Here is a 115,343-nt window from a genome sequence, read left to right as displayed (position 1 = left end):
TCACGAACCCAAACCGCTTTATAACCGGTAGAACCTGTTTTAGCTGATACTGTTTCACCCCAAGGGTTAGACAGTGACGCAATTAAAGCACCGGCATGGGTTTTATCTTCTTGCGCTTTTAACACCATGGCACTGGTGTAGAGCAACTTACCATTATCAGCGGTGCTATTAGATAATGTGCTCAAAGGCTCAAGGCTTGCTAAGTAGTCTTGCCAACCAATTGCAGCACCCTCACCGATATAGGCAGCAAGCACTTTTTGGTAGCCTTGGTTTAAACTTGCTTGACCTTCTTTTAAACTTGCAGCTTCAGAGTTACCAAAACTTAAAGCTAAATCAAAAGTGGTGTTCTTTGATACTTCGCCAAGCTCTGCAAGTAAGCTTACATTGCCCGACTTATCACCCGTATTTTGGTAAGTCGTTGATAATGATTGCGATGCTTTTAACTCTTTTAAGCCATCACTTACACCCGTAAAGCCAACGCTTGCTTGCTTAAATGGTTGAGCTGCTTGTAAAGATAAAAAGTTATCATCCTGCCAAGCAACCAGACCCTTGTCGGTCACTTTTGCAAAGTCATCTAAGCCATTGTTATCAATATAAGGGTTTACATTAACGTAGGCTTTCACACCATCAAGATCTGTATTAAATACGCTACGAACAAACAATGTTTGACCGTTAGGATCAGTGAAGATATGTTTTTCTAGGGTGAAACGGCCTTGTTTATCTTTACTGACTACTTTATAAGCAAGCGATAATGGGCGACCCGCGTCGTCTTTGTATAAATAATCAATGCTTACATCCAGATCATCACTTTCTGTTACGGTAAAGTCTTTACCGACTACAACAAACTGCATATCTTTGATTTGTGCTTGGTGAATTAAACCAAACATGGTTTCTGTGATCATGCCTTTCGCGATTGAAAACCAAACTTTTGATACTTTGCCTGTAGCAGCTGTATCGCTATAGTGGCCGTCTTGGTATTGCTCATATGATGTACCAATACCTGTTTTACCAGAGTATGCCCAAAAAGGCTCAACACCCGGCGCTCCTGGCGCAGAAACCTGCTCAACTGATGTATTAACTGATTGCTCTGAACTACAAGCAGTTAAACCTAACGCTAACAAGCTTGCTGTAATGAGATTAATTTTTTTCATTGTGTGTCCTTAGTATTGTTGCTTAACGCGCAGTACAGCAATTGCTGCGAGTACGAATGACACTGCACCTAGCACTAACGCATAAATCGGTTGATTATCAAAAAAGTGGCGCAAAATTAGGCCTAATACGCTTGCCGCTAAAAGCTGCGGGATAACAATAAAGAAGTTAAAGATACCCATGTACACACCCATTTTCTTACTCGGTACTGAGGTACTTAACATTGCGTATGGTAAAGAGAGAATTGATGCCCAAGCGAAACCGACACCAATCATCGGCCAGATAAGTAAACTCGGATCTTTGATAATAATAAAGCTGAGCAGCCCTAATGCACCTAACACAAGATTGATAGCATGGGCCATTTTAAGCCCTACTTTTTTTACGATGATCGGGATACACATTGCAGCAATGGCAGCAAAACCATTGTAAGCAGCAAATAATACGCCAACCCAGTCCGCACCGTTATTGTAAGCAAGAGAGCTTGTATCACTGCTGCCGTAGTGGAAACTGGTTACCGCTGAGGTGGTATAAATCCACATTGCAAACAATGAGAACCAGCTAAAAAATTGCACCCAAGCCAATTGCTTCATTGCCTCAGGCATTGTGAATACATCATTCACAACTTGATAAAAGCCACCACTGGTTGCGTCTTTAGCTTTTAAAGCACCAGCAATAAATTGAATAACACCAAAGCTAATCAAACCACCAGCAAGCAAATAAAGCTCTTTTTCAAGCGATAGGCCTGTAACAATACCCAGAACGACAAGGCCAAGAACCGTAAAAATTGCAGCGCCTTTGTTAAAGTTTACATCACTTTGAACATCGTTTGAGTCATCGCTCTGCTCTTGTTCATGAAAGCTTTCAAGCTCTTGGGGTGAATATTCTTTGGTGGTAAATACGGTCCAAAAAACGGCGACGAGTAACACAACGGCACCAAAGTAAAACGAAAATTTCACAGAGTCAGGAATTTGCCCTGCAGGTGCTGTATTGGCAATATCGAACCAGTTAGTCATCATCCAAGGTAGTGCAGAGGCTACAACCGCGCCAACACCAATGAAGAAGCTTTGCATCGCATACCCTGTTGGACGTTGTTTTTTTGGCAGGTTATCGCTCACAAGGGCACGGAAAGGCTCCATAGTCACGTTAATTGACGCATCCATGATCCATAACATACCCGCTGCAATCCAGAGGCTTGGTGAGTTAGGCATAATGAATAACGATAACGTCGTTAAAATAGCCCCATAGAAAAAGAATGGACGGCGGCGACCTAACTTATTCCATGTTTTATCGCTCCAATAACCGATGATCGGCTGCACAATAAGGCCTGTTAGTGGCGCAGCAACCCAGAGGATTGGAATGTCGTCAACATTCGCACCTAGGGTTTGAAAAATACGGCTCACATTACCATTTTGTAATGCAAAGCCAAATTGGATGCCAAGGAACCCAAAGCACATATTCCATATTTGCCAAAAGCTTAGCGTTGGTTTGTTATTATTCATTGTCAGCCTTTAAGGTAAATACTGCACTGCTCAAGCCATTCAGTTGTAATTGAATTGGCGCATTCGTTGTTGCCTCAGAAATCACAATGTCAGCATGATTTTCGAGGTTATCAGTTAACGTTAAACCACTGTGGTTAAGCTTAGGTAACAACGCTTGGTTAAGAGTAAGCTCAACATTTTGTGGGTTTTCTGAAAAGTTACTTACCACAAGCACCAGCTGTTGACCTAGCTTGCGCGTAAAGGCAATGACTTGTTCTGAGCCGGTCAATTCAACCGCTTGCATGTCACCGCCGACAATGGCAGGAAGTGAGTTTAATGACATTAACTTCGTGTAGTAAGCGCGAAGGTTAGCTTGCTCTTTTGAAAGTGCACCGCCATCGAATTTACCATTATTCATCCACGCTTGATGCGCAGGTACACCCATATAATCGAAAATGCTGGTACGCGTTGGGTCGCCAAAACCACCGTCCTCAGAGCCATCTTCACCGACAGCTTGACCAAAATAGAGTAAGGTCGGCGAGCGCGACATTAAGGTAGACACCACCATCGCTGGCTTGCCTTTTTCACTGCTACCCGCGAAATCTGGGCTAGCAATGCGTTGCTCATCATGATTTTCTAAAAAGTGCAGCATGTGCTCTTCAATATCAGCCACTTGGCTTTGAATATCGAAAATAGTATCCGCTGGTTGCTTACCTTGCATCACAGCTTTAACCGTGTCGTAAAAACCGACTTTGTCGTACAGATAATCCATCTTACCTTGCTCGATATAAGGACGGTAAAGCGTTGGGTTATAAACCTCGGCTAGAATAAAGGCATCGCTTTTTTGCATCTTGATTGATGAGTTTAAAAAGCTCCAGAACTCAACAGGCACCATTTCAGCCATATCATAACGAAAACCATCGACACCTTTATCTAACCAATATAGTGCGATATCGCGAAACTTATACCAGCTATTTGGCAGGTCTTTATCTTGCCAAAATGCGTAGTGCGCACGGTAATCTTTATCAGCGTAATCAGCAGGTAGCATCGGGAAATCATAACTACCATCTGGTTTCACACCGTAATTGATTTTAACTGTTTCGTACCAATCATTGATGTCAGGTTTAGCGGCACGTGCCCCATTGCCCGTCCATTTTGCTGGTGTTTCAGCAAACTGATTATCAGCAAGTGGATGCGGATTACCACCTAAGACTTGATAGCTATCACTGCTGGGAACTTGAAATGACTGCCCTGTTACATAATAAAAATTATTATCGCGCGCATAGGTTTTCGTCGTGTCATCATCAGCACCAAAATCCTTTACGCCTTCAGGCTTGGCGACTGACTCATAGTTACGCGCTACGTGGTTTGGCACAATATCAATAACAACTTTCATACCGTGCTCATGAGTACGATTGATTAGCTCTACAAACTCCTCTAAGCGGCGCTCAGGATTAATTGCTAAATCAGGATTAACATCGTAATAATCTTTCACCGCATACGGTGAGCCTGCACGCCCTTTTACAACATCAGGGTCATCTTGCGACAAACCGTATTCTGTATAGTCAGTTACTAAAGCATGACGCGGCACACCTGTATACCAAACATGCGTTGTACCTAGCTCTTTAATGCCTTGTAATGCTGCATCATTAAAATCAGCGAATTTGCCTACCCCGTTTTCTTCTAATGTGCCCCAGGGTTTATTTGTGGTGTTTGTATTACCAAATAATCGAGTGAATACTTGATATACCACAGGCTTAGAGATAGCGGCTTGGCTAGATTCAGATTGCGTTTTTTGTGTGTTCTGCTCTGCTGGTGCATCGTTACCACAGGCAGTTAAACCTAGTACCGATGCCACGACTAACGCGGTTATTTTATATGTTGTCATCATTACTTCATTTTTCTGTAAATATCAGTTCATACTAATGTTAAGGGCTGCATACGGACAGTAAATGCATACGTATTCAGCCTATTAGTTGCAATTATTCAAGCTCGATTAAGCGTGCTTGCATCGCTTTTAAGCGGATTGGCGTAGCAAGATCAACGCGCTTTTCGCTGATTAAATCGCGCCCTTTGTTAGTGCCTTTTAGCACTTCTTGCATGTAGCTTAAGTCCCAATCAATGGCTTGTTGGTTTTTGTTTAAAATTACCAATACAGATTGGCCATTGTGTTCTCTCACATAGCTGTAAACGCCTTGCTTTGGTGAAAAATGCATTAAACGGCCTTCGCTTAGTGCTGGCTTTTCTTGGCGCAGCTGAAGCAGTTTTTTAATGGAACTTAACATCTCTTGCTGATCAGCTGAAAGCCCTTTGCCTGTGAAAGCATTTGCTTTTTGACCTTTAAAGCCACCTGGGAAGTCAATACGAATATCACCGTGATCATTACTTGGCGTGTTATCAAGCAACAGCTCAGTGCCGTAATAAATTTGTGGAATACCGCGAGTTGTTAACAGTAGCGTCATGGCCAATTTCGTTTTTGCTAAGTCTTGCCCAAGCTCAGTGTAAACACGACTCATGTCATGGTTATCTGCAAACACTAAAATGTTATCGGTATCTGCATATAAAAAGTCATTCGCTAGCGATTGATACACTTTTATCCAACCTGTATTCCAACTTTCCTCTTCATTAAGTGCTTGGATCAGTGCTTCTTGTAATGAAAAATCCATCACACTTGGTAAATCAGAGGTATAGCCATCTTGATTGACTTTGCCGCGCTGCCAATAAGAAGCAATTGCTGGGTTGGTTGTCCACTCTTCGCCAACAATATTAAAGTTCGGATACTCACTCATAATCGCGTGAGTCCAATCAGCTAAAAAAGCTTTATCTGAGTATGAATAGGTATCAACACGAATGCCGCTTAAATTGGCATATTCAATCCACCATATGGCATTTTGAATCAAATAAGTAGAGAGTAGCGGCTGGCGCTGATTTAAATCAGGCATCGACTCAACAAACCAACCATCATTAAATTGACGTTTGTCGTATTGGCTAGCATGAGGGTCTTGGATTGTTTGTCTGGCGTGACTGGTGGCATTTTTACCGTTTTCAAACTTGCCATCAAAGTTAACCCAATCAGCAGTAGGCATATCAGTCATCCACTGATGCGATGAACCAAAGTGATTAAGTACCATGTCTATCACTAAACCAATACCATGCTCTTTCGCTTCTGCTGATAAGGTTTTATAAAGCGCATTACTGCCCATACGCGGATCAACTTTGTAAAAATCAGTAATGGCATAACCATGATAAGAATAACTTGGCATGTCATTTTCAAGCACCGGCGTTAACCAAAGTTGTGTCACACCAAGGTCCTCAAGATAATCTAGGCTATTAATAACACCTTGAATATCACCGCCATGTCGGCCACCTTTAAAACTTGGGTTTGCAGGCTCTTGCATACCAGAAACGGTGTCATTGCTTGGGTCACCGTTTACAAAGCGATCAGGATTGATTAAATAAAGCGTGTCTTTATTTGTGAAACCTTGGCGATTAGCACTTTGCTTATCACGGGCATTTAACGGATAAGTAAATCTTGTGCCATCTTCAGCTTTAAAGGTGAGTGTTCCCGCCTTTGCATTATCGCTGATGGTTAAATCTAAAAACGCGTAGTTGGGGTTATTTGTTGTTGTCACCCCTTTAAACTCAACGCCTTTATAAGGCATCATTTGCCATGCTTTGCTGGCAATATTTTTATCGTAAAGCATGACTTGCAGCGAGTTGTTTTTCATCCCTACCCACCAATTTTCTGGTGATGCGGTAATTGCAAAACTTGCAGTCGAGTTGAAAAGCGTGAATGCGGTGGTTAACGCTAAAAATGTCTGTGTTTTTTTCATAATTAATTTTGTACTTTTTCTAAAAATTGACGGTGGCTCGGCAGTTGCTCAACGGCACTATTAATCAAGGTTTTTAAACTACTAAATAGCTCATTTAATTGCTCATCGGATAATGCATCAGCCAATGGGTGATGATCCTCTGCAATGAGTCCTTGCCCTATCATCACTTGCTGCCATGCCACTTCGGCAAATAATTCATCGTCTTCTCTTACGAGCTTGCCGCTGGTTTTAAATAGCTCAATTTTCTTTTTAAGACTGCTTGGAATATCCATATTTTTACAAAAACGCCAAAATGCAGTGTCATCACGCTCAGTTAGTTTGTAATGAAGAATGATAAAGTCACGAATTCGCTCAAATTCTGTTTTACTTTGTTGATTAAATTCATCCACAAGGCATTGCTTAATACCTTGATGAGGAAAAAATTTAATTAAACGAATCGCTGCACTTTGAATTAAATGAATACTGGTCGATTCTAATGGCTCTAAAAAACCGCTCGATAAGCCAATCGATACCACATTTTTATGCCACTGTTTTAAGCGCCGCCCTGTTTTAAATTTAATAAATCGCGGCTCTGTGAGTTGTTTTGCAGGTAAGTTGTCCAACAGCTGTTGTTTTGCCGCTTCGTCTGATAAGAAACGAGAAGAATATACAAGGCCGTTGCCTACACGATGCTGTAATGGAATTTGCCATTGCCAGCCTGAGTCTTTTGCAATCGAGCGTGTATAAGGAATTGCATCCGTTGCTGATTCACTTTGTACTGCAACAGCACTATCGCAAGGCAACCAGTGCGACCAATCTTCAAAACCAGTATTTAGTGTCTGTTCTATCAATAAAGCGCGAAGGCCTGTGCAATCAATAAATAAATCGCCATCTATTTGCTCGCCATTTTTAAGCTGCAAAGAGCGAATAAGTCCGCTTTCATGGCATTGATTAACCGATTCAATTTTGCCTTCAATGCGTTTAACGCCCTGTGATTGCGCTAATTCTTTTAAGAATTCGCCATATCGAGTGGCATCAAAATGGTAAGCATAATGTAAGCCCGCTAACTGGGTGTTAGGAATGTGTTTAAGGTGGGCAAATTTATGAGCTTTGGCAGCTTGATAGTTAAGTGAAAAATCCCAAAAATCAGGTACATTATTGGCGTGATGTGCTTTTAACCAAAAATGATAAAACTCACAAAACGGAAAATCTTTACCTATCTCACCAAAGGCGTGCATGTAGCTGTGACCTTGGCTGCGCCAATTCTCAAACTCGATACCGAGCTTAATCGTTGCGCCAGTGGCCTCTATAAATTCTTTTTCAGAAATGCCAAGTGCAGCATTAAGATGTAAAATAGGCGGAATACTTGCTTCACCTACCCCAACGGTGCCAATTTCAGCTGACTCAACAAGTGTAATTTCGAGCACTTTACCCAGTACTTTATTGAGTAATGCGGCAGTGATCCATCCTGCAGTACCACCACCGGCAATTACAACCTTAGTTATCTTTTTTGAACCCATAGTACACCTAACACCAATTTCAATTTATTGAGTGTAGCTCACTGATACAAAAAAGCCCTTGTAAAACAAATCACAAGGGCAATTTCTATCACTACATTAGCTTATTACAGCTTGTAGCTGAAGCCTAACAGGAATGTACGACCGTAGTCTTGGTAATCACGCACTTGTAGTGAGTTATCACCTTGTAGTGATGTAAACGGCTCTTCAGTGATGTTCTGAACTTGGAATGTTACAGATAAACCGTCAAGGCTCTCTACGCCGCCTTCACTAAAGTCGTAACCAATTTGCGCATCCCAAATTGTTTCGCCTTTAATATCAACTTGTGTAGTCGCAAAACCTAAACCGTATACATCACCTTTAAAATCGCTGCGCTTACGCATGCTAGTACGCGCTTGGAAACCGTTACGCTCAAAGTACACTGTTAAGCTATCGATTTGGTCAGATAAACCAGGTAGCTCATACTCATTACCGTTTTGGTCTGTAATATCTTGCTCAACACCTGTGTGACTTGCGATTAAACCAAAGCCATCAAGTGAATCACTAAACATGGTGAACGGCAGTGTTAATGAAAGCTCATAACCCCAAAGGTCACCAGAGCCACCATTTACTTTACCAGAACCAGTACCTGTTGAAGTTGCTGGAATCTCACCTGTTGATGGGTCAGCAACACCGCTCATATCAATTTCGTAAGTACCATCAAAGATCCACTGCGTAATATCTTTATAGAAAAATGCAGCGGCAAAATAACCTTCTTCATGGAAGTAGTTTTCGTAGCTTAAGTCAAAGCCAGTTGCTTCTTTAGGCTCCAGCTCAGGGTTACCACCTGATACACTCCAGTAATTACCGTTTTCATCTGGTTGTTGATTATAAGATGCATTAACTGATGAGTTCATTTCGTCTAAGCGGGCACGAGAAATTGTTTTCGCTGCGCCGAAACGTACGGTTTGCTCTTCATCGATTGCAAATGATAAGTTTAAGCTTGGTAAGAAATGGCTGTAATCATGACTTACATCTGTTGGAGATACAACGACTAGACCGTCAACTGTGTTAGCAGCGAAGCCTTGTGAAGACTGTTCAGTTTTAACATAGCGAACACCAATGTTACCTGTTACAGGGATTGAACCTAGCTCTGCATTAATGTCTGCTTGAGCAAAGAACGCTGTCACTTCTTCTTGTACTGTCCACGATTGTGTCTTGTGCTTTGAATCAGTTAAGCTTTCTTGAAGTAAGCTGTAGTAGCCATCATTCACTAAAGCATTGGTATCATAAGCAACCATATTGCCCATACCAATGAAATCAAGGCTCGCCGTACCTAAGCGGTATTGCTCTGGGATTGATAACATACCAGGGTTTGAAAGTGAGAAGTCTTTCAACGTCATGAAGTAACCTTCAGACAGTTTACTCTTCTCACGGTCACGATATGACACACCGAATGACACGCGGCTGATATAAGCGTTATCAAGGACTTTGCTTGCAGCAAGCTTCAATGTGCTTAGTTCATCATTGATTTCTGGCGCATTGATAAAGCCATCTTGTGCGGTATTCTCGTATTCAGTACCAGTTAAACCATATTTATCATTCAGAGCAGCACTTGCACCCCAGGATAATGGACCACCTAGTTGAATTAAATCATAATCACTGTAATCAAGGTTATGGCTGAATTGTGCCCCTGTGTTACCACCGTCAAATACATAACCAATATCATCTGCAATGCCATTTGCATCGCCACGACCTGTACCTGAGTAGCTTTCGATACTCCAGATTTGACGTTCAACTTCAGAGCGACTAGCGTCAAACTCTACTGACCAGTCATCACTGATATCGTACTTAGTGTTAAAACCAAATTGAGTTAGCTCTGCATTACGCTCTTCATAGTCATTACGCACTACAACACGTTGACCTTGTGTAACAGCACTGGTGATAAAACCTGAGTCTGCATCAACAACGGCTGAACTAGGGTCGATTGAACCTTGACCCCATGCAAATGGAACTTCGATACCACGTAGGATTTTTTCATCTGAAAAATCCACATACAAAGCATCGAATGTCATATTTAAACGGTCATTCGGTGCTGCTTCTAACACGAACATGGCTGTATCACGTTCAAGTGTCGATGAGCGTACAAACGGCTTAGCGCCACCTAAGATAGAATAGGTATTACCATCTTCGCCGGTAAATTCTGGGTAGCCCCATGAATTCCAACGCTTCTCTTGATTTGGAGAGCTCATCGTATTGTAGGCAAATGCAACGCCGATGGTGTCATCAGCAAACTGATCGATATAAGAAATTGTGCCACGAAACCCTTTATCGTCGCCGTCTGGGTTTAATTTATCAAAGCCTGTTTGCTCATATTGACCATTGAACATGATAACTTGCTCACCTTTGCTTAAAGGTTTTACAGTTTGCATGTCAATTACGCCAGCAATACCTTCGGCTTCAATACCTGCACTCGGTGTTTTATATACAGTTACACCGCTCATGATTTCTGATGGGTAAAGGTCAAATTCAACGCCACGGTTGTCACCAATTGACACCTGTTCACGACCATTGAAAGTTGTGGCACTTTCGTTTTCGCTAAAACCACGAACACTAACCCGACTTGCACGTCCATCTAGACGCTGGGCTGTTAAACCAGGAAGACGCGCGATCGATTCAGCGATTGATGAATCAGGTAATTTACCGATATCTTCTGCTGAGATTGACTCAACGACTTCAGGTGTGAAGCGTTTCGTATTAATAGACTCTACAACACTGCCACGAAAACCTTTTACTTCGATAACCTCAACGTTATCATTTTTTGCTTTTTGGTCTTCTTCAGCAGCATACGCTACAAAACTATTTAAACCTGCGGCTGTAAGAGCCAGAGTTAATATACTTGGTTTGAACATAGACATAATGTTTTCCCATTACCCAAATTGTAATGCCAACGTGATGCAGTTATCTGTTTCAGAAAAGCTGTTATTCGCTGACTGATTTTGTTGTCGAGATGAATATTAACGCTCAGCTTATTTTCTTAACAAATTTATGCATACGTATTCAGCCTAGTTCATGCAATTTAAATTTAACAAATATTTTACAGATGAAATGGTTAAGTTACTGATTATTATTTATTTATTTTCAAAGCCAAGTAAGGAAATGTGAATGAAACAAAATTGTCTTACTTTAAGCACCCAAACTGGGACCTGACTGTAAAAGCTAATACTTACTAGTGATCAAAGAGGATAGAAAAATTATTACTTCTAATTCAACACAGCGAATGTTAATTGGTCATACCAAAAAAACTTGTTGCACCACTTTGTGACAAGCCAGCTATTTTATGCACCACAGTGGATTCTTAGTTGTGTTTTTTAGGACAGTAAAAAATTGGTAAAGAATTTCACATTAAAAATTAATTCAACACACACGACTAGCGTTAATAAATTATGCTGAGTTAAAACGTTAATTTAACGTGCATACGTATGCAGAGTTTTTACAGCCTACCCCCCTTCACGTATGCTTTTGACATTCTGGTAACCCTTGTGAGGTTACCTCTCAGTTTACAGACACTGAATGTCACGATGGAGAAAAACATGACTCAAAAGCAGTGGTATAAAGGTGCGGTTATTTACCAAGTTTATCCGCGTAGCTTCCAAGACACTAATGGCGATGGCATTGGCGATATCAAAGGCATCATTGATCGTATCGATTACATTAAGAGCCTTGGCGTGGATGCAATTTGGGTCTCACCTTTTTTTAAATCACCAATGAAAGATTTTGGTTACGACATCAGTGACTACCGTGACATAGACCCTATCTTTGGTAACCTCGATGACTTTGATAAGTTAATTGCACAAGCACACCAACGTGATATTAAAATTATTATTGATCAAGTATTAAGCCATACATCAGATCAACATCAATGGTTTCTTGATAGCCGTGAAGATAAGACTAACGACAAATCTGATTGGTATGTTTGGGCGGATGCAAAGCCTGATGGTACACAACCAAATAACTGGTTATCAATCTTTGGTGGTCCTGCATGGCAGTGGGAGCCTCGCCGTGGCCAATATTACTTGCATAACTTTTTTGCTGAGCAACCAGATCTAAACTTCCATAATCCTGAAGTACGCAAAGCGGTATTAGACAATGTTGAGTTTTGGCTGAAAAAAGGCGTTGATGGCTTCCGTTTAGATGCCATAAACTTCTGTTATCACGACGCTCAATTACGTGATAACCCTGCAAAGCCACCTGAAAAACGTCAAGGCCGTGGTTTTAGCGAAGACAACCCGTATGCGTTTCAGTATCACTATTACAACAATACGCAACCCGAAAACCTGAGCTTTATGCAAGACATTCGTGCCCTTTTGAATAAATACCCAGGTACTGTTGCATTAGGTGAGATTTCATCTGAAGACTCATTAGCAACCATGGCTGAATACACATCAGGCGGTGACAAGCTGCATATGGGCTATAGTTTTGAGCTACTAACTAATGACTACAGCGCAGAATATATTCGCACAACCGTCAACACGTTAGAGCAACGCATGACAGAAGGCTGGCCTTGTTGGGCATTTAGCAACCATGACGTAGAGCGTGTCGCTAGTCGCTGGAGTCAAGGTGAAAAAATTGAGCCACAGCAATGTAAAATGTTAACTGCCCTACTTGCTTCGTTACGTGGTAGCGTATGTATGTATCAAGGTGAAGAGCTAGGTTTGGGTGAAGCCGAAGTCGCGTTTGAAGACTTACAAGACCCATATGGCATTACATTCTGGCCAAACTTTAAAGGTCGCGATGGCTGTCGTACGCCTATGCCATGGGATGCAAGTGATGCAGAACAAGCAGGCTTTTCTACAACAAAACCATGGTTGCCAGTGGGCGATGCCCATAAGGTCGCAGCGGTAAGTACACAAGACCAAGATAAAGATTCGATTTTAAACGCTTACCGTGAATTTATGGCATGGCGTAAAGATAAAAACGTACTATTAGAAGGTGATATTGAATTTATTAATACAGAAGAACCTGTACTTGCTTTCTATCGTACTTTGGACGGCGTTAAAATGCTTTGTGCATTCAACTTAGGTGCACAAAGTAGCGAGCTTGTTATCGCAGATACTATATCTTCACAGCATACTGAGCTCTCTCATCACACAGCTGAATTAAACAATAATAAAGTCACTCTGCCCGGGTTCGGTTGCTTTTATGCAACCCTGAATTAAACATCAGTTGTTAAAGCCAAGCCCTGCAATTGCAGGGCTTTTTCATGATTGTAGCGCTATCAATGATTCATCGTCTTACTGTTAATATAATCCGTTAAAGCAAATAACACCCCAGAGACCACAAATGTGACGTGAATTAATACTTTCCAAAGTAGTTCATCAGTGGAGTGATTATTCGAGCTGATAAACACCTTTAAGAGCTCAACAGCGGATATGGCCACGATAGCACTGATCAATTTCATTTTCAGGCCAGAGAAACCAACTTTTCCCATCCACACAGGGCGGTCTTCATGGTTTTCGATATTCAACTTTGAAACAAAGTTTTCATAACCACTGAAGATGATAATAAGTAGCAACCCTGCTAATAAAGCAGTGTCTACTAAGGTTAAAATACCAACTAGCAACTCTTGATTTGAGGCAGTAAACGTATTTAAGGCCATGCTGTACAAATATTTAAAGAACTTCAGTAGTAACAAAACAACAGCGACTAATAAGCCAATAAAGAACGGCGCTAATAACCAACGCGACCGAAAAATAAAACTCTCAACAACTTGCTCTACCTTGGTCGGTACTTTCTTTACTTTTGAATTTGTCACTTGCTCAGACATAACTAGATTCACTTTCCTTTTAAAATTAGGAAGATAATACGTGGAATTAGGGGCGTATAGCTAGTATTGCAGCCAAAAATATTGGTTGTTTCTTGTTTATCTTTACGATAAAAAAATTTCGTTATCTTTTTTAGAAATTTAGTTTATAACTTCATTCAAGCAAAGTGGGTTACACATTGCGCACCATTACTGTGTGATAAGCCAGTAATAATTAATTTTGTTGATTAGGAATAATTAAATGAAAAAAGCATTGCTAGCACTGATTTTGGCGCCGGTATTGACTATGTCTGCATCAAATGCAATCGCTAACGAAGCACCTGAAGCATCAGCTGAAATGATCAAAGAATACACTGAAATGTGTTTAAACTGGGCTAAAGATGATGACATCAGCAATGACGAGCTTAAACCTTACGTTTTAAAATGCGTGAATGATGAGCTTGAAGCTGAAGGCTACAAAAAAGTAAACGACGTACAAATCTAGCGTTTATAATTCAGATTAAAAAAACCGGAGCTGACACAAAGAGGTGCACTCCGGTTTTTTATTTTACTAATATTAATTCACTTAATTAAGCGAATTAATATAAAAAGACACGTTACTTTTTAGCTTTGCTGGCCGCTTTTTTCTTCGCGGGAGCTTTCTTTTTGCTCTCTTCTACCCATTTGCCATTTTGGTAGTGTGCTGTCCAGCCTGTGGCTTTACCGTCGACTTCACTCATAACATACTGCTCTTTGTTTTTACGACTGTAACGTACTACAGCAAGGTTACCATCAGGGTCTTGCGTCGGTGCTTCAGCAAGGTAATAAAACTTCTCTGAAATACGATCTTTAAAACGCTTAAGCTCTTCAACTTTTGGCGCACGTGTTTCCCGTGATTTCGGAAAAGTATTTGCAGCTAAGAAAATACCGGATGCTCCGTCCCTTAGGACAAAATAAGCTTCTGACTTTTCACACTCAAGCTCAGGTAAATGAACCGGATCTTCTTTTGGTGGTGCGGCTTCGCCATTTTTAAGTAACTTACGTGTATTCTTACACTCTTCATTACTACAGCCGAAGTATTTACCAAAACGACCTGACTTTAACTGCATGTCTGCACCACATTTATCACATTCGATAATGGGGCCGTCGTAACCTTTAATTTTGAAAGTGCCTTGCTCAACAATATAACCCTTACATGCAGGGTTGTTACCACACACATGCAACTTGCGAGTTTCATCAATTAAGTATGAATCCATCGCCGTTTCACAAATAGGGCAACGCTTCATTTGCATTAATGTTTCTGTTTCAACATCTTCTACATCAGCAGCAATCGCTTCATCACCTGGCACCAAATTCATGGTTGTTGTACAACGTTCTTTCGGTGGTAGGTTGTAACCTGTACAGCCTAAAAACACACCCGTTGATGCGGTACGAATACCCATCTTACGGCCACATGTTGGGCAATCAATATCTGTTTCTACCATCTGGTTTTGGCGCATTCCGCCTTGCTCTTCATCTCCAGAGGCTATTTCTAACTGCTTAGAAAAGTCTGCGTAGAATTTATCAAGCACCTGTGTCCAAACACGTTCGCCTTCAGCAATATCATCTAATCGACCCTCCATTTTAGCGGTGAAGTCGAAATTCATGAGATCTTCAAAGTTCTCTACTAAGCGGTCAGTAACAATCTCTCCCATTTTCTCGGCAAAGAAACGACGGTTTTCAACACGTACGTAACCACGGTCTTGAATCGTTGAGATAATGGATGCGTATGTTGATGGGCGACCAATACCACGCTTTTCAAGTTCTTTAACTAAACTTGCTTCGCTAAAGCGAGCTGGTGGTTTAGTGAAATGCTGTTTAGGATCAAGCTCAACAAGAGTAAGAACTTCACCCTCTTTCACCGCAGGTAAGGATTGATCTTCTTCATTTTTCTTGCGCACAGCAGGCTGAACTTTTGTCCAACCGTCAAAGCGAAGTACACGACCTTTCGCTTTCAATTGATAATCACCAGCAGCCACTGTCAGAGTTGTTAAATCGTACTCTGCAGGCACCATTTGACATGCCACAAATTGACGCCAGATTAACTCGTACAGCTTTTTAGCGTCTGCTTCAACACCATCTAAATGTCCAGACAGCACCGTTACACTTGAAGGACGAATTGCTTCGTGCGCTTCTTGTGCATTGCCCTTTGAGCTATAGCTGATAGGTGCCTTTGGTAAGTATTTATCACCGAATTGCTCTGAAACGTAATCACGACACATTTCAACTGCATCTTTTGACAAGTTAGTTGAATCGGTACGCATATAGGTAATATGACCCGCTTCATAAAGACGCTGTGCCAACATCATGGTCTTCTTAACACCATAACCTAAGCGTGTACTGGCAGCCTGTTGCATGGTTGAAGTAATAAACGGTGCGCTCGGTTTACTCTTACTTGGCTTTTCTTCGACGCTAATGACTTTGTAGTCAGCTTTTTCAAGTTCACTAACAGCAGACATCGCCTGCTCTTCATTAACGGGCTTAAATGCTTTATCAGCGTGTTTTGTAACTTCTAATCGTAATGCTGATTCGGTATTTTTGACATCAGCATGAATATCCCAGAACTCTTCAGGTACGAAGGCTTTGATTTCGCGTTCACGTTCAACCAGTAATCGAACTGCAACAGATTGCACGCGACCAGCTGATAACCCTCGGGCTACTTTCGCCCAAAGTAGTGGCGAAACCATAAAACCAACAACACGGTCTAAGAAACGGCGAGCTTGTTGTGCATACACCATGTCAGTGTTAAGTTCACCCGGTGTTTCGAAAGCTTGTTGAATTGCATTCTTGGTAATTTCGTTAAAAACAACACGCTTGTATTTTTCTGGCTCACCACCAATAATTTGCTCGAGGTGCCACGCAATGGCTTCCCCCTCTCTATCCAAATCGGTTGCGAGATAAATTTGATCAGCGTTCTCTGCCAGTTTTTTTAATTCTTGAACGACCTTTTCTTTGCCTGGTAGCACTTCGTAGTGTGGTTCCCAACCCTTTTCAGGGTCGATTCCCATGCGGGCAACCAAGTTCTTATAATCGCGTTGCTTTTTATAGGCAGCTTTGTCTTCTGGTGACATTTTGCGAACTTCAGCAGGTGTTTTTGTTGCTGCCGTTTTTGCTTTGCCTGAACCTGAAGTCGGTAGATCACGTACATGCCCAACACTGGACTTAACGATAAAATCATTACCTAAGTATTTATTAATTGTTTTAGCCTTTGCTGGAGACTCTACAATTACAAGTGATTTTCCCATAGCTGCCTATTTCTGACCAAGAATTTTAAAGTTTTTTGCTCCTATAAATGTATATCCATCACATTATCTAAATAAGTATGATTTATTAACATTAGAGCACGAATATTTATAGGTATATCTACAAACACCAATTGTTACAAGCTTTTAATCGAAACTTTTCGATATTGACTGAATAATTAAACAATTTTTGTTGCTATTTTAGACAAATTAGCATTTTGCGGTATTTTTATGGGGAATATATAGAACAGCAACAAAAATGCCAACCTTATGGCTGGCATTTTTTAAAAATTATCTTAAAACGAAAGATTATCTGTCATCAAAAATTGCAATTGATTTACTGACAGTTTTGCTTCCACCAAGCTGGTTTTCAAACTCAAACGTTATCGTTAGAACGCCATCTTGATCTTGGTTACCATCCGTTTCTCGCGCAATTCTGACATCCGAATACATAGTTGTATCGCGATTAGTGCTAGGAATCGACTCTTGATGCTGAATAATAGAAAAGTCACCATTATTAGCAGAAATCGAAACGCGTGTGCCTGCAGGTAACGGATTGCCAAATTCATCACTATAATAGATACGAATATTAATACCAGCTAAGCCAATATCGAGCGTTTCAGGATCAGTTTCATTAGGGTCGTTCGCATCAAAGTCTGGATTCGGACGCGCAGCAACAGATAAATCAAGCTCTGCAACATCACACCACTGTGGTGCATCAGAGACTTCAAACTGACCAGCCAAAGAATCTGAACAGTCAGCAGGGACTAAAACTTCAAAAGGCGGTGACACAACATCATCCGATTTTAAAACTGCAAAACGTACATACGGTTCATCACCTGACATGACAAGTTCGATTTGTCGGCGAACCTCTATTAACTCGCGCGTACACTGCCCTGCGTTAAATGCAGCTTCGCTACATAGCAAACCATTGTACTTACCGTCCGCATTGTCGTAAACACCATTGTTGTTAAGATCGCGCCATGTTTCGTTATGCCCACCGCGCGAGTTTTTCTCTGAACATGGGTCTGAATCAGCGTCATAGTCTTCACGATTAGCATCGCTACAATTGGCCTTATCGAAGCTGTTGTTTTCGTTATGGTCGTTGAAAGCTTCTGGTAAATCATATAAAGCGTAATATTCACCAATATCAAACAAACCATTACGACGAGTTACATCAGCTGTCGTTTCTTCATCCTCAAAGTTTTCTTGCCCTTTTGCGACAGCAAGAATACTTGTTCGGCCTCCGCGCACAACCCCTTCAGGATCATTTTTAGCTCGCAATAAAGTACCGATACATGGCGCTGCATTACCAAAGTAAGGATCGCAGTTAATTTCGTTTGTTTTCGGGTTAAAACCCTCTCTCGTTGCAGAGTTGCCGTCGATTTCACCAATGCGATTACCCCATTTATAATCATAAAAAGGTCTTTCACCTTGCGAGCGCCATGTAATTTCGCACAAAGCATTATTGGTGCGACAAACAGCTTCACGATTTTGCGGACCGATAACACCTGACTCTGTGAGTACCGTTGCTTCAACTCCGTCACTATTAAACTGATTAAATTGATCACCAAAATACACGGTTAATGGAATTGTTATACCATTATAGTTAAGTGCGTTAGGGTTAAATACAGTCGGGCTAAGGTCAAAGCTATTTTGATCAGTCACCCCTGAGTACAATGCGAGTTGTGATGAAACAGCATTAATTTGCTCAGCCAGTGGAACTAAATGAAGCGTTCCATCAGGGCAGATTTCGTTACTAGGCTCTGTGCTACAAAGTTCTACTTCATCAGTCCAACATGATAAATCATCGCCTTCTGGTAAAGCGGCAACATCCTCTTTCGATACAAAACATGCTTTAACAACAAGCGGCCCTGGCACAATACCCGATGTTACCGTGGTTTGTACTACACCATTATTATCTGTGTTAGCACTGCGCTGTGTAAGCTTCGCTAAGCCAACTGAGTCAGTTAATTTAAAATCAATACGCTGCTGCGGTGATACAATGCCATCGGCATCAAGTAAGCGAAAACGCACCACAGATTGAGTTGGTAAACCGCCTTCACCCGGAGGAAGTGCAATGACGGGTTCAGATACATCAATAAATTGAATCGATTGCACAGCAGATACCTCAACAGGAATCGTCGTTGAGGCCGTAAAGTTTTTACCGCCTGTTTCAACGGTGATATTTACCACATCATCAATTGAACAACCATTTGCTCTATAAGTAGAACTAGCAATACCCCCAGATGATTTTACTGAAGCATCTATCGTTGAGTCGTTGCTCGCAACGCACGTAGAACTAAACTCTACATCTGTTGGTGTGGTGTATAAGTTTCCTTCTTCATCACGAAGAGTTACTTCTATAACAGTACTCCCCCCTGCTTTTAACGGTATTACGTTACCATTGCCATCAAAGTTTAAGCCGTTATCTACATCCAAAGTAAGATCAGCAATACCAACAGCAAAGTTAATATTCGCTGATTCATCCAAAGACGACACTGAAATAGTTCCTGCTCCGCCAGTATTACCCGGTTGTAATTTAAGCAGTGCAATACCAAAGTTATCTGTTAATGCTCTGCCAGATGAAGGAAGAACTGAACCTAGATCAGTCGTTACATCAACAAGTGCGTTCGCAACGCCATCACCACTTTGCTCGTCCGTGACTGCAACGAATAAATCACCTAGCTCAGCAGAAGAAATAGAATTAGAGACAGTACAACCAGATGCTTGTGAAGTTGGGTCTAACCTAACGTTGTTTCTATTTTCATCCCATGAAGGGTTACAGCCGGTTAGCAATGAAACCGAGACTGAATACTGAGCCAATTCAGTTGATGCATCATCACCATTTGATATAAAACCAGCAACTTGCGTGATTGTTTCACCATTGTCATCCATATAGCTGGCAAGCACTTGTCCAGCCCCTTTTGAATCACCACTGCTCAATGTAACAGACGCTTCACCACTACTGTTTGTTAGAGCCGTACCAAGAACAGGCGTTATTCTGCCTGTAAAATTCGTTGTAAATGAAATTAGTTGACCATTTAGAGGTGTACCTGAGTCAAGTAAGGTTGCCGTTACAGTCCCTTTGTTTTCTTTACTAACAGGGTTGTCGGCTGTGAATTCCAAACCGTTAACATCACGGATTGATAAGCTCAAGGTTACGTTTTCTACAACCCCTGGCTCTACCGTTTCTGAACCATCTAAAGACCCGCCGTCTTTTTCTAGTGAACCACCACCGCCACAAGCGGCTAATAATGAGCTAAAAACTATAATACTCAGCCATCGCATTAAAGGCATCGACCTCTCCCTAGTTAGCTATTTCTATACTTAATTTGTTGTTTACCTAATATTAACCTAAAACCTGAACGAATATCATAATTTTTTTATTCAATTCAGGACGAATTAATTTCAATATTTAGCGATTTTTTCTGTATAAAAATTTACATGCTGGTAGGCTATGGCAAAATTTATAAAAATATAGATTAGGTGTATGTCAAAAGTCCGTTCATTGAGTCTCACATCTCGCATCATGATTGGTATGGTGCTAGGTGTAGTAGTAGGTTTTATTTTTCAGGCAATTTTAGCGGGTGAAGACGATTTCCTTATCCCATTAGGGTTATTCTCTTTGCCTATTAAAGCATTTTTTGTCGATGGTATTTTTCACGTTGGTGGGCAAATATTCATTGCTAGTTTAAAGATGCTCGTTGTGCCTTTAGTATTTGTCTCACTTGTATGTGGTACATGTAGCTTAAGTGACCCTAAAAAGCTTGGCCGCTTAGGTGGAAAATCAATCTTGCTGTATTTATTTACCACTGCTATCGCTATTACTGTCGCAATTACACTGGCATTGATATTTAACCCAGGTGAAGGTATTAACCTACCATCGGATGCTAATTACAGTGCAAAAGAAGCGCCAACACTGGCTCAAGTGATCATTGGCATGTTTCCGACTAACCCTATTGATGCGATGGCCAGTGGCAACATGCTCCAAGTTATTGTATTTGCATTATTATTTGGTATTGCAATGGCTCTTAGTGGGAAAGCAGGAAAACGTGTCGCGAGCGTATTTGAAGACTTAAATACCGTTATCTTGAAACTAGTGACTTTATTAATGAATATTGCACCGTATGGTGTTTTCTTCTTAATGGCGAAACTATTTACCACTATTGATTTGAAACTAATTAAAAGCCTCGCTCTTTACTTTAGTATTGTTGTGTTAGCCCTATTTATCCATGGCTTAGTCAACTACAGTATCCTTCTCAAAGTATTAACGGGCCTTAGCCCTGTAACTTTCTTGAAGAAAATGAAAAATGCATGTTTATTTGCTTTCAGTACCTCAAGTTCAAGTGCGACAATGCCTATCACTTTAGAGACAGCGAATAAAAAACTAGGCGCACATAACTCAGTTGCATCTTTCACAATCCCATTAGGTGCAACCATCAACATGGATGGTACGGCTATCATGCAAGGTGTTGCGACTGTGTTCATCTCTCAAGTTTTCGCTGTCGACTTATCTATTTCTGATTACTTAATGGTTATTCTAACGGCAACACTTGCGTCAGTGGGCACTGCAGGTGTACCAGGCGTTGGTTTGATTATGTTAGCCATGGTATTAAACCAAGTTGGACTTCCTGTTGAAGGGATTGCAATCATTATTGGTGTGGACCGTTTACTTGATATGACACGCACCGCGGTTAACGTGACAGGTGACTGTATGGTGACATGTGTTGTTGCAAAGTCTGAAGGGCAATTAGACGAAGATGTATTTAATGACCCTGATGCGGCTAAAGACTTAGAAGATTATCATAAGTCTATAAACTAGATTCACCATTGAAAAACCCGCATATTAATGCGGGTTTTTTATCGTTTTTCGTTAAGGGTTCATTCCTTTAAAACGCGATACTAAATTAACTCCAGCCTTACTGATACTTGTACTCAAACCGATCGCCAGCTTATCACTTAAGTTCTTTTTGATTGTGTATTTCACTTTGTAAATCTGACGCTCACTCGCCTGACTTAAGAGGATATCATCACTGGTATCTATTCTATCAACAAGCCCTTTATCAAAGGCTTGAGTAGCAAACCAATGTTCGCCTGTTGCAACTGTATCTATGTCAAGTGAAGGTCGTTGCTCGCTAACAAAAGTTTTGAATAAGCCATGAGTTTGCTCTATTTCCTCTTTAAACTTTTCGCGCCCTTTATCTGTGTTTTCGCCAAATAATGTTAGTGTGCGCTTATATTCACCCGCAGTAATTTGTTCGAACTCAACATCATTCTTTTTCAGTATTTTATTAAAGTTAGGAATTTGAGCTATCACTCCAATAGAGCCAACAATAGCAAAAGGAGCTGCAACAATTTCATTCGCCACACATGCCATCATATAACCACCACTGGCAGCAACTTTATCTATGGCAATCGTTAGGTGAATTCCTGCATTACGAAGGCGTTGTAATTGCGACGCAGCCAAGCCATAACCATGAACAACCCCACCACCGCTTTCTAAGCGAACGAGTACTTTATCTTTTTCTTTGTCAGCAATAGTAAGAATTGCTGTAATTTCTTCACGTAAGCTGTCTACCTCATGGGCATCAACACTGCCATTGAAGTCGATGACATACAGCCGAGCTTTTTTCTCATCACTTGAGGTTTTTTTGCTCTTCGCTTTTTGCTGTTTTAAATGCGCTTTGAGCTCCTTTTTTGAAAGAGTGTTCTCAATAAAGCTCTGTTTTAGATCTTCAAGCTGCTCACTCAAGTCATCTATTTGTATTTCGCCCTTTTTCGATTTTGGCTTTGCTGCTGCGCCAACTGCAATTGCGACAATGATTGCTATGGCAATAACAAAGGTGATGGTTTTGGCGAAAAACAGCCCATATTCGTATAAAAATTCCAAACAAATTCTCCACTTAATGTTAGTTCGCCACAATTTAACATGCTTTTTCATAAAAAAAAGCCACATGATGTGGCTTTTTACTTAATTGGTTAATTTAGTTTTTAGTCAGTGACTACATCGGTATTAGTGACTTGTAAGTACTGACCACGGCTCGCTAAGAAAGTGGCTATTTGCAATTGCATTTCAGACGTTGCAGCTGCACTTTCCTGTGCAGTAGCGCCTGAATCAGGCGTAGCCACAGGCGTTAATACCGAACTGTGATGACCCTTAGTAAATTTCACAACATAGCTCATAGGCTCCGCTGTTGGCCCCTGAGATTGAGCCACTGTTGCTAAGCCCATCAAGTTAGCAAGTGGTAAACTGCCTGCGATAGGGTTAGAAGCTACCATAGGTGGAATAACTTGGTCAGGTTTATTGTTAGCGCCATCACCAACAACGACACTCATATATGTTGGCGTGCCAAGTGCCGCAACTGATGCTGCGTAATTAGTAGGATCACCACTATCAAGGGCTGTCTGTGCCGCAAAAGCAAACTGTGTTACTACCCCTTGAATATTTGCTAGTTTTACTGTTTCCCCTGCCATTGTTAACGAGCCAATGTACTCTTTGTAACCACAACTGACATAAGCGGTTTGATCTGCTGCTAGCGTGCCACAGTTAGACACAGCTTCATTTTGTAAGTACGAGCTAAATTCTGCAGACTCACTAATGCCAGCAGCAAGTAACACCGAACCTTGCACGAATGGGCCAAACGTTGCCGAATCAATTAAGAAACTTGCAATACCACCACCGCCACTGGCAAGTGCAACACTCTTCACATTGAAAAGTGGGTCAACCTGAGGATCAAGAGGATTATTCGTCACTGCAACAAAAGCAGGCGCAACAACTGAACCTAGTGAATGTCCTACGAATGACACATCTTGAGTGTTTAAATCAGTCGCACCAGAAAAGTTTAAACCTAAGCGTAAACCCAATAAATCAGCAACTGATTGACGTAAGCTGTCACGTGCTACAAGTAAAGACTGCAAATTCATGTAACTGAGTACGGAACCCGTTGATGCGTTGAAGTCGTCAACACCATCTCCATTTACATCAACACCACGCTCACCATGCATTGGATGGTCGATAGCAGCCGTTGCAAAACCTTGGATAGAAAGCTGAGCAGTGATTGCTAACATATCTTCTTTCTTAGACGTAATACCGTGCTGAAGAATCACTACCGGCCAGCCACCTTCAGGCATTACCAAAGCATCTAGACCAATTTGGCTTCGAACAAAGTTAATGACGGGTAAAATAGGCTTAGTAATTTGCACCGGTACATTCGCAATGCTTTGCGTTTTAGGGATTGTATTGTATTTAGTTAAGTGCTTAGTTTGGTCAAGGCCTAGGTCACGTAACTTACCGCCACTGAGCGCCATACATAATGCATCATTTTCACTAATTGGATCTGTCGGGAACGATGCACCTGCTGAAGAGGCGTAACCAAGTACCGCTACACCGCTGTCACACATACCTTGCCAGTATGTCGCAGCTAAATCACTTACCTCAGTGCCTGTTGGTGTTGCAAGGTACATAGGTAGCATTACACTGCCTTTTTGATACTGAACCCCAGCAAAAGCAGGTGACAAACCTGTTACCCCTTGTGACGCAAATACTTGTTCGACAGTAATTACCGGTTGCTCAGGAATTTGTACCGTTGGTCTTGGTAAAGCCGCTTGCGTTAAACTTGCTGCTAGTAATTGTTTGACTGTGCCAAGTACTTGACCTGCCGACTGCATGGTCATAGCCGCACTAAAAATGATTTCATCTTTAGAAATTGCACCACCTGATGTTACAGCGTTTTCATAACTATTGATGACCGCTTGTAACGATTTTTGTGCGTCTGTAATAAGGGTTGTTTCTTCACTAACCAACGCATAAGTAGATGATGGCTCGATTGAGCGACCTTCTGAGTCCATTAGCGAGGTTGTTAAAACATTGATATAACTACTACCTGCTTTAAACGGTTTCAATGGTATAACAGCAACAGCATCACCAGAGCCTTGGGTAATAAAATCGACACCAAATGTGAGCTCTGATACTAATTTACAGGCAATACCTGCAGGTACTTGTGAGCATGCTTCATCCGTTTGGCTGGCTCCCATGACGACTTCAAAAATACGCACTGCGCCTGGTGAGGCAGCAGATGTAGCATCTAAGCTAACACCCGCAGGAAAAGTAAGATCGATTTTAAACGGAGTTTGTGTAGACCAACCATCTAGTGCACCTAATGCTAACTGCGGATCGGCATAGGCAGCACGCTCTACGCTCACATTATTCTCATCAAGTTCACCAGGAATATTAAGCGTGCCATCAAGTGTGCCACTCATGAGTAAATCGTTGGGTACAGAGATAACACCATTAGCAGGATCAAACTTAACTGTCGCGGTTGGCACAATGGGGGGGTTGTCATTTTTTACATCTTCTAATGTTTCTCCTCCACCGCAACCTGTAATGGCTGTTGCAACGGCCAGTGAAAGTAGCATTTTTTTCATAATATCGCTCCGCGAAAATCTTATTGTTATTGTGTGTTCATATTTAAAAGTAGCTAAAAAGATACCTTTAGTTAAGTTAATTTAATGTAATTAGGTTATTAATAAGACATTAGACCAGTTAAAGTTAACGTAAAGTTTTAATTTTCGCCACCTTAATTTACAATAAATTCGATAACTTGGCTTTTTGCTATGGTAAAATATGGAAAAATTTAACCGATGGTACTTTTATGCACAATTACAAAGCCGCAGAAAACGCGCTAAAAGACAAAGTTATTTTAATTACTGGTGCTGGTGATGGCATTGGTCGCGTAGCAGCCTTAACCTATGCAAAACATGGTGCTACGATCATTTTGCTTGGTAAAACAACCAGCAAACTAGAAGCTGTTTACGATGAAATCGTTAATGCAGGCGGCCCTCAGCCAGCGATTGTTCCAATGGATCTTAAAGGTGCTACAAAACAAAACTATCGTGACCTTGCTGCAACAATCGAACAGCAATTCGGCAAACTTGATGGCTTAGTAAACAATGCAGGTATTCTAGGTTCGCTTGGTCCGCTTGAGCACTTCTGCGTGTCAACATTTGAAAACATCATGAAGGTTAATGTTACCGCACAGGCACTTATCACTAAGTACATGTTCCCTATTTTAAGAAAATCACCTAGCGCATCGGTTATTTTTACCTCTTCAGGTGTAGGTCGCCAAGGTCGCGAATTTTGGGGTGCGTATGCTATTTCAAAGTTTGCAGTAGAAGGCATGATGCAAACATGGGCTTGTGAAGTAGAAAAAACAAATATCCGCATTAACTGCATTAACCCTGGCGCGACGCGTACGTCTATGCGTGCATCAGCCTATCCAGGAGAAGATAAAGATAAGTTAGCAACCCCTGAGGATCTTATGCCTACTTACCTTTATCTAATGAGTGATGACTCAAAAGATATCAATGGTCAATCTTTAGATGCGCAACAAAAATAACTTTTGTGCTGTTGACGAATGATTAACCAATAAAAAACCTTACTCTCGAGTAAGGTTTTTTATTTTCTAGTATCTAACGACGCTTAGGCTGCTTAACGCGTTGATTATGCTTTTTAACAGCTTTACGAATTTGGTTTATCTTGGCCCGTTTTTCTTTACGCTTTTCAGGTATAACTGATAATTTTGTTTGCGTTTCACGACCCAATTGAACAGTTTTACGCAAATAGTTAACTGTATCCAAATCAAGCTCTGCCCACCCACCTTGAGGCAAGCGTTTATCTAGCTCTAACTTACCGTAACGAATACGAATAAGACGAGATACTTCCACATCTTGTGATTGCCATAAACGACGAACTTCGCGGTTGCGTCCCTCGGTTAAGGTAACATTAAACCAACGATTTATTCCTTCACCACCTAATGGTTTAATATTTAAAAATTTCGCAGGTCCATCATCCAGTTCAACCCCTTTGGTTAAGTTACGTAAGGTCTCATTCGTTACTTCACCAAATACCCGTGCAGAATATTCGCGCTCTACTTCATAGCTGGGATGCATAAGGCGATTAGCAAGCTCACCATCATTGGTAAACAACATTAATCCAGCGGTATTAATATCCAGTCGACCTACAGCAATCCAACGCTCACCATCTACTTTAGGGAGACGATCGAACACAGTACGGCGACCTTCAGGATCTTTGCGAGTACATAACTCGCCTTCTGGCTTGTTATACATAAGCACACGACAAATCCGGTCAGCTTTATCTTCAACTTTTACTACATGTCCATCAACACGAATTACATCAGTTGCTTCAACACGATCGCCCAAACGAGCCACTTTGCCATTGACACTTACTCGATTTGCATCGATGTATTTTTCCATCTCACGACGTGAGCCCACACCAGCACGGGCCAATACTTTTTGTAACTTTTCAGTTTCTACATTACTCATTCAGATAGTTCTCTCACAGAAGGATCGCTCAAAAGCTGGTTAATTTTACTTTCCTGTAATTCAGGTAAGGGTGGTAATTCATCTAAACCAGCTAATGAAAAATAGTCTAAGAAAGCGGATGTTGTAGCATACAAAGCCGGACGTCCTGGTACCTCTTTGTGGCCTACAACCCTTATCCACTCTCTTTCTAATAAGGTTTTAATAATCCCTGAGCCGACAGTAACCCCTCGTACTTGTTCGATTTCACCACGCGTAATGGGTTGCCTGTAGGCAATCAAAGATAATGTTTCTAATAGTGCTCTTGAGTATTTAGGTGCGCGCTCTTGCCAAAGATTTGCAAGCCATGGTGCTAAGCTTGCGCAGGCCTGAAATCGATAACCGCTGCCAACTTCAACCAATTTTATGCCGCGTGTTTGATAATGTGTTTGAATGTTTTCAATTGCATTATTAATGCGTGCCATAGAAACGCTTAAATCAGCCAATACTGTCTCTTTTAAATGACGTTTAGATAAAGGTTTACCTGCTACAAAAATCGCGGCTTCTATGATTTCGACTAACTGTTCATCACTAATACGTTTTGCGGCCATGGGTTACTATAGGTCATTTAAATCACTAACGCTCTATTATGACAGAAGTCTTGCTAGGTTGGAAAAATTATTACAAAAAAAGCCAGTGTAATACACTGGCTCCAAACAATGTTTATATTTGAGCTAAATTACGAGCTTTTTTTAACCATGTCTAATGCGTCATCTTCAGCAACATCACTACCATGTTCAGTGATGTAGCTAATAAACTCATTACGGCTTACGCGCTTGTCCTTATTAGTATCCATATACCCAAAATGGTTGGCAATATCGTCATCATCAGCCTCTTCAACCGAGATATAACCATTTTTATCGTTATCTAAGGATTTAAAATCATTTTCGATAGGATCAAATTGAGCTATTTCAGCTTTAAACGCCGACTCAGAGACTTCGCTATCTTCCGCAACTTTACCCGTATTAAGCTGCATGTAAGCATTAAACTCACTTCGGCTGATTTGTTCATCCATATTAGTATCGATATTTGAAAAATGCGCCCAAATTGCATCATCATCTGCTTCTGTTTTAGAGATGTAACCATCGTTATCATTATCTAAACTGCCAAAATCGCTGTCTATTTTTGCTAAAGAGTTGCTTGCAGAGCATGCTGAAAGACTAAGAGCCGCTAAAATTGTTGATGCTAGAGTTAACTTGTTCATAAGACATTTCCTTGTAGTCGATTAGATTCGCTTGGACTAATACAAGTTGAATGCCAAAACACCTTACAGCCTAAAATCAAGCACTTAGAAAGCAGTTAAGTTGTGGTTAAGACTATGATTTAGCAAGCTTTTCATACTTACTGTAATTTTTTCATAAAAAAAGCGCTCCAAAGAGCGCTTTTTACAAATAAGTTTAGCATACCGATTAAATAGCCGCGTTTTGGTAACGCTTAACGAACTCTGTTACTGCTTCACCGTTACATTTTAAGGTATTTAAGTTACCAATTTTTTCACGTACAGGTGTCAAACCTTGCTTAAGTGCTGTGATGCAAAGTTGCGTTTCTTTTTGCTCATTTTTAGCAAAAACTTCAACTGATACTTTCGAAGTCGCTTTTTGTAACTCTGCTTTTTTAGCAATGTCACGAATGTCGACACCATTACACTCAATACTTTTAGAAAAACGCGACATCGCAATACCATGCTTTGTCGCTTCTTTACGTGCAGCGGTAAACCCTTCGTTTGCACTCAGACTACATAACTTAGATTCAATACGATTATCAGCTGAGAAATACTGTGGATTGCTTGCCAATGAGCCAAATGAGATACATGCAAGAGAAAGCATCACTAATTGTTTTTTCATGGTTTACCTTTTAAGTGTACATAATTTGAACGGTTAATCTGCGCGCATTATATAAACAAAAAAGAACAAATCAATTAAATATATTATTTAATATTTTAATTAATATCGAGTTAACAATGCGTTTAACTAAACCCTCAATTGATCAACATTTAAACAGCGCATTTTTCTTTCTTTGCTCATGAATAGCGCCACATTTGATGGTAGAATTACGTTACTTCCTTTAAAGAAAAATAAACTAAGGTGCATGATGAAGGTTATCTCGTTCAACATAAATGGACTTCGCGCTCGCTTACATCAACTACAAGCGGTGATAGATAAACATCAACCAGATATCATTGGCTTACAAGAAATCAAAGTTCATGATGAAGCTTTCCCACTCGAAGACGTGCAAAAAATGGGTTATCACGTTTATTTTCACGGTCAAAAAGCCCATTACGGCGTGGCAATGTTATGTAAACAAGAACCTAAATCGGTAGTGAAAGGCTTTGCAACTGATACAGACGAGTCGCAACGTCGTATGATCAGCGTGACTGTAACCCAACAGAATGGCCGTGACTTAACTGTTATGAACGGTTACTTTCCACAGGGCGATAATATTGCTCACGAAATTAAATTCCCTTACAAACGTCAGTTCTATAAAGATTTAATGACCCACTTAGAAGTCAATCACACGCCTGAGGAAGATGTTATTGTGATGGGCGACATTAATATTTCACCTACTGATCTCGACATTGGTATTGGTGAACCAAACCGCAAACGCTGGTTAAAGACTGGTAAGTGCTCTTTTCAACCAGAAGAGCGTGAATGGTTAAGTACATTATTAAACTGGGGCTTTAAAGATACCTTCCGTGAACTTTACCCTGAAAAAGTTGAACAATACTCGTGGTTTGATTACCGCTCAAAAGGTTTTGATGACAACCGAGGCCTACGTATCGATGTAATTTTAGCAACTCCAGCCCTTGCTGAGCGTTGTGTTGAGTCTGGTATCGATTACGAATTACGTGGTATCGAAAAACCTTCTGATCATGCGCCAATATGGTCAACATTTAACGCATGATAGACACTATGCAATGGCAGCTCCCTTTATGGAGCTGTGTGGCTTTAATACTTTGGCTAAGTTTTGATAAACAAAGCGCATCGCAATTATTGGCAACGCCAATAAGACAAGTTGGTGTGCTCGCCTGTGCTTTGGTACTTGCAGTACTGTGGCGCATTAAAGCGGGGATATTGCCAGGCCTTGAATTGCATATTTTAGGGGTTACTGCTGTGACCCTGATTTTAGGTTGGCGATTAGCCATTTTTGCAAGTGCCCTTGCAAGTTTACTGTTGGTACTAGTTGCTCAGTTGCCTATGGGTTTATTGCCGGTGCATTTACTGTTTACTGCTTTTTTACCAATTACGTTGAGCTATTTGTGTTTTGTGCTTTGTTATACCTACTTACCAAGACATTTTTTTATTTATATCTTTTTATGCGCGTTTTTAACCGCCGCTGTTATCGCCTGTATTAAAATACTTACCAGCGGTGTGTTTTATTACTTGCTTGGTGATTACAGTTTTATTGAGATTTCAGAAAACTACCTCATTCTATGTGCGATAATTTGGTTTCCTGAAGCAATGCTCAATGGTATGGCTATTACCTTAATGATCACCTATCGCCCTCACTGGGTTAAAACCTTTTATGATAAGGACTATTTAGACTCATGAGTCTTCACTATCACTGCCCGCTTTGCAAACTTGAGCTTACACTCACGGATAAAACATACCGTTGTGACAATAACCACAGCTTTGATATCGCCAAAGAGGGTTATGTCAATTTACTTCCCGTGCAAAATAAAAAGTCGAAACAACCGGGCGATAACCTTGAAATGGTGCAAGCGCGACGCGAGTTTTTAAATGCGGGGCATTATGGTTTTTTACAGCAAGCTTTAGCTGAACTCGTGGCATCACTGACACCAAATTCAGTGATTGATTTAGGCTGTGGTGAAGGCTTCTATACCCAAGCAATTGCAGCGCAATCGAGTGCCGAAGTGTATGGTGTTGATATTTCGAAGCCCGCCGTAAAATACGCCGCTAAGTGGTATGAAAGTGCGCATTTTAGTGTCGCGTCGATTAGCCAAGCCCCTTTTGCAGATGCCAAAGCAGACGTGCTTGTTAGTGTGTTTGCCCCTTTATTTGCACAAGAACTTGCCCGCCTTGCCAAACCGCAAGCAAGCTTAATTGTTGCAAGCCCTGGCCCTTGGCACCTTAAAGAATTAAAAGCATTTATTTATGCTGATGTAAAACCACATACAGAGATAGAACCACCAGCTGGCTTCAGCAAAGAATCGACAACATTATTAGAGCAACAGGTGCTGTTGTCTGTCGAAGAGATTAAACATTTAATTATGATGACGCCGTTTGCCTGGAAATTTCGCCCAGAGCATTGGCAGCAAATAGAGCAACAAGGCCCACAAAAAATAACGTTATCTTTTTATGTGAGCCAGTTTATTCGCGATTAGAAATGTTCTTTTGTGAAGGCTTTATCCATTTTTTCGAACATATCTTTTAATAGTTGAGCTAAATCTGAATAGCGTGGTTTTTCAGTCGTTAATTGTGACTGATAACCATGTGCTTTCATTTTACTGTGCAGCTCGGTGTACCAACTTAGCATCGCTGGCTCTAATCGGGTTTCTGCACGGCGGCCTAGCCACAATAAACCTTGAAACGGTAGTGACAAAAAGAATAGCGCGATAGTAATTGCTTGCGGGAAATAATCACTACCTAAATAGTTAACTTGCATAAAAACAGTCAGCATAGCCAAAATTGGCATCACTGTAATTGCCAGATCTGTGGCTTTGATCACTCTAAATTCAGCAAACATGGGGGCGAGCTCTTGTCGCATTGGCCATTTTTTAGCGTATTGACGACCTGTTTGCACTTGTGACATGACACTCTTTTGCATCATCACTCCTAGGGTTTTCATCTTGTTTCACAACCGAGTGTAACACACTCCCGGATACAATCCCTGCAAAACCTGTCCTAGTTTTAATACCAAATTGATGTTAATCGGACTAACGTTTAAAGTCTAAATGAGATAAAATGTTATCGGCTTAAGTCAACCAGACTTTAGTATAATTACAGCCTAGCTTTGTTAAGTGTAGCAACAAAATACTTATTTACTATACTGGCAAAGAATTCTAATTATCAAGCCTTAATATACACTGACTGATATCGTACTTTTAGGACCTAGCTATGCCAACGCCCCTTTGCTCACCACAACATGTTTTAGTACTGAACTGTGGTAGTTCAAGTTTAAAATTTGCCATTTTAGATGCCACCACTTCTGACGAAGTTATTTCAGGTTTAGCTGAACGCCTTGGTTCTGACACGCCTTCAATCAAATATAAATATAAAGGTGAAAAACAACATGTTGAATTGGCAAAGGGTCAAGCCCATGATGCTGCAATAAATAAACTTGTTAACTTAGTCAAAAGCTTGGGCCTTGAAGATAACTTAGTTGCCGTGGGGCATCGGGTTGTGCATGGCGGTGAACATTTTACTGAGTCAGTATTAATTGATGATAACGTATTAACAGAGATTGAAAAAACAGCGACCCTCGCGCCACTTCATAATCCAGCTAATTTATTAGGTATTCGTACTGCAATGCAAGCCTTTTCATCGCTGCCGCAAATTGCCGTATTTGATACGGCGTTTCATCAAACCATGCCAAATATTGCTTACTTATACGCCCTACCTTACGCGCTTTATAAAGAGCATGGCGTAAGGCGCTATGGTTTTCATGGTACAAGCCATTATTATGTTGCCGGCGAAGCAGCAAAATTACTTGGCAAAGAACGCGAGCAAACCAATGTGATCAGTGCGCATTTAGGTAATGGTTGTTCAGTGTGTGCGATTAAAGATGGTAAAAGCGTTGATACCAGTATGGGCCTTACGCCGCTTGAAGGTTTAGTGATGGGTACCCGAAGCGGTAGCATCGACCCTGGCTTATTCACCTTCTTAACTCAGCAACTTAATTATTCAGTGCAAGAAATTGATGACTTACTTAATAAGCAAAGTGGCTTGTTAGGCATTAGTGAATTATCAAATGACTGTCGCACTATCGAAGAAGCCGCTGTTGAAGGCCATCCACAGGCAAATCTTGCCCTCGATATTTTCTGCTACCGCTTAGCAAAACAAATTGCTGCATTCTTGGTGCCTCTACAACGCCTTGATGCGCTTATTTTTACTGGTGGCATCGGTGAAAACTCAGATATCATTCGTGACAAAGTAATCACTCATTTAGGCTTTTTAGGTCTTGAGTGTGATGAAACTGCGAACTTAGCTGCGCGCTTTGGTAAAGAAGGCCTAATCTCAAAAGGACAAGCGCATGCTAAAGCGTTTGTGATCCCTACTAACGAAGAATGGGTAATTGCCAATGATGCAGCCCGTATTGCGAAGGAGGCTTAAGTAATGGCACGTAGAATTATGTTGATCCCTATTTCAACTGGGGTTGGTTTAACATCTGTTTCTGTTGGTTTAGTGCGTGCGCTTGAGCAAAAAGCACTTAAAGTAAACTTTTTCAAACCTATTGCGCAGCCGCGTTCTGGCGATACAGGCCCCGAGAAATCAACGCAAATTGTCACCCATGGCTCGCCAATTAATCCACCTACACCATTCGATCTTGGCTATGCTGAACAAATGATTGGTGACGGTAAAGGCGACGACTTACTAGAAGAAATCGTAGAGCGCTTTGAAAACACCATCAAAGAAGACGAAATTGCCATTATTGAAGGTATGGTGCCAACACGTCGCCAGCCTTATGCGGGACGTGTAAACCGTGAGATCGCGCAAACACTCGGTGCTGATATTGTTTTTGTTCTAACACCAAGTAACGATAGCAATGACCAAATTGAAGACCGTTTAGAAATTGCTGCAGGTAATTATGGCGGTGTTAATCACCCTCGTGTGTTAGGTTGTATTTTCAATAAAGTGAATGCACCTCTCGATGACGAAGGTCGAGCCCGTGCTGACCTTGTTGAAGCCCATGAGCCTGAACAACTTGAAAACGAATTAAACCGTTTAGCATCACTGCCTATTTTCAGAAAGCACCCATTTAAGTTATTAGGGTCAATCCCATGGGATTTCGATCTCGTTGCACCGCGTGTCCGTGATTTGTGTGAATACTTAAAGGCCGAAGTTATTAACGAAGGCGACATGGCTCACCGTCGTTTGCGCCGCGTGACTTTCTGCGCCCGTACAGTATCCAATATTTTAAGTCACTTTACCCCAGGAGCCTTGCTAGTAACTCCAGGGGATCGTTCTGATGTTCTAGTTGCCGCTTGTTTATCAGCCATGAATGGTACAAAAATTGGGGCTATTTTATTAACCGGTGGCTTTAAGCCTGAAGATCGCATCATGAAATTATGCGAACAAGCTATGGATACGGGCCTGCCTATTCTTGCAACAAAAGAAGATACGTGGCGCACATCATTATTACTGCATAATTTCAATATGGAAGTACCCTGTGATGATGATCAACGTATCGATAAAGTAAAAGATCACAACGCCAGTCACATTGATTCAGACTGGTTAGATAGCCTTGCACAAAGTGTTGGCCGTACTCGTAAAATGTCACCACCCGCGTTCCGTTATTTACTAACCGATAAAGCCCGTCAAGCGAATAAAACTGTAGTATTACCCGAAGGAAATGAGCCGCGCACGATTAAAGCTGCGGCAATTTGTGGTCAACGTGGTATTGCAAAAACAATTCTACTTGGTGACAAAGAAGAAATTTTACGTATTGCTGAACAACAAGGTGTTGAGCTTAACGATAATGTAACCATTGTTGAACCTAGTGATGTCATCAACGATTACGTCGCGCCTATGGTCGAAATCCGTAAAAACAAAGGCTTAACTGAAGTGGTTGCCCAAGAACAACTGCTTGATAACGTTGTACTCGGCACCATGATGCTTGAACAAGGTAAAGTAGATGGCTTGGTATCAGGTGCTGTTAACACTACAGCAAATACGATTCGCCCACCGCTACAGTTAATTAAAACGGCACCGGGCTCGTCGTTAGTATCGTCAGTCTTCTTTATGCTGTTACCTGACCAGGTTTTAGTTTATGGTGACTGTGCTATCAATCCAGACCCAACAGCAGAACAATTAGCCGATATTGCAATTCAATCAGCAGATTCAGCCGCCGCATTTGGTATAGAGCCTCGCGTTGCGATGATCAGCTACAGTACGGGTACTTCGGGCTCAGGTGCGGATGTGGAAAAAGTGCGTGAAGCCACGAAACTTGCCCAGCAAAAACGCCCTGACTTAGTGATTGACGGCCCACTTCAATACGACGCCGCTATCATGGAAAACGTAGCAATCAAAAAAGCACCTGACAGCCCAGTTGCAGGTAAAGCAACAGTGTTTGTATTCCCTGATTTAAATACCGGTAATACAACTTATAAAGCCGTTCAACGTAGTGCCGATTTAATTAGTATTGGCCCAATGCTGCAAGGTATGCGTAAGCCGGTAAATGACTTGAGCCGTGGTGCATTAGTAGACGATATCGTTTACACCATTGCTCTTACTGCGATTCAAGCTAAGCAAGTTGAAAGCATAGAAAACTAACCCATCAAAAATTAGGCTGATTTATAAAATCGTTATAAATTAGCCTATTACCTTCTTTATACTGACCTATTCCCATATTTATCCACAGATTCTGTGGACAAGATTAATGGAAATCTAAATGGCGTAATCCCGTGCTTACTAATTACATTTAATCTCTTGTTGATAGCTCGTATTTTTAAGTGATTTGGGTATACTATTAATTATCGGCTTCATAGATAGGATCACAGATGTCAAAGCAAACGCTGCAACTTCATAGTACAGAGCTCACCATTCATAGCCTTGATGTCGATGCCACTATCCCTCCTGCATTGCTTAAAGAAAGCATATTTTTTATTGCAAAGACCGCTGATGAATTATCTATTGTCTGCCCTAGCAGCTTTACAATTGATAGCCTAGATGCTGAAACCGACTGGCAAGCACTGGAAGTCATTGGCCCGCTGGGCTTTTCTCTAACAGGTATAATGGCTAATATTTCTGGCGTACTTGCTAAAGCATCTATCTCTATTTTCGCTCTTTCAACTTATGATACAGATTATGTTTTAGTTAAAAAGCACAGCATTGAAAAAGCAATTTCGGCACTGAAAAAAGATGGTTATCATGTGTTAGGAAATACTAAATAGTCTTATGAATAAAGAAGTAACCTATCAGAGTCAACGCGCCTTGCGTAAAAACCAAGTGATGGCTATAAAAAGCCCATTCACGGGCCGAGTTAAACCTATAAGCGAACACCCTGAGGCTTTTTTTAGATTTTCGACTCTAGGGCCAAGTATCAGCGTTGAATTAACCAGCCATAATATAGTCGCTCCTTTTGATGGCACCCTATTGCAGGTAAAAAATGCCGGAAAAGAATATATATTACAGGCAAAAAATGGGCTGAAAATATTAATCAATTTACATTTTTCATCGTTGAGCGAACATATCGACCACACAAGAATTGCCAAGCTTAATGACAGCAAGATAAGCCAAGGCCAACGGCTCGCTTATTTCGATTTACGTGAGCTTTCATCACCTATGATTGCCACCTTATGCGTACTTAACAGCCAGCAGCTTGGTCCTTTATATTACTCTCTATCTCAGGTTAGTGCTGGGGTAGATACATTACTCACTGTGACAAAAAAGTAGATTTTATGACTATCATGTACGGTATCAGCAATTGCGATACAATTAAAAAAGCGAAAAAATTTTTATCTGATAACAATCAAGAGTTCACTTTCCATGACTACCGTAAAGACGGTATCACTGCTGAGCTTATTAATGAATTTGCACAGCATATTGATTGGCAAGATTTAGTAAATAAACGTGGTACAACATACCGTCAATTATCTGATGAACAAAAACAAAACTTAGATAAAGAATCTGCGTTAGCATTGCTTGTGGAACAACCTGCGATGATCAAGCGACCTGTACTGGTTCATAACGGCCAATACCATTTAGGTTTTAAAGCAGCTCAATATGATGAGATTTTTGCCTGATGACTCACCCTGTTATTGAACTTGCTCAAGCACTTATTCAGCGTGAATCAGTGACGCCTGAAGATGCCGGTTGCCAAGCGTTATTGAACGAGCGCCTTGAAAAGCTGGGCTTTAATATTGAGTCGCTGTTTTTCACTGACACATTAAATACATGGGCACGTAAAGGTAAAGAATCACCACACTTTTGTTTTGCAGGTCACACAGATGTTGTACCCACAGGCCCTGCAAAAAATTGGCAGCACCCGCCTTTTTCAGCACTGGTAAAAGACGGCATACTACATGGTCGTGGTGCCGCCGACATGAAAGGCTCTTTAGCCGCTATGGTTATTGCTACTGAACGCTTTGTGGCTAAGCACCCAGACCATAAAGGCTCAATTTCGTTTTTAATTACCTCTGATGAAGAAGGCCCATTTATCAACGGCACGACGCGTGTGATCGACACCCTAGAAGCACGTGGAGAAAAAATTGATATGTGCCTTGTTGGCGAGCCATCGTCACGAGATGAGCTGGGTGATGTGGTTAAAAATGGTCGTCGTGGTTCTTTAACTGGCTTTTTAACCGTTAAAGGTGTGCAAGGCCATGTTGCTTACCCGCACCTAGCGCAAAACCCAATTCACCTAGCTGCCCCTGCTTTAACTGAGTTGAGTCAAACCGAGTGGGATCAGGGGAATGAGTTTTTCCCTGCAACAAGCTTTCAGGTTTCAAATATTAATGGCGGCACAGGTGCTGGTAATGTGATCCCTGGTGAGCTTGAAATTCAATTTAACTTCCGCTTTAGCACTGAAGTTACCCATCAGCAACTTCAGCAACGAGTAGTTGATATTGTTGAAAAGCATGACCTTAATTACGAACTCAATTGGATAGTAAATGGACTACCGTTTTTAACCGATCATGGTCCACTGGTTGATGCAACAGTAAGCGCTATTAAGCAGGTAACTGGGCGCGACACAGCGCTTGAAACCACAGGTGGAACATCTGACGGCCGCTTTATCGCCCAAACAGGTGCCAAAGTCATTGAGCTTGGCCCGCGTAACGAAACGATTCATAAAGTAGATGAGTGTGTCAGTACAGATGATTTAATTCAACTTGCAGATATCTACGAAGCGATTTTAGAGCAACTACTAACATGAACCAGGCTGAATTAGCACTTTGCGCAACTGGGTTAAGTAGTTCGCATTTAGTCGAGCTACAAAAACATCGTTTGCATGTTGATATTGTTGATGATTTTTTGGCGCTACAACAGGCAGCTAAAAAAGCAGGTATTGAACTTGCGATTGCCTCAAGCTTTCGCGATTTTCAGCGTCAAAGCGCTATTTGGAATGCGAAATTTCAAGCTTTGCGTCCTGTTTATACTCTTGATCAAAAAATTTTGGACTTACAGAGTCTTAGTGATACACAAAAGTGCCATGCAATCATGCTTTATTCAGCTCTACCAGGAGCAAGCAGACACCATTTTGGCACCGATCTCGATATTTACGACGCAAATGCGATTAATGATGACTACCAGCTTCAGCTTACACCTGATGAATACGCGTGTGATGGCCCATTTGCTGAGCTTAACGACTGGCTTGAGCAGAATCTCGAGCGCTATGGTTTTTATCGCCCTTACCAAGAATATAAAGGAGGTGTTGCACCAGAACCTTGGCATATTAGTCATATTACACAATCCCAAGTGATGATGCAGTACTTATCCTTAAACACATTAAAAGACAGAATTACAAACAGCGAAATTGCAGGTAAACATGCGGTGCTAGAAAACCTCAGCAGCCTGTATGAGCGCTTCGTAACAAATATTAACCAACCTAAACATGTTTCTTAGTAAGTAAAAACACTAATACAGCGCCTAAAATAAGGGCGCTTGCTACCATTAATTGCAATGTAATTTGTTCGTTTAAAAAAACCATTCCTGCAACAATGGCAAGTACAGGCACTGTCAATTGCACAACAGCAGCTTGACTACTTTTTAGCTTTGGTAGGGCCAAATACCAAATACTATAACCCACACCAGATGCAAGCGCCCCAGACGCAACTGCAAGCGCGATACCGCTGAAAGAGATAGAAGGCCATTGAAAAAAAGCGGCAAAAATAAGCGCGGGTACAAAAATAAGGCTTCTTAAAAAGTTAAACGTTGTGGCTTGTAAAGGAGCGCGACATTGTTTACCGCGAATACTATATACTCCCCATGCCGCACCACTTAATGTCATAAGGATGGCAGGTAATAAAGAAGGGACAGCTGCTGAAGGTAACATTAAGTAAATGAATCCAGCGAATGCAACAATTAAAGCAACCCACTGCAATAACGATAAGCGCTCTTTATTGAAAATACTGTAGCCTATCATCGTCAACTGTACTGCCGAGAACAAAATTAGTGCCCCCGTTCCAGTATCAAGTTCTACGTAAGCGACTGAAAAACAAACGGCATAGATGAACAAACTTACAGCACTTATATTATTTCCTTTATCGACAGGCTCGTCGCTTGCCACTCTTTTTACTTGCCAGCTAAAAAGTAAGAGTAGCATGATGGCACCACTAAATAGCCTAATTGCTGTAAAGCTCCAAGGGTCAATGTCCCCGCCGTGCAATGCCATTCGACATAATAGTGAGTTTGCAGCAAAGGCACTGAGCGCTAAAAATGTATATAAGATAGTGGCAAACAAAATTCAGTTATCCTTATTCTATTTATTCGTATAAGAGACCCGTTTTATCGTCAATAACTTACGATTTTTTACATAATTTATCATAGAAGGTTAAGGCGCATATGCTAATCTAATCAAAGTGTTTAAAAGGAGTGCTCAGTGCGTCGATGTTTGTTTATAGGAGCGGTTAGCTTTTTATCAGGTTGCAGCACCATAGGTATTACTGATCTATTCCAAGATTATGCAATGCAGCTTAAGCCTGTACGACAAGCTGTCAGGCAAAATAATATTAGCAATGCTAAGCAATTATTACCTAGTACGAGTTCATCGCACAGCAATTACTTACTGAATCAGTTAGAAAGTGCGCGACTGGATTTTTTAGCCCAGCAAAACGACGCATCGAATAAAACATTCGAGACAATTTACAAACGTGTAGAAGATAAGCGCCAAGCTGCTAAATTACAACTTAGCGCAGGGTTAGAACAAAGCAACTCGCTTTTAACAAATGATACTGTTATAAGCTATCAGCCCGCAGCCTATGAGATGACTATGCTGCATAGCTATAAAGCACTCAGCTATGTGTTTAATTCGCAATTGGAATCGGCACTTGTAGAAGTAAGACGAGCAAATAAAGTACAAGAGGACGCACTAAAAGAAAACCAAGCCATTGTTGATGAACAAGCAAAAAAAGCAGCGCAAGGTTATCCAAGTATGGATGCATTAATTGGTAATGTAAAAAATGGTTTTCAAAATGCCTTTACTTTCTACTTATCAGCAGTGCTTTATGAGGCAAATAAACAATTTGATGATGCTTATATTGATTACAAAAAGGCATTAGAAATAAATCCAGATAATCAATATCTTCAACAAGATGTTTTGCGACTCGCTAAAAAGCAAGGGTTTGCCCAAGAGTATGAGCGTTTCAGCCAACAATATGGTGAGCTAAGTGTTACGGATAAGAATCACGGACAGGTCATTATTATTGCAGAGCAAGGCCTCATTGCCCAAAAACATGCTTTCAATTTAAGGCTGCCTATTTACACCTCCCGAGGTGATGCCCGATTTTATAGTTTAGCACTGCCTATTTATGCAGATACGCCCTTCTCGGTAACTGAAAACACAGTGCAACTAGAAGACAAAAGCTTGGAGCTGAAACCGATAGTTCGTCTTGAAGCGTTAGCAGCCAAAACACTTGAAGATCAAAGCGCTGGTCGTATATCACGCCAGGTATTGCGACTTATTGCGAAAGAAAAAATGCGCGCTGAACTTGCAAGAAGTGGCGGAGATGTGGGCAATATTTTAGCAAATATTTACAACCTTGCCTCCGAGCAAGCGGATACGCGCAGTTGGTCAACTCTTCCAAGCCAACTAAGTATCGCTCGAACACGTTTAGCTTCAGGTTCACATACTTTGAAAATCAAAGGACATAACGACCTTGATTTTACTGTTAGTAAGCAAGGGTTAACCTTTATCTTTCTAACGTCTATTAATAACTATTTTGACTCTCATATAGTCCAACTCTAGGAGCAATAATGAAACACATACTGCCACTTTTAATGATTTTGCTTGTTACGGCATGCTCCTCACGCCCAACCACATCTGGTATCGGTGTTGAGCAAACAGGTCAACAGTATAACCAGCAATTAATTATCGATAACCCTGAATTAGCTAAGAAACTTGCCATAACAGACGTTAAAACCAGACAAACCAACGGCCTAACTGATGTTGTGGTAACACTGGCTAGTCAGTACAAAAAGTCACAGTATCTGCAATACCAATTCACTTGGTACGACGCTGATGGGTTTATGATTAGAGGCAACCACTCCCCTTGGCAAGCTATCAAGCTATTTGGTTTTGCAAAAACTCAATTACCGGGCTTAGCCCCGACAGCAAATGCTGTTACCTTCTCGCTTGCTGTGCGTGAAGTGTCAACAGAAGCACAAGAATTTGAAGATTAAGGATACTACCATGAAATTAATTTCTGTTAAGTCGGCTGCGGCCATCGCAATAACAAGCACTCTGATGCTTTCTGGTTGTGCTAATAAAGCGGTCGTTAGCTATGGTGACGCTCAGGCGGTTGAAACAGTTGATGTCAACTTTGGTTCAACAGACTTACAAAAAGTGGCGAGCCAAATGACTAATTCATTGCTTGCCTCGCCTGTGGTTGGTACGCTTACAGCGAATAGCCGCCCTATCGTGTTTGTAGAACGTATTAAAAACAAAACCAGTGAACATATTGATACAGAATCCATTACCGATTCCATCTCTACACAATTACTTCGCAGTGGTAAGTTCCGTTTTGTTGATATGACCCGCGTTGAAGCTGTTCGTGAGCAACTCAACTTTCAGAACGTTGACCCGCTAGTCAACCCAAATACAGCAATCGCGTTTGGGCAGCAAGTGGGCGCACAATACATGCTATATGGCAACCTATCGAGCATCGTAAAATCAAATGCTGATAAGTCTGATGTCTATTACAAATTTACAATGCGCTTAATGGACTTAAAAAGCGGCCTAGTTGAATGGGCAGATGAAACTGAAATTCGTAAAACACGTGAGAAATCAACTTTTGGCTGGTAGTCAGGAGGACATATGAAATACCTGATTAGTTTATTGACTGCGTGTGTATTACTAAGCGCGCCAAGTTACGCCGACTATCAACGCAACAAAGCTGTTCCTGTGCAGCAAGTGTTGTTTGGTTCTGTAGAGTCAGTGAGAATGATAACAGAACAAGAACTGGTCAAAGACAAAACTAACGGCTGGGAAACCTTTGGCGGTGCGCTTATTGGCGGTGTCATTGGTAATCAATTTGGCGGCGGCAGTGGCCGTACAGTAGCGACTATTTTGGGCTCAATGATTGGAGGCTCTGTTGCTCACAACCGTCAGCAAACAAGTCGTGTTGTGCAATATCAGCTAGTTGAGTTAATGATCAAAGTCGAAAATGGCGAACAGTACATGGTTGTACAAGACAAAGACAACCAAATGCTCTTTAATCAAGGAGATAAGGTCCGCTTAGTCTACCTAACTGACAATACTGTACGTGTTGATAAAGCTTATTGATCTGTAATGAAATTAAAAAGCGAGCCGAAGCTCGCTTTTTTAACTTTGCCTGTAGTCAGCAAAAAAACGCTGCATTTTACTCATCGCTTCGGTTAAATCATCTTTGTTTGGTAAAAATACCAATCTGAAATGATCAGGATCTGGCCAATTAAAGGCGCGCCCATGCACAAGCAAGATTTTCTCAGCTTTGAGTAAATCTAAAATCATACGTTCATCGTTTTTGATATTAAAGTGCGCCGTATCCACTTTCGCAAATGCATAGAGTGCCCCTTTTGGTTTTTTACAGCTAATGCCATCAATAGCATTTAAACCACGCCATGCTATATCACGTTGCACATACAATCGCCCACCTGGGTTAATCAGATTATCAATCGACTGCACACCCCCTAACGCCTGTTGAATGGCATATTGTGCAGGCACGTTTGCACATAAGCGCATAGATGCCAACATATCAAGACCACGACTTAAATCTTCCATCATACTGGTGCGGCCACTTAATACCATCCAGCCCATACGAAGACCCGCAGCACGGTATGTTTTAGCCAAACCATTAAAAGTAATAATGGGTACATCATCACACAGTGCACCAATGGAGCTATGGGTAACCCCATCGTATAAAATTTTCTCGTAAATTTCGTCGCTTAATAATAATAGCTTATGCTCACGGGCGATATTGATAAGCTCCATCAAAAGATCATCACTGTACACCGCCCCAGTAGGGTTATTCGGGTTAATAAGCACCAATGCCTTTGTTTTTGACGTAATCTTACTTTTTATATCCGCAATATCAGGAAACCAATCTTGCTCTTCATCACAAAGATAATGCACAGGGTTGCCCCCTGCTAACTTAACTGATGCCGTCCATAGCGGATAATCCGGTGCCGGAATAAGCACTTCGTCGTCATTATCAAGTAATGCTTGTGTGGTCATTTGAATTAATTCGCTGACCCCATTGCCGATATAGATATTATCGACATCAAGATTAAACAAACCGCGTTGCTGGTAGTGTTGATAAACAGCCACACGGGCTGAGTAGAGGCCTTTAGAGTCACAGTAGCCTTGGGCCGAATACAAGTTACGGATGATATCTTTATGCATATCTTCAGGCATATCAAAGCCAAAGGCAGCAGGGTTGCCAATGTTAAGTTTTAATACTTTTTGCCCTTCTTCTTCCATTTTTCGAGCTTGTGCAAGCACAGGCCCACGGATGTCATAACAGACACCGTTTAGTTTGTGACTCTTTTTTATTTGTGACATGGTTACCTCTACTAATTAATCTTTAGACTAACCTAGTAAAGGGCAACCACGCTAGTGGATTTTTGAGGTTATAACTGAAATAAATTCAAGTTTTTAGCGAGCAGCAAGCCATGCTTGCAATTTTTCTTGCGAGCCTTCAACTTGCGCTTGTAAGTTTTGTGAATTTGCTTTTGCTTTGCTCACTTGCCCTTCATTGAGATCCTGCTCTATTTCACGGGCAAGTTCTGATAAACTCATAGCGCCAAATTGAGCAGCATTAGATTTTAAGCTATGTGCATGACGTGCCGCTGATTCATTATCAACATCAATACAAGTGAGTGCCTCATTGCTCAGTCGTTGAAACTCACTGCAGCAAAAGGTCAAGGTGTCGGCAAATTGATCACCTAAAAGCGATTCCATACCTTCAAGTGCACTTTCGTCTATTGTGATCGTCGTCATCTTTTTCCCTTAATTAAAAACATAATCCCCTCTAGTCGCAACTTTAGTTGCTTACATCAAAAAAGCAAACTACTTCTTACTGATGTATACTAGGCAAAAATTAGTAATTTACCTAAGTTTATATGGCTAGAGAACTCTGCCCACATTGTGGCTTTTCGATAAGAACATGTCTATGCGATGCGATAAACATAATTAATAATAAACTAAAAATCATTATATTACGTCATCCAAGTGAAGAAAAAGTCGCTAAAAACACAGCAAGACTTTTACAACTAGGGCTGAAGAACTGTGAAATTATTCAAGGTGAGTCTGAGAATGATTTCTCTGTGCTAGCCAGTCTCCCTAAAACAACAACAGCCGTTTTATACCCAAGTGATGACTCTTTAAAGCTTGATGATTCAGGTCAAGCTATGCACGACTTTAAAAGCTCATTGACCCATTTAATCGTGATTGACGGGACATGGAAAAAAGCATTTAAAATATTAAAACTCACCCCAACCCTAGAGTCATTTAAGGCCGTCAGCTTCAACCACTTACCTGCTAACAAGTACACAATACGTAAAGCACCTCGTGCTGATAGCTTATCGACTTTAGAGGCCGTGGCACATAGCTTGGCCTTAATTGAAAACTGTGATGTATCTCCTCTATATCAATTACTTAACGCACTTATAGATAAACAAACTCAACATATGCCAGAACATGTAAAGGCACGTTACTTGTAATGCGAGTGTCTAAACGATTGAGTGCAGGGTTTAACCGTCAAGGCCCTAATTATCGATTTGATGATCAAGTCGACTTTGATGAAATTCGTGATACGTTTGGTTTTAGAACCATGATTGTGGGTAACTGGGTTAACAAACAAGAGCGATTGTTGGCAGCTAATCTCATCTATGACGCACTTGCAGACCTTGCGCAAATTCTGCAATTACCGCCTGAAGCGATTGGGCTGCGCAAAAAACTAAATTTTGCATTTGGTCATGGTGGCCAAAAAGGCGTACAAGCTCACTATAATGCGCATAGTCAAACTCTCGCTCTTGCTAAAAATGCAGGCGGTGGAGCACTTGCCCATGAGTGGTTTCATGCATTTGACCACCATATTTGTCAGCACATGTTTCCACAACGGCAAAGCATGCAGTTTTGCTCTGCTCTATGGTTGCAACAAACCCCCAACTTATCTCATCAGTTAAATCGCTACTTAGATCAATTTTTCCAGCATATTTTTTTAGATATTGATGGAAAAAATCCAAATGACTATGTAAACCAATCCATTAAATTTGATAAAGCGATGCAGCAACTGTATATGAGCATGCCTGAAGAGCTAGCAGCACGTTGTTTTGAAAAATGTATTTCAACACACACAACAATTACTAATACCTTCTTAGTCAGTGGCTTAAATGATAGTGGTTTAATATACCCAAGTGATACCCATGCATTACAATGTACTGAGATGATGCACTTGTACTTTAATCAACTAGGTGCGCTTTTACATCGAGGCTGATATCAATTGATTTGAAATTTTGGATCCAACTCACATAGTCATCTGCAGACATTGGCTTTGCAAAATAGTATCCCTGACCAACTTGGCAGCCATAGCTTTTTAAAATAGCCAAACTCTGCTCATCCTCAATCCCTTCGGCAACCACCTCCGCACCTAGTGTCGTTGCAATATCGCAGGTTGCTTTACAGATACTTTTATCGTTGTTAGAAAACTGCAAATTAAGTACAAACTGCTTATCTATTTTTACTTCATCAAAGCCCAGTTGGCTTAAATAAGCCAAAGAAGAATAACCAGTGCCAAAATCATCAATAGCCAATTTAACACCGATGAGTCTGTAGTCATTGAGTAATACTTTAATTTTTTTACTCTCTTCCAACGTAGCTGATTCAGTCAGCTCGAGCATCACACTGCTTGGCTCAACACCTTGCTCATTCAACTTAGTGATAAATAGCACTGGTAAATCTTTATTGAGTAAGTCTTTAGCTGATATATTAATAGAGATAACATGATTTGGGATGTGCTTAGTAAATATTGCTTGCCACTCAATTCCCCGCGTTACCACCCACTCTGTTAACTGATTAATAACGCCTGATGATTCAGCAATAGGAATAAACACTTCTGGACTAATCGCTCCTAAGGCGGGATGCTGCCAACGCAGCAAGGCTTCACAACCGACAACATTCCCTGTTTTTAAGCAAACTTGTGGTTGAAAATACAGTGCTAGTTGGTCTTCTTCAATTGCACTCTTTAGTGAGGCTGCAATAAGTAAACGCTGCTCAGACAAGCGCGCATTTTCTAAGTCAAACATTCGCCAGCGCTCACCTTGAACCTGCTTTTCACTCATAGCTTGAATAGCACATTGCAAAATTTGTTTCGCGGTATTGCCATGCATTGGGTAGTACGCTACACCAATATCAACCGAATCCACTAACTTGATATTATTATGCGAAATCCCCTCTTCAAACACCCCATGTATAACACAAGCAAACTGTTCAATATGACTAAGCTCAAGCTCCCCTAAAATGACACACGCGAAAATGCTGTCGTCAATTCGTGCAATCCACACCCCTTGCTCCGAACGCGTTTCTAACTTTAGGGCATTAATTGACTGAAGCTGTTGAGTGAGGGCATTAAGCGTCGTATTTATACACTGATTAGCATGGTCATAACCAAATGTTGCCCGTGCATTGGTTAACACATGCGGCCTAAACAGCATAATTGCAAAATGCTGCTTCTGTGAGACTTTTTTTACCATTTCATCGAGTAACAATTGCTTGTTAGGTAATTGAGTATCAGCATCATGGGTGAGGCTATAGTTAAATGACGCTATGCGATGCCTGTCTTTGAGCAATAAAACCGTACAAATTGCCAATGAACCTATCAATAGCACAATATCTTGTATTACATGCTTTCCAAAACCAAAACCATTCCAAATAAGCAAACTCGCAAACTGACATGAGAGAATTATCAGCATACATTGACGCAGCAAGCTTGGATGATTTTTCTGCTTGTTTAATATAACTGCCGTCGTAACCGACAACACAATAAAGCAGCTACAGCTGACGATATAAACCCAGCTTAAATTAAATGCAGGTAAGAATGATGTCATCAAGGCAATAGCAAAAAACATGACTATTGCCACTAACCATGTTTGATTTAAACCGCTTCGGCTATTTTTAATATTTAAAAACTCGTATAAAAAGTAACTTACAAAACCAAGGGAAAATTCATAAAAAGGCCATTTGGTCGACCAGCCAAGACCCGAAACTAAATAACCACTTAAGCCGTTATCAATTAAAAAGCTCATACCTACCAAAGCAAAGTACGTACTTAAAAATAAATACTTTACTCTTTTAGAAACAGCATAGTAGACAAGGCAAACAAATATACAAATAAGTAATACACCAATAATTGCACCGTAACTCAGTATTGTTTTATGTAAATTAATTTCAAACCGTTCGGAATTTACGACCCCTAATTGCAAGTTGATATCCCTGTCGTGCTGAAAATTAACCAATGCCCAACGGTTTTCAGACCTATGCTCAATAAGCCAGTGAGGCCTTACATTTGATAAACTTGGTAAGGGTATTAACCGCGCATCATTTTTCGCTGTTGAGGCACTGTCTAAAATATAAAACTTCTTCCACATTAAATTAGGCTCAGCTAGATAGGCGACATAAGTTTGCGCATGTGGCAGTTGATGTAAATCGATAACCATCCAATATGATTGGTTGGCTTTAATACGAAGAGTATCGGTATTGTTCGCGGGTAATTTTCTTTGTGTAATCAGTTTTTCATCAAGTTTATCTGCCAAAACACTCAGTGGCTCATTCGACTGAAACAACCAAATAGGCAGTTGAGAGGAAAAACTTGAGAAGGATAAAACACACAGCAAGATAGCACATATCGCACAAGCGAGTTGTTTATAAAACCTTACTACGCGCATGTTATATGAATGCATCTTAGCTCCGTGCCACCAAACATAGATAAAAGTATGGGATCTAAGCGCTTAAATTGCCAATTTTATAGGAACTAATTATATAAATAAGGAGGGATTTGCGGCGGTCAAATAAACCACCGCATTAGACTTTACTTGCTATCGTCACTAATACGACTTGCTACAGCGGAGTTTTGATCTTTATATTTTGCATCTTTACGTGTGTTATATGGGTTCTCAGAAGGGCTCGTCATTGTTTCAAAACTCATTGCCCCTATCTTCATCATTGGACGCAGTGCAAGTGGCAATTTTCCAGAATTATAAAACTCCAGTACAATGTTGCCAGACCAACCAGGGTCAATACGGTGTGCTGTTACGTGCACCATCAAGCCAAGTCGCGCCAGAGATGAACGCCCATCAAGCCAACCCACTATATCAGCTGGTAGAGTCACTTTTTCGTAAGTAATTGCGAGTGCTAGTTCACCTGGGTGTAGGAAAAAAGCCTCATCTTCATTTAACACGATTTCATCACTCATTATTGATTCCATCGCTTTATTTAGCTGATCTTTTGGTCCACTCAAATCGACATAGGCAGCGGTGTGATCCTGAAAAACACGAAACTTATTACCCAAGCGTAAATCGACTGTGACTCCTGAAATCATTGCCTTACTTGGCGAGGGCTCAATAACAATACGGCCATCATTAATGTATTGTTGAATATGGGTATCTGATAATCTCATTTATTAATCATCCGTTATAACAATCTCAACAGCGCTTTGCGCTTGTTGGTAATATAAACTGCTCGCAAGTACGCGTGCTGCTGTCTTGTATGTTTCACTAATACTTTCTGCATTATTTTGCGCAATTAAGTGACCTTGTTCAGAACTTTCACGAATCTCTGTTGCTAGTGGAATTGTCGCAAGTACAGGCACACCATGACGATGAGCTAAAGTAACTGCACCATCTTTCCCAAACACATGGTTTGGTTCTCCACAGTGACCACACAAAAAGTAACTCATGTTTTCGATAAGACCCAATACAGGCACATTTACTTTATTAAACATTGCGATACCTTTTTGTGCATCTGCTAATGCTAAATCTTGAGGTGTTGTGATGATCACAGTGCCGCTGGCTGGCACTTTTTGGCTCATAGTCAATTGAATATCGCCAGTGCCTGGGGGCATATCGACAATCAAATAATCTAGCTCTCCCCAATCGGTTTCATTTAACAGCTGATTAAGCGCCCCCGAAGCCATGGGGCCACGCCACACAGTCGCATCATCACTCGGAACTAAAAAACCTATTGATTGCGCTTTGAGGTTATGTGCTTCAAAAGGCAGTAGATGTTTATTGTCTGCTGTTTTTGGCTCAGCGCCCTGCAAGCCAAGCAACAGTGGAATAGATGGGCCATATATATCAGCATCCAATATCCCCACTTTAGCGCCTTCTTGTTGAAGTGCCGCTGCTAAATTGACTGCCGTAGTCGATTTACCAACTCCACCTTTACCGGAAGCTACGAGTATAATATGTTTAATCTGCTTAAACTTACTAGCTTCTGACAGTTTCATCTGGGCTTCAATCGTTACTTTACAAGCCAACTTTTGGTTGGTGAATGCTTCAATATCATGAATTTCACCCAGCCCTGCAAAAGGCAGAACAAGCTTAACATGCCAACTTTTGCCATCAGTTTGCTGAATATCTTTCACCCAGCTTTGTTCTATGCCTATCGCAAAAGCACTACTTCGATAAGCAGCCAATGCCTCAAGCATCGGCGCTTTTTCAGTCGATTTTCCAGAGAATATTTTTGACAGTCCAAACATAGCAATAAAATAGCGTTTCTTTGATGAAAAGTGCCACGGAATTATGTAACATTCAAAGCATTAAAACCAGACAATTAATAAATATCACCTGCTTGTTAAGCATAGACTGACAAATAGGTGGTTAAAATATGATAATCGCGTATTTTAAAGGCGGTTATCCTCAATTCGGAATGATTATGGCACAGCGAAAGATCCTCATAACTAGCGCATTACCTTATGCCAATGGCCCGACTCACTTAGGTCATTTATTAGAATATATACAAACTGATATTTGGGCACGTTTTCAGAAGCAACAAGGTCATGAGACCTACTATGTTTGTGCAGACGATGCTCACGGCACTCCAATTATGCTTAATGCGCAGAAGCAAGGGATCACGCCTGAAGAGATGGTTAAAAATGTCAGCATTGAACGTCAACGCGACTTTGCTGATTTTAATATCGAATTTGATAATTATCACAGTACCCACAGTGACGAGAATAAAGCGCTTAGTGAACTTATCTATAACCGCTTAAATGACGCTGGTCACATCAAAAAGCACACTATTTCGCAACTTTTTGACCAAGAGAAAGGTATTTTCTTACCTGACCGATTTGTAACAGGCACATGCCCTACGTGTAAATCTGAAGACCAAAATGGCGACAGCTGTGATGCATGTGGCGCAACCTATAGTCCGACTGAGCTTATTAATCCGCGTTCAGTGATGTCGGGCGCAGAGCCTGTATTAAAAGACTCTGAACACTACTTCTTTGACCTACCGGCATTTGAAGGCATGTTAAAAGAATGGTTGCATTCAGGTTCTATCCAACAAGAAATGGCCAATAAATTGGATGAATGGTTTGCTGATGGCCTTCAACAATGGGACATTAGCCGTGATGCGCCTTACTTCGGTTTTGAAATTCCGGGTGCGCCTGGCAAGTACTTTTATGTTTGGTTAGATGCACCAATCGGTTACATGGCGAGTTTCAAAAATCTATGTGATAAAAAAGGCATCGATTTTGATGCATTTTGGGCTGAAGATTCCGATGCTGAGCTTTACCACTTTATTGGCAAAGACATCATTTATTTCCATAGCTTATTCTGGCCTGCAATGCTTGATGGCGCAAAATTTAGAAAACCTACAAACGTTTTCGCCCATGGTTTTGTGACTGTAAATGGCGCCAAGATGTCAAAATCTAAAGGCACTTTTGTTAAAGCTCGCACTTACCTTGATAACCTAGATCCAGAGTACTTACGTTACTACTATGCTGCAAAGCTTAACGGTGGCATTACTGATCTTGATTTAAACCTTGAAGACTTCGCACTGCGTGTAAACTCAGATTTAGTAGGTAAAGTTGTTAATATCGCGAGCCGTTGTGCCAGCTTTATCACTAAAAAGTTTGACGGAAAATTAAGCGACACAGTTATGGACGAAGCATTACTAGGTGAATTCCAAAATGCCGCAGACAGTATCGCTAATCACTACGAAAATCGTGAATATAGCCGTGCTATTCGTGAGATTATGGCGCTTGCAGATAAAGCCAACCAGTTTATTGATGCTAAAGCTCCATGGGTGTTAATTAAAGACGAAACTAAACAACAAGAAGCGCATGATGTGTGCTCACTTGGTTTAAATATGTTCCGTGTACTTATCACTTACTTAAAACCTGTTCTGCCAGGCATGGCAGCTAATGTTGAAACCTTCTTAAATGACGATTTAGCATGGCAAGGCGCTAAAACGGCACTTAAAGGTCACGCAATCAATAAATTCAAACCGTTAATGCAACGTGTAGAAATGGATAAAGTAAACAAAATGATTGAAGAATCTAAAGAAAGCCTTGTGGCTGAAAAAGATAAAATCGACCCAAACAGCCCATTGGCAAAAGAGCCAATTAGTCCAGAGATTGAGTTTGATGACTTTGCGAAAGTTGATTTACGCGTAGCGAAAATTGCCAAAGCAGAACACGTTGAAGGCGCAGATAAGTTATTAAAACTGACGTTAGATTTAGGTGGCGAAACTCGCCAAGTATTCGCAGGTATTAAATCTGCGTATGCACCAGAAGACATTGAAGGAAAGCTAACGGTAATGGTAGCAAACCTTAAGCCTCGTAAGATGCGTTTTGGTATGTCTGAGGGCATGGTATTAGCAGCAGGCCCTGGCGGTAAAGAAATTTATATTCTTAACCCTGACGAAGGCTCAGAGCCTGGCATGCGCGTAATGTAATCTTATCGCTCTTAAAAGAACCGTTGTGTTTTTAGACACAACGGTTTTATTTTGTCTGAAAATTTTGGCTGAAATTAAGGAGCTGAGTACAAATCCTTTAAAACACGTTCTTTGCGTGGAAAATAATTATTATCATAATCAAGTGACACGATGACTTTATTCGCTTTACCAAGTAGCTCATCTCGAGGCACAAAACCTATTACTCTGGAATCTGCACTGTTGTCACGATTATCGCCCATTACTAAATACATATCCTTAGGAATAGTCACTTTAGAAAAGTGCTGTACCAAAGAAGGCGTTTTTGAAACCTGAATAACATGTGCCGCGCTAGGCAAGTTCTCTATTAAAGTTTGCTCAATATCATTCTCTTTTAACTTTGTGTAGCTGATTGCTTGGTCATTAATGATCAGCTCATTATTAATCATACTGACGGTATCACCCGGTAAACCAATTACTCGCTTAATTAGACGATTATTAGCTGCTTTAGAGTCAAAAACAATGATATCTCCCACTTCAGGTTCAGCTGTTCTCATTAAGGAAGTATGAGTAAAAGGAAGCCGCAAATCATAAGCCATTTTATTTGTTAGAATCCGATCACCTTCAACAATTGTTGGGTTCATTGAAGCAGTAGGTACTTCATACCAATCAGCCACAGCACTTCTGAATACGCTCATTAAACAAATAAAGATAATGAGCGAGCGGTTATTTTTCCAAAGTTTATATAATCTTCTCATCTTCCTCCTAGAACCCGTTAATTTAAATTTGATTCGTCAATTAAGACGTCGCTGGCCAACTGCAAGTTCAGTATAAAATGTAACAAAATAATAAGTATTAAAGTCAAAAATTAATTTCACCATTTTGTAGTAGTGATTTTATGTTCCGAATAACAGATACTAAAGAAAATAATAATCAAAAAATACCCGTAAATGGATGTTACAAAAGAAAAAACAGCACCTCAGTTAGCAAACAAGTCACCCTTTTTCTTAGACCTCTTGCCTGGCAAGCTAATTGATTTACAGTTTAGTAACCCTATTTCTATTCGATTTAAGTTAACACTTGTTGGCTATGAAACCGGAAAGTACTTAATTTTGAAGTGCCCTGCACAAGTTGGTAAAAATGATTTCAAAGATGTGTTAGTTGAAGGCAATGGTGCTATTGTGCGCTACATCGTTGAAGATCAACGCGGTGAGTGTGTTGCTTTCACAACCAATATCATTGCATTAACCGTTCGCCCTGAACGTTTGATGTATTTAGCTTACCCAAAAAATATTGAAAGTCGCCAACTACGTGAAGCAAGCAGGTTACAAACTCATATCCCTGCAAAAATTAGCGTAACCGAAAACCCATCAGATGATGATAAAACATTGTTGCATGGGCTGATTATTGATATTTCGCCGACAGGTTGTCGCTTTGCTATCCATGTCAAAACCGGCTTTTTAGCTCTAAAACGTCGCCAAGTCTTTGTACATATCCTTTCGCCGCAAGATAGCTCTACGCAAGTTATTAGGGCATACATTAGAAACAATCAAATGAAAGGCGATCGATTAAATGTTGGTATTGAGTTTGCCGAAGATGAGCAATATAAATTGCACAAGCTACTGGAAGCTTATGCAATTGATATAGATTAAACTAATTTATTGATTTTTAAACTGTTGCTTAGCCTGCTCAACTTGCTCAGCATTAATACCGAGTGACTCAGCCGCCTCTTTAATTAGATTCGGCTGTGTCATTACTAAAGCCATTAACTGCTGCAGTTTTTCTGGCGGGATACCTAGTTGTTGTATTTGCGCCATCGCCATCATTGGGTTTTCTAAGAAAGCACTGAATAAGGCATGCACTTGTTCGTCACTAACATTATGTTCTTTTAGAGTTTCTATAATCGGGTTCATACTAACCTTTACTTAGACTTTGAATGTAAAGAAATTATATGGGCGTTTTGGTGTTATTCAACTAATAACACTACTTTGCCTGCGTTTTCGTTGTTATCCAAAATTCGATGCGCTTCACTTGCCTGTGCCCAATTGAGCGTTTTATAAATATTATAATCAAAGCCACCAGCAGCTAATGTGTCATAAAAACGTGAAATAAACTGGTCGCGCAAAGTACGCTTAAATTCATTGCTGCGATTCCTTAGCGTAGAAGCATGAAAAGAAATTCGTTTACTAAGCAATCGAGCGAAATCAACCTCTGCAAAGCGGTTATCCAAAAATGCCAGCATAACTATTTGGCAATCCATGGCTGCAACATGGGCGTTTTTGTTTAAGTAGCTACCAGAGACTGGATCAACAATGGTATTCGCTGTGAGCTCATTGTTTTTCATATACTCGACAAAATCGGTTGTTTTATAATTGATAGCATGATCAGCCCCCATTGCTTTTGCATGATGACACTTTTCTTCACTTCCTGCTGTCACCACGACATTCGCACCGATGCTTTTCGCCATTTGAATTGCTGCACCGCCTACCCCACTGGCTCCTGCATGAATAAGTGCAGTGTGTCCTTCTTTAAGACCACCAAATTGAAACAAGGCAGAATAAGCCGTCAAATAGACCTCACTTATCGCAGCCCCTTGTGCCATGGTCATTGACTCAGCTAAGGGCATTATTTGAGCCGCATCTACCGCTACATATTCGCTATAAGCCCCCCCTGCACACAAAGTAAAAATCCGCTGATTTAGCCAATCTTTAGTCACTTTGCTACCTTGTTCAACAACCACTCCTGCACATTCAAGTCCTAATATAGGGCTATCTCCTGCAGGGGCAGGATACTTTCCCTGTCGCTGCATGCAGTCAGCACGATTAACCCCAATAGCGGCGACCTTAACTAACACCTCGTGTGGTTTTATCTCTGGAGGGTTGATGTGTGCAAAGTGTAAGTTTGAATCTTCGTGCTTAATGTAGCGCATAGCAGCCCCTATTTTGTAATGCGTCGCCATGTTTCGGCTTCAATCAATTTGCCATTTTCGTACAAAGTATGGTGCCAAACATCGTCTTCAACTTTGTAATCAAATGCCATCGTTTTTCCTAATAATGAAGGTACATTACCATAGGAAAATGTTTCGATAAATTGTTGCTCTTTAAGAATATATTCACCACCACCAGCATAGTGAAACTGGCCATTTTTTTGTGTTATGTAACTAAAATGAGAGTCAGTGATTAATTTTACCGAGCTCAATTCGGGGGCTTTCGCTGTCACATAACCATCTTCAACAGCATACTTTCCTTCAATAAACTGCCAGCTGCCAAGTAATGGATTGGCATTCACATTGATACTAAGTAGCAAACTTGCAATAAGCGTTATTTTTTTCATTATCTCTGTCCTTGTTTTATGAACTGCTTAGCTTACGTTAGTTCTTTGTTCCAATTAAGGATTTAAGGTTGAGATTTTCTCATCTGTGAAAAACGCCAAGACTGTTTATAAGGATATACATCAAATAGTTGACCATTATTTATTGCCCTTTGAATATCTTGCCACATGGTTGCGGTAAAAATATCATGGTGGTGATGATTAAAGAACGCAAATGCGGCTTCATTAGCACTAAAGAATACATTGAATTGACTAGGAAAAATGTCGTTATCAGCAATATCAAAATAACTATCACTATTGAGCTCGTCTAACGCATCATCTGTTTGCGGTAATTCTCTAAAGTTGCAATCAGTCAATGGGCAAATTTCGTCATAATCATAAAACACCACTCTCCCCCATCGCGTCACACCAAAGTTCTTCATTAACATATCTCCTGGGAAGATATTCGCACCGGCAAGCTCCTTAATTGCTTTTCCGTAATCGTTCATCACCTGTTCGAGCTTTCGTTCATCGCATTGCTTAATATACAAATTTAGTGGTGTCATTTTGCGCTCTACGTAAACATGACGAAGGATGAGTGCATTGCCAGATATGACTAAACTATCACCGATTTGCTGCTGCATCGTTTGTAATAACTCATCACTAAAACGGCTCAAGTCAAAAGCAAGATAACGAAATTCATGTGTATCAACCAAGCGGCCCACACGATCTGCTTGTTTTACATAATCGTATTTCGCCATGACTTGCTTTTTAGTGGCTGTTTTTGGTGCGTTGAACCTATCTTTTATTACTTTGTAAACATAATCTGAGCAAGGTGTTGTGAACACTAACATCACCATCCCCGGTGTACCAGGGGCAATTACATATTTATCATCACTAGGACTGCTGCGAGTCGTATCTACTTTGTAACGATAGAACTCTGTTTTTGCATGTTTAATAAATCCTATCGCATTGAACAGTTCAAAACGTTGCTTGTGAGGCATTAACACACTTAAGTAATCAATGTAACGAGCTGGCTGGTCCGTATCCACCATAAAATAAGTGCGTGCAAAACCGAAAAGTAAGCTCAGTTGGTCAGCTCCCATCATCACAGCATCAATCTCGAGGCCTCGCTCTGTATTTAATAATGCAATGGCAAATGGCATGTTATCGCCATTTTTTGCAATGCATCGACCTATTATGTAGCACGCTTTATTTCTAAAAAATAAGGAGTTGGCATACTCAATGTAACCATCGTTAAGTGTAAGTAATTGATATACTTGTGGGCATTGATGTTTGGCACCTGCAATCAGTGTGCGCTGCAAAAGCACTACATCATCGTCAAAGTTTGCATAACCGACCCGAAATACATGGCGCTTAATTAATGACGAGACTGCCTCATCGAAACCATCTTTGAGTGAGATGCGACTCACTAAAGAATCAAATGGTCTAGGCCCTAATCGATAACGTGCCTTTAAAACAAATAAATGAACATTACGGATCTTTCGAGAGTCCCAAATAGCGCCAAATGTCGAATTAAAAAATGTGTGAGCAATAGGCTGATTTTCATGGTTTTGTACCATCTCACCATAAATCTGTTTCGCTAAAAGCCAAAGTGCAGGGTCATCCACTTCACTATATGCAATGATTTTTACAGCGTTGCTAACTTTACTCACTTGCCCTTCGTAGACTTGTAAGCGTAACTTCATCATCTGTTGAACTTGCTGCCATTGGCACTGCTCAAAACGACTTTGTGCACCTAAAGTAATATTTAAAAACTCCGCAAACATAGCTTCAAAGCCTGCGAAGACTGCACGTGCAAGCTTAGTGGCTATAACCTGTGTTAATTGCTCTGATTGCGTTTTTTGTTGTATAACTTCATTTGGCATTATTAATGTCGCTTATACTGATTATTTTAATGGTGCTGTTTACACACCATAGCAAGCACGCTTAAATTTAGATAATTAATAGCAAGAATAAATAAGATTGATCAGATGAATATTAGGCATGTTGACCTCAACCTTTTAGTGTATCTAAATGTGCTCATCGACGAGCAAAGTGTGTCTAAGGCTGCAAATAAACTTGCCCTAACACAACCGGCGATGAGTAACGCACTGAAGCGACTGCGTGATTTATTTGATGACCCACTATTAGTAAGAGCCGCGGGCGCAATGACTCCTACAGCGAAAGCCTTAAGTCTTAAGCCTGAAATAGAATCGCTGTTAAAAATGGCAGAAGAAATTACTCAGCCAAGTGAACTATTCGACCCTAGCACGGCTAGTGTTACTTTTCGGATCATGGCAAACGACTACCTTGAATCAACACTTATTGCGCCATTTATCACACAGCAGCTAGAAAAAAATCCTGGTCTTAATTTTGATATTTTGAGCCCCAGTGACGTAACCCTACAAGACATGGAAAAAGGTACGATCGATTTGGCGATTAACCGCTTCAACGGCCTTCCTCGCTCTTTTCATCAGGCCAGTGTTTGGCGTGATAATTATTGCTGCTTAAGCCATCCCGACAACCCTTATTTACTCACACAGTCACTTGAGAGCTACCTAAAACAAGAGCATATATGGGTAAACCGTGCAGGCTGGGGTGCAGAAACGGCGCTAACAAATAAATCTGGCAGTCAAAAGTTAGGTTGGGTTGATGAAGCGTTATGGCAATTAGAACAAACTCGCAATATTCGTGTGTTTACCCGCCATTACATGGTTGCAAGTTTACTGTGCCAATCAAAAAACCTCATCGCAACCCTGCCTCGCCGACAAGCCATGTTATTAGTAAAGCATACTGATTTAGTCATAAGCCCTGTGCCATTTCAAATCGTACCAATTGAAGTGAAAATGCTGTGGAGCCCGCTACTGCATCATTCAAACCCACATCAATGGCTGCGCAGAGAACTTATTGCTTTTGCAAGCACAGTGGCAGATCGGTAAAACCACCGCAATATTGATAAAATCAATATCAGTTATTGAAAACAACAATTTCATAAATAATGATTGAGGCGCTAGAGTGAAGTTAAGCACATAAACAAAGAGAAGATAATTATGGAAACTTCAGCGCAATTCACTCAACAGGACGGCCTTTACATTAATGGTCAATTACACGCATTCATCGAGCAGCAGCTTTGTAAAAAAAGTGACCTCGCTTGTGAAGATATTTATCAAACACTTGCTACTATGGTTGATGAGTTTGGTTGTCAATGCCGTAAAACTAAACATCAAGAAGATGATGTTTTACAAGCAGACACATTATTAACAGCGTATAGCACAGTGCGTACACATCCACATTGCCATGTTGATGCACAAACAACGACGGCGGTTCTTGACGAATATTGCTGCCAAGTGCCTGCTATTTTAGTTGTTGCTTTAATGGATACACTAACAGGCATAACATGCAATGAGCCAGGTGCTGAGCGTATTTATCAACGTGCAGCTGAACTCACAGGAAAGCCTTGTGTCTACGCAGTTAAAAGCGCCAATGCAGCTTAATATGTTTATTTATTTGAATTCCTTATTCGAGCGATGATGCTTTTTGCAAAGTCACTGCAACTAAGCATCGTCGCACCGGCCGAATGAGTCGCCAAATCAAAAGTCATTTCATTCGCAGCCAAAGTTGACTCTAATGCCAGCTCTATTTTATCTGCCGCTTCATGCCATTTCATAAACCGTAGCATCATCACTGCACTTAAAATGCTACTTGTTGGGTTTGCAGTATTCTCGCCAGCAATACGATTAAATGTGCCATGAGTAGGTTCAAAAAATGCCACGTCATTGTTTAAATTTGCCGCAGGCATAATGCCAACTCCACCTACTTGCGCTGTTAACATATCTGCTAAGTAATCGCCGTTTTGATTCGTTGTAACAACCACATCAAATTGCTCTGGGGTCAGTAGGGCTTGTTGCAACATATTATCAGCAATCACTTCTTTAATAGTTAAATCACTTAAGCCGTCGCGTTTGATAACTAACCAACGACCATTTTCGTGAGGAAGCGCATTAAATTCTTGCTCTGCAAGGGCAAACGCCCATCGTTTAAAGGCACCATCGGTAAATTTAAGCACATTACCTTTGTGCACCACCGTCAGTGAGTCGCTTTTTTGTTGAAGTGCATAATTAACAGCATAACGCATCAAACGCTCAGCCCCGTCTTTTGAACTATTCTTGATACCAATGCCACACTGTGTGTCAAACCTCAGTCGGGTTACTCCCATTTCTTGACACAAAAAATCAAGCATGCGTTCGTTATCAACGCTTCCTGCCTGCCATTCAATTCCCGAATACACATCTTCAGAACTATCACGGATGACTGTTATGTTGGTTTTCTCAGGCTCTTTTAAGGGCGAAGGAAGGCGTGAATAGCTGCGAATTGGCCGCATATTAACGAACAAATCCATTTCATGGCGAAGGGCCACATTCAAAGAGCGAAAACCTCCTCCAAGGGGTGTTGTTAAAGGGCCTTTAATCGCTATTTTGTATTGTCTAACGGCGTGCAAGGTTTCTTGGGGAAACCAATCACCATCATACAGTACAGCCGCTTTTTCACCATTAAATACTTCCATCCAATGAATTTTCTTTTCATCGTGATAAGCATGGTACACCGCAGAATCGACAACACTGCGCATCACAGGGGTAATATCCTGCCCGACTCCATCACCTTCTATGTAAGCAACGATAGGATGTGAAGGGATATGCCATACGCCAGATGAGTCAATCGTGATTTGCTCTCCCTGCTCGGGGATGGAAATGTGTTGATACGACATATTCGCTTCTTATTGATTATTATTTAAAGCTATTAATAGCAACGATTTACCTCACTGTCTGCGCCTGTGCGCGAATAGTCACTATTCAAGGCATTAATAATTCACTTTAGTGATTTCATCTTGCATGGCGCAAAACAAAGAGGTAAAGAGCTGCGCATCTAAAGTCACCGTGTCATTTTTAAGTGCCGTATCCACCGCCACGGCTTTCACATATAGTTGCTCACATTCAAACATATTAGCAGCGCCTTTTAGCATGTGAACATTTTTACTCAAGCCATCAATATCCATAACTTTGTACTGCTCACGCATTTCTCGATACTGATCTTCAAGCCCTTTTATATAATCATCTTTTAAAACTTGAAACTCTTTATCTGGTAATTTGATATCGCTTAATTCGTCGCAGTCCAAATAGCTGGAAATTTGATGGCTAAAAGCATTTCGATCTATCGGCTTTGCGATTAAATCGACAAAACCTTGCTTCATATAACGCTCAATTTCATGTTTCATCGTATTCGCAGTCAGTGCAATAATAGGTGCTGTCACCCCTGTTGCTTGCATCATTTTTAATGCTTCTTGACCGTCCATTATCGGCATTTGTATATCCAATAAAATTAAATCGAAGGTATTTTCTAAGGTTTGTTGGACAGCATCTTTACCATTTTCTACCGTGGTTACTGTCAAACCCATCCGCTCTAGAATTCGTGCAATTAAACGCCTATTATCTGGATGATCTTCAGCGAGAAGTACATGACCTTTTAAATTTTCTGGTTCATCTAATTTACAAAATGGCGATGTCTCTACCAGTCTGACTTCACTAATATTATTTAACCAACGTGTTTTTTCTGTTTTGTAGACTGCCATCGACAATATAAATTCACTGCCTGAACCAACATGGCTCTTAACACTAATGTCGCCATCGAGTTTTGCTGCTAAACTTTTCGAAATATTTAAACCCAGCCCTGTTCCACCATACTGACGTGAGATAGACGAGTCAGCTTGGTAAAACGCACTAAATAGTGATTCTTGCTCTGCATCAGTCATACCAATACCTGTGTCTTTAACACTGATTGTAAGAATATCGTTATCACAACTTACCGACAGCGTAATACGCCCCACTTGCGTAAATTTGAGCGCATTAGTTGTTAGGTTTAACAAGATCTGTCTTAACCGGCTTGGATCAGTGACAATGTAATCAGGTAAGGGAAATTGATAATCAACACTAAATTTAAGGCCTTTATCACGAATTTGTTTACCTATAAGGGATTCAATATTGGCAATTGTGGCAAATAAGTCCGTTTCTATCAGTTCAATCTCAAGTTTGTTAGCCTCAATTTTTGACATATCTAAAATATCATTAATTAAACCAAGCACATGCCGACTATTTTGTAAAATAACCCCAATACCATGGTTACGTTCATGGGGTTTTATATCACCGAGCATTATGCCGTCGGCATAACCAATAATAGAGGTCATGGGCGTACGAATTTCGTGGCTAATATTAGCAAGAAAACGGCTTTTCGCTTGGTTAGCATCGCGTAATTCATCAGCAAGTTGTTCAAGCTCTAATGTTCGAGAATGTACTTTTTCTTCTAAGTTTTTGGTCAGTTCAACATTATCATCGTGCAGTAGCCTAAATTTATCAGCAACAGCAAAAGCCAGTAACATAGCATCCATCGCCGTGCCGATTAGACCGAGCAAATATAAGTTAACCGTTGTCGCTGGCAACAAGCCAAGGTTAGTTAAATTACCAACCATATTTGGTAGCATCATCGCAAGGTAAGCCAACACAAAGTAACGCGCGGGTTTAAACCCTTTAAGCATACAGCGCACACCAATGTATAAACCCAAACACAGTGCAATACCCGTGACCACCGTAGACCAGTAGAAACCAAAACTTGGCCATAAAATACAAAAAGGAATACCGAGTGTCGCAATAACACCCACAGTCATTGACAGCTGTGCAAGCTTTGGAAAAGTCTCTTTTAATTTCAGTAGGTTATTATAAAATAATATATTTGTGAGTGGCGTTAGTGCGAAACCGAGCCAATGCAAATGAGGATTGTAATAGCCAAATAATTGGTCAGATATATGAAAAAAATGACTCCACGCGAACACCCATGAAGCAGTAAAGAGCGCATAATAAAGGTGAGTGACATCTCTGGAAACAAGGTAAATTAACAAATTATATAAACCAAGCGCAATGCCAACTCCAAAGCACAGCATCATCACCATATTCTCTACAGTGATAGTATCAAAATAACTCTGGTACGGCGTTAACACAAGTTTTGCAGGCGTATAAAAATAATCACTTTCAAAGTAAGTAATCAATACATACTGCTTTCCCTTTTCTAGGGTTAGCCGATTACCATAATGGAATGCAAACTGGTTTCTCTCGACACCTCCTGTAAGATAGTGCTGAACAGGTTTGCTAGGATCTGTTAGGTCATAGACACGACTTTCAATTTTCGATACAAGCGTATTGTAAGGATAGAGCACCAAATCTTCTCTATTACTTTGGTTATCTATCTTAACGATCAGCCAATAACTCCCGCCCACCGAACTAATGCGAGATTGAGGTGTTTTACTTGCCTGCCACTGGTTAATGTTAGCCGCTGACTGAGGAAACATATTATCCTTTGCCATGAGTACTTGCCCAACATCATGTAAATTCTGCTCAGCTGAGTCATCTGTATAAACATAAGTTTGCGCAGCATTGGCCGAAAACATCATGCTAAGAAGAAAAAGCAGACTGCCTACATAGAACTTAAATCTCATTCATCTATCTCAATTAAGCAAGAACAACTCGATTAAAAATGATAGGCAACATCGAAACCATAACGACGCCCCTCACCTTTGAAATCTTCTAACATGCCCAAGAACGAGCTTAAATCGAACTTCAGTTGGCTATGCTCAGTATCAAATAGGTTTTTCCCCCACAAGATAAATGACCAATTATCGACACCATATTTCACGTTGGCATTTACGATACTAAAACCTTCTTGGTGCGCATAAGGATTCATATTCTGATCAAAGTAAAAATCAGACTGATAATCGTAACTTAGAGAAGCCGTAAGTGGGTTGTTGGCTATATAAGTATCATATTGCAGGCTTGCGGCAACATTCCATTTAGATGTAAAAGGCAAGCGGTTATCAGTAATACTGTTTCCGAGTGGATCAACATACTCTTCAAATTCAGCATGCGGAATATAGCCTACCGTTAAAACCAAGGCTAAATCATTGTATGGCTGGTAATAAACTTCGCTTTCAAGACCATAAATAATTGAGTTACCGACATTTTCAAGCAATTGTACGGGTGGCATTTGCGGTGTTTCTGACGGCTGATTCATAAATACTTGCTGATCATTGTAATCATAATAAAAACCAGCCCAGTTCATTCTCAAGTTCTGCTTCGGCCACCATGATTTTAAACCCACTTCATGCGCATTCAGTCGCTCTTTGCCATAATTAGCTAAAATAGCTTGTTCTTCTGACGATAAAAACCCGCCATTATAGCCACCACTTTTACTCCCATTGGCAAACCGATAATACATATTAGTTGCATCGCTGAGCGCATAGTTAATGGTAAGTTGCCCTGTTACACCGTTATCAGATTGAGAGTCTACAACCTCATAAAAAGGCACATTAACTCCCTCTAGATTGGTAGGGTCTATCACAGTATTTAAGGTTGCTATGGAGTGATAATCGAGTGATTCGTAATCGTACCTCAGTCCTGCACTTATTATCCAGCGTGTAGCAAACGGTACTTCTATCTGGCTAAAAAGCGCAAGGTTTTGCATACTAATTTCGTTGTCGTAGATAAACGTTGCCGTTAAGTTGCTAGGTAAAATGCCGCGCAGATCGCGTAGAATATCGTTAAGGTTGTCCTGTTTTATTTTTTCATCAGCAAAATAGACACCACTGGTGAGCGTGTAGTTTTCAAATTCATTTAGTAGCCTAAACTCTTGGCTAAATAGCTGAGTATCTAAACCTAACACCCCTTCGCATAAACGAGCTGGGGAGCCATCACAGTTAAATGCATGGCTGCGTTCTAAATCGTTAAAACTTGACAGTGAAGTAAACGTACTTTGCTCACTAAGATGCCAATTCACTTCCCCAATAAAGCCATAACCATCCGAGCTGTGTGGTGAATCGTTATTTACACTCACAGTAAAGAAGTCGTCACTGCCATCATTAAAACCAAAACTATCAAAACAACGCGTTGAGCCTGCTTCGCTAGGGGAACATAATTCACCAGTGAGTGGGTTAGCTACAATACCAATATTACCAACAGGTTGCACAATTCCATCCCAATCTTCGATGTGTGCTTGTAAGTACACATCAACCTTGTCCCATTGCGTTAAAAATGACACACGGGCATTTTTTTGCTCCATTCCCGCTTCGGGTGAATCACTGAAAATGTTTTCTGTGGAATAGTCATAATCTTGATAATTAACAGCAAAGCGTAGCGCACTTGTATCACTGACTTGCTGATTCCAAATACCATCAATACTGGTCGCATTATTATTGGCTATGCCAAGCGTTAGTGCGCCATAGCTATCAAACTCTGGGCGATTAGTACGGATCAGAATTGCCCCACCGGTGGAGTTACGTCCAAATAGTGTGCCTTGTGGACCTCGCAGTATATCGAGCTGGTCTATGTCATATAAATTAATGATTTGGTTATTGGCAGAGCCAACTGCAACGCCATCTAAATACATACCCACAGGTGAGGTGTTGGCCGTATTATAATCAAGCAAACCGACCCCACGTATACTTACAGCCGGTGGCGTCCCCTCAGCAGCGTTTTGAGTTATTTTTACATTGGGCGCAAATAAGGCGATTTCAGTCGAATCTTTAAAATGTTGATTCTTTAATTTTTGGCCACTCACTTGGCTGACAGCAACGCCCACATCTTCAATTGCTTGAGGACGCTTTTGCGCATAAACACTGATAACTTCCATGTCTTTTACAGTCTCAGACCCATGAGCAACTTCGCTAGTTACTCCATTACCAAACAATAATACGAGTAATGTTGGGCCAATAAGATAGTGACGCTTCATATTGGTCAGACCTTAAAAGAGGGAAACTTGTTAAATTCTTGTAATTAACGTAAGTATAGACCATATAAAAGACTAAAGTCGCATAATTCACACATAATTTGTGAAATATCAAACTATTTAGCCCTCATTTAATGCTCTTATCTGTTTTTTCAAATGCATACTCACCACTAATAATTTCTGGATAACCGCATAACGATCTTGAGGTTTGCATTCCGGCCATCACAGCCGCTTCAACACAGCCCGCATTAACACCTGTTTTAATCCAGTCTCCTGTAATTCTTAAATTATTAAACATGGTACCATCCGTGGCTAAGCGGTATTGGCTAGACCCTGTCACCGACAAAACATAACGCTCACTCGGGTCAATATTTGCCCGCCAGTACTGTTGCTCGAATACAGGTAAAATGCTGCTTGGGTCATTAAAAAAAACTTGCCAATCAAACTGATTATTACTGTCGTAAGCGTTTGGCCATAAGGCTGACATATCAAGGTTAAATAAATTTTTCATATTCGCTTTAACAGCTTCTTTCATTTTAATTGGAAACTGATGATTTGTTGCTGCTGGGTAGCTATTGCAGCTCAGTGCACTACAAAAGTAAGCGATATTTACAGGGGCATTATGTTTTGGCCAGTCTTCTTTATCGATTAAATTAGCCATCGCTGCCCATGTATCAAATGGCTCAACAAAACCACTAAGAATTGGCTTCTCTTTACTCAGTACGCTGTAATCAAACCCTAACTGCTGATCAGTTTTATTTAGCCATACCTGACAAGCTTGCGTAGCAACACTTTTTACCTGCTGCGATTGCTTTGCTAAATTGCTATCTAACTCAATTAACTCACTGGCAAGGTGCTCAAGTGACGCAACTGATACGCCTAAAATAAGTATATCGAAATCGACCCCATGAGTTAATTTAATACTAGGGAGAGGTTTCTTAAACTGCTCTTCATACACCTCAGGCCAAGAAGTCCAGAAAGACTCTAGGTTTATTTGGTATTCCTGAAGTAAATGAGCCTGGCTTGGCTCAATCTGTGAAAAAATAGGTTCACTTGGCCAGCACGGTAAACCTTTAACGTCGACTAAAGGTTCATACTCTCCTACTGCCAGCTTAACTTGTTGGCATAGCTCAACCTTTGAAACGACCGCCTTACCCTGTGTGTCCTGACCGGCTTCAAGGTTGGTGAGTTGATGGAAAAATTTAAATTTCACACCCCGTTTTTTCAAAAGCTCGTACACTGGTGCAAATATCACATCTCCCATACCTGCTTGCATTTTCCACATTACCCCGCCTTTATAACAAAGACCTATACGCAACATGGCAAGTGCAGCCACACCCGCTTCAACATCGGGTTTATTAAAATCACCATCTGGATAAGCAAAAACCAAATCGTAAAAGCCTCTGATTGGCGCAGAGTTCACACTATAGGCTTTATTCGCGCCATTTTTCTCAAGCCATTGTCGAAAGTCGTAACAATTAATAACGGCGAAACCATCACGATAAACTTTGTCTTTTATAAGCCCTGTTAGCATTGCAATCGCTAAATCTGCACTAATAAAAAGTCGACGTAGTTCTGGGCTGTCATCCAATAAGTCAATCACTTGGGCTTTAAACCAACGTTTCAGTTTTCGTACGATATACCAGATAACTAAACGATCGGCTTGTGTGTCGGTGTGCGTTGTTTGTTGCGAAGAAAATTGCAGTAAATGCGTCAATAGTGAACGAGGACTTGAGATAATCTCACCAGCATCTGACTCAATATCATTAATAAATTGCTTAGTACTACTTAGGGTATGATCAATATCAGTTTTAATTTTCTGATACATGTATTTAAGTAATGATTGATCCCGCGATTTTTTTGTCACCAATCTTGTTTCAGCGTGATGTTGTTCGCATATTTCTTCGATGTCTTCAGTCCACTTTTTTAACCAAGCCAAAGTCATGGTTACAAAATCCCACACAGTGATGTCTAAACTTCCATCTGCTGGGTTGCCTGCAACTGTCGGAAAATCAATTGGCCACGTTTGCCACTCGTTATCAATGTACTCCTGCAGGGCAATAAAGCTATGGGGTTTAAATGCTTCTTGCCATGTAGCAAGTGGACGTGTAGCTGGCCTGTTTAATGAGTTATACACTCCTTGCAAAGTACGAAAACTATTTACATATGCACCAAACCAAACATGCAATCCATGCTCTTCAATACGCTCTGCAAAATGGCTATTGCGCCCACTCGCGCCCTTGCCACCTAATCGCCAACCTTGTTGATAAACTGTAATTTCACGCTTTTGTTGCCAATCAGCCTGTTCAGTTAAGTAAACTGCAGCTGTCATTGCAGCTACTCCTCCACCCACTATGGTAATTTTTTCTTTTTGCATACTCTTCCCTTACGCAGATAAAATTTCAGTTGCGCCAAGTTGATCAAAGTCCATGCTGACATAAAACGGTAGGTGTACAGCTTGCTTACCAAGAGCAATACCAAACATATCGTTTAGCGGAAAGCTCGCTAAAAAATTAACATTAAGGCTGTAATCATTTTTTAAAAGCGTTAGCTGATGAATTTTTTTTATCACTGAGGGTGAGTGGACAACAGCTTTATAAACAGAATTTTCACCCTCACCATCAGGAAATTGTTTATATAAAATTTGGTCCATTTGAGGATGAATGAAACCATCAAGTAATTGCTTTAACAATGATAAATCAATCCCTGTGTAGTCATCACTTAAAACCGAGGCGACACGCTCTGCAAATTGCCCCACATTATCTAACAAACTCTCGGGCTTTTGCTTTATCACTCGCGTGATAGTGAGCAACTCATGCTGAGCTAACATGGAGTCAGGCGAAAACTTATCAAAACACTGCAAGGACACTGAGAATCGCCCGCTATCATCAATGTTACTGGGCATTTCATAGTCACACAGATATTTATTGTATCCCCATGTTTCACGACCATTGATCAGCGCATAAACATTATTCACACTAATAAATGCAGGGTACCAATACAGATAGCTAATATCGCCATGTAACATTTTAGCGACAGGCAACCAAATGATAATATCCGTTTCCTGCATCCAGCCATGTTCAGAAAAAGGTGCTGCAAGTGACGATATTTTTTCAATATCGGTGAATGTGAGTAAGCAGGTTTCCCCTAAAACATTAAACGTTGTCGAGTCATTGGCAAGTTTATTAAGCGTAAGATCGACATAATGCTGCATTTTTTGCTCAGAAGCGGAAACAAAAAAGCCATACATGTTCGCATTGAGCATCCTGCATGGAGGTTTAGCTACAGGGTTAGATAAAAAGTGGCTGTATGTTTGATTTGTAGACATAGTAATTACTTTAATTATTATTTAGTAATGACTATAGACCAGATTTTCTAATTAGGTATTGATTGCGCTGAGCTTGTCTCATTTGCAAGTAAGTGCGAGGTAAAATACTTATAAGCATTTAAATCAAAATTTTCAGATAAAGCATTCATAAAGCCATGCGCATATTCACTTATACTGCACTCTACCCGTTCCTTTTCGTTTAAAGCTGCCACCACAGGCTTGATATCAAAATGCGCTTCGCTGTGAGGAAAAATAAATCGACAAGGTATATTCGCATTCAACGAAAGGTGGTGTCTCACTTGCGAAGGATAAAAAGCAATGAGCTGCTTTATAAAAGGGTTATGTAGTTCTGCTTGTGCTCGCCACGCTGCTGATGCTCCTGCGCTAAAAGCAATAATCGTTGTAGGACGTTTTATCGTTGTTAATGTAAAGTGGACACGCTCGAAATAGGTGTCATGCCCACACTCATTCAAAAAGTGCTGATATTGGGCTGATTCATTTGTTGGCAATTGTATTTGCCCCATATATGGGTCGCACATTCTAACTCGATTTTTAAGCTGCAGGGCAAGCTGTGTTAGGTGAGCAGTTTTACCAAAAATGTCTGTTACCAAGAGGTAATTCATGAATCTACTTCTTTCTTAAAACTATTATTTTTATTGTCCCGATTAGAATACGCCTGTTTCAAAAAAACATCCAGCTATATTAAACCTGGGCAAGCTATCCCCTTCAAATTGATATGGATTAACTTGAAAGACTGTAGAGACCTTTGCTGACTACTGCATAAAACTAATTAATAAATAAAGATAATCCTGTTGCTTTTGACATATTGAACAATTACTCTAACTGCCGATTTGTACCCAATAAACATCATTTAAACACTTACAAGGAAGTTAAATATGAAATACTTACTTTTACTCTCTACATTAGCATTGGCTGCATGTAGCTCATCACCCTCACGAATAGATACGAGTAATACCATGGACGTGATAGCCTTGAGTGAAGAGAGTGCGCCTGACAGTATTAAAGGCACATTTAAATTTCACATTAAAGCCGCCGGAAAACACAGCGGTGACGTCTTTTTAAACACTGAAAAAGATTACCGTGATAGAAGGTCAATTACAGTTGCCTTAAACTATAAAATTGTACCTGAACTCACTAAAAAATATGGTGAATCTCCGGAGACATTTTTTATCGATAAAGAGATAGAAGTCACGGGAGAAGCAAAACGCGTGACAATAGACTTCATCTCACAAGGACGAGCTACAAATAAATACTATTACCAAACTCATGTAGACGTATCCTCAGTTGAGCAAATTAAAGTACTTAATTAACAGCAAACATTTAAAAGACAAGTAAATACGTCTATTTGCTTGTCTTTTATAGTTTGAGTAAACGAGCACTTCCCTTAAAAATAACGCAGTTATAGCACTACATTAAAAGCCACTATTTAAAGTAGATTTTTTTAAAAATAAAGCTTGCATAAAAAACATTCGTGAAGTAGTCTAGTTGTCTGGTTTTTAGAAACCTCGCGGTTAACCCCTTACCTTGATCCAGTAATTCCCGCATATTCGTATAAATACTTGCGACGTCGTGTTACCAAATGACAATTTGATGAATTTCAAAATTATCACCAAACTGTCACAAACTTAGTCAACACTGTACGCAAGACAACAAATGTCAGACTGTATTTTTTAACTGCCTTTAAAGCTCTACAGAATCTGACAAACAGAAAGAGTGAGTTTTATTATGTCATATAAATACAATGGGTCCCTGATCCAAATTGCACATCCTGTGCAGTCAATATCGGTTAACAAACAGCGTGTAATTTTTAGTGACACGCAAGGCTTGAAAAACGCCATTTTCCAAAAGGCCAGTGATGCCCGCCAATTTGTGAAATGGCTAAAAGCCAACTAAACCGAAAAACGCCAGCTCTGCTGGCGTTTTAGTTTTTACTTCTCTGCATTGAGCTAAAACCCTGCTACACTTATATTTTTAACTATTAATAGGTAGTAAGATGCGCCGTGCCTGTGTTCTTTTACTATTCTTTTTTTGTGCAGCTTCATTCGCCGAAAAACAAACAAAAACCATTCAATGGGTAGTCGTTGATTTCGCACCCTATTACATCATGAATGACCGTTATGAAGGTACTGGACGGGACGAAAGTGTCATGAAAATGATAGAAAAAGCGTTACCCGATTATCGATTCACACATACCCTTTATCCGTCGAGTCGTGTGATACACGAACTTTCGAATCCACAAAACAATTACTGTATGTTGTCGTTGTATCAAAATGAGCATCGTAAACAGCACATTGCTTTTAGCTCTCATACCTCAACAATTGGATTATCCCCATCAATAGCCATACGAAAAGAGCTAATTAAAGCGCTCGATTTAGACCCCAGTAAAGCAATTTCTTTAAAAGCTCTGCTAAATGATAACCACCTTGCACTTGGGGTATCTATGAGCCGCTCGTTTGGTAAAAGTATTGATGACGTGATAAACACCAATCATGATGCCAATATAATATTTCGCCCAGGCAGTGATACTTTAGCGAGCCTTACTTACATGCTAAGTAAAAAACGCATTGATATTCTATTGGGTTATCCAAGCGAGCACTATTATCTAGCTCATTCAATGGGCTTCGAAGACAAACTAACACAACTCACTCTTACGGAGGCACCCAAGTTAAGTGAGGGGTTTATTGGTTGCACCAATAATGAACAAGGCCGGCACATTATTAGCCAATTAGATGTTGCATTAGAAAAAATCGCACATACACAAGAATATCACGATATTTTAGTGCGCTGGTTACCTGATAATTTAAAACCAATTTTAGAGAAAAGGCTCAAGGATAGAAATGAAAGTGCCGCTCATTAAGCGGCACTTTTAAAACAATGTTACTTACGAACACCTTCAATAAATAAACCAATATCCACATGTGTAGATGCAGGTCCAAGGTTGTAATCAATGCCGTAGTCAGCAAGTTTTAGGCTTGTTTCACCTTCAAAACCAACACGGTAACCCCCCCATGGATCTTTACCTTCACCTATTTTATCAATTTCAAAGGTAATCGTTTTAGTGACGCCATTTAAAGTGAATTCACCCGTTACATCAGCTTCATCACCCTCTTCGTCAAATTTAATTGAAGTACTTTTAAACGTCGCTGTTGGGTGCTTATCTACATTTAAAAAGTCTTTACCACGTAGGTGCTTATCACGTTCAGCGTGGTTAGAATCAATACTCTTTGTTTCAATCGTTACATTGATTTTAGAGGCATCAGGCTTTTTATCATCGTAGCTAAAATCACCTGAAAAAGTGTTAAAGCGGCCATGCAGCCAGCTATAGCCTAAGTGTTTAATCTTAAAAGTAACGAATGCATGGGCACCGTCTGTATCAATCACATAGTCTGCTGCATTCGCATTTGCAGTAGAAAATAACGCCGCACTTAATGCCGTGCTTAAAAGTAACTTTTTCATATTAATCATCCTTTAGTGGTTTGATCATTCTAGTTAAGGTTTTATCTTTATCGATAAAATGATGTTTTAGTGCCCCTAATGCATGTAAAACAACAACACCTATCAGCCCGTATGTGGCATAAAAGTGAATTTCACCTGCAATATCTTCTTGATTAGCAATTGAACCTGGCAACGCGGGTACAGCAAATAAATTAAATACGTCAATAGCACGTCCATCTGCTGTCGAGATTAAATAACCCGTTATAACAATGACGATAAGTAATAGATAAATTATTTTATGTACTGAGTGAGCAATAAAGTTCATGGTTTTAGTATTAGATATCGGCTCAGGTTGTGTACCGAGTAACCGCCAACCAAAACGAAAAAGTAAAACAGCTGCCAAGGTAATCCCTACACTTTTATGTAAATCAAGGGAGCCTTTATACCAAGCATCATAATAAGTTAGCTCAACCATATAGACACCTAAGCCAAACAGGCCAAACACCCCAAGAGCCATTAACCAATGAAGTGCAATTGCTACCCATCCGTAGCTGGTTTTAGTGTTGCTTAACATACTCTTTTCCGAAAATCGCTATTCCTACTGATAGAATAGCCTAGCTTATTTGCAATTAAAATAGCGTTAAACAAACATCATCTGTGCATTTACGCACATATTTACACAGCGATATAACTTCCCTTGAATAGAAAGTGTTAATGGTTTTTGTACCAAAGCGTTTTGTCTCTGCATTTACTACATTCACCAACTAAGTGATTTTTGAGTACATGCAACGACACTTTATTACATTTGCCACAGCTTAACTGCGCTTCAACCCATGCTCTTGTTCCTGGGTCAAACCTTAAACGTGCTATTGTTGCAGAATACACAGACACGAAAAATGGTACACAAAAGGTCAGTCCTAGTTTGAGCCAATGAACATCGGCTAATTTCATACTTAGAATGAGATCGCCTTGATTAATTATGTTTAAGAAAATCCCCACAATAAGGGCAGTCTTAAAACCGGTAACTAAGGTTCTTTTGTTAAATGCGACCTTTAAAAATAGAATTGATTTGATCACGATATGCTCTTGTGAGTTTAAAGACTCATTAAATGACCTTTAAAACACAAAAACTATTCCTAATGATTTATTATAAAAGACTGACCGCTTTTATCATCACAACTTAGAACGATAATTAGAGGGCGTTTTTCCAAAAAACTGTTTAAAGGCACTTTTAAAGGAGCTTTCAGATTGATAGCCCACCATCTCTGAAATCGATGTTAAAGAATACTGTGTTTGACTAATTAACTGCTTTGCTTTGAACATTCGTCTCGCCAGCAAGTACTTCATTGGTGTAACGCCTACCGACTCTTTAAAGCGGGATGTAAATTTTGAACGAGACATATTACATACCTCTGCTAAAGAAGCTAATGTCCAATTTAGTTCTGGGCTTTCATGAAGTAAACACAAAACTTTATTTAGACTGCCACTGTTGAGCGCTGCGATAAAATTCTCTTGTTCTTTATTATGTTCTATATAACAACGAATAATTTGAATAAACAAAACATCTGTCAATCGGTCAATAAGCACCTCTTTTCCGAGGTTATTATTAGCACTTTCACTTGTTAACATTTTAATTGCGGCGTTCAACCAACTATAGCTATGCCGATATTCCTGCGTGATGTGAATCAACTCTGGCAATGAGTCAACAAATGCATGATTAGAGTCACGATCAAACTCAAAATAACCGCAAACAATATTAAATTGACCATCACTCCCTAAGAATGGATTTTCACCCTTGTGAATTTTTTCAACGACCTGCGCCGCTGGTAGGCAATCAGAACTAGGATTATCTAATAACTGATGTTCAGTACCATGAGGTAAAATAACAGCATCCCCTGCCAGCAACTTTATCTGCTCATCACGGCCTTTAATATTTAACCAGCAACTCCCTTTATCAATTATATGAAAAGCAGCTTTTTTACTTGAGGCTACGCTCAATCCCCAAGGTGATTGAAAGCACTCTTTAAAATAAACACTTCCGCGTAAATGAATATCTCTTAAAACTACACTTAATGCATCCATCAACATTTGCCTGTCATTACACTCGATATTCAAATAGTAAGCTTTTGAATACGCAAGTGAAACAACTTAAAGCGCTATAGCACTAATTGTGGACGCTAAGACATTAAGAATTTCTCGTTTAGTAGTGATAATAAATGCGCTAAAACAAGTAAACAAAAAGGTGTAATTATGAAATTTAGTATTAAACAGTTAAGTGTCGCTATCACAATGAGCGTATTGAGTATCTCAACAGCTTATGCTGATGGATTACCAAACCCTGGTATGGAGTATTCTCGAGGTAATACGGCTGTCGTTATTACTGATCCACAAGTGGATTTTTTAAGCCCTAAAGGTGTTACTTGGGGTGTGGTGGGTGAAAGTGTCACGAAAAATAACACTGTTGAAAACCTCGAATCTTTAATGAAGACCGCTAAAAAGAAAGATATTCCTCTGTTTATCTCTCCTCACTACTACTACCCACATGATCATAAATGGCAACATCAAGGTTCATTAGAAGTGCTTATGCACAATATCAACATGTTTGATCGTAAAGATGCATTATCACTTGATGGATTTAAAAATTCAGGGGCTGATTGGCTACCAAAATATAAAAAATACATAAATGATGGTGAAACGATAGTTACCAGCCCTCATAAAATGTACGGCCCTGACTCTAACGATCTTGTCTTACAGCTCAGAAAAAGAGGGATCGGTAAAGTAATACTTGCAGGTATGTCATCTAATTTATGTACAGAATCTCACTTAAGAGAACTTATGGAGCAAGGCTTTGAAGTACAAGTTGTTTCAGATGCAACCGCAGGTGCAATTCTGCCAGGCATGAATGCTTATGAAGCTTCTTTAATTAATTTTCGGATGATTGCAAATTCAGTTCGAAATACCAAAGAAACAGTAAAGCTAATGACAAAAATCTAATCAAACTTTACTTGTAGCGAAAATTAAAAAGGCGATACTTTTAAAAATCGCCTTTTTTAAAATCATTCATCATTTTTTATATTAATTAATCTCTTTGCGGCAGCATAATCTGGGCGAAAAAGAGTTTAATTTATAGTCTAGAACTTAAGCCGATAAAACCAATCACTATGAATTACTCTTTAATACTCGGATAATTCACTTTCAGCTATAAGACAGATCACTCTTGCACGTTTACAATCCGCTCTATACCTGTACTATATTTTACGAAATCACCTTCACCAAAATTTTCTGCAATCTTCACGTCAATACTCTTGCTATGCATCGTAGAAAGAAATCTAACCAAATATATTCCTGGCTTGCTTACCTTATAAGCATAAGAGATATCATATTTTTCACGAGGTCCTATATCAATAAAAGGCAAAGCAATTTTATTTTTACCTTGATATCTCGAATGCCCTAAATACACAGGTTCGTTGTAGGTAACGTGTCCATCTTTAAAGTCCATTTTTGCAACTAAAATAGAATTATTATCAAGCAAAACTCGAACACCCTCATTGCCAATGTTTTCCAGAGTGATGCCTATTGCTAAAACAACTCCTCCCTCTGTCATAAATTGTTGTACATTAATATTAGTTAGTGCACTAGACGCTAAGTTAGTTTTTTGTCGGAGCTCAACAACCTGAAGTTCAGCAATACTTTCTTCTCGTTTAATCCACGTACCATAAACAGCCCAAGCAGCAACACAGATAGCTGCTAGCATAAGAAATATCTCTTTTACTACTGTAACTTTTTCAATGGCTTTCATTTAAATCTCTTAGCTTCATTCTAGTGTATCTCGTACGTACCAAATTCTAAATTAACATCATTTAAGGACTCACATGAACTATAGATTTCAAACACAAGAACTAGCTAAAAAAGCTTAGTAAAAGACTAAAGATAGATTCAGAATTGCTTCCTATGGGGCTAACCTTGAACTCTATTTCAAGCCACTTGTTTGACTTAAAGCTTACAGCTATTCGCTTTCTTCCACCAAACCAACATAAATCTGGCTACTGGCATCTACCTGAAAGCAGCTGATCAGGTTTTCTTTCACCAGCTCTAACATGGCGATAAAGCTTACCACAACACCGCTTCGCCCCTCTTCAATAGTAAAAAGAGTGTGAAAAGGTAATTGTGATTGAGCTTCTGAAAGTTTATCTAATATAAGACTCATGCGTTCACGGGTAGACAAGGCCTCTGCGGTAATATGGTGATGCTCAAATGTTTTCGCCCGTGCCATAACGTCACTTAACGCAACTAACAAGTCCTTCATATCAACATCAGGTAGCAAGGCATTCTGCTCAGCAAATTCTGGCACCAGCGCTTCGGCAACAAAGATATCGCGGCCTTCGCGAGGGATTTCATCAAGATTTTCGGCGGCTTTTTTAAATTGCTCGTATTCTTGTAAACGTCTTACAAGCTCAGCTCGTGGGTCTTCTTCCTCTTCAAGCTCTTCATGTTTTGGTAGTAATAATCGTGATTTTATTTGTGCTAATAGCGCCGCCATTACGAGGTATTCACCTGCTAGTTCAAGCTGAAACTCGCTCATCATTTCAACATAACTAACGTATTGCTCAGTAATACTAAAAATAGAGAGCTCAAGCACATCCAATTTATGTTTTTTGATTAAATACAGAAGTAAATCAAGTGGCCCTTCAAAGGTCTCTAAAATGATTTCAAGCGCGTCGGGTGGAATGTATAAGTCTTCAGGCTTATCGACCACCGCTTTGCCATGCAAAAAAGCCAGTGGCAGCTTTTGCTGTACTGGCTCTTGTAAATTATCTGTCGCATCAAGCGGTTGGCTAGTCAATGAAGTCTCTACTCAAATGGTTTAGTATCACCACAACCGACACGTAGAATTTCGATATCATCATCCGACAAATCAATCACTGTGGTTGCTTGCTCAGGAAGATACCCACCATGAATAATTAAATCAACTTGCTTTTCAATACGCTCGCGAATTTCATCAGGATCAGCTTCGGTATATTGCTCACCCGGTAAAATTAAAGAACACGACATTAACGGCTCACCTAATTCAGCCAATAAAGCGCAGGTGATTGGGTGTTCGATAACACGAATACCAATGGTTTTTTTCTTTTCGTTTAATAAACGCTTTGGTACTTCTTTAGTGCCTTTAAAGATGAATGTATAAGGCCCTGGGGTGTTATTTTTAATCAATCTGAATAACTGATTATCAACGCGAGCATAGGTAGATAGTTCCGATAAGTCACGGCAGACCAAAGTAAAGTTATGGTGTTTTTCAATGCCACGAATACGTTCGATGCGCTCTTTTGCTTGCTTATTACCAATGCTGCAACCAAGTGCGTAACCCGAATCGGTTGGGTATACAATAACACCGCCCTGCTTAATAATATCAACCGCTTGGCTGATTAAGCGTGGTTGCGGATTATCTGGATGAATATGAAAAAACTGACTCATTACACGCTCCTATTGCCCTTCCCATGCTTGCCAAACCCCTTGGCAATCTTTTGGTAAGTATAAATTTTTACCTAACTCCAACCAACTGGTCGGAAAATGAAAATCTGACCCTTGCGACGCAAGTAAACCATATTCACGGCAAAGTTCACCTAAAAACTGGCGCTCACTCGGCGCTTGCTGTGGCTGTGCAACTTCCATCGCATCACCACCTGCGTCTTTAAACTCAATAATTAACTTACGTAGCCACTTATTCGACATTTGATAACGCCCAGGATGGGCAAGAACGGCAACCCCACCCGCTTGGTGAATGGCAGCAATTGCCGTTTGCATATCGCACCAACTACTTGGTACATAGCCTGTTTTGCCTCGCCCTAAGTATTTTTTAAATACCCCTGGGAAGTTTTTAGCTACACCACGTTCAATTAGTGCACGGGCAAAATGCGCCCGTGTGATTTGTGCATTCTCGGCAAATGTTTTAGCTTGCTCATAAATGCCATCAAAACCATTTTTGGAAAGACGACGACCTATCTCTGTTGCTCGTTCTTCACGCTTGGCTTGTTGCGCGTGTAGTAGTGACAGCAGTGATTCATTGTCATCGTCAACATTTAAACCAACTATATGAATTTCAAAGCTTTCCCACTTTGTTGATACTTCTACACCAGCAATCAATGTAAGCGGTAAATTATCATCTGCAATGACTTGGCGCGCAGGTTTTATCGCACTTAATGTGTCGTGATCGGTAATTGCAAACACATCAATGTTTTTTTCAACCGCGCGGTGTAACAATTGCTCGACTGATAGCTGACCATCTGAGTATGTGGTGTGGCTATGTAAATCGTATTTTATCAAAGGGAAAGACTGCTTAACGTAAGTTCTTGAATCAATGATGTGAGTATAACAAAATTTTTATAGTAATTGTGGTAAATTAATACTTGACAGTATCGGCATAGGTACGCTTTACTGTATGCACTTTCAGACACGTTAAATAAGCAACAAAAATGAACAAAACAATTCAAATCACAATTTGGTGGTGGCACTCGTAACTAGCGGGTGACGAATTGTCGTGTCTAACGATTTCTAAACCCGCTCATGTAGCGGGTTTTTTTATATCTAAATTTTAAGGTTTTATAATGAATTACATAGCAACTCTTACACATCACTGGTGGTGGCGCCTGGCTTAGCGGGACGGTAAGGGTCTATCTAATTTATAGGCATCTTTATACGAACCCCGCCAAGCATCGCTTCGCGGGGTTTTGTTTTTTAAAGAGTTTTTGGGAATGAGGGAGAATGAGGTTTGATTTTTAGTCATATAACAACGACACCGGGTGAAGTAACCAGTATCACTCAAGTGCGTGACTACATAAGTAGCCCACTTGCGTTATACAGTTTACTCGATAAGCCTAATTCACTGCTGTTAGAGTCTGCTGAAATTGATTCTAAAGACAGTGTAAAAAGTCTAATTTTGGTTGACTCAGCGCTACGACTTGTTTGCCAAGGCAAACAGGTCACACTCACAGCACAGTCAAATAACGGCAAACAATTACTGCCTTACTTACAAAGTCATGTGCAAAATTGCTCGGTAGAGCTTGTAGAAGATACATTAAGGTTAACCTACGATGAGATTGCCAGTGATACCGATGAAGCCAGTAAATTAGTGGCTGATAACGCTTTTAGTGCCCTACGCAGCTGCATTAATAGTATTAAAAGCACCACAGACAATCCGTTTTCTGTGTTTTTAGGCGGTGTATTTGCCTACGACATGGTTGCTAATTTCGAATCCCTTTCTGATGTGCCTGACGGTGAAAACAGCTGCCCAGATTACGTTTTCTACTTAGCTGAAACGCTCGTTGTCATTGACCACCAAGCGAAGACAACTGAGCTGATTGGCAATGTGTTTAATGGCCCAGATGTACATGCAAACTGCTTTGAAGTCGGCCAACAGCTAGAGCGTTTAAATGCTGTATGTGACAAAGCCAAAAGCTACCAGGGGCAAAAGCAAACAGGCTCAAACCCAATTTCTGTTGATGTTAACGACGAGCAATACTGCGAACATGTCATCAAATTAAAAAAGAACATCGTTGATGGCGATATTTTCCAAGTTGTTCCATCACGTACTTTCTCTCTTGCCTGCCCTGACTCACTTCATGCTTACAGCCAACTAAAACTTCAAAACCCAAGCCCATATATGTTTTACATGCGCGATGAAGAATTTGTGTTATTTGGTGCATCACCCGAATCAGCCCTCAAATATTGTGTACAGAGTAAACAAGTCGAGGTATACCCCATTGCCGGCACTCGCCCTCGTGGTAAGTTTGCTAATGGGCAAATTAACCCAGACTTAGACAGCCGTATTGAACTTGAACTTCGCAACGACCAAAAAGAGCGTGCTGAGCACCTGATGTTAGTTGATTTAGCGCGAAATGATGTTGCCCGTATTAGCGTACCAGGCACACGCCACGCTAAAGAGTTATTAAAAGTAGACCGCTACTCACAAGTGATGCATTTAGTTTCACGCGTTGTGGGTACTTTAAAACCTGAACTCGATGCGCTACATGCTTACCAAGCTTGTATGAACATGGGCACCTTAGTGGGTGCGCCTAAAGTACGCGCTGCTGAATTAGTTCGTCAAACCGAACAAAAACGCCGCGGCAGTTATGGGGGTGCAGTGGGTTATTTAACCGGTGATGGTGCCATGGATAGCTGTATTGTTATTCGCTCTGCCTTTGTTAAAAACGGCACAGCCTACGTGCAAGCAGGTGCAGGTGTGGTGTTTGATTCAGATCCACAATCAGAAGCTAATGAAACCCGCGCTAAAGCACAAGCTGTGATCACTGCGATTCAATCGACTTACGAGGCACAATAATGACGATAACATCAGCCTATAAAATTTACTTTTTAGATAACTTTGATTCATTTAGTTATAACTTAGTCGATGAACTTTCTATGTTAGGGTGCCAGTTAGTGGTATACCGTAATAACATCAGTGCACAAAGCATCTTTGACAAAATGTGCCAAGAGACAGTACCTGTATTATTAGTGCTTTCACCTGGCCCTGGCGCACCATCTGATGCAGGTTGTTTAATGGAACTCATTGAACTGTGTAAAGGCCGCTTCCCGATGCTGGGTATCTGTTTAGGGCAGCAAGCACTAACACAAAGCTACGGTGGGGTTATTGGTCATGCAGGCGAAACTGTGCATGGCAAGTCATCAATTATTACGTTGAATGAGCACCCAGTATTCGCGGGTATGGGCGATAAAATGCCGGTTGCTCGTTACCATTCTTTAATGGCAACCAAAGTCCCTGATGAGGTGGAAGTTATTGCCTCTTATGAGACTATTCCAATGGCAATTTACCATCAACAAGATAATGCCCTTGGCTATCAGTTTCATCCTGAGTCAATTTTAACGCCAAATGGCGCATTGCTATTACAGCAAAGCATTGAATTTTTAACCGCACGCGTGCAGTAGAGGAATAACATGGAAGCAACAACTCAAACCCAGTTAAACCAATTATTAGCAAAGCAAGATTTATCGTTTTCGCAAGCAACTGCATTGTTTGATGCCATCATGAATGGCCAGCTTAATGATATTGAATTAACTGCTGCACTTATCGCCCTAAAACTAAAAGGTGAAACGAGCGATGAAATCGCCGGTGCGGCGGCATCAATGCGCGCCAATGCGGTGCCATTTCAAACCAGCAAAACCTTACTTGCCGACAGCTGTGGTACTGGTGGTGATGGTTCAAACACCATTAATATTAGTACCACTGCTGCTATTGTTGCCGCCGCTGCGGGTATTAACATGGTCAAACATGGTAATCGCAGTGTGTCGAGTAATTCGGGATCAGCGGATTTACTAAAAGCCTTGGGTATTAATATTGATATGAGCCCAGAGCAAGCTGCCTATTGTTTAGAAAATACAGGGTTTGCATTTTTATTTGCACCGCATTATCACAGCGGTGTACGCCATGCGATGGGCGTGCGTACGGCTCTTAAAACCCGCACTATTTTTAATATTTTAGGGCCACTAGCCAACCCTGCTGCCCCTGAGGTGCAATTGCTTGGCGTTTATGATGCTTCGCTGTGTTTACCAATGGCCGAAACCTTAAAAACCCTTGGTACAAAACGCGCTATGGTGGTTCACGGTGCAGGCACTGACGAAATTGCCTTACACGGAACAACCAAAGTGGTTGAGTTAAATAACGGTGAGCTGAGCGAATACACGCTAACAGCAAGCGATTTTGGTCTTGCAAACTATTCACTTGAACAACTAGCGGGCCAAGGCCCAGAATATAATGCAAAAGCAAGCTTAGCGATTTTACAAGGTCACGGTGACGAGGCGCATAACGCAGCCATTATAGCCAACGTTGCGGCACTTCTTTATTTAACCGGTAAAGCAAGCGATTTAAAACTAGCCGCAGATCAGGTAAGTGAATTATTAGCATCAGGCAAAGCGATGGACACATTGAACGCAATTATTGAGGTAAGTCATGGCTAACGTGTTAGACAAAATTGTTGCCGACAAACGTATTGAATTAGAACAAAGAAAAGCACAGCGCCCGCTTGAGTCTTTCATCGGAGATGTTGTGCCAACCAAGCGAGACTTTGAAGCGGCGTTAGCAGCAACAGGCACGCAATTTATTTTAGAATGTAAAAAGGCATCTCCGTCAAAAGGGCTTATTCGCGAACCATTTAATTTAGACGAAATTACATCGGTTTATAAAAAGTACGCAACCTGTATGAGCGTGCTTACCGACGAAAAATACTTCCAAGGTAGCTATCAGTACCTTGAGTACGTGCGCAGCCAAGTAGAACAGCCGCTTATCTGTAAAGACTTCTTTATTGATGAGTACCAAGTTTACTTAGCACGTTTATCGGGTGGTGATGCTATTTTATTAATGCTCTCCGTCCTTGATGACGAACACTATTTAGCGCTTCATAAAGTGGCTGATTCGTTAAATATGTCGGTGCTTACTGAAGTCAGTAATGAGCATGAAGTAAGTCGTGCACTTGCACTTAATGCAAGCCTTATCGGTATTAACAACCGCGACCTTCGTGATTTAAGTACTGATCTTGCAACGACAGAGCGCTTACGTCAGCTTATCCCAAATGACAAAGTGGTTATTTCTGAGTCGGGCATTTATACCCATAATGATGTAAAACGCCTTGCACCATTGTGCGATGGCTTTTTAATCGGTAGCTCACTGATGGCTGAGCGTGACCTAGAAGCCGCGTGTCGTAAAGTGATTTTAGGTGAAAATAAAGTGTGTGGTTTAACCCGCTCACAAGACGCGATGGCAGCCTACACAAGTGGTGCTGTGTATGGTGGCTTAATTTTTTATCCTAAGTCGCCACGTTATGTCGATATCGACTGCGCTAAACAAGTAACGCAAAGTGCCCCGCTCGCGTATGTGGGTGTTTTTGTCAATGCGCCTGTTGAACAAGTGGTTGATTATGCACAAAGCTTAAAATTAGCTGCGGTGCAATTACATGGTGACGAGAATAGCGAGTATATTCAAAGTCTCAGAAAGCAATTACCACTTGGCTGTGAAATTTGGAAAGCCCAAGCTGTTAAAGGCGAGTTACCTGAGCCGCTTGAAGGGGTTGATCGCCATTTATACGACACTTACAGCAAAAGCCAAAAAGGCGGCACAGGCGAAGCATTTGATTGGTCTGTGCTTGAGATGGCAACCGTGCCGTTTATGTTAGCCGGTGGTTTAAATCCAGAGAATATTCATGCAGCGCTTTATCGCGGTGCCAATGGCCTTGACCTAAATTCTGGCGTTGAAGCGTCAGCGGGTAAAAAGTGTCAAACAAAATTACAAAATGCGTTTTCGCATATCAGAAATTATTGAGGTTAGAATGCAAAATCCAGCTTATTTCGGTGAATTCGGTGGTATGTTTGTACCACAGCTGCTTGTGCCAGCACTCAAGCAACTGGAAGCAGAGTTTAATAAATCACAAAACGATCCAGCTTTTCAGGCTGAGTTCGAAAAACTTTTAAATGAATACGCAGGTCGCCCTACGCCATTAACACTGACACGTAACTTAGTTAAAAATCCTAAGGTAAAACTGTATTTAAAGCGTGAAGATTTACTGCATGGTGGTGCGCACAAAACCAACCAAGTACTTGGTCAAGCACTACTAACCAAGCGCATGGGTAAAAAAGAAGTGATTGCAGAAACAGGTGCCGGCCAACATGGTGTTGCAACGGCCCTAGCCTGTGCCCTACTTGGCTTAAAATGCCGTGTTTACATGGGTGCAAAAGACGTTGAACGTCAGCAACCAAACGTATTTCGCATGAAACTAATGGGCGCAGAGGTTATTCCTGTCACAGCGGGCTCTGGCACCTTAAAAGATGCAGTCAACGAAGCACTGCGTGACTGGTCAGCAAATTATAAAGACGCTCACTACTTACTAGGCACTGCAGCAGGCCCTCACCCATTCCCAACCATGGTGCGTGAGTTCCAAAAAATGATTGGTGAAGAAGCAAAACAACAAGTGCTTAAAGCTGAAGGTCGCTTACCGGATGCGGTGCTTGCTTGTGTGGGCGGAGGCTCTAACGCCATTGGTATGTTCACAGACTTTATTGATGAGCCAAGCGTAAAACTAATTGGTGTAGAGCCAGCTGGTAAAGGCTTAGATACCCACCAGCATGGTGCCACCTTATGTAAAGGCACAAAAGGCATTTTACACGGTACTTATACCTACATTATGCAAGATGATGATGGCCAAATTGAAGAGTCTTACTCTGTATCAGCTGGTCTTGATTACCCTGCAGTTGGCCCACAGCATGCTCACTTGCATGAAACAGGCCGTGCAGAGTACGTTGGTATTACTGATACTGAGGCACTTGAAGCATTTCAACTACTGGCCAAGAACGAAGGGATTATTCCAGCGCTTGAATCAAGCCATGCCCTCGCATATGCCCTTAAATATGCCGAGCAACAAACCGAAGACACTATTTTAGTGGTTAACCTAAGCGGCCGAGGCGATAAAGATTTAGCTCACGTACACAGTGTATTATCAGAAGGAGGCGCACTATGAGCCAGACTAACCGTTACGGACAACTGTTCGCCACATTAAGCGAAACTAACCAAGGTGCCTTTGTACCGTTTGTTACTATTGGCGATCCTAATAAAGCACTGAGTGTAGATATTATCAAAAGCTTAATTGATGGCGGTGCCGATGCCCTTGAGCTAGGTATTCCATTTTCAGATCCGATTGCTGATGGCCCAGTGATCCAAGCGGCCAACATTCGTGCACTTGATGAAAACATCAATACCCAAGATTGCTTTGATATCATTAAACAAGTGCGTGAGTACAATGCTGATATTCCAATTGGCCTATTATTGTATTCAAATCTGGTGTTTAAGCGTGGCATCGAAAAGTTTTATCAAGATGCTAAAGAAGCGGGTGTCGATTCAATTTTAGTGGCTGACGTACCACTACATGAGTCAAAGCTATTTCGCCAAACAGCAATGAAAAATGGCATCGACCCAATTTTTATTGCAACGCCTAATGCTGATGATGACACTTTACGAGAGTGTGCGTCATACGGTCGTGGTTACACATACCTTCTTTCACGCGCAGGTGTAACAGGCACAGAAACCAAAGCGCAAATGCCAGCAGATTCATTAGTTAAAAAGCTAAAAGATTACCATGCTGCACCGGCTTTATTAGGCTTTGGTGTATCAACCCCAGAAGATGTTAAATCAGCACTCGAGTCAGGGGCCGCTGGTGCGATTTCAGGCTCGGCCGTTGTTAAAATCATCGAGGCAAACCTGGATGACCAAGCAGCGATGCTTACTGGTTTAAAAGAGTTTGTAGCCAGTATGAAAGCAGCTACTAAGTAATTTATCATATAAAAAAGGGCCTTAAAGGCCCTTTTTTGTGTTTAACTGATTATGAGAAGTAATTAATGATGACGGTGGATGCCTTCTTTAATTTCTTCGATAAACTTACGGTTAAAAGCCTCTAAATCAGCAGGGCTTCGGCTTGTAACTATACCCTCATCAACACACACCTCTTGATCAACCCAATTAGCGCCAGCATTAATTAAGTCGGTTTTAATACTTGGGTATGACGTTACTGTACGGTCGCGTAATTTGTTAACTTCAGCTAGTAACCATGGGCCGTGGCAAATCGCGGCAATGGGTTTGTTTTTTCCGGCACTGAAAAAACCATCAACAAACGCTTTCGCATCGCTATTCTGGCGAAGTGTGTCTGGGTTAAATAAGCCGCCGGGTAATAATAACGCGTCATATTCAGCAGAGTCTGCTTCGCTGACTACACGGTCCACACTGACTCGTTCACCCCATTGGTTTTCATCCCAGCCTGTAATATCACCACGTTCAAGTGACACAACCTCTACCAAAGCGCCTGCTTCGAGTAAAGCACTACGCGGTGACAATAGCTCACTTTGCTCAAACCCATTAGTTGCGAGGATGGCAATTTTTTTACCATTAAGTTGGCTGTTTAAATCTGACATGTTATCTCCTTATTTAGGTAAACCTAAGTTAATTACAGCAGACAATATGCCAGAGTTAACCTCATGAAATTAAAGAGCTAATTTAAAAGTTTTGATTATTAGCTCTGTAAAATATACAACACCCTTGCAAATACTGCTTACAACACATCCTTTAATGCCTTTGCAGGCTTAAACACAGGTTTGTTAGCGCCTTCGATTTCGATTTCTTCCCCAGTTTGTGGGTTGCGCCCTTTACGTGCTGGGTAATAACTTAGGGCAAACGTACCAAAACCATTGATTTGCACTTGGTCACCTTCAGAGAGTGACTTTTCGATGACATTTAACAGGCTGCTGAGTGCAGCTTGTGTGTCTTTTTTTGTTAATTCACTATGGGCAGCCATTTGTGACACTAACGCGGCTTTATTCATAAAATGCTCCAAAATACGCCGCTTAATCATCTGAGGTTAAGCGGAAAAAGATAAGGTAAAATAACCCAAACACCGGTTTAGACCAGATTTGCTCGGGAGGCTAAGCTTTCAGGGCAGCTAAGTCAACCTTGTATCTTGAGCAATAACTTGATACAACCCAGTATCTTTTTAAATTAGAGCATTTATAAATCTATGCATGCGATTATTGAATACATCCCGCTGATTTTGTTTTTTGCGGTTTTCAAATTAGTTGATATTTATTGGGCAACAGCATTGCTGATGCTAACTACCTTAATTCAGGTTGCTTATTGTTATTTTAAAGACGGCAAAGTGCCAACCCGTCACTGGGTGTTTTTTGCCATCGCGGTGGTATTAGGTACTCTCACCTTAGTTTTTCATGATGAACAGTTTGTGAAATGGAAGGCCACCATTGTGTATGCCATCTTAAGTGCTACCTTGTTAGTCAGCCGCTATGTGCTTGGTAAAAACTTGGTAAAAAAGGCACTTAGCTCGATTTTAGAAAATGTCTCTGAGAGTAAACAAGAAATCAAGGTACCGGAAACACTGTGGAACAAACTTAATCTCTTTTGGGTTGCAGTAACCGGTGGTATATCAGCTCTAAACATTTATATTGCTTATAATTTCTCACTCGATTTTTGGGTTAATTTTAAAGTATTTGGCTTAATGGGGATTACCTTTGTGTGCGTACTAGCCACTATCATCACGCTCTTCAAATACTTACCTGAAGATGATGAAGAGAAAGATTCAAAGCAATCTTAATGTCATAAATCTGTCGTCTTAGCTTGTTAGCGTATACAAAAAACACGCTGAGACGACATTGAACGCTAACCATTACCGCTGGTTTGAATTTACCCTCATATTTGTTTCTTTGCCGCTTTTAGGCTTCTTGCTACGCGCCTACCTGGCTAACTGGCTTATACCTGCCCTTATTATTTTAATGGCCGTGTGCAGCATGTTGCTTTTGTCTGATCCTCATTTCAAACGCTTAAGGTTAACCAGCTTAGGTGAATTTAGTGCAGTCAAACGTCGCTTGTTTAGCTTCTTCTTTTTAGGAGCACTATTCTCAGGCATGTTTTACGGCATCATGAATCAAGAAAACTGGTTTTCGATGCCCAGAAATTCTTTTTATGATTGGCTAATGTTGCTATTACTCTACCCAATTTTATCGGTGATGCCACAAGAGCTTATTTTCAGAACCTACTTTTTCCACCGCTACAAACGCATTATGCCAAGTAAAACCGTGCGTATCATTGTCAGTGCATCGGTGTTTGCGTTAGCTCACATTGTCTATGCGAATGTATTGGCCGTACTGCTGGCATTTTTAGGTGGGCTATTATTTTCTTACACTTATGCGCAAAGCCGCTCGACCTTTGCGTGCGTTATTGAACACAGCTTATGGGGGCTTTGGATGTTTACTTTGGGGCTAGGTGATGTTTTAGATGCAGGGGCTATTTAGCGAATATAAAAAAGCCGCGGCTAAGTGCGCGGCTAAATATTGAGCTGGCTTTTAAAATCCGAAAATACTAAATGCAAAAAACTTCGTTGCGACGGTATTTACAAAAATGAGTAATAAAATTGCAGGGATAAACGTTGATAGCGAAAAGTTCACATACTTCTCTGTAAAGCTACCGATATAGCCGTCACAGCCTTGGCTTAGCTCTGCTGATAGGTTTGCTTTTTTCCAGCGGTACATTACGAATAAACACACCATTAAGCCATTAAGCGGTAAAATTGTGTCGTAAAACACATCATATACAATATCAAATAAACTCTTATCTGCGCCGCCATAATTAACAAATTTGGTTAATGACTCAACCATACCAAATGACATAGTACACAGCACAGTTAATACGCCTGTTGATAGGGTTAGGATAGCCAACGCTTTTTTACGACTAATGCCTTTACGATCACTTAAGGTTGCTGTGGGTACTTCGACAATCGATACAAGTGACGTAATTGCCGCAAAAAAGACCAATAAAAAGAATATAAACGCAACAATTGATGCACCCAGGTAGCCAATATCAGCTTGTAATGCTAATAAGATTTTTGGTAGGTATACAAAAATCATTGATACTGATGAGTCTGATAACGTACTTGGGTCGGTATTTGGATTGAAACTAAAAATAGCTGGAAGCACCATTAGTCCGGCAATAAATGCAACAAGCGAATCAGTTACCGCAACCATTTTAGCACTACCAACAATGTCGTCTTTCTTAGAAATATAAGATGCATAAGTCATTAAAATACCCATACCTAACGACAATGAGAAAAATGCTTGGGCTAAGGCACCATTTAGTACACTGGCATTCATTTTGCTAAAATCGGGTACGATATAGTACTTTACACCCGCCATCGCGTTATCAAGCGTTAACACATACACGACAAGTGCTGTAAGTAACACAAATAAAGCTGGCATCATAAACTTAGCCGCTTTCTCAATGCCTTCTTTTACACCACCAACTAAAATCAGATTAACAATGATAGCAACCACTGCCATATAACCAAATACGGTATAGCTATTAATAAAGGTGCCAAAGTTATCTGGTTGGGCCAAGGCATCTAGATTACCGAATGCAGTTTGTGATAAATAACCAAAAATCCACACAGTAATCACCATATAAAACACAGCAATCATAAATGGCGTTAATACCGCTAAGAAGCCCGCAAAGTTCCATTTAGGATCATTGCCCGCTAATAATTTATATGAACCAAGCGGATCTTTTTGCGCTTTACGACCCATTGCCATTTCAGCCATCATTACAGGTAAACAGATAAAAATGACAAACAGTGCATAGACTAACAGGAAAGCACCACCGCCGTTTTTTGTAGCTGAAACAGGAAAACCTACTAAGTTTCCGATACCTACAGCAGAACCGGCTGCCGCTAAAATAAAACCGAGGCGGGAGCTAAAATGCTCGCGTTTTTCGCTCATTTAAAAACCTTATTATTATTTTCTCAATCAAGCGACTCTACCAGTGTTATACCGCGTATTTCAAGCTTTATAAGTTAAAGTTATATGGGTTTGTGTAAAGATTATTACGCAAATAATCTCTCGTCTACTCAGCAGAATATGCTACTATTTTTTCAAAATAACATTGAGAACACATTATGCTGTATATGATTTATTCAACAGACGTTGAAAATAGTTTGGAAGCACGTAAATCTGCTCGCCCTGCTCACTTAGCTCGCCTTCAAGAGTTAGACGATCAAAATCGTTTATTTACAGCAGGCCCACTACCAGCCATTGATAGCGAAGACCCTGCTGAAGCAGGTTTTACAGGTTCATTAGTGGTTGCTGAGTTTGATTCATTAGAAGCAGCAAGGGAATGGGCAGCAAACGACCCTTATATTGCAGCTGGCGTTTACGATAATTCAGTTGTAAAGCCATTTAAAAAGGTCTTTGGTTAATTTTTAACTAGAGTGAACTTTCCTGCTGCAATAATTCAGTGTTTGTTCACTGCTTGTTAACTAAGATCATCTCGTTAAATCACATAATTTAACGTTTTTACTTGAGTTTTAGTTACTTGGTTAATTAAACTAAATGGGTCTGGTTTAGGAGTTTCCCGTCATGCGCGTATTATTAGCCTTCAGTTTTAGCCTACTATTTGCACTTTCGAGCTTTCAAGCAGCTGCAAGTAACAAGCAAGCTGATGAGGTCAGTAAAAAGCAAGCAGTGTTGATTGCAAAAAAAGCGGAAGACGGTAGAACCCTCAAAATCACAGAGCAAGAAAAAGTATATACCGTTAGAATATTAAAAACGAACGGACACGTGGTCGATATCCATGTGAACAAAAAGACTGGCGAAGTGAAAAAGGATTAAAAATGCGAATTTTAGTAATTGAAGATGATTTACACTTGGCAGACAATTTACGTAATGCCCTTGAGAAAGAGCGCTACAGTGTAGATCTTTGTCACGATGGCGAAGCTGGTTTATTTCATATTACAGAATACCCTCTTGATATGGCAGTAGTCGATTTAGGCTTACCAAAAGTAGATGGCATTGAACTGATCACAAAAGCACGTGCACAAGGTATTACTATTCCTATCTTAATTTTAACGGCGCGTGACCGTTGGCAAGATAAAGTAGAAGGTTTAGATGCGGGCGCTGATGATTATCTTACTAAACCGTTTCATGTTGAAGAGTTAATTGCACGCTGTAACGCACTTATTCGCCGTAGTGCGGGTAAAGCAAACCCAGAAATGACCGCTGGTCCAATCAAAATTCATACTCGCTCTCAGCAAGTATGGGTAGATGACAGAGAGCTTAGCCTTACAGCATATGAATACAAAGTACTTGAGTACTTAATGGTTAACCCACAAAAAGTGATCTCTAAGTCAGAGCTAACTGAGCATATTTACGACCAAGACTTTGATCTTGACTCAAACGTAATTGAAGTATTCGTACTTCGTTTACGTAAAAAGCTTGACCCCGACGGTACACTAAATCCTGTAGAAACATTACGTGGTCGTGGTTACAGGCTTAAAAGTCAGTGGTAGCATCGCAAATACCGCTTAAAGTAAGACAAGGATTTATCCTTGTCTTTGTTTTATTAGTTGCCTTACCGATTTTGTTTTTCTCAATTGGTAAGGCTTATTACGCCTCCTTGGTCGAAGCGACCGAAAAAACGCTCGAAGCCCATTTATACTCACTTATTTCTGAAGTCGACTTTACAGAGCGCGGCATAGTGATGCCAAGCACCATTCTCACACCAGAACTCAACAGACTAAACTCAGATACTTACGCCATGATTTATCGTGGGGATTTACCTGTTTGGTACTCTGAATCAGCAACGAATATTAATTTTATTCCAGACGAATTCGAAGCCCCAGCTGGTTCAGCAGATTTTCGCCGTGTTGAATATAATAATGTGGTTTATTGGCAGCTTACCCTGACCGTTATTCTAGAAAACATAGATCAATCCGAACATGCACGGTTTATTTTGCTAAAACGTAATGATGCGCTACTAAGGCTAATGGATGGATTTAAACAAACATTGGTTAACTGGATGTATGTTATGGGCGTGGCAATCGCCGCATTAATGGCCATCGGTTTTGTTTGGAGCGCAAGACCCTTGCAACGTTTAGACAAAGAGATCAAATCTATTGAGTCTGGCGATAATCAGCAAATTAAAGGCCTTTACCCAGTTGAGCTACAAACAATTAAGGCAGATTTAAATTTATTACTTGAGTCGCAACAACGTCAAAAGGAGCGCTATCGTGCCTCGTTAAGCGATTTAGCACACGCGTTAAAAACCCCATTGGCTGTACTGAAGTCCAGCCCACTTGCTAATGATGCTGACGCTCAAGAGCAGTTAGATCGCATCAATGTGATGATCGAACATCAATTAAAGCGAGCCGCCACTGGTGCGTCTGACACATGGAAAAAACAGACTCTCGTGAAGCCCATTATTGATTCAATTTTGAGTGCCATGTCGAAGGTTTATCGTGACAAAGATATTATTTTTACTTGTGAAGTAACAGAGAAAGATTACTTCTTAGGTGACAAAACTGACTTAATGGAATTGTTAGGAAACCTAATTGATAATGCCTGTAAAGCATGCCGCTCACAAGTCGACATCAAAGTTTTGCAAAGTAAATCTTTGACAATCAGTATCAGTGATGATGGACCTGGCGTGCCCGTTGACAAGCGTGAATCATTATTAACAAGAGGCACCCGATTGGACACTTATGAAAGTGGTCATGGTGTTGGTATGGCTATCGTGTCGGACTTAGTAAACTCTTATAATGGCCACTTAACAATTGGTGACTCCGAAAAGCTTGGTGGTGCTGAGTTTATTTTAGAGTTTAACTATCGTGATAAAAAATAATATGAAACACCCGATATTGACAGTTTTTTTAGGATTTATATCATTTCAAGCATTCTCTATCGATGCTCAAGAGCAATGCACGTTACACGGCAATACACCTGCTCAAACAAAGCAATATATTCGTTGCTTAGATAAAGTCATTGCGGATTTGGAACGCGAACAAAAAATGTGGGTGAATAAACTGACTCTAGATCTGGAAAAGATAAAAGAAGATACAGGTAATAGCCAACTATTACCTATATTTTTACGCAGTGTAAAAAACCAAGCCAGCTACCAAGAGGATAGTTGCCGTTGGCGTTACTTACAGAAAATGCCAAATGCAACTAAGGCAGCTATCACCTACAAACAATGTGAAATCAACATACTTAATCAGCACCTAAGTGTGTTAAAGCGCCCATTAAAGTAAGAAGGCGCATCAGCGCCTTTTAGTCATCTAATTTAAGCTCTTCACCGTTTCCTAGTAAAGTTGCGAGCCAACGCCCTTCTTGGCTTGTTTCGAGGGCTATTTTAACTATCATAGTTAATGGTACGGATAACAGCATTCCAACTGTTCCCATCAACCAACCCCAAAAGATTAAAGACAAGAATACAACTAACGTTGATAAACCCAAACCTTTACCCATAAATTTAGGCTCAACGATGTTACCCATAACCGTATTTATTACTAGGTATCCACCCGCAATAACCCCAGCAACAAGCGGGCCTTGTGTTATTAAAGCTAATAATACCGCCGGTACGGCCGCAATAATCGACCCAATATTAGGGATATAATTGAGCATGAATGCCACAACCCCCCATAACACAAAGTAATCAACACCAAGTGCCCACAACATAGAACCAGCAAGCAGGCCGGTACCCAAACTTACTAACGTTTTTATCGCTAGATAAGAATTAATTGAATCTAAAAAACGATCAACTTGCTTCATTTTCATTTCAGGGTCATCTAATGCCATATGTACTTTTTTGCTTAGCATGGGCCCTTCAAACAGCATAAATACTACCGTGAGAATAATGAGAAACATATTTGCCATTACCCCACCAAGGCCAGTGAGCATATTTGTAGCCACATCAATCATTTTACCGGGGTCAAATAAAGAAATAATCTGCTCTTTATCAATCAGGATGTTATAGCTGGCAGCCACATTAACAACCCACACAAACTTTTCTTTTAACTGAGCTTTGTATTCAGGTAGGTTCTCTGAGAAATCTGTCATAGATTGGCCGACTAATCCGGCAAGGCTTATCCCCACACCTACAATCATCATCATGACGAAAATCACGGCAATAACCTTGGGAATACCATATTTGGCAAAAAAACGGATCAGAGGATTACATATAATGGCAATAAAAGCTGCCAAAACAAAAGGGATTACAATTACACTTGCAGCTTTAATACCTGCTAAAACAACAACTAAAGCAGCAAAGATAACTAAACTTTTATTTACACCAGTCAAACTCGACAAAATAAAATCCTTGTGAATTATTTTCTCCAGTGTAAGTCAAATAGACTCTAAAAGAAATCTCTACAGAACTGGCACAGTTAATGCCTACTTTGTACACATTATTTGAACAAACTATGACCTTAAGTTACCATTGAGCAGTCGTACTTAAAAGGAGCTAGGGATGACGCATTTATCAGAGCAAGAGTTGTCTTTTTTTAATAGCCTGTTTGAGGCTGAACAAAGTATTGATGACCCTATCAACACTAAAATGTCATTAAATCTCAACCTACCAGATAAACTGAGTGGATTGCTGAAAAATGCCAAGCTAACACTATTGGCAGAAGTAGGTATATACCAATTGTGGTTTCCATTAGAGTTCACGACAGATGAAAGAGGCCAATTAACGCCGGTTCTTAGCGCTCCCGAAGTAATTGATACAAAAGGAGTTGAAAGGAGTTGGCGGACACCCGACCTTGACCTGCAAACAGAAAAGTATGTTATTTTATCACTATCGAGTACTGGGCTACTATTACAACCAAAACATGCAGAGGCTGTCTTAGAGCAAGAAATTACACTTGCTTTTAACTTACCCAACCAAGAACATGTGATGATTAGAGCTAAACCAGTTAGAGCAACCAGCAAAGGCATTGCCGCTAAAATTATTAAAGTATGTGAAGGCCAAGATGCAATGCGTCAATACTTATTCGACATTCACAAACATCATCACGCAAAGTTATATGAACAAGGAAATATAACGACTGAACTCATCTAGTTGCATGACATGCTGCGCTTCGATAAGCTCGCTTTTTTGCAGCAAATCCAAATAAGGTATTTTATGAGTTATCCTATCGGAACCCCTGGTACACCTTGGAATGATGAAGACAAAAAAGCATGGCTTGCGCTTCAATCAGTAAAGCGTAGCTACTCAGATGATGTTGTATCACAGCTAGATTCTTTATCAGAAAAGTTCGATGTTGAACGCTATGGTACGCTTGACTATGACATTAATAGCTATCCACTTTTCATTTTAAAAAGCAAAAATTGGCTAAATAACAAACCATGCGTGTTAGTAACAGGTGGCGTACACGGTTATGAAACGAGTGGCGTGCACGGCGCATTAGCATTTGCCAAAAAAGCAGCTACCGATTACCTTTCACACTTTAATATTTTGATTGCACCTTGTATTAGCCCTTGGGGTTACGAAACTATTAACCGTTGGAATCCGACTGCAACTGATCCAAACCGCTCTTTTTATCAAAATAGTCCTGCGCAAGAATCAGCAGCAATCATGCAGTACCTAGCTGATAATTCAATTGCACCTTACGCACATATTGATCTCCATGAAACAACCGACACTGATAATAGCGAGTTTCGTCCAGCGCTTGCAGCCCGCGATGCCAAAACACATGACAATTGGAATATACCAGATGGATTTTATCTTGTAGCTGACAGCGAACGTCCTGAACATGCATTCCAAACGGCAATTATCAAATCAGTTGAAAAAGTTACCCACATCGCCCCAAGTGATGAGAATAATCAGTTGATTGGTGTGCCGCAAACTCAGTTTGGTGTGATTAATTACGAAGCAAAAAAGCTCGGCTTATGTATGGGCTTAACTGATGCAAAATTTGTTACAACAACTGAGGTTTACCCTGATAGCCCTCAAGCAAGTAGCGAAATTTGTGTCGATGCTCAAGTAGCGGCAATTACAGGTGCTCTTGACTACATTGTTAACAAAAAGTTATCCAACCTTTAAATACCAAACAATTAAATTATTCATTTAAAACAAAAAAGCAAAACAAAAACCCAGAAAAAAAGCATAAAAATAGAATTTTTATGCTTTTTTTGAATTGTACAATAAATAGCTAGACAGGTTCTGTGAATTGTATAAAATTCGCGCTCTTTTTAATTCGAAAGGGAAGCAAATTGGAATTTAAGAATCACTATGGCAGTGTCAGTATCATCACTGAAGGTTCAATTATTATTGGACAATTTTCTGGTAATATAAACGCACGTTTAGTCAACAACTTCGCTACGGGTTTAAAAAAGCATGTCAGTGCTTTAGCTGGGCGTCCGTGGGCTTACATTAGTCATTCTACACACCTACTTGCAACGACTCCTGATGCAGAACGAAGTTTTGCCAATTTATTTCGCGCTTTACAGGGTACAAACTGTATTGCCACAGCATATATGTTCAGTTCTTCAATTGTACTTAATCAAATGAAACGTATCATTGCAGAAGCTGAAGCTCCAATACAAATTCTTGATTGTTTATTTGATGATTTGCAAAGCGCCAAAGCCTATGTTTTAAAACAACTTGAATTCGCTGAAATGGCTTGTTAACAAGCCATTTCGTCGTCTAATTTGTATTAATTTTTATAGAACTTTGTCTCTTTGGTTATCGCTATACTTGCATCTTCTAGTGCTTGAATATGAAAGCTAATTGGCGTTACCTTTGACTTTAATTCATACCCATCAGCAACCACGGTAACAGGCACCCTCTTCATTTGACCTGCATCAATCGTTATCGCTTCTGGCACCTGTAGGTTTGCTTCTTCTATACCAGTAATACCAATTGAATAGCTCAAACTATGCTGAGTTTTATTGATGATTGACAAAGTGTATGGGTTTTCAACCAGCCCTTCAAAGTTAACACGATACAAAGCATTACGGTCACGAATAACTGATGCTTCAATGGGCGTGCGCATAGCGACCCAAACAATCATAGCAACCACAAATAAGGCCGTTAAACCGCCATATCCAAGTAGTTTTAATCTAAATGGGTTTGTTGTTTTTCCTTCCATTTGCTTTTCTGAAGCGTACTTTATTAGCCCCTTTGGATAATTAAATTTTTCCATGGTACTGTCACACGCATCGATACATAAGCCGCAGTTTATGCATTCATATTGCAAGCCGTTGCGTATATCAATACCGGCTGGACATACTTCTACACACAGGTTACAGTCAACACAATCACCTAAGCCTAATTCCCTTGGATCAGCTTTACGTTTACGCGCACCACGAGATTCTCCTCGCTCTTGATCATAGGTGACTACCAGCGTGTCTTTATCAAACATCACAGACTGAAAACGTGAATATGGACATGCTACCGTACACATTTTTTCGCGCAGAAAACCGGCATTGCCATAGGTGCAAAATGCGAATAAGAAAACCCAAAAGCTAACAAGCCCTGACATATCAAGAGTGAATAAACTCATGTATAAAGACTTAGCAGGTATAAAATAAGCCATAAATGACATAGAAGTGAGTAAAGAGATGACAAGCCAAACAGCATGCTTGGTTATTTTCTTTTGCCACTTACTTGCTGACCAAGGGGATTTATCAAGTTTGATTCGTTGGTTACGGTTGCCTTCGACTTTATGTTCAACCCAAGTGAACATAAGCATCCAAATTGTTTGCGGGCAGGTATAGCCACACCAAACTCGGCCTAACCAGTTCGTCACAAAAAACAATGCAAAAGCACCTGTCATAAATAACATGGCTAAAATCATAAAATCTTGAGGCAACAGTGTTAACCCAAACAAGCTAAATTTTTGTGTTGCTACGTCGAGTAAGACGGCTTGACGCCCATCATACTGAATCCACGGAATGGCGATAAACGTCAACATCAGCACCCAGCCTAAGTAACGGCGGATACGTTGGAAGTGCCCTTTTTGCTCTCGGATATAAATCGGCCCTTCTTGGTTGTAGGGCTTGATGATTAAGTCTTGCTCTTTAATATCAAATTTCATTTTGCTACTTACTTCTGTGTCGGTAATAACCTTACAGAGCAACTATCAGGCCAACTAAAAATAAAATTAAATAATTGATATTAAAGAATATTTTTACATTCAGGGCATTTAAAACCGCGAAATATCACGAACAACCGCGTTATTTCGCGAAATTACGTTTTATAGCCAGCTTTTTCATTTTTGATCTAAGAGTACTTTCGGGTAAACCAAGCAAAGTAGCAGCGCCATTTTCACCTGATATTTGGCCGTTACACCGCTTTAGTACCTCGCAAATATGCTGCTTTTGTACAGCAGCAAGCGAGACAACTTGCTCATTTGTTTGCTCGTTATTCAGAGGTGCAGAGAGTTGTAGCAAAGCTTGTTTTGATAAAATAGCTTCACGCTCGAGGATATTTTGTAGCTCACGAATATTGCCAGGCCAATCATAATTAGCCAACTTAGTGAGCGTTGCTTTGCTAAGCCCCTTTAGCTGTTTACCTAAGCGCTTGTTAAGCTGAGTGATTATGTTTGCCGCGAGAAGTGGAATGTCTTCTTTGCGCTCACGCAGCGCAGGAACACGAATAGGAAACACATTTAAGCGATAATACAAGTCCATTCGAAAGCTGCCCTGCTCAACCATTTGCCATAAGTTTCGATTAGTTGCGGCTAATACTCGGATATCGACTTTTAAGGTTTGGCTACCACCCACGCGCTCAAACTCTTGCTCTTGTAGCACGCGCAGTAACTTACTTTGCGCTTCTAATGGCAGCTCTGCCACTTCATCTAAAAATAGCGTGCCTTTATCAGCCAGTTCAAAACGCCCTTTTCTGCGCTCATTAGCACCTGTAAACGCCCCTTTCTCATGACCGAATAACTCTGATTCTATTAAATTTGCAGAAAACGCTGCGCAATTTACTTTAATAAATGGCTGCTCAGCGCGGCTACTTAAACGGTGTAGGTTTCTTGCCACCAGCTCTTTACCGGTGCCATTTTCACCTAAAATCAAAACCGTACTGTTCGTTTGACTCACTAGGGTTATTTGCTCAAGCATACTTTGAAACGAATGACTTTGCCCGACTAAACCCGACCCCTGCCAGTCTTCATTTAATTCAGAAATAAGATAGGCATTCTCAGCTTGTAATTGCTCAGATAAGTGCTGAACTTGGGCTAGAGCATCGCGCAATGCAACTTCAGTTTGTTGCTGTTTTGAGACATCGCGAAAAATCGCGACAGCACCAATCAAGGCGCCATTTTTGTAAACAGGTGTTGAAGTATATTCAACGGCAAAATAGCTACCATCTTTACGCCAGAATACCTCATCATTTACATGGCGGTGTTTACCATCAAACATGGTACAGTATATTTGGCATTCATCTGCAGGGTATGGTGAGCCATCTTTACGAGTATGGTGATGATATTGGTGAATTTTTTTACCTAGAAGTTCTTCTGCTTTCCAGCCAGTCATACGCTCAGCAGCTGGATTGACGAATACTGCATTACCCGATAAATCAAAGCCGTAGATGCCTTCACCTACAGCATTTAATAAAAGAGTTGGATCATTTAAAAATTCTTTAATCATAGCAAAATATCTATTCGCGAAATATCACGAGACATTATCGCAACGAATAATCATTTAAACAAGCGATGAAAAAAGCCAAAAGAGCACTATAAAAATGCTCTTACTAATTAAAAAGTTACATCGCAGGAACTAAGCGGATTTCACCTTGTGCTACTTGCAGATCGAGTGGCAACTTACTTAGTAAAGCTATTTTCGGGTCACTCGTATTAAGCTTGTAAACAGGATTGACCGCTAAAAACCCATTAATTACTTGCATGGCTTGATCATCAAGTAAACTTAAGTTCCCTTTAAAGCCAGCGGTATCTACATGGGTATCTAACAATTTTACATTACGTAAAAACACGGCTTTTTTCTCACTGTCATAAAAAGGGCTACCTTCTATTTGCAGCTTTAGCCGTACTGGGTATTTAAGTGCAAACGCATTAACAACAGCGCTTGAATCGGCACCTAACACAATAACATCACGTTTTTCGGGACCGACATTGACACTTAAATCGTTAACTGCAAATTCTACAGGTAAGCCCATTAATTTTATTTGTTCTTTAAATTTTGGTAGTTGGTTTGATAAAGCCGCTTCAATTTCTGAATTCGTGAATGAATAAACCGAAATGCCCTGCTCTGTGCTTTTACATGCCCCTAACAATAAGCAAGTTAAAAATAGTAAAATTCTCATAGTCTTCCCCGAAAAAAGCCGCTAGTAAGCGGCTTCATAAATAGTCGTTATTGTGCAAATATTGCTTTAAGTCTTGCTAGTGTGTCAGGTGAAACTGAACCTCCACTGACCGCTAAAAGCTGTTTTAAATAGTAATAAATATCTGCTTGCTCTCCACGGTGCTTATCATCAAGCATAGCTACTTGCTCTGTCATGCGTAGCTGACTATCGGCAGATTCTACACCAGCTAAAATTTCAATACGTGTTAGCAATTGCTGCGCGTTTAATACTGTTGTCAATGGCGTTTGGAACTGAGTAGGGATATCAGTATCGTCCTCAAGCGCTGTAAATAAAGCATCGAGCTTAGATTGCTCTGCTTGTTTACTCATTTGCGCTGTTTTTGCATTAATTGCCGCCTCTAACCGAGTAACACGAGTTGATAACGCTTTCGAATAATCAAGCCCTGCAAGCTTAGCAGCTAAGTCTTTAAGCTGAGCAAGATGTACCACTGTTTCAAGTGCAGATTCAAGCTCAGTTAACAGCTCTGCGACAACTTCGTCATTTTGTTGCTGCACTTGCTTTTGCTGTTCAAACTCAGCACTGCGCTTGGCAAATGTTTCGTCATTAACACGTCTAAATTGCTGCCATAAAGTGTTTTCTGCTTTCATTCCTGCAAAGCCAATCGTTTGCCAAGTTTGTTGAAGTGCTTTGAGCTCTTGGCACGCTGATGCTAAATCATCGCTTTGAGATAACTGTGTTGCTTGCTCTACCAGCGCTGCTTTTTGCTCAGCATTTACTTTATGAAACGCCACTAGCTGAGCTTGCACTTGTGACTGCGCCGCTTTGAATTGTGCTTGCAACTCACGATACGTTTTAGGGTCAACATTACCAGCAGAACGCCATGCTTTAGTAATCCGATTAAATTTACTTTCAAACTGCTTCCAATCAAACTCATCAGACTGAGTATCCTGCTCATTTAGCTGTTGCATTTGCGTGATAATATCAACACGCTGTGATTTAGCTTGCTCACGTTGTTGCTCTTGCTCAGCGAAATATTCACGACACGGCGCAAACAGTAACTCTACTAGCTGATCAAATTGTTCACCTTGGCGTTTCTCTTCTTCTGTATCAAGACGCCCTAACTCATTCCAACGTCGACGTAACTGTTTAACTTGCTCTGCACGCTGTTTAGGGTCAGTACATTCTGTTGCCGCTAATTCACTTACTTCTTTAAGTAGTGCTTCACGCTTTGGCGCAGATGCGTATTTTTGCCAATCTTTCGCTTCCGCTAATTGTGATTCAAGGTCAGATTTAAGTGAATCAAGTGGTTGCCTATATGACTCGGTGAGTGTGTCATATAGCTCTTCAAAGCCTTTAAAAACACCAAACGCAATATTAAAACGGCCTTGTTCAATCAAACGTTTAACATCTCGTGCTTTTCTCTTAGCTGCTTGCTGGTTTTTAGCAAGTTTAGTCGCAAGTGGCGCCATCGCTTCTTGCCACATGTTGACACGCTCTGTTAGTGCCGCATTTAAACTACCTTGTAATCGCGTAGGGATCTTAGACAATTTTTGACGAGCAATTTTTTGCTCTGTTTTAAACTCTCGCTGCAGCTCATCAAACAGTGCTTCATCACCACTTGGTTCAATCGCAGATAAGGTTTCAAACGCTTGTTTGTATTCAGCTATCGAAGTAACAAGTGTTGGTAATTGCTCTACCTGCTCAAACAAATTCTCTAAGCGTTTTTTAACATCTCGAACATTTTGGTTATCAGTTAGTTTTGTCTCAGTAAGTGCCTCTTTTGCTTGTGCAACTTTCGCCTCTAGCCAATCTTGTTGGATTTGTTCAGGCTCTTCCATCCCAAGCTGTAGAGCATTCTCAATTTCTTCTGATAACGCTTCAAGTGTTGCCAGTGCAAGTACTTGACGTTGCTGCTCCAATAATAATTGTTGAGCAATTTCATATTCATTACGAAGCGAAGCCAGGTGAACATCTAACTTTTGAGTGATCGCTATGTATTTTTTATCAAGCGCTTTAACTTGTTCTTCATTCAACCACTTAAGTTCAATCGCTTGCCATTGCTGTAACAAATCAGCATGTTGTTGAGATACCAGTTGAAAATCAGTTTTATCACGTAATGCATTCAGTTTCGCCAACACAACGCGTGTGTCTGCCTCCACCTTAGCCGGCATTTCAATAGCTAAACGCTCATTTTCAAGGTGGGTGTTTAGCTGCTGCTGAGCTTGTCCTTTAGCATGCTTTAATAATGGTTTAGCCAATTGATGATTGATTACCAACTCAACAAGCTGAGCTTGTAATTCTTCGCTGCCTTCTTTAAATGCTTTATCAATCAAGTTAGCATTGGCTAAACGCTTTAATAATTTAACCCGAACCTGAATTTCTTTTTCTGCAAATGCTAACTTCTCAAGTGTTTTAACTGGTGCATAACGCTCGATAAATTCATTTTTAATATTGGCATCTAATTGGCCATCTGTGCTTAAAACAGCTTGATTGATATGGTGCTCTGCTAGCTCTTTCAGAGCTTGATCTTGCTTATAAACCTGCCACCATAAAACAATATCATTCACTTTATTCAAGGCTTTTTTACGGATTTCAGCAGAACTGTCTTCAAGTGCAATACTGTTTAAGATATTAGCATCACGTTCTCTATCAAGGCGCTCAACGGCTGCCAAACGAATTTGGTTTTTAGGGTGCTTCCATTTTGGAGTAAACAGGTGTTTAAAGATCATTTTCACTAAACCTAGCTATTTCATTTTCTGATGCGAATTCTTTTTGCAATTGAGCTTTGCTCTTTTGCACCATTTCACCATTTTCACCAATGGTAAATTGCTCATTGGTTTGCGAAACTTTAGCTTGGTAAAGCATCACGAGCTGAACGGTTTGTTGTTTTTGCTCTTCAGTTAATGGCGTGCCATCAGGCCACTTGCCTGTTGAGGCGCCGTACTGGAGACGCTCAAATACGTCTGGGGTGATATTTTTAACTATCTGATCAATATTCATGTTACTTTTTCTTTTTCAAAACTACTAAATAGATGCGGCTTACGATATACCAAACAAAACCTACAGCCATTGCCGCTGCATAGGCATACCACTCAAAAGACTTTGCTTCGGGGTGCATAAAGTAATAACAAAAAAAGCCCCCTAAAAATAAAATCAGCGCGAGGAAAGAGTGATTCATAAACTTTTGTTGTTTACGAATGCGCGTTTCTTTTTGCATTTGTTGCATTTGTTCATTGCTAAGATCGGTAACTTGGCATTCACAATGCGGACATTGCTTATGTTTATCAGATATTGATTTTGCACACTGCGGGCAACTAATAATCGCCATATCTTTCTCCATACTACGCATAAAAAAGGCGCCTTTAGGCGCCCTTTATTGTACTCGTTTTATGAGCCGATGTCTTATTTGAATTTCATTCAATTATGAAGATTCGAAAACTACAATCATCAAACTCGTCTAAAAATACATTTTATTCTTTTTCTTTAGCCTTTTGTGCTAAACGCTTTTCCCAGAAGATCGCATTTTTGATGCCTAACTTAACTGGATCAAAGGTAATTTCACCACCCGCTTTCTTTTGATCTTCATAATCACGTAAACAGTTAAGTGCAGGTTTTGCGACAAAGAAGATAGCTAAAATACCAACAATATTAATCCAAGCCATTAAGCCAACACCAATATCACCAATAGCCCAAATATAGCCAGAGTTATTTACCATACCGTAAGCAACCATGAACATGATAACCACTTTAACAACAACTAACGGAATGCTACCTTTAAAGTAACGATTTAAATACGCTACATTGGTTTCTGCAATATAGTAATAAGCAAGGATTGTAGTAAACGCGAAGAAGAACAACGCAATACCAACAAATGCTTCACCAAAGCCGCCAAATACGCTAAATAGTGCCATTTGGGTAAAGGCTGCTGAACCTACTTCCGTTGCTGCATCAACGTTTTGCACTATGAATTGACCTGCAGGTAACTCACCCACAATATTATACTGCTTAGTGATAAGGATCATTAACGCTGTTGCAGTACACACAAAGATTGTGTCCACGTAAACAGAAAATGCTTGCACTAAGCCCTGTTGAGCTGGGTGATCAACTTCTGCGGCAGATGCTGCATGAGGGCCTGTACCTTGACCTGCTTCGTTTGAGTAAATCCCACGCTTTACACCCCAACCAATTGCCGCACCAAAGCCAGCTTGAGCTGTGAATGCATCAGATAAAATCATCGAAAAAATACCCGGTACTTTATCCAAATTTATAAATACTACGATTAGGGCTAGTACGATGTAACCTAATGCCATAAATGGCACTACAATTTGTGTGAAGTTAGCAATACGCTTAATACCGCCGAAGATAATAAACGCAAGCACGATTAGGATGATAGCCAGCGCCACTAACTTGAAGCTACCCACTTCGCCAAAGCTGGTGCTAACTAGTGTACCTTCACCAAATACTTGCGTAAATGCATTACCTACCGCATTTGCTTGTACGCCAGGTAAAAATACGCCACAGGCAACAATGGCTGATACAGCAAATAATACAGCTAACCATTTTTGCTTTAAGCAACGGTCAAAATAATACGCTGGACCGCCTCGATATTGACCATCTTCTTCAGATTTATAAATTTGCCCAAGGGTAGACTCTGCATAGGCTGTACTTGCTCCTAAAAATGCCACCACCCACATCCAGAAAATAGCACCAGGTCCACCAAAGCCAATTGCCGCAGCAACCCCAGCAATATTACCCACACCAACACGGCCAGATAATGAAACAGCTAGCGCCTGGAATGATGAAATACCGGTATCTGAGTTATTGGAGCTTAGCAATAACTTACACATTTCTTTGAAATGTCTAACTTGAGCGAAACGGGTTAAAACGGAATAAAATAGACCTGCACCTAGACATAAATAAATGAGTGCATTACTCCAGATTATGTCATTGACGGCACTTACAAGAGCTTCCATGGATATCCTCTATGATGATATTTTTTATTGTTAGTTACGATACTCTGCGTGAGCTTGTGAGAATACGCGACATATATGTGTGAGAAATATTAATAAAACTTAATAACGTCTCAGCGAAACGTATTGAATATTAACTTAAACACCCCATCTTTGTTAACAGTTAATTTTCAAAATGACGTGTACGTGACATTAATTAACATTCATTGTGCCATTCGTAAGCATCGCTGAAACTCTTATCACTAGATACAATTACGGGCATCAGTTTTGCTGATGCCCGTAATGTGCGTTATCTTAGTTTATCGACCACGTTCACGATGGCCGCTAACGTATCTTGACCAAATTGATACGAACGGCGGTCTGACCAACCGTAATCAGGATCTGGTAAATCATCGTTATCTTTAAATGGCATCTCTACCGTATACGCTAATGCATTAAATTCATGGGCAACAGCCGAAGAACCTACCGTTAAGTTAGCCTGGCCCGGCTCATCTTTTGGATAACCATGCTCGTCTTGGAACTCTGGCGTCACAGTTAAAAGCGCGGCTTTAAAGCTATCTTCTAACTCTTTTAAGCGATCATCGTAGCCTGGGATACCTTCACTACCGGCAACAAAGTTATAAGGGATCGCTTCGTCACCATGAATATCCAAGTGCATATCAAGGCCCGTTTCGCGCATCTTGTTTAGCACCAAGAATACTTCTGGGCTATTTTCCATGCTCGGTGTTTGCCACTCACGGTTTAAGTTAACGCCTTTCGCGTTTGTACGAAGGTGACCACGCACACTGCCATCAGGGTTCATGTTCGGCACGATATAAAATACTGCTTTAGACAAGAGTGCTGCAGCATGTGGGTCTTCATCGTCAAGTAGTTTATGAAGTAAACCTTCAACATACCACTCAGCCATTGTTTCACCTGGGTGTTGGCGTGCTGTGACCCAAATGATCTTTTTATCATCACTTGGGATACCCACACGCAATACACTCATGTCGCGACCATCAAGTGTTTCACCTAACGTTTCTAGTTCACATGCATGCTGGCTTTGTGCCCATGCAAGTAAATCTAAGTGACGGTCATAGCTATATGGGGCAAAGTAAGCAAAGTACATGCTGCCACATTCAGGTTCAACTTCAAAAGATAGCGTGCCATCGGCATACTCAGAAGGAACACGGAACCACGTTTGACGGTCGTACGATGCAACAGCGTGATAACCTTCCCAGCCATCAGGATACGCTGAGTTTTTTAGGTTATTTATGTGTAATTTATGGTTTTGAAACGGTGTTGTTTCAAGACGAAAGTGAAACCACTGGAAAAAATCAGACTGATTGTCTTTATTAATTTCTAATTGAATATTCAGTGGATCAACGGCTTCAATAACCTTGATATTACCACTGTCAAAATTGCTGGTGATTTTCATTCTATAAACCTATTGGTTAAAAATAATTCTTAGCTATTCGCTTGTTAGTTAAGAATTAAGTCAACGCTCTTGTGTAGAACGTTTTGTTAGTAATATGATGTAGACGTAGCACAGCCTATCACATGCAGAAAATTTGCAAACACTTTCACGACTAAAAAAGCCAGCATAATGCTGGCTTCTAGATTCTTTAATATTTAGCTATTAACGAGGTAAGCTTGGGAAAGTTACTTCAGCCATGTCACGCATACAACGTACAACCTGACAGCTATAACCAAACTCATTATCGTACCAAACGTAAAGCACAACACGGTTGTCATCTACGATTGTTGCTTGTGAGTCAACAACACCTGCGTAACGGCTACCCACTAAGTCTGTAGAGACGATTTCAGTTGAGGCTGTGTAATCGATTTGGTCACGAAGATCTGAGTAAAGTGCTGTTTCACGTAAGAACGCATTGAGTTCTTCAACAGTTGTACCTTTTTCAAGGTTTAAGTTCAAGATAGCCATTGATACGTTTGGTGTAGGAACACGGATTGCATTACCAGTTAGTTTACCTTCAAGCTCAGGTAACGCTTTAGAAACCGCTTTTGCAGCACCCGTTGACGTGATAACCATGTTAAGTGCAGCAGCACGACCACGACGCTCAGCTTTGTGGTAGTTATCAATTAAGTTTTGGTCATTTGTGTATGAGTGAACAGTTTCAACGTGACCGTTCTTGATACCAAACTTATCGTTAAGCGCTTTTAATGTCGGTGTAATAGCATTGGTAGTACAACTTGCTGCACACACAATTTTATCTTCAGGTTTGATATCTTGGTTGTTTACACCGTATACGATGTTTTTAATATTGCCTTTAGCAGGTGCAGTTAATAATACTTTTGCAGCGCCTTTCGCTTCTAAATGCTGACCAAGGCCGGCTTCGTCTTTCCAGATACCTGTGTTATCAACAACAAGTGCATTGTCGATGCCGTAAGCTGTGTAATCAACTTCGCTTGGTGAGTTAGCGTAGATAACTTGGATGTAACTACCGTTAGCTTTAATTGCATTACGCTCTTTATCAATGGTGATAGAGCCATTGAATGGACCGTGAATAGAGTCACGACGCAGTAAGCTTGCGCGCTTTTCTAGGTCGCCGTCTTTACCGCCACGTACGACGATCGCACGTAAACGTAAATCAGCATAAGGGCCTGATTTCTCAATTAATAGACGCGCTAATAAACGACCGATACGACCGAAGCCATATAACACAACATCACGCGGCTCTTTACGCTCTGCATTAGCGATTTCTGCCAACTCGTCAGTTAGGTACTCTTCAACTGAACGACCTTTAGCTGCATCATTAAATAAATAACCATACGCTAGTTTACCAATATCGATACGTGCTGAGTTTAAGTCCATTTTGCTAATCGCTTCAAGAAATGGGAAGCTTTCACGTAAACGTAGTTTTGTACCTTCAAACTGAGCAACGGTCTTATGTGCTTTGATGATATCGATTGTACTGGCATTAACGAGAGGACGGCCATATACAGCAATTTCGATACCACGACTACGGTAAAGCTTACCAATAATTGGTTGCATGCTTTCTGCGTAGTCTTGACGTTCTTGCCAGCTGCTTGTGTATTCTAACTCGTGAGATGAGGTCATTTTTTTTACCTAATTAAACAATTTTGAACGGATAGCCATAAAAATGCACTGTGATTTGAGAGCAGCACATCTCTGGCAGGAGTATTCTAATTTAAACTCAGATGATTCTCCACTGTTACAGATCAATTCATTGCGCTAGAATAAAGTAGTATTTATTAACTTGAGGTTAAGGAATGTTATTAAGAGCAAGCCTGCTGCTTGGTTTATTGGCATTAACTGGGTGTGAAGATCCGCTAACACTGGCCAAAGTGTGTGAAGAAACCCCTGGCTTTTGTAGTGATCTAAATAAAGATAGCCACTGTAAAGAGCAACGCAAAGACGTCATCATGCAACGTTATATTGAATATAAGTCGCCTACCGATGAAAATAAGTATCAGCTTTTAAAAGGCTTTGAAAAGTATGACCAATGCGTGTCGTTAGCCGCAAAGATTGAGCATATAAAACTTAAAGAAAAAACAACCTCACGCGTTGAAGGCCACTTGACGAGCATTAAGGAAATGACCCGTATCTTCCAGGATACTAAAGATACCAAACACCCAGGCCTTCTTTACTATCACTGGTCACGCAATAATGACCAATCGGCGTTAACCAAGTTGCTTGCTTTAGAAAATGATAAAAGTGTCACTGAAAATGCTGAAATGCAATTTTTCCTTGCCAGTTATTATGTAAAGTTTGATGATGAAAAAACCATCGACTTGCTTTACAAAACACTAGAACTCAATAAAGCAGACGAAACCCCAAATTCTGAGATCTACCCAACTTTAGTCAGCTTGTTTTATAAACATGAGAAATACAAACACGCATATACTTTCGCACGGGTTGCACAGTTATCTGGCTACGAAAATGTTGATATTTTACCAATCGAACATAAGTTAACAGCCTCAGGTAAGAGCCTAGATAGCTTAGATGATTTAGCACAACAAACCTACGACAGTATCCAAGCAGGTAAGTTTGTGTCCCCTCGTGACTTTTAAACTGCAAAAAGAAATAAAAAAGGCAGCTAACGCTGCCTTTTTTCATTTTGATTTGCTTGTGCCAACTTCAACGCGAGTTTTTAACTTCTGACCGGGTCTAAAAGTTACTACTCGGCGTGCCGAAATAGGGATATCTTCGCCTGTTTTCGGATTACGGCCTGGACGTTCTTTCTTATCTCGAAGATCAAAGTTACCAAATCCAGAGAGCTTAACCTGCTCACCTTTTTCTAGCGCTGAGCGGATTTCTTCAAAAAACGCTTCAACTAAATCTTTGGCATCTTTCTTATTAATCCCGAGTTTTTCAAATAGGTGTTCAGCTATGTCGGCTTTAGTAAGCGCCATATCTAGTCCCTCAACGATGCGTTAAATTGTTCGGCCAGTGCGGCCACCACATTATCAACTACCTGATTGATATCTTTCTCTTCGAGCGTTCTATCAACCGCTTGTAGTGTTAGAGCAATCGCCAAACTCTTATAATTTGGCTCAATACCTTTGCCCTTATACACATCGAATAAGTTTAGGTCAACCAATTGATTTCCGCCAACTTTTTCTATGACATTTAAAATATCGCCAGATTTTACGTGATCTTCCACTAAAATCGCGATATCACGGCGGTTTGACGGGAATTTCGACACAGCCACAGCTTCTGGTAATTTTCTTTTTTCTAATGCAGACATTTCGATTTCAAACACAAATGCTGTGTTATTGATATCTAGTGACTTTTGCACTTGTGGGTGCACTGCACCAAAGAAGCCTACTTTTTTACCATTAACATAAATAACCGCTGATTGGCCTGGGTGTAAGCCATCAGACTGCTCTGCTTTTATCTCAAAACGTGATGAATCGTTGCTAATCGCTAAAAGTGCTTCAACATCACCTTTTAAATCATAAAAATCAACGCTACGTTTTTCTTGAACCCAATGTTCACCGTGAGCAAGACCAGAGATAACACCTCCGATCACAGCAACTTGGTTTACACCATTCTCAGCATTCTCGTCGCGTAAGAATTTTAAACCATGCTCAAATAAACGTACACGGGGTTGCTGACGGTTTTGGTTATACACTAATGATGCTAATAAACCCGGCATTAAGCTGACACGCATAGCTGACATTTCAACTGAAATTGGGTGTGGCAATACAAGTGCATCACTTTGCGGGTGTAAAATTGCTTGTGCTTTTGGATCTACGAAGCTGTAGGTAATTGCTTCTTGGTAACCACGTGTAACAAGCGTATTACGGAATTTAGTGACCGCAACATGCGACTCATCATGGTTAGTCATTTTTAACTTAGCAGTTGGTGCAACATTTGGAATGCTGTTATAGCCGTATACACGCGCAACTTCTTCAATTAAGTCTTCTTCAATACGAATATCAAAGCGATAGCTAGGTACGTCAGCGCTCCATATGCCATCAACAATTTTTACGTCTAAACCTAAACGCGTTAGGATGTCAGTGACTTTTGCATCATCAATGTGGTGGCCAATTACGCGGTCTAAACGCTCACGACGTAAACGTACCTCTGTCACTTTTGGTAATTTGTCAGTTGCGACGGCTTCAACAACAGGGCCTGCTTCACCGCCAACAATCTCAAGAAGTAATGCTGTCGCACGTTCCATTGCATCTTTTTGCAGCGCAAAATCTACACCACGCTCGTAGCGATGTGATGCATCTGTGTGTAAACCGTAGCTACGTGCTTGACCCGCAATAGCGACAGGGTTGAAGAATGCACTTTCTAATAAAATGTCTGATGTTGCTTCAGTTACACCAGACTTTTCACCACCAAAAATACCCGCGATAGCAAGCGCTTTGTTGTGATCAGCAATCACAAGCGTAGACTCGTTTAGTTTAGCTGTGTTGCCGTCAAGCAGAACTAACTCTTCACCCGCGTTTGCGCTACGTACTTTAATACCACCTTCAATCGCATTTAAATCAAATGCGTGCATTGGGTGACCTAGCTCTAATAACACGTAGTTTGTTACATCAACAACAGGGTCAATTGAACGAATTCCACTGCGACGAAGCTTTTCTACCATCCAAAGCGGTGTTTCTGCCTCAAGGTTAATACCTTTGATTACACGGCCTAAATAACGAGGGCACGCTTCATCATTGACAAGCTCAATTGATACTTTGTCATCAATCGTTGCAGCAACTGGTGCAATTTCAAGTGTATTCACATCAACACTGTTAAGTACGCCCACTTCACGCGCTAGACCTTTAATACCTAGACAATCACCACGGTTTGGTGTTAAGTCAACATCAATAATGTTGTCATCAAGGCTTAAGTATTCACGTAAGTCTGTGCCGACTGGTGCATCACTTGGTAATTCCATGATGCCATCGCCTTCTTCGCTGATACCTAATTCAACGAATGCGCACAGCATACCGTGTGAAGGTTGACCACGAAGTTTGGCTTTTTTGATTTTGAAGTCGCCAGGTAATACAGCGCCAACAGTCGCAACCGCTACTTTTAAACCTTGGCGACAGTTAGGTGCACCACACACGATATCAAGTAGCTCATCACCACCCACGTTTATTTTCGTTACACGTAATTTATCAGCGTCAGGGTGTTGACCACATTCAACCACTTCACCAACAACAACGCCTGTGAACTCAGCCGCTGCAGGCTCAACACCGTCAACTTCAAGACCAGCCATTGATAACTGTTCCGAAAGAGCCTGTGTGTCGATTGCTGGGTTAACCCACTCTCTTAACCACTTTTCACTAAATTTCATTTTATATCTTCACTCTTAACGGAACTGGTTTAGGAATTTTAAATCGTTTTCGAAAAATGCACGTAAGTCGTTTACGCCGTAACGCAACATAGTCAAGCGCTCAACACCCATACCGAATGCAAAGCCTGTGTATTTTTCTGGATCAATACCCACTGATTTAAGAACGTTAGGGTGAACCATGCCACAGCCTAATACCTCTAACCACTTGCCGTTTTTACCCATAACATCAACCTCAGCTGATGGCTCGGTAAATGGGAAGTAAGAAGGACGGAAACGAATTTCCATGTCTTCTTCAAAGAAGTTACGTAAGAAGTCGTGCAGAATACCTTTTAACTCAGTGAAGCTTACATCTGTATCAACCATTAAACCTTCCACTTGGTGGAACATTGGCGTGTGTGTTTGGTCGTAATCGTTACGATAAACACGACCTGGAGAGATGATACGCAGTGGTGGCTGCTCAGTTTCCATGGTACGGATTTGTACACCACTGGTTTGTGTACGTAACACAAGCTTAGGGTTGAAATAGAAAGTATCGTGATCAGCACGTGCTGGGTGATGCTCAGGAATATTTAGCGCATCGAAGTTATGAAAATCATCTTCAACTTCAGGACCTGATTTAACCGCAAAACCTAGCTCACCAAAAAAGCTTTCAATACGTTCAATAGTACGAGTTACTGGGTGTAAGCCACCTGTTGGCATAACACGACCTGGTAAAGTTACGTCGATTGTTTCTGCCGCTAGTTTCTCTTCAAGAGCCTTACTTGCTAGTAACTCACGCTTTTCGTTAATGGCTGTTTGTACTTCTTGTTTTGCTTGGTTAATCACTTGACCCGCTTCTTTACGCTCTTCAGGAGCAATCTTGCCTAGCGTTTTAAGTAAGTTGGTGATTTCACCTTTTTTACCAAGGTAATTAACCCTGATATCTTCTAATTGCGCGATTTCATTCGCACTGGCTACAGCCTCGAGTGCTTGCGCTAAAATATTTTCTAAGTTCATTGAGTACCTGGTCTTTCACAGAAGGATTTTGTAATAGCTAATGATAACTGAAAGCAAGGACTAGATTCTAGCCCTACTAAAGCTTTAACGTTGATTTTATAAAAGGAATTGTTAATTTTCTTTGCGCAGCCATAGAGGCATGGTCAAGTTTATCTAAAACATCGAGTAGTGCGCGCATATCGCGGCTTAGTCGCGTTAATAAAAAGCGCGCACATTCGTCGGTCAGTTCAAGACCACGCATGTGAGCACGGCGTACAAGTGCTTCAGCTTTGTCATCGTCACTCATTGAGCGTATTTGCAATGTCGTGCCCCATTTCAAACGCGATACAAGATCAGGTAGATTGATATGCAGCATATCAGGTAATAGATCGGCAGTGACAACCAAGTATTTACCTGGCTCGTTAAAGCGATTGAAAAAGTTAAATAAGCCTTTTTCCCACGCATCATTACCAGCCACTAAATGAACGTCATCGATACATAAAACATCAAGAGTCTCCAAGCCATCAAGAACCATAGGCCCGTAATCAATCACCTCTCTCATAGACAGTAACATCGTTGACAAACCACGTTCTTGGGCGTCAATACAGGTTGCGTACAACAAGTGAGACTTTCCAGAATCACCTAAACCACATAAATAAGTATATTGGAATTTACTGCTTAGTTTTGTAAATGCATCTTTAAGATGACTAACCTCAAGAGAATTTTCGCCACCAAAATAAGACGTAAACGTTTCATCATCAGGTAACGTAACCGGCAGTGCCATTTGCATAGGATCTTGCACTAGAATTAAAGCCCCTGCCACTGATATTCAAGTTCATCTTGATTAATGATTTGATAGAAATCTCGAGGGTCCTGATAGGCTTTAAAGGCACTATCAAGTTCTAATGCTTTTCTAAAATCGTTCATACTGCCTGTGTGATTAACATGGAATTGCACCATATCAGGTGTACGTAGCAAAATTTCTACACGGGTAACAACACTCAAAGTTGCTAATCGACGTTTTGCAAGTTCAATATCAACAAAATTATTAATACCCTTTAAATAAAATTTTGCTGATGCAAGTTGGCCAATCGTAGTTGGGTCTATCGCATACTCTAATGCTAAGCCTGAGGCTAAACTATCAACCATATCAGCAACAATTTGTTGCTTATCACCTACCAGCCGATTAGTTTCGAAAAGATCGTCATTTGTAAAACGCCAATCAAGGATCCACGTTTCTGAATCTTGTTGTTGATACATTCTTGCAGTAATACTTCGCTCTGCACTATAACGACTCGACGCACGCTCTACTGGCTCAGAAAAGTTACCCCATACCTCAGGAATACCAACAATTGAGCGGTCTTGTAGATCAAGTAAAGGGACAACGACTGCTAAACCACGCTCACCTGCTTTATCGTAAATTAGCTGTTCAAGTTGCGGGTAGGATTCCTGTGTTACCAGCTCCCGACGCCAGTTATCTTCTATTGCAAGCCAAATAGCGACTAAAGGACGACGCGTGCCCCATAATGGCAAGCCAAGCTCCTTAATCAGCGCATTAATTTTGTTCGCTTCAAACTTAACGACCAGATTTAAACTACCATCTGCTTTTTCGTCGTATTCGAACTTGAGCATGTAATCTGATATGTCACGAGTACGCTGTTTAGCAACAGGATTTTGATCTGCAGTTGTATCACCACTGACCTTTACCAACACATTGAGCAGCGCTTCACGACTGGCAGCTAAGCGAGCATCACGTGATTTATCTGCAACTTTAAGGGTATCTTGATATAGATTAGTCACCTCAACAGCAAAAGTTGAAGCACTCGAAAAAAATAATAATAAACAAATAAGTAATCTAGACACAGGCCATTAGTTCTTGCTTTTAAACTGTTTTGATCCTAAATCAAAGCCATAAACAAAGCAAAGTTAATTTAATGAACGCCAGCTGACAAGTTCGTCGCCACGCTTAGAGAAGTTGTTGCGAGTGTGCCTTAAGAGTCAGAGAAAAGCGCGATGTAAAATCGCGACGACACACGTGTTGGGGCGAGCTTATCGCGTAGCAGCGGGTTTATTCCCCGTCATGGGGTCTCTGTTCGCGGATAGAGCGCGATGTAAAAGCGCGACCACATACGAAAAAACCCGTTGCATTGCTGCAACGGGTTTCTCTAATTGGAGCCATGGTGCGCTACGCAGTAGGATGTCCTACTTTCACATGGCGAATTCCACACTACGCCTACAAGGATAGAAGTAGTAGGGTCTTGGTTGGGTGTTTTATTTTTCTACAGGCAACAAAAAACCCGACTCTTTCGAATCGGGTTTCTCTAATTAGGAGCCATGGTGCGCTACGCAGTAGGATGTCCTACTTTCATATGGCGAATGCCACACTATGCCTACAAGGATAGAAGTAGTAGGGTCTTGGTTGGGTG

General features: G+C 40.6%; 103 protein-coding genes (1 of these 103 running past the window's edge). 44 read left to right on the top strand and 59 right to left on the bottom strand.

The annotated features are described in order from the left end of the window. The 6 genes from PAARA_RS10150 to PAARA_RS10125 form a co-directional block, all read right to left on the bottom strand. Positions 1–1,151: the beginning of a glucan 1,4-alpha-glucosidase gene (locus PAARA_RS10150; protein ID WP_062568926.1), read on the bottom strand. It extends 1,249 nt beyond the left edge of the window; only the first 1,151 of its 2,400 coding nucleotides appear in the window; its start codon is at positions 1,149–1,151; its stop codon lies off the left edge, out of view. A gap of 9 nt (positions 1,152–1,160) precedes the next feature. Then, complete coding sequence (locus PAARA_RS10145; protein ID WP_062568925.1) at positions 1,161–2,648, bottom strand: MFS transporter; 1,488 nt, start codon at positions 2,646–2,648, stop codon at positions 1,161–1,163. After that, entirely contained in the window at positions 2,641–4,515 is a 1,875-nt protein-coding gene (locus PAARA_RS10140; protein WP_420806957.1) for an alpha-amylase family glycosyl hydrolase, read from the bottom strand. The genes PAARA_RS10145 and PAARA_RS10140 overlap by 8 nt, the downstream gene beginning before the upstream one ends. Before the next feature lie 94 nt (positions 4,516–4,609). Then, positions 4,610–6,460, bottom strand: coding sequence for a glycoside hydrolase family 13 protein (locus tag PAARA_RS10135; RefSeq protein WP_062568923.1), 1,851 nt, complete (start codon positions 6,458–6,460; stop codon positions 4,610–4,612). Positions 6,461–6,462: 2 nt separating this feature from the next. Continuing rightward, positions 6,463–7,959 carry a tryptophan halogenase family protein gene (locus PAARA_RS10130; protein ID WP_062568922.1) on the bottom strand — a complete coding sequence of 499 codons (1,497 nt, stop codon included), beginning with the start codon at positions 7,957–7,959 and terminating at the stop codon, positions 6,463–6,465. A gap of 104 nt (positions 7,960–8,063) precedes the next feature. Next, entirely contained in the window at positions 8,064–10,853 is a 2,790-nt protein-coding gene (locus tag PAARA_RS10125) for a TonB-dependent receptor (RefSeq protein ID WP_062568921.1), read from the bottom strand. 675 nt (positions 10,854–11,528) lie between these two features. On the opposite strand from PAARA_RS10125, the gene PAARA_RS10120 reads away from it, so the two are divergent. Next, complete coding sequence (locus PAARA_RS10120) at positions 11,529–13,154, top strand: alpha-glucosidase family protein (RefSeq protein ID WP_062568920.1); 1,626 nt, start codon at positions 11,529–11,531, stop codon at positions 13,152–13,154. Positions 13,155–13,213: 59 nt separating this feature from the next. Here the strand turns inward: PAARA_RS10120 and PAARA_RS10115 are convergent, their stop codons facing one another. Then, positions 13,214–13,762 (bottom strand): TIGR00645 family protein, encoded by a 549-nt coding sequence (locus tag PAARA_RS10115; RefSeq protein WP_062568919.1) that lies wholly within the window; start codon positions 13,760–13,762, stop codon positions 13,214–13,216. 238 nt (positions 13,763–14,000) lie between these two features. On the opposite strand from PAARA_RS10115, the gene PAARA_RS10110 reads away from it, so the two are divergent. After that, a complete protein-coding gene (locus tag PAARA_RS10110) occupies positions 14,001–14,243 on the top strand; it encodes a hypothetical protein (protein WP_062568918.1) in 243 nt (80 codons plus the stop codon). 112 nt (positions 14,244–14,355) lie between these two features. Here PAARA_RS10110 and topA read toward each other — a convergent pair whose 3' ends face one another. Both topA and PAARA_RS10100 read right to left on the bottom strand, forming a co-directional pair. After that, positions 14,356–17,022, bottom strand: a complete 2,667-nt coding sequence (gene topA, locus PAARA_RS10105) for a type I DNA topoisomerase (protein WP_062568917.1) — start codon at positions 17,020–17,022, stop codon at positions 14,356–14,358. Between the two features lie 306 nt (positions 17,023–17,328). After that, positions 17,329–20,319, bottom strand: coding sequence for an Ig-like domain-containing protein (locus PAARA_RS10100; RefSeq protein ID WP_062568916.1), 2,991 nt, complete (start codon positions 20,317–20,319; stop codon positions 17,329–17,331). Positions 20,320–20,512: 193 nt separating this feature from the next. Here PAARA_RS10100 and PAARA_RS10095 point away from each other — a divergent pair, with 193 nt between their 5' ends. Continuing rightward, the gene (locus PAARA_RS10095) at positions 20,513–21,844 is read left to right on the top strand and encodes a dicarboxylate/amino acid:cation symporter (protein ID WP_062568915.1); all 1,332 of its coding nucleotides are present in this window, start codon (positions 20,513–20,515) and stop codon (positions 21,842–21,844) included. A gap of 51 nt (positions 21,845–21,895) precedes the next feature. Here the strand turns inward: PAARA_RS10095 and sohB are convergent, their stop codons facing one another. Together sohB and PAARA_RS10085 are read right to left on the bottom strand one after the other, a co-directional pair. Beyond that, the gene (gene sohB, locus PAARA_RS10090; RefSeq protein WP_062569396.1) at positions 21,896–22,912 is read right to left on the bottom strand and encodes a protease SohB; all 1,017 of its coding nucleotides are present in this window, start codon (positions 22,910–22,912) and stop codon (positions 21,896–21,898) included. A gap of 101 nt (positions 22,913–23,013) precedes the next feature. Next, complete coding sequence (locus tag PAARA_RS10085) at positions 23,014–25,446, bottom strand: VolA/Pla-1 family phospholipase (RefSeq protein WP_062568914.1); 2,433 nt, start codon at positions 25,444–25,446, stop codon at positions 23,014–23,016. 227 nt (positions 25,447–25,673) lie between these two features. Between PAARA_RS10085 and PAARA_RS10080 the strand changes: the two genes are divergently transcribed. After that, entirely contained in the window at positions 25,674–26,417 is a 744-nt protein-coding gene (locus PAARA_RS10080; protein ID WP_062568913.1) for a YciK family oxidoreductase, read from the top strand. Between the two features lie 73 nt (positions 26,418–26,490). Here the strand turns inward: PAARA_RS10080 and rluB are convergent, their stop codons facing one another. The 4 genes from rluB to PAARA_RS10060 all read right to left on the bottom strand — a co-directional run bounded on the left by rluB (position 26,491) and on the right by PAARA_RS10060 (position 29,243). Further along, positions 26,491–27,363, bottom strand: a complete 873-nt coding sequence (rluB, locus tag PAARA_RS10075; RefSeq protein ID WP_062568912.1) for a 23S rRNA pseudouridine(2605) synthase RluB — start codon at positions 27,361–27,363, stop codon at positions 26,491–26,493. After that, a complete protein-coding gene (gene scpB / locus PAARA_RS10070; protein ID WP_062568911.1) occupies positions 27,360–27,950 on the bottom strand; it encodes an SMC-Scp complex subunit ScpB in 591 nt (196 codons plus the stop codon). Before scpB ends, rluB begins: the two co-directional genes overlap by 4 nt. 128 nt (positions 27,951–28,078) lie before the next feature. Beyond that, complete coding sequence (locus tag PAARA_RS10065; RefSeq protein ID WP_062568910.1) at positions 28,079–28,603, bottom strand: EF-hand domain-containing protein; 525 nt, start codon at positions 28,601–28,603, stop codon at positions 28,079–28,081. A gap of 205 nt (positions 28,604–28,808) precedes the next feature. Then, positions 28,809–29,243, bottom strand: coding sequence for a hypothetical protein (locus PAARA_RS10060; RefSeq protein ID WP_062568909.1), 435 nt, complete (start codon positions 29,241–29,243; stop codon positions 28,809–28,811). Between the two features lie 247 nt (positions 29,244–29,490). On the opposite strand from PAARA_RS10060, the gene xthA reads away from it, so the two are divergent. The 3 genes from xthA to PAARA_RS10045 are packed head-to-tail and all read left to right on the top strand — an operon-like array spanning position 29,491 to position 31,741. Then, positions 29,491–30,300 carry an exodeoxyribonuclease III gene (gene xthA, locus PAARA_RS10055; protein ID WP_062568908.1) on the top strand — a complete coding sequence of 270 codons (810 nt, stop codon included), beginning with the start codon at positions 29,491–29,493 and terminating at the stop codon, positions 30,298–30,300. Beyond that, entirely contained in the window at positions 30,297–30,947 is a 651-nt protein-coding gene (locus tag PAARA_RS10050) for an energy-coupling factor ABC transporter permease (protein ID WP_062568907.1), read from the top strand. The genes xthA and PAARA_RS10050 overlap by 4 nt, the downstream gene beginning before the upstream one ends. Then, entirely contained in the window at positions 30,944–31,741 is a 798-nt protein-coding gene (locus tag PAARA_RS10045; protein ID WP_062568906.1) for a putative RNA methyltransferase, read from the top strand. Before PAARA_RS10050 ends, PAARA_RS10045 begins: the two co-directional genes overlap by 4 nt. On the opposite strand, the gene yfbV is transcribed toward PAARA_RS10045, so the two are convergent. Next, a complete protein-coding gene (gene yfbV / locus PAARA_RS10040) occupies positions 31,738–32,184 on the bottom strand; it encodes a terminus macrodomain insulation protein YfbV (RefSeq protein WP_062568905.1) in 447 nt (148 codons plus the stop codon). The two genes, PAARA_RS10045 and yfbV, sit on opposite strands and share 4 nt — an antisense overlap. A 290-nt stretch (positions 32,185–32,474) precedes the next feature. Here yfbV and PAARA_RS10035 point away from each other — a divergent pair, with 290 nt between their 5' ends. The 7 genes from PAARA_RS10035 to PAARA_RS10005 all read left to right on the top strand — a co-directional run bounded on the left by PAARA_RS10035 (position 32,475) and on the right by PAARA_RS10005 (position 39,140). Then, a complete protein-coding gene (locus PAARA_RS10035; RefSeq protein ID WP_062568904.1) occupies positions 32,475–33,689 on the top strand; it encodes an acetate kinase in 1,215 nt (404 codons plus the stop codon). Between the two features lie 3 nt (positions 33,690–33,692). Then, positions 33,693–35,849 carry a phosphate acetyltransferase gene (gene pta, locus PAARA_RS10030; protein WP_062568903.1) on the top strand — a complete coding sequence of 719 codons (2,157 nt, stop codon included), beginning with the start codon at positions 33,693–33,695 and terminating at the stop codon, positions 35,847–35,849. Between the two features lie 227 nt (positions 35,850–36,076). Beyond that, complete coding sequence (locus PAARA_RS10025) at positions 36,077–36,469, top strand: ACT domain-containing protein (RefSeq protein ID WP_062568902.1); 393 nt, start codon at positions 36,077–36,079, stop codon at positions 36,467–36,469. Positions 36,470–36,473: 4 nt separating this feature from the next. After that, entirely contained in the window at positions 36,474–36,971 is a 498-nt protein-coding gene (locus tag PAARA_RS10020) for a PTS glucose transporter subunit IIA (protein WP_062568901.1), read from the top strand. A 5-nt stretch (positions 36,972–36,976) separates the two neighbouring features. Further along, entirely contained in the window at positions 36,977–37,321 is a 345-nt protein-coding gene (locus tag PAARA_RS10015; RefSeq protein ID WP_062568900.1) for an ArsC family reductase, read from the top strand. Continuing rightward, the gene (gene dapE / locus PAARA_RS10010) at positions 37,321–38,451 is read left to right on the top strand and encodes a succinyl-diaminopimelate desuccinylase (RefSeq protein ID WP_062568899.1); all 1,131 of its coding nucleotides are present in this window, start codon (positions 37,321–37,323) and stop codon (positions 38,449–38,451) included. Before PAARA_RS10015 ends, dapE begins: the two co-directional genes overlap by 1 nt. Beyond that, a complete protein-coding gene (locus PAARA_RS10005) occupies positions 38,448–39,140 on the top strand; it encodes a M15 family metallopeptidase (RefSeq protein WP_062568898.1) in 693 nt (230 codons plus the stop codon). The genes dapE and PAARA_RS10005 overlap by 4 nt, the downstream gene beginning before the upstream one ends. On the opposite strand, the gene PAARA_RS10000 is transcribed toward PAARA_RS10005, so the two are convergent. Continuing rightward, complete coding sequence (locus PAARA_RS10000) at positions 39,124–39,978, bottom strand: DMT family transporter (RefSeq protein ID WP_062568897.1); 855 nt, start codon at positions 39,976–39,978, stop codon at positions 39,124–39,126. The genes PAARA_RS10005 and PAARA_RS10000 overlap by 17 nt on opposite strands. A 138-nt stretch (positions 39,979–40,116) precedes the next feature. On the opposite strand from PAARA_RS10000, the gene PAARA_RS09995 reads away from it, so the two are divergent. From PAARA_RS09995 to PAARA_RS09980, 4 genes are read left to right on the top strand one after another with little or no spacing between them, the layout of a single operon-like run. Continuing rightward, positions 40,117–41,481, top strand: coding sequence for a COG3014 family protein (locus tag PAARA_RS09995; protein WP_062568896.1), 1,365 nt, complete (start codon positions 40,117–40,119; stop codon positions 41,479–41,481). An 8-nt stretch (positions 41,482–41,489) separates the two neighbouring features. Beyond that, complete coding sequence (locus PAARA_RS09990; protein ID WP_062568895.1) at positions 41,490–41,915, top strand: YcfL family putative periplasmic lipoprotein; 426 nt, start codon at positions 41,490–41,492, stop codon at positions 41,913–41,915. A 10-nt stretch (positions 41,916–41,925) separates the two neighbouring features. Then, on the top strand, positions 41,926–42,537 hold the full coding sequence (gene lpoB / locus PAARA_RS09985) for a penicillin-binding protein activator LpoB (protein WP_062568894.1): 612 nt from the start codon (positions 41,926–41,928) through the stop codon (positions 42,535–42,537). Between the two features lie 12 nt (positions 42,538–42,549). Continuing rightward, on the top strand, positions 42,550–43,017 hold the full coding sequence (locus tag PAARA_RS09980) for an outer membrane lipoprotein (RefSeq protein ID WP_062568893.1): 468 nt from the start codon (positions 42,550–42,552) through the stop codon (positions 43,015–43,017). A gap of 39 nt (positions 43,018–43,056) precedes the next feature. Here the strand turns inward: PAARA_RS09980 and PAARA_RS09975 are convergent, their stop codons facing one another. Both PAARA_RS09975 and PAARA_RS09970 read right to left on the bottom strand, forming a co-directional pair. Then, entirely contained in the window at positions 43,057–44,274 is a 1,218-nt protein-coding gene (locus PAARA_RS09975) for a pyridoxal phosphate-dependent aminotransferase (RefSeq protein WP_062568892.1), read from the bottom strand. A gap of 93 nt (positions 44,275–44,367) precedes the next feature. After that, positions 44,368–44,712 (bottom strand): Hpt domain-containing protein, encoded by a 345-nt coding sequence (locus PAARA_RS09970; protein ID WP_062568891.1) that lies wholly within the window; start codon positions 44,710–44,712, stop codon positions 44,368–44,370. A gap of 122 nt (positions 44,713–44,834) precedes the next feature. Here PAARA_RS09970 and PAARA_RS09965 point away from each other — a divergent pair, with 122 nt between their 5' ends. After that, a complete protein-coding gene (locus tag PAARA_RS09965; protein WP_062568890.1) occupies positions 44,835–45,434 on the top strand; it encodes a tRNA-uridine aminocarboxypropyltransferase in 600 nt (199 codons plus the stop codon). Continuing rightward, positions 45,434–46,210, top strand: coding sequence for a CLCA_X family protein (locus PAARA_RS09960; RefSeq protein ID WP_062568889.1), 777 nt, complete (start codon positions 45,434–45,436; stop codon positions 46,208–46,210). Before PAARA_RS09965 ends, PAARA_RS09960 begins: the two co-directional genes overlap by 1 nt. Here PAARA_RS09960 and PAARA_RS09955 read toward each other — a convergent pair. From PAARA_RS09955 to apbC, 3 genes are all read right to left on the bottom strand, one after another. After that, positions 46,176–48,671: an EAL domain-containing protein gene (locus tag PAARA_RS09955; RefSeq protein ID WP_062568888.1), complete on the bottom strand. Its 2,496-nt coding sequence runs from the start codon at positions 48,669–48,671 to the stop codon at positions 46,176–46,178. The two genes, PAARA_RS09960 and PAARA_RS09955, sit on opposite strands and share 35 nt — an antisense overlap. Before the next feature lie 128 nt (positions 48,672–48,799). Further along, positions 48,800–49,387, bottom strand: coding sequence for a dCTP deaminase (gene dcd, locus PAARA_RS09950; RefSeq protein WP_062568887.1), 588 nt, complete (start codon positions 49,385–49,387; stop codon positions 48,800–48,802). Positions 49,388–49,390: 3 nt separating this feature from the next. After that, positions 49,391–50,467 (bottom strand): iron-sulfur cluster carrier protein ApbC, encoded by a 1,077-nt coding sequence (gene apbC, locus PAARA_RS09945; protein WP_062568886.1) that lies wholly within the window; start codon positions 50,465–50,467, stop codon positions 49,391–49,393. A 176-nt stretch (positions 50,468–50,643) separates the two neighbouring features. Here apbC and metG point away from each other — a divergent pair, with 176 nt between their 5' ends. Continuing rightward, positions 50,644–52,668 carry a methionine--tRNA ligase gene (gene metG, locus PAARA_RS09940; RefSeq protein ID WP_062569395.1) on the top strand — a complete coding sequence of 675 codons (2,025 nt, stop codon included), beginning with the start codon at positions 50,644–50,646 and terminating at the stop codon, positions 52,666–52,668. Positions 52,669–52,742: 74 nt separating this feature from the next. Here metG and lepB read toward each other — a convergent pair whose 3' ends face one another. Then, on the bottom strand, positions 52,743–53,402 hold the full coding sequence (lepB, locus tag PAARA_RS09935) for a signal peptidase I (RefSeq protein WP_083515298.1): 660 nt from the start codon (positions 53,400–53,402) through the stop codon (positions 52,743–52,745). A 192-nt stretch (positions 53,403–53,594) separates the two neighbouring features. On the opposite strand from lepB, the gene PAARA_RS09930 reads away from it, so the two are divergent. Continuing rightward, positions 53,595–54,296, top strand: coding sequence for a PilZ domain-containing protein (locus PAARA_RS09930; protein WP_062568885.1), 702 nt, complete (start codon positions 53,595–53,597; stop codon positions 54,294–54,296). Positions 54,297–54,302: 6 nt separating this feature from the next. On the opposite strand, the gene PAARA_RS09925 is transcribed toward PAARA_RS09930, so the two are convergent. The 4 genes from PAARA_RS09925 to aceK all read right to left on the bottom strand — a co-directional run bounded on the left by PAARA_RS09925 (position 54,303) and on the right by aceK (position 57,842). Next, on the bottom strand, positions 54,303–54,557 hold the full coding sequence (locus tag PAARA_RS09925; protein ID WP_062568884.1) for a DUF2999 family protein: 255 nt from the start codon (positions 54,555–54,557) through the stop codon (positions 54,303–54,305). Positions 54,558–54,610: 53 nt separating this feature from the next. Beyond that, entirely contained in the window at positions 54,611–55,573 is a 963-nt protein-coding gene (locus PAARA_RS09920; RefSeq protein WP_062568883.1) for a zinc-binding dehydrogenase, read from the bottom strand. 8 nt (positions 55,574–55,581) lie between these two features. Further along, positions 55,582–55,977 carry a hypothetical protein gene (locus PAARA_RS09915; RefSeq protein WP_062568882.1) on the bottom strand — a complete coding sequence of 132 codons (396 nt, stop codon included), beginning with the start codon at positions 55,975–55,977 and terminating at the stop codon, positions 55,582–55,584. Positions 55,978–56,039: 62 nt separating this feature from the next. Then, entirely contained in the window at positions 56,040–57,842 is a 1,803-nt protein-coding gene (gene aceK, locus PAARA_RS09910; RefSeq protein ID WP_062568881.1) for a bifunctional isocitrate dehydrogenase kinase/phosphatase, read from the bottom strand. Between the two features lie 105 nt (positions 57,843–57,947). On the opposite strand from aceK, the gene PAARA_RS09905 reads away from it, so the two are divergent. Both PAARA_RS09905 and PAARA_RS09900 read left to right on the top strand, forming a co-directional pair. After that, entirely contained in the window at positions 57,948–58,895 is a 948-nt protein-coding gene (locus tag PAARA_RS09905) for a LysR family transcriptional regulator (RefSeq protein ID WP_062568880.1), read from the top strand. 111 nt (positions 58,896–59,006) lie between these two features. Further along, the gene (locus PAARA_RS09900) at positions 59,007–59,450 is read left to right on the top strand and encodes a hypothetical protein (RefSeq protein ID WP_062568879.1); all 444 of its coding nucleotides are present in this window, start codon (positions 59,007–59,009) and stop codon (positions 59,448–59,450) included. Between the two features lie 5 nt (positions 59,451–59,455). On the opposite strand, the gene icd is transcribed toward PAARA_RS09900, so the two are convergent. The 6 genes from icd to PAARA_RS09870 form a co-directional block, all read right to left on the bottom strand. Further along, entirely contained in the window at positions 59,456–60,721 is a 1,266-nt protein-coding gene (gene icd / locus PAARA_RS09895; RefSeq protein ID WP_062568878.1) for an NADP-dependent isocitrate dehydrogenase, read from the bottom strand. Between the two features lie 93 nt (positions 60,722–60,814). Continuing rightward, positions 60,815–63,496: a 7TM diverse intracellular signaling domain-containing protein gene (locus PAARA_RS09890; RefSeq protein WP_083515297.1), complete on the bottom strand. Its 2,682-nt coding sequence runs from the start codon at positions 63,494–63,496 to the stop codon at positions 60,815–60,817. Between the two features lie 32 nt (positions 63,497–63,528). After that, a complete protein-coding gene (locus PAARA_RS09885; RefSeq protein ID WP_062568876.1) occupies positions 63,529–65,781 on the bottom strand; it encodes a TonB-dependent receptor in 2,253 nt (750 codons plus the stop codon). 124 nt (positions 65,782–65,905) lie between these two features. Next, positions 65,906–68,155: an NAD(P)-binding protein gene (locus tag PAARA_RS09880; RefSeq protein ID WP_062568875.1), complete on the bottom strand. Its 2,250-nt coding sequence runs from the start codon at positions 68,153–68,155 to the stop codon at positions 65,906–65,908. A 9-nt stretch (positions 68,156–68,164) separates the two neighbouring features. Then, on the bottom strand, positions 68,165–69,106 hold the full coding sequence (locus tag PAARA_RS09875; protein ID WP_062568874.1) for an acetoacetate decarboxylase family protein: 942 nt from the start codon (positions 69,104–69,106) through the stop codon (positions 68,165–68,167). A 47-nt stretch (positions 69,107–69,153) separates the two neighbouring features. Further along, positions 69,154–69,729: a hypothetical protein gene (locus PAARA_RS09870; protein ID WP_062568873.1), complete on the bottom strand. Its 576-nt coding sequence runs from the start codon at positions 69,727–69,729 to the stop codon at positions 69,154–69,156. A gap of 273 nt (positions 69,730–70,002) precedes the next feature. On the opposite strand from PAARA_RS09870, the gene PAARA_RS09865 reads away from it, so the two are divergent. Both PAARA_RS09865 and PAARA_RS09860 read left to right on the top strand, forming a co-directional pair. Next, positions 70,003–70,437 (top strand): hypothetical protein, encoded by a 435-nt coding sequence (locus tag PAARA_RS09865; RefSeq protein WP_062568872.1) that lies wholly within the window; start codon positions 70,003–70,005, stop codon positions 70,435–70,437. 683 nt (positions 70,438–71,120) lie between these two features. Next, complete coding sequence (locus tag PAARA_RS09860) at positions 71,121–71,984, top strand: TIGR02285 family protein (protein ID WP_062568871.1); 864 nt, start codon at positions 71,121–71,123, stop codon at positions 71,982–71,984. 20 nt (positions 71,985–72,004) lie between these two features. Here PAARA_RS09860 and PAARA_RS09855 read toward each other — a convergent pair whose 3' ends face one another. The 4 genes from PAARA_RS09855 to PAARA_RS09840 all read right to left on the bottom strand — a co-directional run bounded on the left by PAARA_RS09855 (position 72,005) and on the right by PAARA_RS09840 (position 74,644). Further along, complete coding sequence (locus PAARA_RS09855; RefSeq protein ID WP_062568870.1) at positions 72,005–72,583, bottom strand: YceI family protein; 579 nt, start codon at positions 72,581–72,583, stop codon at positions 72,005–72,007. Between the two features lies 1 nt (position 72,584). Further along, positions 72,585–73,136 carry a cytochrome b gene (locus PAARA_RS09850; protein ID WP_062568869.1) on the bottom strand — a complete coding sequence of 184 codons (552 nt, stop codon included), beginning with the start codon at positions 73,134–73,136 and terminating at the stop codon, positions 72,585–72,587. A gap of 137 nt (positions 73,137–73,273) precedes the next feature. Beyond that, positions 73,274–73,639: a nitrate/nitrite transporter NrtS gene (nrtS, locus tag PAARA_RS20625; protein ID WP_209438183.1), complete on the bottom strand. Its 366-nt coding sequence runs from the start codon at positions 73,637–73,639 to the stop codon at positions 73,274–73,276. A gap of 96 nt (positions 73,640–73,735) precedes the next feature. Beyond that, positions 73,736–74,644: an AraC family transcriptional regulator gene (locus PAARA_RS09840; RefSeq protein ID WP_062568868.1), complete on the bottom strand. Its 909-nt coding sequence runs from the start codon at positions 74,642–74,644 to the stop codon at positions 73,736–73,738. 168 nt (positions 74,645–74,812) lie between these two features. Here PAARA_RS09840 and PAARA_RS09835 point away from each other — a divergent pair, with 168 nt between their 5' ends. Beyond that, positions 74,813–75,556, top strand: a complete 744-nt coding sequence (locus PAARA_RS09835; RefSeq protein WP_193988687.1) for a cysteine hydrolase family protein — start codon at positions 74,813–74,815, stop codon at positions 75,554–75,556. Between the two features lie 217 nt (positions 75,557–75,773). On the opposite strand, the gene PAARA_RS09830 is transcribed toward PAARA_RS09835, so the two are convergent. The 4 genes from PAARA_RS09830 to rnm form a co-directional block, all read right to left on the bottom strand. Then, positions 75,774–76,361 (bottom strand): hypothetical protein, encoded by a 588-nt coding sequence (locus tag PAARA_RS09830; RefSeq protein WP_062568867.1) that lies wholly within the window; start codon positions 76,359–76,361, stop codon positions 75,774–75,776. A 207-nt stretch (positions 76,362–76,568) separates the two neighbouring features. Next, on the bottom strand, positions 76,569–77,405 hold the full coding sequence (locus PAARA_RS09825) for a segregation and condensation protein A (protein ID WP_062568866.1): 837 nt from the start codon (positions 77,403–77,405) through the stop codon (positions 76,569–76,571). An 8-nt stretch (positions 77,406–77,413) separates the two neighbouring features. After that, entirely contained in the window at positions 77,414–78,034 is a 621-nt protein-coding gene (locus PAARA_RS09820; RefSeq protein ID WP_062568865.1) for an L-threonylcarbamoyladenylate synthase, read from the bottom strand. A gap of 9 nt (positions 78,035–78,043) precedes the next feature. Beyond that, positions 78,044–78,883: an RNase RNM gene (gene rnm, locus PAARA_RS09815; RefSeq protein ID WP_062568864.1), complete on the bottom strand. Its 840-nt coding sequence runs from the start codon at positions 78,881–78,883 to the stop codon at positions 78,044–78,046. A 445-nt stretch (positions 78,884–79,328) separates the two neighbouring features. Here rnm and PAARA_RS09810 point away from each other — a divergent pair, with 445 nt between their 5' ends. From PAARA_RS09810 to trpA, 6 genes are read left to right on the top strand one after another with little or no spacing between them, the layout of a single operon-like run. Next, on the top strand, positions 79,329–80,897 hold the full coding sequence (locus PAARA_RS09810) for an anthranilate synthase component 1 (protein WP_062568863.1): 1,569 nt from the start codon (positions 79,329–79,331) through the stop codon (positions 80,895–80,897). Beyond that, complete coding sequence (locus tag PAARA_RS09805) at positions 80,897–81,502, top strand: aminodeoxychorismate/anthranilate synthase component II (protein WP_062568862.1); 606 nt, start codon at positions 80,897–80,899, stop codon at positions 81,500–81,502. The genes PAARA_RS09810 and PAARA_RS09805 overlap by 1 nt, the downstream gene beginning before the upstream one ends. A 9-nt stretch (positions 81,503–81,511) precedes the next feature. Further along, positions 81,512–82,531 (top strand): anthranilate phosphoribosyltransferase, encoded by a 1,020-nt coding sequence (gene trpD / locus PAARA_RS09800; RefSeq protein ID WP_062568861.1) that lies wholly within the window; start codon positions 81,512–81,514, stop codon positions 82,529–82,531. Beyond that, entirely contained in the window at positions 82,524–83,888 is a 1,365-nt protein-coding gene (gene trpCF, locus PAARA_RS09795) for a bifunctional indole-3-glycerol-phosphate synthase TrpC/phosphoribosylanthranilate isomerase TrpF (protein ID WP_062568860.1), read from the top strand. The genes trpD and trpCF overlap by 8 nt, the downstream gene beginning before the upstream one ends. 7 nt (positions 83,889–83,895) lie before the next feature. After that, positions 83,896–85,080 (top strand): tryptophan synthase subunit beta, encoded by a 1,185-nt coding sequence (trpB, locus tag PAARA_RS09790; RefSeq protein WP_062565365.1) that lies wholly within the window; start codon positions 83,896–83,898, stop codon positions 85,078–85,080. Then, a complete protein-coding gene (trpA, locus tag PAARA_RS09785) occupies positions 85,077–85,889 on the top strand; it encodes a tryptophan synthase subunit alpha (protein ID WP_062568859.1) in 813 nt (270 codons plus the stop codon). Before trpB ends, trpA begins: the two co-directional genes overlap by 4 nt. 62 nt (positions 85,890–85,951) lie before the next feature. Here the strand turns inward: trpA and PAARA_RS09780 are convergent, their stop codons facing one another. Further along, positions 85,952–86,524 carry a type 1 glutamine amidotransferase domain-containing protein gene (locus PAARA_RS09780; protein ID WP_062568858.1) on the bottom strand — a complete coding sequence of 191 codons (573 nt, stop codon included), beginning with the start codon at positions 86,522–86,524 and terminating at the stop codon, positions 85,952–85,954. 137 nt (positions 86,525–86,661) lie between these two features. Further along, a complete protein-coding gene (locus tag PAARA_RS09775; protein WP_338053563.1) occupies positions 86,662–86,961 on the bottom strand; it encodes an HU family DNA-binding protein in 300 nt (99 codons plus the stop codon). 162 nt (positions 86,962–87,123) lie between these two features. Here PAARA_RS09775 and PAARA_RS09770 point away from each other — a divergent pair, with 162 nt between their 5' ends. Together PAARA_RS09770 and PAARA_RS09765 are read left to right on the top strand one after the other, a co-directional pair. After that, entirely contained in the window at positions 87,124–87,711 is a 588-nt protein-coding gene (locus PAARA_RS09770; RefSeq protein ID WP_062568856.1) for an inner membrane-spanning protein YciB, read from the top strand. Between the two features lie 58 nt (positions 87,712–87,769). Further along, positions 87,770–88,408 (top strand): CPBP family intramembrane glutamic endopeptidase, encoded by a 639-nt coding sequence (locus PAARA_RS09765; RefSeq protein WP_062568855.1) that lies wholly within the window; start codon positions 87,770–87,772, stop codon positions 88,406–88,408. A gap of 51 nt (positions 88,409–88,459) precedes the next feature. Here the strand turns inward: PAARA_RS09765 and PAARA_RS09760 are convergent, their stop codons facing one another. Next, entirely contained in the window at positions 88,460–89,884 is a 1,425-nt protein-coding gene (locus tag PAARA_RS09760; RefSeq protein ID WP_062568854.1) for a sodium-dependent transporter, read from the bottom strand. A 176-nt stretch (positions 89,885–90,060) separates the two neighbouring features. On the opposite strand from PAARA_RS09760, the gene PAARA_RS09755 reads away from it, so the two are divergent. The 5 genes from PAARA_RS09755 (at position 90,061) to PAARA_RS09735 (ending at position 93,186) form a co-directional block, all read left to right on the top strand. Beyond that, a complete protein-coding gene (locus PAARA_RS09755) occupies positions 90,061–90,360 on the top strand; it encodes a YciI family protein (RefSeq protein WP_062568853.1) in 300 nt (99 codons plus the stop codon). A gap of 160 nt (positions 90,361–90,520) precedes the next feature. Beyond that, on the top strand, positions 90,521–90,772 hold the full coding sequence (locus PAARA_RS09750) for a PepSY domain-containing protein (protein WP_062568852.1): 252 nt from the start codon (positions 90,521–90,523) through the stop codon (positions 90,770–90,772). Positions 90,773–90,774: 2 nt separating this feature from the next. Further along, positions 90,775–91,449 (top strand): response regulator transcription factor, encoded by a 675-nt coding sequence (locus PAARA_RS09745; RefSeq protein ID WP_062568851.1) that lies wholly within the window; start codon positions 90,775–90,777, stop codon positions 91,447–91,449. Continuing rightward, a complete protein-coding gene (locus PAARA_RS09740) occupies positions 91,443–92,780 on the top strand; it encodes an ATP-binding protein (protein ID WP_062568850.1) in 1,338 nt (445 codons plus the stop codon). Before PAARA_RS09745 ends, PAARA_RS09740 begins: the two co-directional genes overlap by 7 nt. Next, the gene (locus PAARA_RS09735) at positions 92,767–93,186 is read left to right on the top strand and encodes a hypothetical protein (RefSeq protein WP_157066188.1); all 420 of its coding nucleotides are present in this window, start codon (positions 92,767–92,769) and stop codon (positions 93,184–93,186) included. Before PAARA_RS09740 ends, PAARA_RS09735 begins: the two co-directional genes overlap by 14 nt. A gap of 19 nt (positions 93,187–93,205) precedes the next feature. Here PAARA_RS09735 and PAARA_RS09730 read toward each other — a convergent pair whose 3' ends face one another. After that, positions 93,206–94,243 carry an AI-2E family transporter gene (locus tag PAARA_RS09730; RefSeq protein WP_062568848.1) on the bottom strand — a complete coding sequence of 346 codons (1,038 nt, stop codon included), beginning with the start codon at positions 94,241–94,243 and terminating at the stop codon, positions 93,206–93,208. 160 nt (positions 94,244–94,403) lie between these two features. Here PAARA_RS09730 and PAARA_RS09725 point away from each other — a divergent pair, with 160 nt between their 5' ends. The 3 genes from PAARA_RS09725 (at position 94,404) to PAARA_RS09715 (ending at position 96,565) form a co-directional block, all read left to right on the top strand. Continuing rightward, the gene (locus tag PAARA_RS09725) at positions 94,404–94,994 is read left to right on the top strand and encodes a hypothetical protein (protein WP_062568847.1); all 591 of its coding nucleotides are present in this window, start codon (positions 94,404–94,406) and stop codon (positions 94,992–94,994) included. A 63-nt stretch (positions 94,995–95,057) separates the two neighbouring features. Further along, entirely contained in the window at positions 95,058–95,978 is a 921-nt protein-coding gene (locus tag PAARA_RS09720) for a M14 family metallopeptidase (RefSeq protein WP_062569392.1), read from the top strand. Positions 95,979–96,148: 170 nt separating this feature from the next. Beyond that, complete coding sequence (locus PAARA_RS09715) at positions 96,149–96,565, top strand: hypothetical protein (RefSeq protein ID WP_062568846.1); 417 nt, start codon at positions 96,149–96,151, stop codon at positions 96,563–96,565. A 26-nt stretch (positions 96,566–96,591) separates the two neighbouring features. Here PAARA_RS09715 and ccoG read toward each other — a convergent pair whose 3' ends face one another. From ccoG to PAARA_RS09670, 9 genes are all read right to left on the bottom strand, one after another. After that, entirely contained in the window at positions 96,592–97,974 is a 1,383-nt protein-coding gene (gene ccoG, locus PAARA_RS09710; RefSeq protein WP_062568845.1) for a cytochrome c oxidase accessory protein CcoG, read from the bottom strand. A 139-nt stretch (positions 97,975–98,113) separates the two neighbouring features. After that, positions 98,114–99,532: a sigma-54 interaction domain-containing protein gene (locus PAARA_RS09705; protein WP_062568844.1), complete on the bottom strand. Its 1,419-nt coding sequence runs from the start codon at positions 99,530–99,532 to the stop codon at positions 98,114–98,116. A 115-nt stretch (positions 99,533–99,647) separates the two neighbouring features. After that, on the bottom strand, positions 99,648–100,205 hold the full coding sequence (locus PAARA_RS09700; RefSeq protein ID WP_062568843.1) for a YceB family lipoprotein: 558 nt from the start codon (positions 100,203–100,205) through the stop codon (positions 99,648–99,650). A 47-nt stretch (positions 100,206–100,252) separates the two neighbouring features. After that, entirely contained in the window at positions 100,253–102,934 is a 2,682-nt protein-coding gene (locus tag PAARA_RS09695; protein WP_062568842.1) for a DUF349 domain-containing protein, read from the bottom strand. Then, entirely contained in the window at positions 102,924–103,205 is a 282-nt protein-coding gene (locus PAARA_RS09690; RefSeq protein WP_062568841.1) for a YeaC family protein, read from the bottom strand. The genes PAARA_RS09695 and PAARA_RS09690 overlap by 11 nt, the downstream gene beginning before the upstream one ends. 1 nt (position 103,206) lies before the next feature. Continuing rightward, on the bottom strand, positions 103,207–103,533 hold the full coding sequence (locus PAARA_RS09685; protein ID WP_062569391.1) for a hypothetical protein: 327 nt from the start codon (positions 103,531–103,533) through the stop codon (positions 103,207–103,209). 142 nt (positions 103,534–103,675) lie between these two features. Next, the gene (locus PAARA_RS09680) at positions 103,676–105,178 is read right to left on the bottom strand and encodes an alanine/glycine:cation symporter family protein (protein WP_062568840.1); all 1,503 of its coding nucleotides are present in this window, start codon (positions 105,176–105,178) and stop codon (positions 103,676–103,678) included. Between the two features lie 286 nt (positions 105,179–105,464). After that, entirely contained in the window at positions 105,465–106,592 is a 1,128-nt protein-coding gene (locus tag PAARA_RS09675; RefSeq protein WP_062568839.1) for a M14 family metallopeptidase, read from the bottom strand. Between the two features lie 201 nt (positions 106,593–106,793). Further along, a complete protein-coding gene (locus PAARA_RS09670) occupies positions 106,794–108,236 on the bottom strand; it encodes a glyceraldehyde-3-phosphate dehydrogenase (RefSeq protein WP_062568838.1) in 1,443 nt (480 codons plus the stop codon). 173 nt (positions 108,237–108,409) lie between these two features. Between PAARA_RS09670 and PAARA_RS09665 the strand changes: the two genes are divergently transcribed. Then, complete coding sequence (locus tag PAARA_RS09665) at positions 108,410–109,210, top strand: DUF2989 domain-containing protein (RefSeq protein WP_062568837.1); 801 nt, start codon at positions 108,410–108,412, stop codon at positions 109,208–109,210. 42 nt (positions 109,211–109,252) lie between these two features. Here PAARA_RS09665 and ihfA read toward each other — a convergent pair whose 3' ends face one another. The 5 genes from ihfA to PAARA_RS09640 all read right to left on the bottom strand — a co-directional run bounded on the left by ihfA (position 109,253) and on the right by PAARA_RS09640 (position 114,780). Then, positions 109,253–109,552, bottom strand: a complete 300-nt coding sequence (ihfA, locus tag PAARA_RS09660) for an integration host factor subunit alpha (protein ID WP_036969033.1) — start codon at positions 109,550–109,552, stop codon at positions 109,253–109,255. A gap of 2 nt (positions 109,553–109,554) precedes the next feature. Continuing rightward, complete coding sequence (gene pheT / locus PAARA_RS09655; protein WP_062568836.1) at positions 109,555–111,942, bottom strand: phenylalanine--tRNA ligase subunit beta; 2,388 nt, start codon at positions 111,940–111,942, stop codon at positions 109,555–109,557. Positions 111,943–111,957: 15 nt separating this feature from the next. After that, positions 111,958–112,938 (bottom strand): phenylalanine--tRNA ligase subunit alpha, encoded by a 981-nt coding sequence (gene pheS / locus PAARA_RS09650; RefSeq protein WP_062568835.1) that lies wholly within the window; start codon positions 112,936–112,938, stop codon positions 111,958–111,960. 76 nt (positions 112,939–113,014) lie between these two features. After that, complete coding sequence (gene hda, locus PAARA_RS09645) at positions 113,015–113,725, bottom strand: DnaA regulatory inactivator Hda (protein ID WP_193988946.1); 711 nt, start codon at positions 113,723–113,725, stop codon at positions 113,015–113,017. Next, complete coding sequence (locus tag PAARA_RS09640) at positions 113,725–114,780, bottom strand: DUF2066 domain-containing protein (protein ID WP_062568834.1); 1,056 nt, start codon at positions 114,778–114,780, stop codon at positions 113,725–113,727. The genes hda and PAARA_RS09640 overlap by 1 nt, the downstream gene beginning before the upstream one ends. Positions 114,781–115,343: the final 563 nt, after the last annotated feature.

Source organism: Pseudoalteromonas arabiensis (genome assembly GCF_001550155.1).
GTDB classification, from domain to species: Bacteria; Pseudomonadota; Gammaproteobacteria; order Enterobacterales; family Alteromonadaceae; genus Pseudoalteromonas; species Pseudoalteromonas arabiensis.
Note: the sequence above shows the minus strand (reverse complement) of the source record. Positions and strands in the feature narration are given on the sequence as shown.

What these genes read in the sequence shown, in the direction of transcription:
- PAARA_RS10145 (WP_062568925.1), bottom strand. Translation starts at nt 2,648, where the DNA reads ATGAATAATAACAAACCAACGCTAAGCTTTTGGCAAATATGGAATATG.
- PAARA_RS10140 (WP_420806957.1), bottom strand. Translation starts at nt 4,515, where the DNA reads ATGACAACATATAAAATAACCGCGTTAGTCGTGGCATCGGTACTAGGT.
- PAARA_RS10135 (WP_062568923.1), bottom strand. Translation starts at nt 6,460, where the DNA reads ATGAAAAAAACACAGACATTTTTAGCGTTAACCACCGCATTCACGCTT.
- PAARA_RS10130 (WP_062568922.1), bottom strand. Translation starts at nt 7,959, where the DNA reads ATGGGTTCAAAAAAGATAACTAAGGTTGTAATTGCCGGTGGTGGTACT.
- PAARA_RS10125 (WP_062568921.1), bottom strand. Translation starts at nt 10,853, where the DNA reads ATGTCTATGTTCAAACCAAGTATATTAACTCTGGCTCTTACAGCCGCA.
- PAARA_RS10120 (WP_062568920.1), top strand. Translation starts at nt 11,529, where the DNA reads ATGACTCAAAAGCAGTGGTATAAAGGTGCGGTTATTTACCAAGTTTAT.
- PAARA_RS10115 (WP_062568919.1), bottom strand. Translation starts at nt 13,762, where the DNA reads ATGTCTGAGCAAGTGACAAATTCAAAAGTAAAGAAAGTACCGACCAAG.
- PAARA_RS10110 (WP_062568918.1), top strand. Translation starts at nt 14,001, where the DNA reads ATGAAAAAAGCATTGCTAGCACTGATTTTGGCGCCGGTATTGACTATG.
- topA (WP_062568917.1), bottom strand. Translation starts at nt 17,022, where the DNA reads ATGGGAAAATCACTTGTAATTGTAGAGTCTCCAGCAAAGGCTAAAACA.
- PAARA_RS10100 (WP_062568916.1), bottom strand. Translation starts at nt 20,319, where the DNA reads ATGCCTTTAATGCGATGGCTGAGTATTATAGTTTTTAGCTCATTATTA.
- PAARA_RS10095 (WP_062568915.1), top strand. Translation starts at nt 20,513, where the DNA reads ATGTCAAAAGTCCGTTCATTGAGTCTCACATCTCGCATCATGATTGGT.
- PAARA_RS10085 (WP_062568914.1), bottom strand. Translation starts at nt 25,446, where the DNA reads ATGAAAAAAATGCTACTTTCACTGGCCGTTGCAACAGCCATTACAGGT.
- PAARA_RS10080 (WP_062568913.1), top strand. Translation starts at nt 25,674, where the DNA reads ATGCACAATTACAAAGCCGCAGAAAACGCGCTAAAAGACAAAGTTATT.
- rluB (WP_062568912.1), bottom strand. Translation starts at nt 27,363, where the DNA reads ATGAGTAATGTAGAAACTGAAAAGTTACAAAAAGTATTGGCCCGTGCT.
- scpB (WP_062568911.1), bottom strand. Translation starts at nt 27,950, where the DNA reads ATGGCCGCAAAACGTATTAGTGATGAACAGTTAGTCGAAATCATAGAA.
- PAARA_RS10065 (WP_062568910.1), bottom strand. Translation starts at nt 28,603, where the DNA reads ATGAACAAGTTAACTCTAGCATCAACAATTTTAGCGGCTCTTAGTCTT.
- PAARA_RS10060 (WP_062568909.1), bottom strand. Translation starts at nt 29,243, where the DNA reads ATGAAAAAACAATTAGTGATGCTTTCTCTTGCATGTATCTCATTTGGC.
- xthA (WP_062568908.1), top strand. Translation starts at nt 29,491, where the DNA reads ATGAAGGTTATCTCGTTCAACATAAATGGACTTCGCGCTCGCTTACAT.
- PAARA_RS10050 (WP_062568907.1), top strand. Translation starts at nt 30,297, where the DNA reads ATGATAGACACTATGCAATGGCAGCTCCCTTTATGGAGCTGTGTGGCT.
- PAARA_RS10045 (WP_062568906.1), top strand. Translation starts at nt 30,944, where the DNA reads ATGAGTCTTCACTATCACTGCCCGCTTTGCAAACTTGAGCTTACACTC.
- yfbV (WP_062568905.1), bottom strand. Translation starts at nt 32,184, where the DNA reads ATGCAAAAGAGTGTCATGTCACAAGTGCAAACAGGTCGTCAATACGCT.
- PAARA_RS10035 (WP_062568904.1), top strand. Translation starts at nt 32,475, where the DNA reads ATGCCAACGCCCCTTTGCTCACCACAACATGTTTTAGTACTGAACTGT.
- pta (WP_062568903.1), top strand. Translation starts at nt 33,693, where the DNA reads ATGGCACGTAGAATTATGTTGATCCCTATTTCAACTGGGGTTGGTTTA.
- PAARA_RS10025 (WP_062568902.1), top strand. Translation starts at nt 36,077, where the DNA reads ATGTCAAAGCAAACGCTGCAACTTCATAGTACAGAGCTCACCATTCAT.
- PAARA_RS10020 (WP_062568901.1), top strand. Translation starts at nt 36,474, where the DNA reads ATGAATAAAGAAGTAACCTATCAGAGTCAACGCGCCTTGCGTAAAAAC.
- PAARA_RS10015 (WP_062568900.1), top strand. Translation starts at nt 36,977, where the DNA reads ATGACTATCATGTACGGTATCAGCAATTGCGATACAATTAAAAAAGCG.
- dapE (WP_062568899.1), top strand. Translation starts at nt 37,321, where the DNA reads ATGACTCACCCTGTTATTGAACTTGCTCAAGCACTTATTCAGCGTGAA.
- PAARA_RS10005 (WP_062568898.1), top strand. Translation starts at nt 38,448, where the DNA reads ATGAACCAGGCTGAATTAGCACTTTGCGCAACTGGGTTAAGTAGTTCG.
- PAARA_RS09990 (WP_062568895.1), top strand. Translation starts at nt 41,490, where the DNA reads ATGAAACACATACTGCCACTTTTAATGATTTTGCTTGTTACGGCATGC.
- lpoB (WP_062568894.1), top strand. Translation starts at nt 41,926, where the DNA reads ATGAAATTAATTTCTGTTAAGTCGGCTGCGGCCATCGCAATAACAAGC.
- PAARA_RS09980 (WP_062568893.1), top strand. Translation starts at nt 42,550, where the DNA reads ATGAAATACCTGATTAGTTTATTGACTGCGTGTGTATTACTAAGCGCG.
- PAARA_RS09975 (WP_062568892.1), bottom strand. Translation starts at nt 44,274, where the DNA reads ATGTCACAAATAAAAAAGAGTCACAAACTAAACGGTGTCTGTTATGAC.
- PAARA_RS09970 (WP_062568891.1), bottom strand. Translation starts at nt 44,712, where the DNA reads ATGACGACGATCACAATAGACGAAAGTGCACTTGAAGGTATGGAATCG.
- PAARA_RS09965 (WP_062568890.1), top strand. Translation starts at nt 44,835, where the DNA reads ATGGCTAGAGAACTCTGCCCACATTGTGGCTTTTCGATAAGAACATGT.
- PAARA_RS09960 (WP_062568889.1), top strand. Translation starts at nt 45,434, where the DNA reads ATGCGAGTGTCTAAACGATTGAGTGCAGGGTTTAACCGTCAAGGCCCT.
- PAARA_RS09955 (WP_062568888.1), bottom strand. Translation starts at nt 48,671, where the DNA reads ATGCATTCATATAACATGCGCGTAGTAAGGTTTTATAAACAACTCGCT.
- dcd (WP_062568887.1), bottom strand. Translation starts at nt 49,387, where the DNA reads ATGAGATTATCAGATACCCATATTCAACAATACATTAATGATGGCCGT.
- apbC (WP_062568886.1), bottom strand. Translation starts at nt 50,467, where the DNA reads ATGTTTGGACTGTCAAAAATATTCTCTGGAAAATCGACTGAAAAAGCG.
- metG (WP_062569395.1), top strand. Translation starts at nt 50,644, where the DNA reads ATGGCACAGCGAAAGATCCTCATAACTAGCGCATTACCTTATGCCAAT.
- lepB (WP_083515298.1), bottom strand. Translation starts at nt 53,402, where the DNA reads ATGAGAAGATTATATAAACTTTGGAAAAATAACCGCTCGCTCATTATC.
- PAARA_RS09930 (WP_062568885.1), top strand. Translation starts at nt 53,595, where the DNA reads ATGGATGTTACAAAAGAAAAAACAGCACCTCAGTTAGCAAACAAGTCA.
- PAARA_RS09925 (WP_062568884.1), bottom strand. Translation starts at nt 54,557, where the DNA reads ATGAACCCGATTATAGAAACTCTAAAAGAACATAATGTTAGTGACGAA.
- PAARA_RS09920 (WP_062568883.1), bottom strand. Translation starts at nt 55,573, where the DNA reads ATGCGCTACATTAAGCACGAAGATTCAAACTTACACTTTGCACACATC.
- PAARA_RS09915 (WP_062568882.1), bottom strand. Translation starts at nt 55,977, where the DNA reads ATGAAAAAAATAACGCTTATTGCAAGTTTGCTACTTAGTATCAATGTG.
- aceK (WP_062568881.1), bottom strand. Translation starts at nt 57,842, where the DNA reads ATGCCAAATGAAGTTATACAACAAAAAACGCAATCAGAGCAATTAACA.
- PAARA_RS09905 (WP_062568880.1), top strand. Translation starts at nt 57,948, where the DNA reads ATGAATATTAGGCATGTTGACCTCAACCTTTTAGTGTATCTAAATGTG.
- PAARA_RS09900 (WP_062568879.1), top strand. Translation starts at nt 59,007, where the DNA reads ATGGAAACTTCAGCGCAATTCACTCAACAGGACGGCCTTTACATTAAT.
- icd (WP_062568878.1), bottom strand. Translation starts at nt 60,721, where the DNA reads ATGTCGTATCAACACATTTCCATCCCCGAGCAGGGAGAGCAAATCACG.
- PAARA_RS09890 (WP_083515297.1), bottom strand. Translation starts at nt 63,496, where the DNA reads ATGAGATTTAAGTTCTATGTAGGCAGTCTGCTTTTTCTTCTTAGCATG.
- PAARA_RS09885 (WP_062568876.1), bottom strand. Translation starts at nt 65,781, where the DNA reads ATGAAGCGTCACTATCTTATTGGCCCAACATTACTCGTATTATTGTTT.
- PAARA_RS09880 (WP_062568875.1), bottom strand. Translation starts at nt 68,155, where the DNA reads ATGCAAAAAGAAAAAATTACCATAGTGGGTGGAGGAGTAGCTGCAATG.
- PAARA_RS09875 (WP_062568874.1), bottom strand. Translation starts at nt 69,106, where the DNA reads ATGTCTACAAATCAAACATACAGCCACTTTTTATCTAACCCTGTAGCT.
- PAARA_RS09870 (WP_062568873.1), bottom strand. Translation starts at nt 69,729, where the DNA reads ATGAATTACCTCTTGGTAACAGACATTTTTGGTAAAACTGCTCACCTA.
- PAARA_RS09865 (WP_062568872.1), top strand. Translation starts at nt 70,003, where the DNA reads ATGAAATACTTACTTTTACTCTCTACATTAGCATTGGCTGCATGTAGC.
- PAARA_RS09860 (WP_062568871.1), top strand. Translation starts at nt 71,121, where the DNA reads ATGCGCCGTGCCTGTGTTCTTTTACTATTCTTTTTTTGTGCAGCTTCA.
- PAARA_RS09855 (WP_062568870.1), bottom strand. Translation starts at nt 72,583, where the DNA reads ATGAAAAAGTTACTTTTAAGCACGGCATTAAGTGCGGCGTTATTTTCT.
- PAARA_RS09850 (WP_062568869.1), bottom strand. Translation starts at nt 73,136, where the DNA reads ATGTTAAGCAACACTAAAACCAGCTACGGATGGGTAGCAATTGCACTT.
- PAARA_RS09840 (WP_062568868.1), bottom strand. Translation starts at nt 74,644, where the DNA reads ATGGATGCATTAAGTGTAGTTTTAAGAGATATTCATTTACGCGGAAGT.
- PAARA_RS09835 (WP_193988687.1), top strand. Translation starts at nt 74,813, where the DNA reads ATGAAATTTAGTATTAAACAGTTAAGTGTCGCTATCACAATGAGCGTA.
- PAARA_RS09830 (WP_062568867.1), bottom strand. Translation starts at nt 76,361, where the DNA reads ATGAAAGCCATTGAAAAAGTTACAGTAGTAAAAGAGATATTTCTTATG.
- PAARA_RS09820 (WP_062568865.1), bottom strand. Translation starts at nt 78,034, where the DNA reads ATGAGTCAGTTTTTTCATATTCATCCAGATAATCCGCAACCACGCTTA.
- PAARA_RS09805 (WP_062568862.1), top strand. Translation starts at nt 80,897, where the DNA reads ATGACGATAACATCAGCCTATAAAATTTACTTTTTAGATAACTTTGAT.
- trpD (WP_062568861.1), top strand. Translation starts at nt 81,512, where the DNA reads ATGGAAGCAACAACTCAAACCCAGTTAAACCAATTATTAGCAAAGCAA.
- trpCF (WP_062568860.1), top strand. Translation starts at nt 82,524, where the DNA reads ATGGCTAACGTGTTAGACAAAATTGTTGCCGACAAACGTATTGAATTA.
- trpB (WP_062565365.1), top strand. Translation starts at nt 83,896, where the DNA reads ATGCAAAATCCAGCTTATTTCGGTGAATTCGGTGGTATGTTTGTACCA.
- trpA (WP_062568859.1), top strand. Translation starts at nt 85,077, where the DNA reads ATGAGCCAGACTAACCGTTACGGACAACTGTTCGCCACATTAAGCGAA.
- PAARA_RS09780 (WP_062568858.1), bottom strand. Translation starts at nt 86,524, where the DNA reads ATGTCAGATTTAAACAGCCAACTTAATGGTAAAAAAATTGCCATCCTC.
- PAARA_RS09775 (WP_338053563.1), bottom strand. Translation starts at nt 86,961, where the DNA reads ATGATTAAGCGGCGTATTTTGGAGCATTTTATGAATAAAGCCGCGTTA.
- PAARA_RS09770 (WP_062568856.1), top strand. Translation starts at nt 87,124, where the DNA reads ATGCATGCGATTATTGAATACATCCCGCTGATTTTGTTTTTTGCGGTT.
- PAARA_RS09760 (WP_062568854.1), bottom strand. Translation starts at nt 89,884, where the DNA reads ATGAGCGAAAAACGCGAGCATTTTAGCTCCCGCCTCGGTTTTATTTTA.
- PAARA_RS09755 (WP_062568853.1), top strand. Translation starts at nt 90,061, where the DNA reads ATGCTGTATATGATTTATTCAACAGACGTTGAAAATAGTTTGGAAGCA.
- PAARA_RS09750 (WP_062568852.1), top strand. Translation starts at nt 90,521, where the DNA reads ATGCGCGTATTATTAGCCTTCAGTTTTAGCCTACTATTTGCACTTTCG.
- PAARA_RS09745 (WP_062568851.1), top strand. Translation starts at nt 90,775, where the DNA reads ATGCGAATTTTAGTAATTGAAGATGATTTACACTTGGCAGACAATTTA.
- PAARA_RS09725 (WP_062568847.1), top strand. Translation starts at nt 94,404, where the DNA reads ATGACGCATTTATCAGAGCAAGAGTTGTCTTTTTTTAATAGCCTGTTT.
- PAARA_RS09720 (WP_062569392.1), top strand. Translation starts at nt 95,058, where the DNA reads ATGAGTTATCCTATCGGAACCCCTGGTACACCTTGGAATGATGAAGAC.
- ccoG (WP_062568845.1), bottom strand. Translation starts at nt 97,974, where the DNA reads ATGAAATTTGATATTAAAGAGCAAGACTTAATCATCAAGCCCTACAAC.
- PAARA_RS09705 (WP_062568844.1), bottom strand. Translation starts at nt 99,532, where the DNA reads ATGATTAAAGAATTTTTAAATGATCCAACTCTTTTATTAAATGCTGTA.
- PAARA_RS09700 (WP_062568843.1), bottom strand. Translation starts at nt 100,205, where the DNA reads ATGAGAATTTTACTATTTTTAACTTGCTTATTGTTAGGGGCATGTAAA.
- PAARA_RS09695 (WP_062568842.1), bottom strand. Translation starts at nt 102,934, where the DNA reads ATGATCTTTAAACACCTGTTTACTCCAAAATGGAAGCACCCTAAAAAC.
- PAARA_RS09690 (WP_062568841.1), bottom strand. Translation starts at nt 103,205, where the DNA reads ATGAATATTGATCAGATAGTTAAAAATATCACCCCAGACGTATTTGAG.
- PAARA_RS09685 (WP_062569391.1), bottom strand. Translation starts at nt 103,533, where the DNA reads ATGGCGATTATTAGTTGCCCGCAGTGTGCAAAATCAATATCTGATAAA.
- PAARA_RS09680 (WP_062568840.1), bottom strand. Translation starts at nt 105,178, where the DNA reads ATGGAAGCTCTTGTAAGTGCCGTCAATGACATAATCTGGAGTAATGCA.
- PAARA_RS09675 (WP_062568839.1), bottom strand. Translation starts at nt 106,592, where the DNA reads ATGAAAATCACCAGCAATTTTGACAGTGGTAATATCAAGGTTATTGAA.
- PAARA_RS09670 (WP_062568838.1), bottom strand. Translation starts at nt 108,236, where the DNA reads ATGACCTCATCTCACGAGTTAGAATACACAAGCAGCTGGCAAGAACGT.
- PAARA_RS09665 (WP_062568837.1), top strand. Translation starts at nt 108,410, where the DNA reads ATGTTATTAAGAGCAAGCCTGCTGCTTGGTTTATTGGCATTAACTGGG.
- ihfA (WP_036969033.1), bottom strand. Translation starts at nt 109,552, where the DNA reads ATGGCGCTTACTAAAGCCGACATAGCTGAACACCTATTTGAAAAACTC.
- pheT (WP_062568836.1), bottom strand. Translation starts at nt 111,942, where the DNA reads ATGAAATTTAGTGAAAAGTGGTTAAGAGAGTGGGTTAACCCAGCAATC.
- pheS (WP_062568835.1), bottom strand. Translation starts at nt 112,938, where the DNA reads ATGAACTTAGAAAATATTTTAGCGCAAGCACTCGAGGCTGTAGCCAGT.